The organism is Azospirillum sp. (assembly GCF_035628975.1).
Lineage (GTDB): Bacteria > Pseudomonadota > Alphaproteobacteria > Azospirillales > Azospirillaceae > Azospirillum.
The window spans coordinates 1-115,343 of record NZ_DASPIS010000087.1; the positions used below are offsets into that span (position 1 = coordinate 1).

The window sequence follows — 115,343 nt, forward strand, 5'->3', positions numbered from 1 at the left end:
CGACAGGTCGCAGCGCAGGCCGAGCGAGAACTGCTTCACGAAGGCCTTGGTGCCGCCATAGACGTTGCCGCCGGGATAGGGCCAGCTGGAGGCGACGGAGGCGAGATTGACGATCAGCCCGCGCTGCGCGATCAGCCGGTCCAGCAGCAGCCGGGTGATCGTCACCAGCCCGGTCACGTTGGTGTCGATCATCGTGCGCCACTGTTCCAGGTCGCAGTCCTGCGCGGCCCCGGTGCCCAGCGCCAGCCCGGCATTGTTGACCAGGACGGAGATGTCGGCGAACTCCGCGGGCAGGGATTCCAGGGCGGTGCGCGTCGCCGCCTCGTCCCGGATATCGAAGCACAGCGGATGGACCACCGCCGGTCCGCCCAGCGCCTCGACCAGGGCGTCCAGCCGGTCCTGCCGCCGGCCGGTGGCCACGATCCGCCAGCCTTCCGCCACCAGCCGCCGGGCGATGGCATCGCCGAATCCCGACGTGGCGCCGGTGACCATCGCCGTCTTCGGGTTGGTGGCGGTGTTCGGGGCGATGTTCGACATTGTGCGATCTTTCCTCATGACGTTGGAGGCTTCTGGCCGAAGCGCCACAGTATCATAGCTCGGGGAAGATCTCCCTCTCCCCCCGGGGAAAGGGAACTGTCCGCAACTCCGCGACCGTCCGGCAGCCCAGCAGGGCCATGGTGCGGTCGAGTTCGTCCTGCAGGATCGCCAGTGCGTGTTGCGCCCCCGCCTGTCCGCCGGCCGCGAGCCCGAACAGCGGCGCCCGGCCGAGCAGCACTGCCGCGGCGCCGGCCGCCAGCAGTTTCGCGGCGTCGCTGCCGCGCCGAACGCCGCTGTCGGCCAGCACCGTCATCCGGTCGCCGACCGCGTCCATGATCCGTGGAAGAACCGCAAGCGGCGAAGGCGCGCAGTCGAGGTTGCGCCCGCCATGGTTCGACACCACGACGGCCTCGACCCCGGACTCGGCCGCGCGCAGCGCATCCCCCGGCGCCAGCAGGCCCTTGAGGATGATCCGCCCCGGCCAGCGGCGGCGCAGCTCCGCCACATCGTCCCAGCTGACCCGGTCGCACAGCCGGATCGGATCGTGTGCCGTGGCGTCGGTGATGCGGGTGCGGAACTGCGGCGGGTAATGGGCGTATCCCGGCCAGCCGCCGTCGGCCAGCAGGCGCAGCAGCACGCCGCCCGCCCAGGCCGGGTGGCGCGCCACGTCCATGGCGCCGCGCAGCGACGGCGTGACCGGCACGTTGAAGCCGTTGTGTCGGTTATACTCGCGTTTCGGCGAAACGGCGGTGTCCACCGTCAGGATCAGCGTGTCCACGCCGCAGGCGGCGACCCGGTCCAGCAGGGCATGGGTCAGGCTGCGGTCGCGCCAGACATAAAGCTGGAACCACAGCTCGGCCCCGGCTTCCGTGATCGCCTCGATGCTGGTGATCGACTGGGTGGAAACGCAGAAGGGAATGCCGGCGGCGCGGGCGGCGCGCGCCAGCAGCACCTCCCCGTCATAGCGGACCAGACCGGCGGCGGCGGTAGGCGCGATGACGAAGGGCATCGGGCGCTCGCGGCCGAACAGCGTCACGCCGCTGTGGCGCTCGCCGCAATCGACCAGCACGCGCGGCGTCAGTTCGGCCTGCTCGAAGCTTTCGCGCAGCCGGCGCAGGGCCGCTTCATCCTCGGTGCCGCGGTCGATGTATTCGAACAGGCCGCGCGGCAGGAAGCGGCGGGCGCGCTGGCGCAACTCGTCGATGTTCAGGCATGCCTTATGGGCCGCCATGGGATCACCGCCTCCCGCGGGGTGGCGCGCTATCGGGAATAGCTGCCGAATGGGTGGACGGAGATGGAGGCCGCGGCCACCTGCACATGCCGGGCGAGTTCCTGTTCGACCTGCTCCGGCGTCCAGCGCGTGGCGGGGACGGAGATGCTGAGGCCGGCCACCGCGCGGCCATGCTCGTCGGTGATGGCGGCGCCGACGGAGATGTCGCCCATCACCGTCTCGTTGACCAGCAGCGCATAGCCCTTCTCCCCCGCCTCGCGCACGCGGGCGCGAAGCCGGTCGGGATCGCAGACGGTGAAGGGGGTCAGCGGGCGCAGGTCGGTGCGGGCCAGGATCTCCTCCTGCTCTTCCTCCGAAAGGCGCGACAGGATGGCGGTGCCGGACGCCGTGTAGTAGGCGGGCAGACGGCTGCCGACCATGAACTCGATGTTGACCAGATGCTTGCCGGGGAAGCGGGCGACGAAGACGATCTCGGCGCCGTCCAGCTCCTGCAGGTTGGTGGTCTCACCGACGCTGCGGCTGATGTCGAGAAGATAGGGAAAGGCCTTCTCGATCAGTTCGTTGGCGCGCAGGTAGTTGTAGGAGAACTGCAGCAGCTTCGGCGTCAGCGCATAGTTGCGCGTGCCGTGGACGCGGCGCAGATAGCCCAGAACCTCCAGCGTGTAGACCAGCCGCTGGGCGGCGCTGCGGTCCAGGTTGGCAGCCTTGGCGATCTCCGACAGCGGCATCTGCCGGTGCGGCCCGTCGAAGGCGTGCAGGATCTGGAAGGTCTTCTCGGTCGAGCCGACGAACAGCGAGGACTCGCGCGGGTCGGCCTTCCTGCCCTCCGGCGTTCCGTCCGGTTCCGCAGCCGCCGCAGCCGGGCCCGTTTCCGTCACGGCTCCTTCCGCCTTCGGTGTCCGTCCTGCTGTCCGCGTCATCGGCAATCCCCCAAGGCAGTCTTCATCCGGCCGGGTTGTCGCCCGGCGCCTCCGCGCCAACGCATAGCATCCGGCGAACCGAATGCCACGCGTCGTGCGATGCAACCCATCATACCGGCTGGGCGGCCGGCATTCCCTCGTAAGTGACGAGCAGGCGCGACAGCTCGCGCCGCAGCGACCGCTTCAGCGGCTCGGCCGGTTCACGCAGCGGCGCCAGCATCGCCGGGGCGTCCACGCCGATCAGGTCCATCACCGACTTCATCGGGCCGGGATTGGTCTCGGCGAAGGCCATGTTCATCATCGGGATCAGCGTGCGGTGGATCTCCAGCGCCTTGTCCAGCTTGCCGGTGGAGGCGAGGTCGTGGATCAGCCGCCACGCCCGCGGCAGCAGGTTGGCCGTCACCACGATGCCGCCCTTGGCTCCCGCCGCGACCTGCAGCGGGAACAGCGTGTCCTCGCCGCTCAGCACCGCGAAGGACGGATCGACCCCCGCCACCGTGCGCAGGAAATGGTACATGTCGGTGTTGCAGGCCTTCATGCCGACGATCCGCTCGTGCCGCGACAGCTCGTGCAGGATCTCCGGATCGATGGCGATGCGGGTGCGGTAGGGGATCTCGTAGATCAGGATCGGCACCGGCGATTCGTCGGCGTAGCGCAGGAAATAGTCGCGGATGCCGGCCTGCGTCGGGTTGGTGTAGTAGGGCGTCAGCACCAGCAGCCCGTCCACGCCCGCCGCCGCGAAATCGCGGCCGGCGGACAGTGCGTCGTAATAGCCGGTGTCGAGCACGCCGGCGATCACCGGGCCGCGCTTCTCGCCGCCCCCGGCCCCAGTCTCGGCCATCGCCTCCACCGACAGCTCGGCGAAGCGGATGCGCTGGTCCTTCGCCAGCGCGCCGTATTCGCCGGTGCCGCCGAGCGGGACCAGCCCGTCGATTCCCTGGCGGAACAGCCAGGAGAACAGCGCCTTGGAGGCCGCCACGTCGATGGTGCCGTCGGCTGTCACCGGCGTCGGGGTGGCGGGCAGAATGCCGCGAAGCTTCGTGGCGTCAAGCATGTCTTGTCCTTGGAAGAAGCGGGTGGTGAAAGGCGGTTCGGGAGCCGGTCTCAGCTGGCGAGGCTGCGCCGGCGCAGCCGGTCGGCGACGTAGATCAGGGTGGCGACGAACAGCAGAAGCCCGGTCGACACCGCCGCGATGACGGGGGAGACCTGCAGCGTCACCTCGTCCCAGAACTGCTTGGGCAGCGTGGCGCTCAGCCCGCCCGAGGAGAACAGCGAGATGGTCAGCTCGTCGAAGGAGGTGGCGAAGGCGAACAGGAAGGAGGACAGCATGCCGGCCCCCAGGATCGGGAAGGTGACGTGCCGCAGCGCCGCCAGCGGCCGGGCGCCCAGGCTCTGCGCCGCAAGGTCGAGCCGGGTGTCGTAGTTGCGCAGCACCGCCATCATGGTCATGACCACATAAGGCACGGCGACCACCGTGTGGCCGATAACCAGCCCCAGCACGGTGCCGACCAGACCCATCTGCGCGAAGACATAGAACATGCCGACGGCGATGATCATGCGCGGCACGACGATGGGCGACAGGATGAAGGCCAGCATGGCGCCCTTGCCACGCATCTGGCCGCGCACCATCAGGAAGGCGGCGGGAACGCCGATCGCCATCGACAGCAGGCCGGTGCCGAAGGCCACCACGATGGAGCGCCACAGCGCCTGCATCCAGATCGGCGAGTCCAGAAGCTGCTGATACCATTGCAGCGTGAAGCCCGACGGCGGCCAGGCGAGACCGCCCTTGCCGAAGGACAGCGGGATCATCAGGAAGGCGGGCAGGCTGATCAGCGCCAGCAGCAGCCAGACGAAAACGGTCAGCGCCAGCGGACGCTCGGCGCGGCCGCGGATGGGGTGGCGGCGCGGCAGCAGGCCGATCAGCGCATCGCTGGCCGAGCCGAGAGCGGCCAGCACGCGCCCGCCAAGCCGCCGCATGGCGGTGTCGCGGTTGCGCACCACGGCGCTCTCACCGGTCAGCGACGCGAAGCCGAAGACGCGGTCGTACAGCACGAAGACCACCAGCACGACGGTCAGAAGCAGGACCGAAATGGCGCCGGCCAGCCCCCAGTTCAGCGTCTGCTGCACCTGATCGATGATCAGCTGGGTGATCATCGTCTCCTTCCGGCCGCCCAGCAGGGCGGGCACGATGAAGAAGCCGATGGCCGACACGAAGACCATGATCGCCGACGCGGCCACGCCCGGCAGCGACAGCGGGAAATAGACGGTCCAGAAGGCGGTGCCGGGGCGGGCGCCCAGCGTGCCGGCGGCGCGCGGCAGGGTGCGGTCGATGTTCTCCATCACCGCCAGCATGGTCATCACCGCCAGTGGCAGCATGGCGTGCACCATGCCGACCAGCACGGCGCCGAAGCCGTAGAGCAGGTCGGCCGGGGTGTCGATGATGCCCAGCGACATCAGCGTGCTGTTGATCACGCCGTTGCGGCCGAGGATGACGACCCAGGCGAAGGCGCGCACCAGGAAGCTGGTCCAGAAGGACAGCAGTACCCAGAAGATCAGCCGGCTCTTCGCCGGTCCCTTGGCGATGGAGATCAGGTAGGCGATGGGATAGGCGGCGACCACGGAGACCAGCGTCGTCGCCAGCGAGATCTTCAGCGTGATCCACAGGACGGTGACGTAGAGGCTGGAGGCGAACAGCTGCGCATAGGGCGCCAGCGTGAAGCCCTGCCCGTTGTAGACGCTGAGCGCCAGCAGCTGCCCGACCGGGAAGACCAGGAAGGCGACGAGCAGCAGGACGAGCGGGGCGCCCATCAGCACCGGCTTGCGCCAGACGGGAGGGGGCGAATGGCGTTTGGCGCCTGCGGCGTGGGTCATGGTCATGGACTGTCCGCTCATCTCACGCCGTCCCGGCCGCACGAGCGGCATCGGCGATCACGTCGGCGATCACCACGGCGTCGCGCCCGCTCCAGGACAGCGTCAGCACGTCGTCGATGCGCACCGCGTCGGCCTCGTTGCGGGTGGGGAAGGCGGCGACCAGGGGCGGCAGGTCGCGGTCGAGCGGCTCCATATAGACCTTGGTCAGGCTGCCGGTGACCATCACCTCCGACACCCGGCCCTGCAGGCTGTCGGGAGCGTTTCCGGCGTTGCGGGCGACCGTCAGGTTCTGCGGCCGCACCATCACCCGCACCTCGGCACCCGGCGGCAGGTCGTTGCCGTTGGCCAGCGCCCGGCCGGAAACGCCCATCCCGCCCAGCCTGACTTCCACCTCGTCGCCGCTGCGGTTGCGCAGGGCGGCGGGCAGGATGTTGGATTCGCCCAGGAAATCGGCGACGAACAGCGAGCGGGGACGGAAATACAGATCGGCCGGCGTGCCCAGCTGTTCGATCCGCCCGGCATTCATCAGGCAGATGCGGTCGGACATCGTCATCGCCTCTTCCTGGTCGTGGGTGACGTAGACGACCGTCGTTCCCAACTCGCGGTGCAGGCGCTTGATCTCCAGCTGCATATGCTCGCGCAGCTTCTTGTCGAGCGCGCCCAGCGGCTCGTCCATCAGGATGATCGAGGGCTTGTAGACCATGCAGCGGGCGAGCGCGACGCGCTGCTGCTGGCCGCCCGACAGCTCGCGCGGGTAGCGGCCGGCGATGTGCGGCAGATGCACCATCTCCAGCGCCTCTCGCGCGCGCCGCTTGGCCTCGGCCGCCGCCACCTTCCGCATCTTCAGCGGGAAGGCGATGTTCTCCTCGACCGTCATGTGGGGGAACAGCGCGTAGTTCTGGAACACCACGCCGATGTCGCGCTCATAGGGCGGGGCGTAGGTGACGTCCTGCGAGCCGATGCGCACGCTTCCCTCGTCGGGCGGCACCAGCCCGGCCAGCAGGCTGAGCAGCGTCGTCTTGCCGGAGCCCGACGGGCCGAGCAGCGTCAGGAATTCGCCGTCGGCGACGACGAGATCCGTCGGGGCGAGCGCCACGAAGTCGCCGTAGCGCTTGGCAAGGCCCTGGACGGAAAGGCTGGAAGAAGACATGCGCGCCTCCTCGCGAAGGGGGTGGGGCCGAAGGGGGAAATTGGCAGGTGGAGAAAGCGCAGGCGTGCCTTTGCCCCCTCCCTAGCCCTCCCCCACCTTCGGTGGGAGAGGGAACTCCGCCGCGCTGCGACTAACTCCCTCTCCCACCGAAGGTGGGGGAGGGTTGGGGAGGGGGCAAAAGCGAGGCTTAGCCTCAGCTCAGCAGCCAGGCGTTGTAGCGCTCCAGCCCCTTCTGCTGGTTCTTCAGCCAGTAGTCGGCGTTGATCTGCACGCCGCGCTCGATGTTGGCCGGGAAGGTCGGGCAGTCGGGGGCGACCTTGGCGTCGATGTGCTTGAAGGCATCCGGCTGGGTCACGCCGGCCGGGAAATACTTCACCAGCTCGGCCTGCCGCTTGGGGTCGGAGGCGAATTTGATGAACTGGCGGCAGGCGTCGGCATTGGGGGTGCCGGCCAGGATCGCCCAGCTGTCGAGGCCCCAGATGTTCTGGTCCCAGACGATGCCGACCGGCGCGCCGGCGGCGATGGCCGCCTGCGGACGCGACACCCAGGTCGGGACCATGTCGACTTCACCGGACAGCAGCATCTGCTCGACCTGCGCGCCGCTGGTCCAGAAGACCGAGACGTCCTTCTTGATGCGGTCCAGCGCCTTGAAGGCGCGGTCGAGGTCGCAGGGATAGACCTGCCCCGCCGGCACGCCATCGGCCATCAGCGCCTGTTCGATTGTGTCGAACGGGTGCTTGCGCAGGGCGCGGCGGCCGGGGAAGTTGGCGACGTCGTAGAAGTCCTTCCACGAGGCCGGCGCCTTGCGGTCCTTGAAGGCGTCGGTGCGGTAGGCCAGCACCGTGGTGTAGACGTTGGTGCCGACGCCGTATTCCGACATGTACTGCTTGGGGATCGAGGCAACGGCCGGGTCGGCCTCCAGCCCGTGCTTCTCCAGCAGCGGCTTGTTGCCGCCGGTCAGCATCAGGATGGCCGGCTGGCTGATCTTGGCCATGTCCCAGGTGTAGGACTTGGCTTCCACCATCGAGCGGATCTGCGCCGTCGGCTCCGCATTCGCCTGGACGCCGATCACCTCGATGCCGGTCGCCGCGGTGAAGGGCTTGTAGAACACCTCGCCATAGGCCTTGGTGTAGATGCCGCCGTCGTCGCGCACGACGATCCGCTTGTTCTGCGCGCGCGCCGGGCTCCAGATCGCCGGCATGGCAAGGGCGCAAGCGCCGACGGCGCCGGCTTTCAGCAGGGTGCGGCGGGACCAGCCTGATTGGCGGATGCTCATGTCGGAACTCCTCTTGGTGGGCCGGAACGGCGGAAGAATGGAAGGCAGGAGGGCTCAGCCCGGCGGCAGCAGGCGGCCGGGGTTGAAGAGGTTCTGCGGGTCCAGCGCCTGCTTCACCGTGCGCATCAGCGCCAGTTCGACGGTGGGCTTGTAGCGCGCCATCTCGCCCAGCTGGACGCGGCCGACGCCGTGTTCGGCGCTGAAGGTGCCGTTCAGCCGGGCGGCCTCGTCGTTCACCGCGTGGCGGATGGCGGCGGCCAGAGCTTCGCGGTCGGGGATGGCGTTCCAGGCGTCGAAGGTGAAGAAGGGGATGAAGTGGACGTTGCCGTCGCCGAGATGGGCGACGACGATCGCCGGCAGGTCGGGCACCAGCGCCTGCACCGCGGCGGTGGCGCCGTCGATGAAGGCCGGCACCGCCGACAGCGGCACGGCGCAATCGGTGGTCAGCCCGACGCCGGCCTTCTTGTTCGCCTCCGAAACGCTGTGACGCACCTCCCACAGGGCGTGGCGCTGGGCATCGCTGGCGGCGAGCGCCGCGTCGGTCAGCAGCCCGTCGGCGAAGGCGTCCTCCAGGATCGCCTGAAGTTCGGCGTCCAGCGCGTCGCCGTCGCTGTTGTCGGACAGCTCGATCAGCACATGCCAGTCGGCCGGCGTATCGATCGGGCTTCGGCGGCCCGGAACCTGCTCCACCACCAGATCGAGCTGGAGGCGGTTGATCATCTCGAAGGCCGACAGCCGGGCGCCGCAGCGCTGCTGCACACGGGTCAGCAGGGTCAGCGCGTCGGCAGGATCGGCCATCCCGACCCAGGCGACCGCATGGCGCGTCGGCAGCGGGTGCAGCTTCAGCGTCGCCGCGGTGATGATGCCGAGCGTGCCTTCCGACCCGATGAACAGGTGCTTCAGGTCGTAACCGGTGTTGTTCTTGCGCAGGCCGTACAGCCCGGACCAGATCGTGCCGTCGGCCAGCACCACCTCCAGCCCCAGCACATTGTCGCGCGTGTTGCCGTAGCGCAGGACCGAGGTGCCGCCGGCATTGGTCGCGATGGTTCCGCCGATCTGGCAGGAGCCTTCCGCGCCCAGGCTGACCGGATAGAGCCGTCCCGCCGCCGCCGCCGCTTCCTGCACGGTGGCGAGCACGCAGCCGGCCTCGACCTCCATCGTGCTGTTGACCGGGTCGATGCCGCGGATCGCACGCATGCGCGCCAGATTGAGGATGACCGGGGCCGGGCCCGTCTCCGATGGGGTGGCGCCGCCGCACAGGCTGGTGTTGCCGCCCTGCGGCAGCAGCGGAATCCCGTGCCGGGCGCAGCAGCGAACCACCGCGGCGACCTGCCCGGCATTCGCCGGCCGGACGAGGCAGAGTGCCGGCCCGCGGTAACGCCCGCGCCAATCTTCCGTCGCGCCGTCAAGGTCGATTTTGGATGTCAGAACGGCGTCGGCGCCGATGAGGCCCGACAGCTCAGCGATCACGTCCACACGCGATCTCCTTGATCTGCATGGTGTCTGTCTTTGTAATCGCTATTCGATTACTTCAACTGAAATATGATACCTCGTGATTGGTGCGCCAACAATCCACTTTTTGCATAGAGACCGAATTTTTGGTTAGGCACCGAAATATCAGGGGCGGGAGTGATGGATGGCCGGATCGGACGAGCCGTCGGCACTGCGACGGCAGGGACTCTCGACCTGCGGTGGCGGACCTGCCTATAGTCCGGGATTGTGAGACGTGGCAGGGCCATCCTGCCCCCGGGGCGAGAGTTCATGAGCCGTTTGATCGATGCAGTGCTTGGCCGTTCGTCGGCGGTGGCGAAACCCGTCCGGACGCAATCATCCGCCCGCCGCTTCGTCGTCATCGATTGCGAGACCACCGGGCTGTCGCCGGCCGGCGGCGACCGCATGGTCAGCTTCGCCGCGATCGAACTGGCGGAGGCGGCGCCGACCGGCCGCTGTCTCAGCCTCATCTTCAATCCGGGACGCAAATCGAACCCGCATGCGCTGAAGGTGCATGGGCTGCCGGATCACCTCCTGCGCCACCAGGACCCGTTCCACAGCGTCGCCCAGGACATCCGCGGCTTCCTGGAGGGAGCGGTGCTGGTCGGTCACAATGTCGGCTTCGACATCGAGTTCCTGCGGCACGAGTTCCAACTCTGCGGCCTTCCCTGGGCGCCGCCCCAATCGGTTTGCACGATGCACCACGCCCGGGGGCAGGTGGCGGGGCGCGCGTCGCTCGACGCGGTGGCGACGCTGTTCGGCATCGATGTCGGCATCCGGGCGCGCTTCCACGGTGCCTTCGTCGATGCCGAGATCACCAGCCGCCTGTTCCAGAAGATGATCCTCGGCAGCGCCGAGATGCTGGCGGTTCCCCATCTGGCGCCGACCAACCAGATCGACCCGCCGCCGGTGGTCCGGCCGCCGGCCGCGCCGATCACGCACGGCATCAATGGTTATGCCTTCGCCGTCACCGGCGAACTGACCGGCCTGCCGCGCGAAGCCGTCATGGCCCGCATCCTGGCGCTGGGCGGAAGCTGGCATCACAGCGTCCGCAAGGACACCGACTATCTCGTCGTCGGCCATGCTCCCGGCGCCACCAAGCTGGACACCGCCGCCGCCCGGCGCGCCAAATACGGCAAGCCCGACACCATTGACGAGGCGCAGTTCTTCGCCATGGTCGCAGCCTCCGGCGGCGGAAGGCGCAGGTGAGGGCGGAGGGTGCTTGACATGAGAATGAGAATCGTTATCATTCAGACATTCGAACGCACCTACAGCGGAAGCCAGCCGTCAGCCTCCCAAGCCTGAACGTCAGCCACCGTCTTTTTTCCGCTCCGGCAGCGTGTCGAAACCCCATCAGACAGACGGCGCCACGGATGCCCGTGACGCCAGCCTGACCGTCAAACTTTCAACACCATCGCCGGGCGGCGATCACCCCGTGGTGGATGCGCCGGAAGCCTGCCCCAGGCGGGCGGCCACGGCCTCCCAATCGACGAGCTGTTCCAGGAACGCCGCGAGATAGTCGGGACGGCGGTTACGGTAATCGACGTAATAGGCGTGCTCCCAGACATCGCAGCCCAGCAGCGCGTGCCGGCCGTGCGCCAGCGGGTTCTCGCCGTTCGGAGTGCGCATCAGGGCCAGACGCCCGTCGGCTTCCTCGGTCAGCCAGACCCAGCCGGACCCGAACTGCGCGACACCCTCCTTGACGAAACCGTCCCGGAACGCATCGACGGACCCGAAGCTGTCGACGAGGCGGCGCTCCAGCGCACCGGGAACGGCCCCGCCGCCGCCGGGCTTCATCCAGGTCCAGAAATGGATGTGATTCCAATGCTGGCCGGCGTTGTTGAAGATGGCCTGGGCCTTCGGATCGGCAAACGACTGCCGCACCACCTCTTCAAGCGGCAGGCCGGCGAAGGCCGATCCTGGAACCAGCTCGTTCAGCTTGGCGACATAGGCGGCGTGGTGCTTGCCGTGGTGAAGCGTCATGGTTTCCAGCGACATCGCCGGCCCAAGCGCATCGGGAGCATAAGGCAGATCGGGCAGAACGAACGCAGCGGTCATCGGTTCCTCCTTCGCCAAGGCCGCCCGGCCGTTGCGTTGGCAGTGCCGAGCGGCTAAATTCAAAGTGCAAACTTGGTTTATTGGGTGGCAGGGAATATGTCAAGCCGCGGCTTGGAAAATCATGCGTGGTCGCCGAGGACCGTGACCGACAAGCTGTTGGCGTTCTTGAAGACGCACGGCCCTCAAACCACGGCGGAGCTGGGGCAGGCGCTCGGCACGACGGCGGAGAACATTCGCCAGCAGCTGAGCCGGCTGGGGGCGGAAGGGCTGGTCGAGGCCCGGTCCCGTCCACGCGGGGTGGGCCGGCCGGCCCAGGTCTGGCAGCTGACAGCGGCCGGTCATGCCCGTTTTCCCGATGCCCACGCGGATTTGGCCGTGCAACTGATCCGGAGCATCGGCGAAAATCTGGGGCCGGGCGCTTTCGATACGCTGATCGCGGCGCGCCGTGCCGACACCGAGGCCAACTACATGGCCGAGCTGAGGGATGTGGTCGGTGTGAAGGACCGTGTGGCGCGCGTGGCGGCGATCCGCAACCGGGAAGGCTACATGGCCGATTGGTGGGAGGAAGCGGACGGCTCGCTCCTCCTCGTCGAGAATCACTGCCCGATCTGTGCCGCCGCCGCGGCCCATGACGGCTTTTGCCGCGCAGAACTGGCCGTCTTCCAGCAGGTGATCGGGCCAGATGCTCCGGTCCGACGTGTCGAGCATATTCTGGCTGACGCCCGCCGTTGCGCCTACCGGATCGAGCCGGCGCCGGCTCAAGGCGATGCCATGCCTTCCGGTCTGCACGGCCGGGGCGATGAAGACGGCCGCTAAGCCTTGGCGATCTAGAAGATCGGATCGTGGACCGTGAAGCGCAGGTCCTGCACCATCGTGTCGAGAACGAGGAGACTGTCTCCGCCGCCGAAATCGATCCGCACACCGTCTCCCAGCGCGACGACATGCTCCGCCCGCCATGCCGCCGTGCCGATGGCCGCCTCGAACCCTTTCAGGATGATGACGTCCAGGGACGGGTCGACGGTGGTCAGCACGTCGGCGCCGCTGCCCGGGGCGAAGAAGAACTGGTCGCTTTCGCCATCCCGTTCGGCCAGCAGCACGTCATCTCCCGCACCGCCATCGACGATGTCGCGTCCCGCCCCCGGAACAAGGACGTCCCGGCCGAACATGCCGTACAGACGGTCGGCGCCCTCCGCCCCGTCGATGTGGTCCGCGCCGGCGCCGCCGTTCAGCCGGTCGTCTCCGGCGCCGGCCAGGATCCGGTCGTTGCCGCCCAGGCCGTGAATTCTGTCCGCGCCATCCTGCCCCAACAGCGTGTCGCCGCCTTCGGTCCCCTTGCGGATGTCGTCCGGTTCCGCGCCACCCGGCGCCGCGATGACGCCCATCAGCTTCGCCGTGTGGTCCCAGTAATCGGCCCCGCTTCCGGCGGGAAGCTCCGCCAGCACGATGGTGCCGTCCGTCGTGCCGTCGGACAGGAAGAAGCGGTCGATCCTGGCTGAATAGTCGCGGTCGAACCCCAGCACGCCGTCAGCGAACTCCCCGAGCAGCGTGTCGCCGTAGGCTCCCCCGGCCGTCTGCCACAGCTGGCGGGTGCCTTCGGATGTTCCGTCGGTCACCCACAGGCCGGCGGGGCTGGTTCCGCCGTGATCCGTCAGGAAGAAGGCGCGGTTGCCGGCGAGTTCGATGTCCCCATACATCCAATCGTTCTGATGGAGCTGGGAGGTCCCCTGGGGCGTGCCGTCGGTCACCAGCAGGCGTTGGGCCCCCGACCAATAATTCTCGTCCAGGAAAAGCAGCCGGTCGCCGTCTTCACCGGCACTCCCCTGATCGAGCCAGCCGAGCGGCCGGGCGAGGTCCTGTCCCGCCAGGTAACTCGCCGTTCCCGTGGCGGCGTCCAGCACGCCGATCCTCGATGCGGCACCCTGTTCGACGCGGTAGGTGTCCATGTCGCTCGTAAACATCACTTGGCCGTTGCGCAGTCCGGCGACGCTGTCGAGGTCCCAGCCCTGCATCGTCAGGTCGCCAAGATACCGGGTGCCTTGCTGCGTGCCGTCGGTGGCCCAGAAGGTCGAATGACGGAAGGCGATCGGCCACTCCATGCTGCCGGTCCACTCGGTCACGGTCGTGACCGAGGCGACGAGCCCGTCGGGCGTGGCGGCATAGCGGACGGCCCCGCCGCCGTCGGGAACGAGTTCCGTGAAGGCCGTCGCGGTGCCGCCTGCATCGACGAAGGTGAGCTTGGACGGCCAGGATGCCGATCCCTCGTGGAAGGCCAGCCCTCCGTCGGGCATGCCGACCAGCGTGATGCCCTGGGACCATGGGGGGCGCGGCGCCATCTCATGGAAGAGGCGGGTTCCCGCGGCGGTGCCGTCGGAGCTCCAGATGCCATCCTGTGCCCCGCCGTCCGCATGCAGGTAGAGCCGGCCATGGGCGCCCGTCAGCGCCGACGGAGAGGCCCCCTGGGTTCCCGGCATGAGGTCCGCCACCATCCGCGTGCCGGCCGTGGTCCCATCGCTCACCCAAAGCTCGCGGCCATGAATGCCGTCGTCGGCGGTGAAGAACAGCCGATCGCCGACCACCGTCAGGTCGTCCGGGGTGCTGGATGCGGCGCCGGCCGCGGCATCGAACAGCCGGGTTCCGCCGCCTGTGCCGTCGGTGACCCAGAGCTCGCGGCCATGCACGCCGTCATCCGCGGTGAAGAACAGCTTGCCGCCGGCGACGACGGAATCGCTGGGGGCGCTTCCCTGCTCGCCCGCCCTGATGTCGGCGAGCAGGCGGGTCCCCGATGGCGTGCCGTCGGTGATCCAGGGCTCGGTTCCCGTGTTTTGCAATGTGGCCGTGAAAACAGCGATCTTTGCCTGTGCCATGCCCCCTCCAATCGGATGAAGCATTGCTTGAGGAGGAACAAGTCATGCTGTGACAATTTTTAGACTAGGCAACACAGAGCATGTAAAAAACGAAAAGAGACTTTGTCTTTTTGATTTCTTGCCATTTTCAAATTGAAATTGCTGTGGCATCGGTGCGTCTTGTCAAGAACAATGCTTCGACAGGCTCCGGTTCTGCAAATGGAATTGGAGCGGATAGCAGCCGACCCGACTCCTTCCGGATGGCTCAGGACGTCCGGACAAGAAAAAGGCCGCTGCCAGGAAGGCGCGGCCTTTAGTTCAGGTTCGGGAGGAAACGATGAACCTGGAGAGACCATAAGGCCCTACAGATTAACGCACTGTGAATGGCCTCACAGGTCTGTGCCTATACTACTTTATTGCAATGGCTTCGAATCGGCTGGTGGTTCTCATCGGCAGGTGCGGAAAGCTGCGGTCAGACAAGCGCCATCTGCCGGAGAACCTCGTTGCTGCCGCGCCAGATCATGTCGAGGGCGACATAGGTGATGATGAGCAGGCCGACCCAGCCGATCCAGCGGTGCTTGTGCAGCGCATGGGCGATCATGTTGGCGGCCGCACCCATCAGCACGACCGACAGCACCAGCCCGATCACCAGGATGGTCGGATGCTCCTTGGCGGCACCGGCCACCGCCAGCACATTGTCCAGCGACATCGACACGTCGGCGACGACGATCTGCCAGATGGCCGCCCCGACCGTGGTGGCGCCGGCCGCCGCGACGGCGGCATTGCCGGCAGAACCGGCGGTCGCGACACCGCCGGCATCGGGCATGCTCATGGCCTCGTCGGGAGCGACCTCGTCCTCGCCATGGCTGCGCAGTTCGCGGAACATCTTCCAGCAGACCCACAGCAGCAGCACGCCGCCGGCCAGCGTCAGGCCGATGATCGCCAGCAGCTGCGTGGTGATGAGGGCGAAGAAGATGCGCAGCACGATGGCCGCGGCGATTCCCCAGAAGATGACTTTGCGGCGCTGGGCCAACGGCACCGCGGCGGCGGCCATGCCGACGACGATGGCGTTGTCGCCGGCAAGCACGAGGTCGATGGCGATCACCTGAAGCAACGCGGCGAGGGCGTCGGCCGTGAACAGATCGGTCATATGGTGCTTTCCTCTTACATCGGGCAAGAGAGTGGCACCCAAGGGAGCCGATCCGGACATACGGAATGAACGCTGCCGGCAGGCACGGGTCGGGGCCACTCTGAACGTCTTTCCAGTCCGACATCACAGTTCGACGAACTGTCAGAGGGGCCCGGCCTGGCAGGGCCGACCTTTAGACGAACGGTTCGCACATGACAATTGCGGTTTGGCCGCAACGGCCATGCAGCGGACGGCATTCGGCGCGGAAAAGCTCCCGGCCGCAAAACGGCGATTTTCATCCCGTGCTTAGCGGCGGCCGCCGGCGGTGGTAGAACCGGGTGAACCCCCTGTGTTTCACCCGCCGGAGGGAAGGCATGGCCCGGTGGCCGCGGTCCACTCGTCCTTCATCCGAAACAATTGAGCGAAACCGCCGTTTCCGCGGCCTGAACCCGGCGTTGCGCATCCACGCGGCGGGCGGATGGAACAATGAAACAGGCCCGGAAAACCGTTCCACAGCGTTTCAAACGTTCCATCCGGGGCCAGTCCTGATCCCCGCGTCAGGCCGCGCGGACCTCGCCGATGAAGGCCTGGATCCGCTCGCGCAGGCGGTCGGAGTCGCGGGACAGGCTGTCGGCGGCGCCCAGCACTTCCCCCGCCGCCTGACCGACCTGCCCGGCGGAGCTGCTGACCGCGGCGATGTTGCCGGTCACCAACTGGGTTCCCTGTGCGGCCTGCTGGATGTTGCGGCCGATCTCCTGGGTGGCGGCGGTCTGCTGTTCCACCGCCGCGGCAATGGCGCCTGCGATGGAATCGACGTCGTTGATGGTGCGGCCGATGGTCTGGATCGCCGTTACCGTGCCGTCGGTCACCGTCTGGATTTCGGCGATCTGGCTGCCGATCTCCTCGGTAGCCTGGGCGGTCTGGGTGGCGAGCGCCTTCACCTCCTGCGCCACGACGGCGAAGCCCTTGCCGGCCTCTCCGGCGCGCGCCGCCTCGATGGTGGCGTTCAGCGCCAGAAGGTTGGTCTGGCTGGCGATGTTCTGGATCAGGCTGACCACGTCGCCGATCTTCTGGGCCGCATGCACCAGCCGGGCGACCAGCGCGTTGGTCCGCCCGCCTTCCTCGACTGCGTTGCGGGCGATGGCGGCGGCGGCGTTGACCTGCCGGCCGATCTCGCCGATGGAACTGCCCAGCTGTTCCGACGCCGCGGCGACGGTGGCGACGTTGGCGGAGGATTGCGCCGTGGTGGCGGCGACGGTCGAGGCCTGCTCCGTCGTGTGGGAGGCGATGGCGGTCATGGTCTCGGCATTGCCGCGCAGGTGGCGGGCGGCCGACGCCACCGCCTGCACCACGTCCTGCACGTCGGCGTCGAAGCGGTCGGCCAGCGCCCGCATGGCGGCCTGCCGGTCACGCTCGGCCTGCAGCTTCTGCGCCTCGCGCTCCTCCTGCAGGCTGCGCATGGCAAGGCCGTTGCTCTTGAACACCTGCAGCGCGCGGGCGAGCAGCCCGACCTCGTCCCGGCGCGCCGCGCCCTGGATTTCGACCGCGAGGTTGCCGTCGGCGATGGCCGTCATGTCGGCGACCAGCCGGTGCAGCGGCCGGACGACGAAGGCCACGATGATGGAGCCGAACAGGCCGAAGGCGACCAGAAGACCGACGCCGGCGACCGCATACAGGCGGGTCATGACGCTGGAGGACAGGGCCAATGCCCGCTCCTCGGCGCGCTTGGTCTCTTCCAGGCTGTGGTCCACCCGCTCCGACAAGGCCATGGTCAGCTTCTGCCGGACCGGGCGGCCGACGTCGATCGACACGCGGATCGCGCTGTCGGTGTCGTAGGCCCGCGCCAGATCGACCGCCTTCTGCGACACCCGCTCATACTCGCCGACGATGGACTTGATCCCGGCAATCGCCTCGCGGTCGGCCGGGGCGTCATAGGCGGCGGCGAGGCGGTCGATGGCGGCGGTCGCTTTGCCGATGTTGTCCTTGTAGGTCGCGAAGGCGGCGTCGATGCGCTCGCGCGTGCCGGCGACCAGCGCGTTGGATTCCGCGTCCATCGCGTCGCTCATGGCCGACTGAATCGCCAGCGCCGCCGACAGCCGTCCGGCCACCACATCGGTCACACGGCTGGTGGAAGCGGTCAGGTCGATCAGCGCCGACCGGGCGGTCCAGACCACGCTTCCCATGACGGCAAGCAGCAGGACCGCCGGGATCAGCAGCTTATGGACCAGTTTCCGGTCGGAAAACCAGCGGTGCAGGGCCATGGCGTATCTCTTTCCGAAGATATGAAGTGGGCCGAGTGGGGGCTTTCTGCCCAAGGCAACCGGCGGCAGCGGGAGCAGGAAATCCCCGGCCCGAATAATTGCTATGCGATTGCTTCGACTGGAATATGATAGACAATAGTTTGTATCCGAACAAACAGTTTTTCTTGCCGACCGTGTGGCCCGCACCGGCGAATTGTGTCCGGGGACTACTCCAGCGACGCCATGGTGATTGTGTTCGGGCAGATGCGGCCATGGTCCTCGCGGGCGGCCCCGGCCAGCAGCCGGCTGCAAGCGCGGGCCTTGCGGCAATGCATGCACACCCGCGCGAGGTCGTTCATGACGTCACCTTGCTCGGCCTCCAGCGTGGCGCCGTCCAGGCCATGCAGGGCGAGCGCGGCCGGCAGCAGGCTTTGCACATGGCCGCCGCGGGCAAGGGCCGGCAGGTCACCCTCGGTCAGCCCGGCGTCCTGCAGCACCGCCTTGCGGTCGAGCGGCTCCAGCGCCGCCAGCGCCTGCATCTGGCGCCCGCCGCGCCAGCGCGCCAGCAGCGACGCGCACCAGCCGCCGCGGGCGATGGTGCGGGCGGGAGCGGCGGCGGATGTGTGAAAGGAGATCGGCATGATCGGCACCCTCTAATTGATCGACCGATTAATAAAGTCGCAACAGGGGTGGAGATGCCTTGATGCAGATCAGTTTTGCGCGTGACGGGGCGGGCGAGGGGGCCGGCGCCCCCTCAGGGTGCCGGTGCCAGCATGCCGGCGGTGACGAAGCTGGTGATCGCCTTCAGGATCTCCTCCGGATCGTCCAGGTTGACGATGCCGGGCGCCATCTCCTCCAGCCGGTGGGTGTCGGAGAAGGCGTAGAGATAGGCGCCGATCATCAGCGTCATCCGCCAGTAGACGTCCTTTTCCGACAGATGCGGCAGGGCGTCGCGCAGCGTCTCGGTGAACAGGCGGGTCGAGGTTTCGTAAGCCTCGTTGCGCAGCTTGTAGGAGATTTCCGGCGGTTCGGTGTGCAGCCGGGCCTGCAGCCGCATGAAGGTGCGGCCGGCCGCGGTGGAGCGCATCGACAGGGCCGGCATCAGGAAAGCGCGGACGATGTCCGCCACCGCCGGGGGCTTGCCGCTGCGGCGCAACTCCTCCAGCCGCTGCATGCGGTCGTCGGCGATCTGCCGGCCGCGGCGCAGGAAGACCTCTTCGAACAGGCCGTATTTGGAGCCGAAGTAATAGTTGATCAGCGCCTGCGTCACCTGGGCGGCCTCGGCGACGTTGCGCAGGCTAGTGCCAGCATAGCCGAGGTTGGCGAACTCGATCTCCGCCGCGTCGAGGATCTCGTCGCGCACGTTGCTGACGCCTTCCGGACGGCCGGGGCCGGCCCGGCGGCGTTGCGCCGGGCGTCCCCTTTTGCCTGCCGATTCCGTCGGCGCCGCCTCCGGTTCCGGGGCCGCCTTGGACTGTGAACTCGCTGATTTCATGGCTTCCGCGGAGGAATCGTCCCTGTCGCGGACACGTATATCATCCTTGGGCAAGGGCGCATCCACTCCTTTCACCCCGTCACAGCGACAGCACACGCTCTGCGGGTACGACGTCGCCGTATTTCTGGGCGATGTCGAACAGGTTGGCCTCGTGCGGGGCAATGGCCCGGTCGCCGACGCAGTCGGACAGCACCACCGGCCGGAAGCCGTGGCACATGGCGTCCACCACGCTGGCCCGCACGCATCCCGACGTGGTGCAGCCGGCGACCAGCAGCGTCTCCACCCCCATCCGCGTCAGCCAGGGGGCGAGGCCGGTGCCGAAGAAGGCGGACGGGTTGGTCTTGCGCACCACCAGCTCGCCCGCGGCCGGCGTCAGCTCCGGGACGATGGCGCTGGCCGGGGCGTCCTCCGTCAGCGTCAGCATGCCCGGCACCTTGATCGAGAAGACCGTGGCGTCCGATCCGTCGTCGGCATAGACGATCCGGCTGTGGGCAACCGGCCAGCCGCGTTTGCGCGCCTCCTCCAGCACCGTCACCGTGCGGGCGATGGCGGCGGGGATGTTGCCGCCGCCGAACACCGCCGGGTCGGCGAAGCCGTTGACGAAATCCACGATCAGCAGGCCGATCCGCCCCTGGATGCCCAGCGATTGGCCGAAGCCCTGGCGCTCGTAGACCGCTTGGGTCGGCTCGCTCATGCCACGGACTCCCGTTCCAGAAGACGGCCCTCACGGACCACCTCGCGGCCGTCGAGCCGGACGGTGCAGTTCCGCATGGGAATGTCGATGTGGCAGGCGGTGGTGCGCGACCCGCCGCCCTCGTTGTTCGGCCCCATGGAGAACAGGAAGTTGCCGGCGAAGGCGCGGGCGTCCATGCCGATGGTGCCCTCGCGGTCGTACAGGCCCAGCGTCGACCAGCGCGCCCGCTTCTGCAGGCCCCAACCGATATGGGAGACGGCGTAGGCCTCCGGATCGTCGAAGACCTCCATGTAGTCGTTCAGCAGATCGGCATCCATCCCGCCGGTGATCGAAGTGACATAGCCCTTCTCCACCGCCATCTCGATGCGTTCGGTGACGTAGGACTTCATCGGCAGCAGGATGTCGCCGCGCTCCAGCACGACGCGGCCCTCCGCCTTGCCCTCGTTGGGGAAGGTCAGGCCGAAGCCGCTCGGCCAATGGTCCCAGCGGCCGGGCTCGTCGACGAAGCCGTATTCCTGGATCGCCGGGAACTCGCCCAGCGGCAGCCGCAGCTCGGTGCCGGCGGCCGAGGTGACGGTCATCTCCTTCGTCCCCGACAGCAGGGCGGCGGCCTTGGCCACGCGGGCCTTGTCCTCCAGGCTGGGCAGCAGGCGGACCAGCACCTCCGGCGGTTCGACGGCCAGCAGGATGCGGGTGCCGCTCTCCAGGATTTCCGCCTGTTCGGGCGAGAACAGCAGCGTCATCAGGTCGAGAACGATGTCGCTTTCCTTCAGCGCCGCGATGGCGGCGCGGTTCCCGGTCAGCGGCGTGGTGCCGAGATAGGCCAGGCTGTCGCGGCTGTGCGCGAACTCGGCATTCATCGGCGGCAGGTCGAGCCGGTTCACCACCGCCCCCATCATCCCGGCGGCGATCCGCGCGGTCTGCAGGGTCTGCGGGTGGGTGTTGGCGCTGGTCAGCAGGGTGACCGTGTTCCCGGGCTTCAGGTTGGACAGGGTGAGGACATGGGTCCAGGCGCGGACCATGTCGGCATCGCTGACGGACATCGCGGGGGTCCTTTCTGTTGGGGGTCAGACCGGCTTGCCTAGGAAATTGCCGAACGCGCGGTAGAAGCCGTCCTCGTTGTCCCAGGGGATCATGTGCCCGGAGTTCTCCACCCGGACGACGCCGATGGCGGGGTTGAGGTCGCGGATCTCCGCCTCCTCGTCCGGCAGGATCACGTCCCCGCGGCCGGCGGCGATCAGCAGAGCCGGGCAGCGCACGCGCGGCAGATCGGCGTGGATGTCGTCGGTCCGGAAGCCTTCATAGGCGGTGACGATGGCCCGCTCGTCGCAGGTGTGCAGCCATTCCGCGCGCAGGCGCAGCTGTTCGTCGGTCCAGGTCGGACAGAAGGGGCGCATCGCCTCCAGATCGGCGCCCTGCGCCATCAGGCGGATGGAATCGACATACCAGGGAAGCTGCGCCGGGTAGGGGCGGCGGCCCGGTCCCGACACCGGCGGATCGACCATGACGAGGCAGCCGGGCTCGGCTCCATGACGGCTGACCGCGCGCAGCCCGATGCGCGCACCCATGGAGTGCCCGACCAGCGCATAGTCCGCCAGCCCCAACTCCGCCGCGAAGGCGACCACGTCGGTGGCCATGGCGTCCAACCCGTAATCGAGCGTGTCCGAGGCTTCCGACAGGCCGCGTCCCCGCACGTCCAGCACATAGGTGTCGAAGTTGCGGCCGAAGCGTTCTGCGACGAAGCCCCAGGTCGGCGCCGGGCTGGTGATGCCCGGAACGATCACCACCGGGCGCCCGGCGCCGCCATAACGCAGGTAATGCTGGCGGATGCCGTTGGCGCGGATGTTGGCGCCGTATTGGAAGGTGCTGTCCATGCCGTTCTCCCTCAATAGGCGCCGGACAGCAGCGCACCGGCGCCGGGCACCGCCGTCTTAAGGTCCAGCGCCTTCAGCATGGCGTAGGTGGTGGCGACGGCGGCGGTGATCACCGGCTTGCCGGTCATCGCCTCCACCTTCGCGATCACCGGCAGCGACGGCATCTGTACGCAGGCCGACAGCACGATGGCGTCGACGTTGCGGGTGTCCATGCCGGCGACGATCTCCGGCAGGCGTTCCGGGTCATGGCGGCCGACTGCGATGTTGTCGGGGATCTCCAGTGCCCGCCAGTCGGCGACCTCCACCCCCTCATGCTCGATGTAGTCGATGACCAGCTTGGTCAGCGGCTTCATGTAGGGGGCGACCAGCGCTATGCGCTTGGCACCGATGACGGGGAGCGCGTCGACCAGGGCGCCGGCGCTGGTGATGACCGGAGCCGGCGCGCCGTTCTCCGCCGTGCGGCCCTGGAGCCGTTCCTGCGAGACGCGGTGATAGCCGCGGCCCATGCTCATGATCGCGACGAGGCAGGCATAGCCCAGCACATCGACGCGGGCGTCGGTGAGTTCCAGCGCGCATCGGTCGGACTCGGCGTCCATCGCCGCCAATTCCTCCTTCGCGACCGTCTTCATGCGCATGCGGCTGGAATGGAAGGTGAAGCGGGTGCCGTGCGCCAGCGCGTGGGCGGTCAGCATCGCCGGGATCTCCGTCTCCATCGTGGTGTTGGAGCTGGGGACGATCTGGCCGATGCGGTAAGTGCGGGTGGTCATTGCGGGCGTCCCTCAGGCGGCGAGTTCGGAAGCGGCGGCGACGCCGGGGCGGAATTTGCGGGCGTCGTACTCGTAGACCCAGTTGGCCTGGATGCCGGTGGCCTGCGGGTTGATCAGGCCGCGCAGCCAGTAGACGAAGTCGCGCTTGGCCTGGGCGAGCGGCGAGGGCAGGTGGTAGGTCCGCCCACGCTCCCGCGCCTCCAACTGGACCCGGCTGGTGCGGGGCAGCCGCTCGCGCTCATAGTCGCGCAGGGCGGCGGGCACGTCGCGGCCGTGGCCCTCCAGCGAGGCGGCCAGCACATAGGCGTCCTCGATCGCCATGGCGGCACCCTGCGACAGGAAGGGCAGCATCGGGTGGGCGGCATCGCCCATCAGCGTCACCCGGCCCTTCGACCAGCCCGTCATCGGATCGCGGTCGAACAGGCCCCATTTGTAGACCGTGTCCACCCGCTGGAAGAGCGTCTCCACATTGCGGTGCCAGCCCTGGAAGGCGCTCAGCAATTCGCTGCGGCTGCTGGGGGCGTTCCAGCTTTCCTCGACCCATTCGCTGGTCTCGGCGACCGCGACGATGTTCACCGCCTTGCCGCCGCGGACATAGTAGGTGACGACGTGGCTTTTCGGGCCGAACCAGAAGGACGCCTCCGGCGCCACGAAATCCACCGGGCCGCCGACCGGTACGACGGCGCGGTAGCACATGTGTCCGGTGAAGCGCGGCGCCTCCGGCCCGAACAGGGCGGTGCGCACGGCGGAGCGCACGCCGTCGGCGCCGACGATCAGGTCGGCCTCGAACTCGCTGCCGTCGTCGAAGGTGGCGACGGCGCCGTTCGGCTCCTGCCGGACGCCGGTGCAGCCGACGCCGAAGGTCGCGATCGACTCCGGCACCACCGAGGCGAGGATGGCATGCAGGTCGGCGCGGTGGATGTGGATGAAGGGCGCATCGTACAGCGTCGGGCAGTCGGTCAGCGGCGTGCGGAAATTCTCCCGCGCCGTGCGCCAGTTGCGCCCGACCAGCGCTTGCGGCAGGAAGCCCGCCTCCAGCATCTTGTCCAGCAGGCCCAGGGTCTTGATGACCTTGACGGCATTCGGCGTCATCTGGATGCCGGCGCCGATCTCGCCGAAGCCGGCGGCGCGCTCGAACAGGCGCACCTCGAAGCCCCGTTGCAGCAGGCACCCGGCCAGCGCCACGCCGCCGATTCCGCCGCCGACGATTCCAATCCGCAGTTTGCTTCTCACTCTATCCCTCCTTCAGGGAGACGCCGATAATTAATCGGCCGGCTGTTTAATTAATATTGGCCTGGGCCGCTAGCGATTTGGTGGGGTGCTGCCCCCTCCCCGACCCTCCCCCGCTTTGCGGGAGAGGGAGCACGCGCAGAGCGGCGGCAGTCCCCTCTCCTGCGAAGCGGGGGAGGGTTAGGGAGGGGGTCTAACGCCGCACAGCTTCACCCGCCGAGATAGGCCTTCAGCAACTCCGGGTCGCCGCGCAGTTCCGCAGCCGGGCGGGCGGCGGCGATGCGGCCGGTCTTCACCACATAGGCGCGGCTGGCGACGGCCAGCGCGTTATGGATGTTCTGTTCGACCAGTAGCACCGTGACGCCATGGGCGTTGATGGCGCGCACCACCTCGAACACCTCTTCGGCCATGCGTGGGCTGAGGCCCAGGCTGGGCTCGTCCAGCATCAGCAGGCGCGGTTCCGACATCAGCGCGCGGGCGATGGCCAGCATCTGTTGTTCGCCGCCGCTGAGCGTGCCCGCCATCTGCCGGGCCCGTTCGCGCAGGCGCGGGAAGCGGTGGAAGGCCATGCCCATGCGGGTGCGCACCTCGTCCTTAGACCGGCAGAGATAGGCGCCGAGCGCGATGTTCTCTTCCACCGTCATGCCGGGCCAGACGTGGCGTTCCTCCGGGCAATGGGCGATGCCGGCGGCGACGATCTCCTCCGGCGGGCGGTTGGCGATCGATTTGCCGTTCCAGGCGATGCTTCCCGACCGCGCCTTCAGCAGGCCGGAGATGGCGCGCAGCGTCGTGCTCTTGCCGGCGCCGTTGGCACCGATCAGCGCCACCGTCTCCCCGGCATGGACGTCGAGCGAGATGCCGTGCAACGCCGCGGTGCTGCCGTAGGAGACATGCAGGTCCCGCACCCGCAGCACCGGTTCGGCCGTGCCCGCGGTTGCGTCCGGGGCGTCCATCGTGATCGCGCTCATGCCGCCGCCTTGCCGAGATAGGCCTCGGCGACCATCGGGTTGTCCAGGATCGCGCGCGGTTCGCCTTCCGCCAGCATCTGGCCGAAGTTCAGCACGACGATGCGCTCGCACACCCCCATGACCAGCTCCATGTTGTGTTCGACGATCAGCAGCGACTGCACCGCCTTGCCGACCAGCGTCTTCAGCGTTTCGCCGAACTGCATGGCCTCGTGGCTGTTCAGGCCGGCGGCGGGTTCGTCCAGCATCAGCAGGGTCGGCTTGGCGGCCAGCGCCACGGCGACCTCCAGCAGGCGAAGCTCGCCGCAGGACAGCAGATGCGCCGGGGCGTTCATGCGGCGGGACAGGCCCATGGTCTCGACGATGGCGGCGGCGCTCTCCCGCGCCTCCCGTTCGGCGCGGCGGACCGTCTCGCCGGGGAAGAAGGTGGCGAGCAGCGACTGGCGGCCTTCCATGTAATGGCCGGTCAGCACATTCTCGAACACCGTCAGCCGCTTCATCACGTTGGTCTTCTGGAAGCTGCGGATCAGGCCGAGCCGCGCGATGGCGTGCGGCTTGTGGCTGGTGATGTCGGTGCCCCTGAAGAAGACCCGGCCCTCGGTCGGCGTGTAGAAGCCGGTCAGCATGTTGAAGCAGGTGGTCTTGCCGGCGCCGTTGGGGCCGATCAGCCCGACGATCTCGCCGGGACCGACCGCGAACCCCACCTGCTTCACCGCGGTGATGCCGCCGAAGCGCATCGTCAGGTTCTCGGCCCGCAGAAGCGGCTCGCTGTTGCGGAGGGCGGTCATACGGTGCGCTCCTCGATGGCGGGGGAGAGGGACGGGGTGTCGCCGCGCTGTTCGCGACGCCGGGCGATGAAGCCCATCAGGCCGTTGGGCAGGAACAACACGATCGCCATCACGATCAGCCCGAACAGCGACAGGCGCAGCTCCTGCAACTCGCGCAGATATTCCTCCAGCAGGGTGACGATGACCGCGCCCACCACCGGGCCCAGCAGCGTGCCCTTGCCGCCCATCAGCACCATGATGATGATCGTCGCCATGAAGGCGAAGCGGAACACCTCCGGGCCGACGAAGGAGATGTAGAAGGCATAGAAACCGCCGGCCAATCCCGCCAGGAAGGCGCCCAGAACGAAGGCCTGCATGGCGGTGCCGAAGGGGTTCACGCCGATCGACTGCGCGACGTAGCGGTTCTCGCGCACCGCCACCGCAGCCCGGCCGGCGTTGGAATAGACGAAGCGGTAGGACAGGTAGAAGGTCAGCGCCGCCAGCCCCAGCACGATGGCGAGGAAGGCGCTTTTGTCGGCGATGCCGCCCTGGCCGACGCCGGCCAGCCCCATCGGGCCGTTGGTCACCGCGATCCAGTTGTTGGCGACGATGCGCAGCACCTCGGCGAAGGACAGGGTGACGATGACGAAGTAGGGCCCCTGCAGGCGCAGCGTGATGGCGCCGATGGCAAGCCCGAACAGCGCGGCCACCACGCCCGCCGCCGGTATCGCCGCCCACATCGGCCAGCCGGCATTCACCGACAGCAGCGCCGCGGTGTAGGCGCCGGTGCCGAGGAAGGCGGTGTGGCCCAGCGAGAATTCGCCGACATAGCCCACCACCAGGTTAAGGCTGTTGGCGAGGATGGCGTAGAAGATCGCCATGATGGCGAGGTGCAGGATGTACTGGTCGGTGATCGCGAAGGGCAGCAGCGCCGCCAGGACCCCGAGGCCGAGCAGGATGTTGCGTTCGAGCGTCATGTCAGGCCCTCTCCGCCCGGATCGAGAACAGACCCTGCGGCCGCAGCACCAGGATCAGGATGACCAGCAGGAAGCCGATGATGTCGACCATGCCGGTGGCGACATAGCCGCCCCACAGCGCCTCGGCGACGCCCAGCAGCAGGCCGCCGGCGATGGCGCCGGGGAAGCTGCCCATGCCGCCCAGGATCACCACGACGAAGCTCTTCAGGCTGACCAGCCCGCCGACCGACGCCTGCGCCGAATAGATGCTGGCCAGCAGCATGCCCGACAGCGCCGACAGGGTGCAGCCCAGCGCGAAGGTCGCGGCATAGACCTGCTTGGTGCGGATGCCGGCGAGGCTGGCGGCCATCGGGTCCTGGAAGGTGGCCCGCATGGCGCTGCCCAGCCGGGTGCGGTGGATGATGGCATGCGCGCCGACGATCAGCGCGATGCCGATGACCATCGCGAGCAGCCGCATCTTGGTGATGGTGACGGGGCCGAGGAAGATCGGCCCTTCGGTGATGGCGCGGGCGACCTTCAGCGGCGCCGGGCCGATGGCGAGCAGGGTGATGTTGACCAGGAAGATCGACAGCCCGATGGTCAGCAGGATGCCCGGCTCCTCGCCCTGGCCGCGGACGCGCTCGATCAGGAAGCGGTCCACCAGCCAGCCGAAGCTGCCGATCGCCAGCGCCACCAGCACCAGGCCCGAGAAGAAATCGAGCCCGAGGTAGGTGGTGACGAACCACCCCACCACGCCGCCCAGCATGTAGAATTCGCCATGGGCGAAGTTGACCACCCGCATCAGACCGAAGATCAGCGTCAGCCCCAGCGCCGACAGCGCATAGAAGACGCCGACCACCAGCCCGTTGGTCAGGAATTGCAGGAACAGATCCATTGCAGTCTCAGCCTCGCTCGTCGCGTGGGGCATGGGGTGTGGGGCCGTGCCGCCTCACTGCGGCGCTTCGACCGGAGAGGAGGCGACGACCTTGGGCGTCCCGCCTTCGATACGCACCAGCACGGCGTCGAAGCCATAGGCCTGGCCCTTGGCGGTGAAGCGGTATTCGCCGTTCGGCGCCTTGTAGTCGGTCTTGCCCAGCGCGGTGCGAATGGCCTCGGCGTCGGTGCTGCCGGCCTGCGCGATGGCCTGCGCGGTGATGTTCAGCGCGTTGTAGCCGGCCGCGCCATACTTGCCGGGCTTCACCTTGTACTTGGCCTCATAGGCCTTCACGAAGTCCTGGTTGCGCGGGGTGTCGACGCTGGAGACGTAGGGAACGGCGGCATAGATGCCTTCGGCCGCGTCGCCGGTCAGGTTGATGAAGTCGGCGGTCGCCCAGGAGCCGACGCCGAACACCTTGCTCTGCACGCCCATTTCCTGGAGTTGCTTGACCAGGATCGAGCCGTCCTGCGTTTCCGCCGCGACGAAGATGCCGTCGGGCTTGGCGGCGCGCAGCTTGGTCAGCAGGGTGAAGAAATCGGTGGAGCCGTGGTCGAAATACTCGGTCAGCGCCGTCTTCACGCCCAACGCCGACAGGTCGCGGGAGAATTCCTCCACCCCGCCGCGGCCCCAGTCGTCGTTGACGCCGACATAGGCGACGGATTTCAGCTTCAGGTCGTTGGCGAGGATCTTGGCGAAGGCCTTGGCCATCAGCGCATCGGTTTCGGCGGCGCGGAAGAACCAGGGATTGTTCTGTTCGGTCAGGGCGGCGCTGGACGACACGCCGGTCACCAGCGGAATCTTGTATTTCGCCGCCACCGGCATGATTGCCGCGGTGGCGGAACTGCAGAAGGCGCCGACCAGGACGGCCACCTTGTCCTTCTGCACCAGCTTCTCGACCGCGTTGACCGAGTTGGCGGGGGCGCATTGCCCATCCTCGATCACCAGCTCGACCGGCTTGCCGAGCACGCCGCCCTTGGCGTTGATCTGCTCGACCGCCAGCTTGGCGCCCTCGACCACCGATTTCCCGTTATAGGCGACGGAGCCCGTCAGCGGCTCGACGAGGCCGATCTTCACGCTGTCCTGCGCGTTGGCCGGACCCGATGCGGCGATACCGGACGCGGCGACACCGGCCGCAAGCGCGCATCCCAGAACATAGCGGTACATCTCTAACCCTCCTGTCCCTTGGGGAATGTGTGGAATTGGTCGTGATCCCACGCCCGAGCGGGTGCCGGACCTGCCGGAGACGCGCGCAGGGATTGCCCCCATTCGGGGTGCTTATGCACCGTATTCCATACGGTTAGGCGATTTTATTATTCGCCCAATTAATTCTTGTTCCAACGTTAACGAGGGCCGGCGCCCCCTGTCAATCCTGATTCTTGGCCCTCTTGCCGGCCGGATGGGAGGATTTCACGCTGCGACGCAAAATACGGGCCAGATCGGGCAACTGGCGGAACGTGGCGGTTCCCGCGGTCCATGGCCGTGGGCAGATGGAAGATCAGGGGGATGGGAGTGCCCAAAATCCGCGCATGCACATGCATTCCAGGCAGGCCGCCCAAATCCTGGGCAGCTGCCGGAGTGAAAGGACGGTGGCGTGGCGGAGGGGTCAGCCCGCTGCGGCCATCAGGGCGCGGTAGGCCATCTGGTCTTCGTGAAGCCGCAGAAAGACGCTGTATTTGGCGTCGTGGTAGGCGCGCAAACGCCCTTCGGCCGGCGCGATGCTGCGGCCGGCGCGGGTCATGCCGGCCATCCCGGCGGCGATGTCGGGGAAGGCGCCCGCCGCGACCGCACCCAGCACGGCGGACCCCAGCAGCACCGCCTCCGGTTCCTCCGGCAGGACCAGGGTGCAGCCGGTGGCGTCGGCATGCGCCTCCAGGAACACCGGATTCTTGGTGCCGCCGCCGCAGGCGAGGATGGTGTCGATGGCATAGCCGGTGTCGTTCATCGCCGCGACGATGTGACGGGTGCCGTAGGCGACGGCCTGTACCGTCGCCAGATAGAGCAGGGCCAAATCCTCCAGCCCATCCGACAGGCGGAGCCCGCTGACGGCGCCGCGCAGGCTTGCATCCGCGCGAGGCGAGCGGTTGCCATGGAAATCGGGCAGCACATGCAGGTCGCGGGTCAGCATCGCCATCGGCCCGCCGCTGCGCCCGGCCAGCGCGGCCAGTTCGTCGTTCAGCAGTTGGTAAACGGTAGTGCCGCGCCGGGCGGCCTCGGCGGCGAGATCGGCATGGCGGGGATGGCCCTGCACCACATGGTCGATCAGCGCGCCGGTCGCCGACTGCCCGCCCTCGTTCAGCCACAGCCCCGGCAGCATGGCGGAGTGGTAGGGACCCCAGACGCCGGAAATGAAGCGCGGGGCGGCCGGGCTCATCACCATGTGGCAGCTCGACGTGCCGCCGATCAGCGCCAGCCGCCGATCATAATCGATGGCGTCACCGGCGGATACAGGGGCGCCGATGACGCCGATCCCGCCGGCATGGGCATCGATCATGGAGGTGCCGACGGCGAGGCCCGGCGTCAGGCCAAGTTCGCGCGCCGCCTCCACGGTCAGCCCGCCGCCGATGGCGCTGCCGACCGCGCCGACATCGGTGCCGATGCGGGCATGCCCCTCGTCGACCAGATCGCCGAGCCCGATGGCGCGAAGATAGGCATCGTCCCACCGGCCCTCATGACCCAGATAGGTCCATTTGCACACCAGCGAGCACAGCGACCGCCGCGTTGCCCCGGTCGCCCGCCAGGTCAGGAAATCCGGCAGGTCGAAGAAATGGGCGGCGCGGCTCCAGCTTTGCGGAAGATTCTTCTTCAGCCACAGCAGCTTGGGCGTCTGCATCTCCGGCGACAGCCTACCGCCGACATAGCGCAGAACCTCATGACCGCCGGCATTGATGCGGTCGGTCTGGTCGATGGCGCGGTGGTCCATCCAGACGATGACGTTGCGGGCGTCGTCGCCCTCCGGATCGACCGTCACCGGCCGCCCGGCGGCGTCCAGCACCACCAGCGAACAGGTGGCGTCGAAGCCGATGCCGACCACCTCCGGCCGTTCGCCGCAACCCTCCATCGCCTCGCGCACGGCAGCGCAGACCGCGCTCCAGATGTCGTCGGAGGACTGCTCCGCCCAGTCCGCTTCCGGCTTCCACATCCGGATCGGGCGCGATGCGGCGGCCAGCCGGTGGCCGGCAAGGTCGAAGATGCCGGCGCGGGCGCTGCCGGTCCCCACATCCACCCCGATCACGGCGCGCGTCATGGCATGTCCTCCGTCCGACGCTTGGAGTGCGATCGCTTCAGACGGAATCGTCTGAAGCGTGAATCGCACGGAAAATCAAAAAGCTACAGGCTGGCGCAGAACGCCTCGAAAGCCTCGCGGCTGGCGTAGGATTTCTGGGTGCCCGGCCGGGTGATGCTGTCGGCGGCATAGCGCACCGCCATGTGCAGCGCCGCGTCAAGGTCGCGGTTCTCCACATAATAGCGCGCGAAGCTGCCGATGAAGGCGTCGCCGGCCCCGGTGGTGTCCACCGGCGTGACCCGCACCGGTTCGATCCGCCGCGTCTCCTCGCCCTTCGTCACCAGCAGGGCACCGCGCGCTCCCAGCGTGACGATGACGGTGCGGATGCCGCGGTCGATCAGGGAGCGCGCCGCCGTCTCGGCCTCCGTCTCAGAATTCACGGCCAAGCCGGAGATGGTCGCCAGTTCCGTCTGGTTCGGCACCAGGAAGGTGACCTGTTCGATCCGTTTGGGGTCGAGATCGGCGGGTGCCGGGGCCGGATTCAGCAGGGTTTCGATGCCGTGTCGCGCGCCGAACTCGATGGTGTGGTAGATCGTCTCCAGCGGGACTTCCAACTGCATGACGATCAGGTCGCAGCCCTTCAGATCGTCGCCCGCGCGGTCGACGTCGGCCGGCGACAGCAGGGCGTTGGCGCCCTTGATGATCAGGATGCTGTTCTCGCCCGACGGCTCGACGAAGATCGGGGCGACGCCGCTGGAGGTGCCGGGAACCCGCTCGACATAGCGCGTGTCGATGCCCGACGCCTCGAAGTTGCGGATGGTATTGTCGGCGAAGATGTCGTCGCCGACCTTGGTGACCATCATCACCTCGGCCCCCAGCCGGGCGGCGGCGATGGCTTGGTTGGCACCCTTGCCGCCACAGCCCATCTCGAAGCGCGGCGCCTCGATGGTCTCGCCGGGGCCGGGCATGCGGGCGGTGTAGGTGATCAGGTCGACCATGTTGCTGCCGACCACGGCGATCTTGCCCATCTTTGTGTCTCCTCTCACAGCGCCCTAAAATCACAACGCCCGGATGGCGCATTCCTCGGCTTCGGCCTCGTCGGCGGTCAGGTAGCCCAGGCGGACGGCGAAGCGTCGCGTCTCGCCGCCCGCCAGTTTCTGGACATTGCCCTTCATCGCCTCCGCATTGTAGCCCTCCGGTTCGCAGGTGGAGGGCAGGGCGAAGGCGCAGACCTTCTGGTCGCTGTTGACCAGCACCCAGCGCACCGTCTTGGGGAACTCCCGCGTGCTGTAGGCGATGTGGAAGGCGTCGCCCTCGCGCCGCCGCATCATCACGGCGGTGCCGCCCTCCTCGTCGGTGCGCAGGCCGCGGATGTAGAAGACCTGCTCCGGGTCGTAGCGCTCGGGCTCGTCCAGCACCTCCATCACCGCGGGATCGCGGGCGAGGTCGGACAGCAGCGCGTCATAGGCCGGACTGCGCGGCACATGGGCCGGCACCACCGTGCGCACCGCCGTCGCCTCCGGCGTGAAGGGGGCCGGCTGGATGATGCGCGCACCCTCGGCGAAGGCGAAGTTGACGTGGCACATGTACATGAGATCCATGGCCGCACCCGACAGGTTCTCCACCTCCATCCGGATGTCGAACAGGGCGGAGCCGGGGCGCAGGACCACGCGCGGGCGGGCGGCGTAATGGGCGCCGAAGCCCATCACATATTCGCGCCGGCCTGTCACCGCCATGTAGGGGCCTTCGTCGTCCTCCCCCACCTCCAGCCCGGCGGCATCCATCGGCGCGCAGGGCATCTCGCCATGCAGAAGGTGGCTGTCCTGCGGACCGGGGCAGCCGTTGCGCAACAGCCCGGAATGGAAGGCGAAGCAGCCATAGGTGCCGACGATCTCGGTGGCCGGACGCGGCATGTCGAACATGTTCGCCATGGTCAAATCGACGCCGTCGAACACGGCGTCCCACACCATCTGCCCGTAATAGGGCAGCACCACCAGATGGCCGCGCCGGTTGGACAGCCGCACCGCCTCGATCCCGCTGTCGTAGCGGAACAGGCTGGCGGTCATGCCGTACGCCTCGGCGACCGGGCGCTCCGCCTCGCCGAAGAAGCTCTTGCGGAAATGGATTGCGGTCCGGACGTTCATGGGTGGTCCCCCCGTAGAAGCATGCTAGCGGGTGCGGTTCTTGTAGGCGTTGATCACGATGACCAGCAGCAGGAACGCGCCCCAGATGAAGTCGATCAGGTGGTTGGAAAAGCGCAGGATCTGGAAGCCGCTCGACAGCAGCATCAGCGCCACCACGGCGATGGTGATGCCTAGAACCGTGCCGCGCCCGCCGGCCGGGTTGGTGCCGCCCAGCACGGCGATCAGCACCGCCTGCAGCAGGTAGGAGTTGCCGTAGTCCGACTTCGCCGCATTCGTTCGCCCCGACAGGATGATCCCGGCGACCGACGCCAGCACGCCGGTCAGCATGTAGCTGTACAGCACCATGCGCTCCCGCTTCAGCCCGGCGAACAGCGCCGCCTTCGGATTGGTGCCGATCAGCATCAGGTTGATGCCCAGCGCGGTGCGGGTCAGCATGAAGGCGATCAGGGCGGCGATGGCGGCGAACAGCACGAAGGGCGTCGCCAGCCCCAGGATCTTGCCGTTGCCGAGGAAGGCCCAGGCGGTGGGGAAGCCGACGATGGCCGGCCCGCCGGTCAGCACGATGGCGAGCCCGGTGAAGACCTGTCCCGTTCCCAGTGTCGCCAGGATCGGCGTGATGCCCATCCGGGTGATCAGCAGCCCGTTCACCGTCCCCGCCACCAGCCCGGTGCCGAGCGCGATGACGCCGCCGAGCAGGACGGTCAGGATGCCGGTGTCGGCGATGCCGGCCGCCCCCGCCATCTTGTGGAACAGCACGCCGGCCAGGATGCCCGACAGGTTGGCGACGCCGACCACCGACAGGTCGATGCCGCCGGTCAGCATGGCGATCATCATGGCGATGGAGAGCAGTCCCAGTTCGGGGAAGATGTAGGTGATGGACTCGAAATTGTAGTAGCGCAGGAACTTGTCGGGGCTGAGCGCCGTCATCACGGCGAAGATCAGCACCGTCATCACCAGAAGCTGGACGATGTTGTTGTCGCGGTTGACCAGACTGCGGATGTTCATCTGTGCCTTCATGGTCCGCCTCCTCACGCCATCCGGCGACGGTCGCGCCAGGCCGACAGGGCGGTCGCGACGATGACGATCAGACCCACGGCGACGAGCTGCCAGGTGGTGTCCACTTTCATGATGATCAGGCTGTTCTTGACCATCACCAGCATGAAGACGCCGAGCATGGTGCCGAGGACGCTCCCCCGCCCGCCGAAGATCGACGCCCCGCCCAGCACCACCGCGGCGATGACGTCCAGCTCCAGCCCGACGAAGTCGCGCGGGTTGGCCAGCCAGATCATGCCGCTGTGCAGAAGCCCGGCGAAGCCGGCCAGCGCGCCGGCGACGCAGTAGATGAAGAAGATGGTCTTGCGCAGGTCGAAGCCGGCGCGCCGCGCCGCCTCCGGATCGCCGCCCAGCGCATAGGCGCTGCGGCCGATCATGGTGTAGCGCAGCACCAGATGCATGGCGACGGCCAGCCCCAGATAGATCAGCACCATCGCCGTCAGGCCGTAGGTGGTGCCGTCGGCCTTGGTCACGCTGATCACGTCGGTGCGGGCGAAGTCGATCAGCGCGGTCGGCATCTTGTTGATGTTGATCATGCTGGTGCCGACGACGCCGAGCAGGAAGCCGCGCACCATGGCGCTGGTGCCCAGCGTCACGATCAGCGGGATCATGCGGAACTTGTAGACGAAGAATCCGTTCACCGCGCCAAGCAGCAGACCCATGAGCGTGGCCGCCAGCAATGGCAGCACGACGCCGTTGTATCCCAGCGCCAGCATGCCCTTGATCGTCAGATACATGGCGGCGACGGCGAAGGCCGGGAAGGACACGTCGATGCCGCCGGAGATCAGCACCAGCAGCACGCCCAAGGCCATGATGCCGATGATGACGTTGCTGCGCATCAGGCTGAACAGGTTGTCGAGCTGCCAGAAGGCAGGGTTGATCGTGCCGATGAGGACCATGGCGAGCAGCAGGATGCCCGCGATGACCGTTTCCGACCGGCGGAGCAGGGCCATCGGTTCCTCCCCTAGGTAAAGGTCTTGAGCCGGTCGCTGACCGTCTCTTCGGTGACGTCGGCGGCGGGCAGATCCTCGATGAAGCGCCCGCGATGCATCAGCACGATGCGGTTGCAGTTCTGCACCAGCTCCGGCACGTCGTCGGAGATCATCAGGACGGCGAGGCCGTGATGCTGCGCCAGCTCCCGGATCTTGGCGTGGATTTCGGCCTTCGATCCGACATCGACGCCGACGGTCGGGCCGTTCAGGATCAGCACGCGGGCGTCGGTCAGCAGCCAGCGGGCCAGAACCACGCGCTGCTGGTTGCCGCCCGACAGCTGCATCACCGGCTTCTCGGCGGTGGGGGTGGCGATCTGCATGGCGCGGACCATGCCCTGCGTCATCTCCTCCGCGCGGTCGCGGTCGATCACCAGCTTGCGCGCCAGCCGTTCGTAGGAGGTGGCGAGCATGTTGCGCTTGATGCTCTGCGGCAGGAACAGCCCTTCGGTCAGCCGGTCCTCCGGCACATAGGCAATGCCGGCGTCGATGGCCTCCTGGGTCGAGCGCATCCGCACCGGCGCGCCGTCGATCAGGATTTCGCCTTCATAGCGCGGGACCATGCCGAACAGGGCAAGCGCCAGATCGGTGCGACCGGAGCCCAGCAGGCCCGACAGCCCGACGATCTCGCCCGGCCGGATGGCGAGGCTCAGCCTCTCGCATTTGCCGGGGACGGTCAGGCCGCGGATCTCCAGCCGCGGCACCGGCGGCGGACCGGGGGGCGGGGTCCAGACATAGGGTTCGCTCAGGATGTCGCTGCCGGTCATGTGGCGGGTGATCGACGCCTCGTCGAAGTCGCCGGTCGGCCCCTCCGCCACCTTGCGGCCGTTGCGGATCACGGTGATGCGCTCGCTGATCTCCAGCATCTCGCGCATCTTGTGGCTGACGAACAGGATGGCGATGCCGCGCGCCTGGATGTCACGGACGATGCGGAACAGCGTCTCGACCTCCTTGCGGGTCAGGGCCGTCGTCGGTTCGTCCATGATGATCAGGCGGGCGTCGGACATCAGCGCGCGGGCAATGGCGACCAGCTGCTTGCCGGCGGTCGGCAGCGACGCGACTTCCGCATCCAAATCCAGTTCCACGCCCAGCCGGTCGACCGCCTCGCGGGCGATGGCGCGGGTGCGCCGCCAGTTCATCAGGCGCCGCTTCTCGCCCAGATGGACGTTCATCGCCAGATTCTCGGCGACCGTCAGATTCCCGAACAGGGAGAAGTCCTGGTAGATGACCTGGACGCCGTGGGCGATGGCGCCGATCGGCGTCATGCCCGGAACCGGCTTGCCGTCGATCAGCATCTCGCCGCCGTCCGGCTGGTAGACGCCGGACATGATCTTGATGACGGTGGATTTGCCCGACCCGTTCTCTCCGGCCAGGCAATGGATCTCGCCGGGCTTGATGACCAGGGACATGGCGTCCAGCGCGACGACGCCGGAAAACACCTTCCGGATGTTCCGGAGTTCGATGAAACCGTCTGACATGTCTTCCGCCCGGCGGTTCGAGGAAAGGATGAAGACGGGGGCGCCGGCAGCCGTCCTCCGGCCATCGGCGCCCGCCTTCAGGTCATCAGAAGTCGTAGGCGTCCATATTTTCCTTGGTCACGCCGACCCAGCCCTGGCCGTACAGCAGGTTGGCCTTGGCGCCCTGCGGCGTGGTCAGATTGGTGTAGCCGGGCAGGCCCAGGTTCAGGCCGGCCTTGATCTGGTCCTTCTTCCCGTCCAGGGCCATCACCGCCATCATGTTCATGGCATAGCCGGCGACCGCGGGATCCCAGAACTGGATGTACTGGATGTCGCCCTGGGCCAGATACTGGCCGGCGACCGAAACCAGACCGGTGCCGGAGAAGAACAGCTTGTTCTTCAGGCCGCGCTCGGCCACCAGACGCCCGGCGCCGGCCGAGGTCGGCATCGGGCCGCCGATGATGCCCTTCAGGTCCGGATAGGTGGTCAGGACTTCCTTCAGCTTGTTGTAGTCGGTGTTGGCGTCGTCATAGGTCTCCAGACGGTTGGTCACCATCTGCATCTTGGGGAAGTTCTGCTTCTGGTAGGCGATGGCGCCGTCGATCCACTCGTTCTGCGACTTCGAGGTCAGGCTGCCGACGGTGCAGACATACTTGCCTTCGCCGCCCATCGCCTTGCCCAGCACTTCCATCAGCTTGGCGCCATAGGCGAAGTTGTCGAAGGCCTCCAGCACATAGTCGGCGTTCTGGATGTTCGACGCCTCATGCGCGATCACCACGATGCCGCGGTCGCGCGCCTTCTTCAGCACCGGCTCCACCGCCTCGACCGAGAAAGGGACGATGGCGATGGCGTCCACGCCCTGGGCGATCAGGTTTTCGACCAGCTGGACCTGCGCCGCCGCGTCGGCCTGGCTCGGTCCGACCATCCAGGTGTCGTGGCCGGTGTCGCCGGCGAACTGCTTCACGCCGTCGCGCATGCGGTCGAACCAGGCGATGCCGTCGACCTTCACCACGGTGGCGATGGAGTATTTCTTCTTGGTGGCGTCGGACTTCAGCGTCTTGACGGCATCCGGGGTCGGAACCGGATCGGCGGCCATCGCCGGCCCGGAGACCAGCGACGCGGCGACGATGAGCGAAGACAGCAACTTCTTCATGTTGGCGTGACTCCCATGGCAGGCGATGTGCGCCGCCCGGTGGGGGAGGGGAAACCTCGATCCACCGGCGGTGCCGGGGTGTTTGCCACCCCCTTCCGCGTTCCGTTTTTGATGATGCCGTGCCGGCTGGAACGGACGGAACACCCGCCCCACCGGCACGCTGTGCGGCGAGGGCCCGCGGCGTCAGCCGCCGACGATCGCCACGCTGGCGCTGGCGCCGATGCGCGAGGCACCGGCCGCGATCATGCGGCGGGCATCCTCGGTCGTCCGCACGCCGCCCGACGCCTTGACGCCCATCTCGTCGCCGACGGTGCGGCGCATCAGCGCCACATCCTCGACGGTGGCGCCGCCCCCGGCGAAGCCGGTGGAGGTCTTGACGAAATCGGCCCCGGCCTCCTGCGACAGGCGGCAAGCCAGAACCTTCTCGTCGTCGGTGAGCAGGCAGGTCTCGATGATGACCTTCAGCAGGGCGTCGCCGCAGGCTTGGCGGACCGCGGCGATGTCGTCGCGGACCTCCGCGGTCCGGCCGGCTTTCAGCAGGCCGATGGGGATCACCATGTCGACCTCGCGGGCGCCGTGGCGGACCACCCATTCGGCCTCGTCGGCCTTGATGGCCGTGGGGTCGGCGCCGAAGGGGAAGCAGATCACGGCGCAGGGCGCCACCGGCGATCCGGCCAGCCGCTCCGTCACCAGCGGGATGAAGACCGGGTTGACGCAGACCGCCTTGAAGGCATGCGCGCGCGCCTCGTCGCACAGCCGCTCGACATTGGCGGGCTGGGCGTCCGGGCGCAGGATGGTGTGGTCGATGAACGGAGCCAGACCGGCCGACTCCGTCGGGACGCTGGGAACGGGCATCTTGGTCCTCCCGGGGAGGCCCTTTTCGCCGGGCCTCTCCTCGATTGTCGCCGGAATGCCAACATCTCGCGTATTGATGTTAACATCATAACATTTTCTGAAAGGATAGTTTCACGCTGCCGCGCAGTGTGTCAAGATCAATGCATGCGATTGTGAGTTTGGCTACGGCCATGCCGTTCCAGGCATCGCGCCATTGGGATTAACCCGTTTGGATTGTAGGGTGCGGCCGAGTCTTGGCCGGGTGGAAGCGCTACGGGATGCGGATATGTCGATGAGAAGGGCCGATCGCCTTGACCGGTTACAGACCGCGCTGGATGCCGGCGGCTATCTTCGGCTGAAGGATGCGGCCCGGCTGCTGGGCGTTTCCGAGATGACGGTGCGCCGCGACATCGCGTCCTGCGGCGGACGCTTCGCCTATCTCGGCGGCTACATCGCCGGCGGGCTGGAGAGCAGCGGCGGCATGGGCTACATGCTGGACCGGGAGCGCGACGCCCATATCGACATGAAACGGGCGGCCTGCGAGGCGGCGGCGACCCTGCTGAAGCCTGGGGAGACGGTCTTCATCGACTGCGGCACCACCACCACCCACCTCGCCAGCCGCATCCCGGCCGACAGCCAGATCACGGTGGTCTGCTACGCCATGAACATCGCGGAGATCGTCTGCCGCAAGCCGGGCGTGCGCGTGGTCATGCTGGGCGGCCTCTACCACGCCTCGTCGGCGTCCTTCTCCAGTCCTGAGTCGCTGGAGATGCTGCGCGGCATCGGCATCAACACCGCCTTCATCTCGGCCGGCGGCGTGCACGAGTCGCTGGGGATCAGCTGCTCCAACTTCCACGAGGTGGAGATCAAGCAGACCGCCATCGCCAATGCCGTCACCAAGGCGCTGGTGATCGACACCAGCAAGTTCGATCAGGTGAAGCCGGCCTTCTTCGCCAAGCTCGACAGCTTCGACCTCCTGTGCTGCGACCGCGGCCTTGATGACGAGCGGGCAGGGCGGCTCGCCACGGCGGGTGTCCGGATCGTACCGGCCTGAGCCGCCGGACGACTCTGATCAGCCCGATTTGGCGTCGCCCGCCGCCTTGCCCAGCGCGCTGCCGGCCGACGCGCACATGATGCAGGCGATGGCCGCCCACTGCACCCAGCTCAGCCGCTCGCCCAGCATCAGGAAGCCGATCAGCGCCGCCACGGCCGGCGACGCGCTGACGGCGAGGCCGAACACGGGGCCGGGCAGGCGGCGGAGCGCCATCATCTCCAGCGTGTAGGGCAGCATGCTGGACAGCGCCGCCACCGCGAAGCCGACCGCCAGCACGGACGGGACCAGCAATCCGCCGCCGGCATGGGCGACCCCCAGCGGAACCGTGAAGCTGGCGGCGACCAGCATGCCCCAGGCCACCGCCTGTCCCCCCGGCAGGGAAGACGCACGCTTGCCGAACACGATGTAAAGCGCCCAGCACAGCGCCGCCGCCGCCGCATAGGCGACGCCGACCGGATCGAGCGCGGCTGACGCCTGCCGCAGCGGCAACAGCAGGACGAGCCCGGCCGCGGCGCAGGCGATCCACAGGAAGTCCTTCAGCCGGCGGGAACCGAACAGCGCCACCGCCAGCGGCCCGGTCACCTCGATGGCGATGGCGATGCCGATGGGGATCAGCTCCATCGCCCGGTAGATCGACAAATTCATCGCCCCAAGCGTGGTGCCGTAGACCAGCAGGTTGCGCAAATCCCCGCGGCCGGGACGGCTGCGCCAGGGCCGCAGGATCGCCGCCAGCATCAGCGCCGACAGCCCGACCCGCAGTGCCGTGACGCCCTCCGCCCCCACCAGCGGGAACAGCGACTTGGCCGATGCGGCGCCGACATATTGCGACAGCAGCGAGGCCAGCAGGAGAAGCAGGGGAAGCGCCGCGTGCTCCGTCCTGCCGGCGGTCGTCGGGTCGGTGGAGGCGTTCGCCACGCTCGGGGGCTCCGGATTGGGGAGTGGGACCGGACGAAAAGATACTGTGACGTCGCGGCGCTGAGCGCTTAAGTTTCGCCCCATCGACGCATCGTTATTTCGCAAGAGCCCCCATGCGCTCAACAACCGCTCGGCCGCCGGACCAGCTCGACGACCAGGACCGCGCGATCCTGCGCATCCTCCAGCGCGACAACAAGACCTCGCAGCGGGCCATCGGGGAGGCGGTCAATCTCTCCGCCCCGGCGGTGCAGCGCCGCATCGCCCGGATGGAGGCGGCCGGCATCATCCGCCGCAACATCGCGGTGGTCGATCCGGCCAGCGTCGGCCAGGGCGTGACCGTGGTGGTGGAGGTCCAGACGGTCAACGACCGCTCCCCGGTGATCGCCGCCGCCAAGCGCCTGTTCCGCGAGGCGCCGGAGGTGCAGCAGTGCTATCTGGTCACCGGCAAGGCCAGCTTCATCCTGATCCTGCTGGTCCCGGACATGGCAAGCTACGAGGTGCTGTCGCGCCGCCTGTTCGCCGACAATGAACTGGTGCAGGCCTTCCAGACCCTGGTGGTGCTCGACCCGGTGAAGGTCACGCTGGAGGTGGACGTTTAGAGCGTTTCCGCCGTTTGGCCGCTCAGTCGTCCCAGTCCTCATAACCCCAATCCTCGGCATCCGGGTCGGCGGTGCCGAGCGGGGCCACGGTCGCGCCGGCGTCCAGCGCCGCGGCAAGCCAGGGCTCCACGCTGGTGACGGGGGACAGCCGGCACCAGCGCCGGCGGCGGCCGTCCCACCGGCACTGACCCTGCCGCTTCATCTCCTCCCGCAACTCCCAGGACGGAATGGAGGGGAAGCGCAGTTCCAGGCCGCGGTCGTTCTGGGCGATCTCCACCAGTTCCCCGGACAGGGTCGTGTGGGTCAGCCCATTTTCCAGCACCCGGCGCAGCAAGCTGGCGCGCTCGTCGCGGAGGCGGGCCTCGGCCTCGCGCTGGCGGCGGCGTTCCGCCATGGCGTCGGCGATCCAGTCGGGCGGCTCCTCCAGCACGCGATAGCCGGCACCGCCGCGGGGCCCCGGCGCCTCTTCGATCAGCCCTTCCTGCACGAGATCGGCAAGCATGGCCTTCAGCCGGTCGCGATCGGTCCGGTTGCCGAGCGGCCGCTGTGCCGCGGCATCCGCGGCGGTGAAGCGCTCGGCGGCACCCCAGCCCTCGTAGAGTCCGGCGGTCAGCGCGTGGAGGTCGGCGATGCGGCTGCGCTGGTCGGCCAACCGCTGGGCGACGATGGCGTTGGGGGCCAAGTCGGTGCGCCCGCTCAGCCCGCAGGTGCTGCATTGCCAGCCGCCGGGATCCGACAGGAGGATGCGCGGCGCGCAACGGCGGTTGCGGCAATGCTCTTCGCTGCCCGGCTCCGGCAGGCCGCGTCCGCTGTCCAACAGGGTGCGGATCGCGTCCAACGGGCTGTCGGCGACGCCCCGCAGCCTGTCCAGCACATCCGCTGGCAGCCACACCTCCGCGCCGCCGGATTCATCGGGTTCGGCGAAGCGGCTGGTCAAACGTCTGCGGTGGGCGGGGGCAAGCAGGGAGAGCACCCGCTCCGCCGTATAGCTCTCGTCGAAGGTATCGGCGAGGGCTTCCGCCAGTTCGGCCAGCGATGCGGTCGGCGCCAGGGCGCTCCGGTCATCGGCGGCGACGATGCGGCGGGCCTCGGCAAGGATTGCCGCGCTTGCCTCCGGTTTGCCCGCCCTGTGTCCGCTCTGGCCTTTCGCTGCCATGTCCGCTCTGGTCCGATGCCGCATCACCCCAACCAAGCTGGTCGTCGGCAAAACGGTGTTCAAGCGCTGGCGGAACGGCCTTGCGAACGACGGTGTTGACGGTAGGCAACCAAAGGCATCGGCGCCCCGCCCAGCGGCAAGGGCGCCGGATATGATGAGGGTTCCCATGCCAGACAGCGCGCATTTCGCTCCGCCCGGGCCGCTCGGCTTCGGCGGCGCTCCCCTGGGCAACATGTTCGAGGAGGTGGCGGACGACATCGCCGAAGCCACGCTCGACGCCGCCTGGGACGCCGGCATCCGCTATTTCGACACCGCTCCCGAATATGGTCCCGGCATTTCGGAACACCGGTTCGGCCATGTCCTGCGCAACCGCCCGCGCGACCGGTTCGTGCTGTCCACCAAGGTCGGGCGGCTGCTCCGCGCGGACCAGAGCAAGGGCGGGCGGCACGGTCCCTTCGTGAAGGGCCTGCCCTTCCGCGTCGATTACGACTACACCGCCGACGGCGTCCGCCGGTCGATCGAGGACAGCCTGCAGCGGCTGGGCATGGCGCGGATCGACATCGCCTATATCCACGACTGCGCCGAGGACGCGCATGGCGACCGCTGGCTGGAGGTCTTCGACACCGCCATGAAGGGGGCCGCCGTGGCGCTCACCCGACTGCGCGAGGAAGGGGTGATCCGCGCCTGGGGCCTGGGCGTCAACCGGGTGGAGCCCTGCGTCATGGCGCTGGAGCGCGCCGATCCGGACGTCTTCCTGCTGGCCGGCCGCTACAGCCTGCTGAACCAGCCGGCGCTCGACGAATTGTTCCCGCGCTGCGGGGAGCGCGGCGTGCATGTGGTGGTCGGCGGCCCCTACAACTCCGGCATCATCGCCGGGGGAAAGACCTTCGAGTACCAGGAGGCCCCAGCCGACAAGGTCGCCGCCCGCGACCGTCTGGCGGAGATCGCCGGCCGCCATGGCGTCGATCTTCGCGCGGCAGCCCTGCAGTTCTGCGCCGCCCATCCTGTCGTCGCCTCGGTCATTCCCGGCACCAAGAACCCGGCGCGGGTGCACGAGAACGTCCAACTGATGGCGCAGCCGATCCCCGCCGATTTCTGGCGGGAGCTGAAGGCGTCGGGCGTCCTGCCGGAACAGGCGCCGACACCGGCTTGATGGTGTCCGGCTTGATGGGGGCGGGTGGGCGCCGCCCCGTCAGGCGCTCACCACCATTCCGGGGAAGGCCGCCTCGAACCGGCCGGGCTCGATGCCGTGGCCGGCCAGCGTGGCGCGCAGCCGTTCGGGCGGCTCCTCGCGCGCCTCGTCGGTCAGGGCGAAGGTGCCCCAATGGATACCGACGGCCTTCCGCGCCCCGACATCCAGCATGATCCGCACCGCTTCCTCCGGGTCGCAATGCTGGGCGGACATGAACCAACGCGGATCGTAGGCGCCGATGGGGATCAGCGCGAGGTCGCAGCCGCCCAGCCGCCGGTGGATCGCCTTGAAGGCCGCCCCGGTGCCATAGCCGGTGTCGCCTGCGAAATAGAGCGTGCCGGCCGGCATGCGCAGGAAGAAGCCTCCCCACAGCGCCATCCGCCGGTCGCGCACCGTCCGCGACGACCAGTGGTTGGCCGGAACGATGTGGACCTCCGCACCTGCGGCAAGCTCGAACCGGCTCCACCAGTCGCCGACCGCAGTCCTTATTCCGGGAATATGCCTGTGCAGGATGGTGTCGTTGCCGAGCGGCGTGACGACCAGCGGCCGGTCGCGCTCATGCAGCCGCCGCAGGGTGTCGATGTCCATATGGTCGTAATGGTTGTGCGACAGCAGGACGGCGTCGATCCTCGGCAGGTCGTCGAACCGGATGCCCGGCGCCGTCGCCCGCTTCGGTCCGGCGAACCGCACCGGGCTCGCGCGCTCCGACCAGACCGGATCGGTCAGGATGTTCAGCCCCGGCGCTTGGATCAGCGTGGTCGCATGCCCCACCACCGTCACGCGCAACGCGTCGGCCTCCGGTTCCGGCACCGCCGGGGTGACCGGCACCTCGCCCGGCCATTTGACCTTTTGACGGCCGAACTGCCAGCGCAGCAGCTGGCGCAGCGAGCGGTCGGTGTCCGGCTCTCCCGGGTTGAAGAAGCGCACCCCATCGAAGTTCGAGGAGACGGGTCCTTGCCAGTAGGGATTGCGCATGCGGGACGGATCCTCCGTGTCGTGGCGGTGACGGCCTGGGACATCAACATTTGCGCAGCCTGGGCCATGCTTGAAAGGGGGAGTGCCGCAAATCGCTCCGAAGGCGGATCGCCACTGGACCGCTGGCGGGTGGGCAGGCTACTGTGCCGCCTTGATTCATGGTTTGATCCCGGTTTGGACCCAATGCAATCCGATACGCCGACCGACGAGCAGCACCGCGCGATCCAGGCGATCGATGCATGGTACATGGACGACCAGGCGCCGCAGGTCTTCTGGCTTGCCGGAGAGGCGGGAACGGGGAAGAGCAAGACCACCGCCTTCGTGCTGGAGCATCTGCAGGACCGCCGTCGGCTGAGGGATTATGTGGTCGGCGCGCCGACCGGCAAGGCCGCGCAGGTCCTGCGCCAGAAGGGGATCGAGGGGGCGGCGACCCTGCACTCGCTGCTCTACGCCCCGCGCAAGGACGGCGACACCGGAGAGCTGTTCTTCGCCCGCCGCAGCGACGGGCCGATGGCCGATGCCGACCTGATCGTTTGCGACGAAGGGTCGATGATCGGCGACGACGTGGCCCGCGACCTTCTGCGGACGGAAAAGAAGATCCTGGTGATCGCCGACGACTATCAGCTGCCGCCGGTCTCAGGCCAGGGGCTGTTCACCAGCGGCGAGCCGGATTTCCGCCTGACCGAGCCGCACCGCACCGCGCGGGAAAGTCCCGTGATCCGGCTCGCCCACCTGCTGCGCCGGCAGGAGATGCCCCGCCGCTTCGGCGCCGTCGGCAAGGTCCACGTCCTGCCGCTGGAACGCAGCACCCAGTCCCTGGTGATGCGTCCCTCGTCGCAGGCGATCTGCGGCACTCACCGTGTCCGCACCACCTACACCAAGCGGATGCGCTCGCTGCTCGGCCATGACTCGGTGATGCCGCAGACGGGGGAGCGCGTCATCTGCCGGCGCAACCAGAAGGACGAGGGGCTCTACAACGGGATGATCGGCTCGCTGACCCGTCCCGCGGCCGAGGCCCAGGGGCGCGACGCCGGCCTGTGGTCGCTGGGCGTGCAGATGGAGGACGAGGTGCGGTCCCGCGGCAAGCTGATGGTCCATCCCTGGATGTTCCAGGCCCACTATACCGAAGGCATGGTCCAGCCGCGGGTGGGCAAGGACATCCAGGTCTATGATTGGGCTTGGCTGATCACCTGCCATGCTGCCCAGGGGTCGGAATTCCCGTCGGTCACGGTGGTGGACGACTCGGCCGCCTTCCGGGAGCACCGCTGGCGCTGGCTCTACACCGCCGTCACGCGGTCGCGCGACGAACTGGTGCTTCTGCTGCGCAATGCCGCGCTTGGCGGACCGTGGCAAGTGCCGGATTTCGACGACTGCCTGCCGGACCGAGCGAGCGCTCGATAAATTGAAGTGATCGAACGCATCAGGTCTTTGCGTTGGATGTGATCGATCACGGTCTCCATACTCCCTGGATCGGAGCGGCACCGCCTCCCGCCGCACCGCCTTTGGAGACCCGTCCCATGCCCCCTGACGCCGTGGCACCCGCAAGGCCGGTGCCGGGATACCCCGTCCTCGGCCATATCCGCACCGTCACACCCGGCGTCGCCCTGTGCGCCACGGTCACGGCGCTGGCCTTCGTTGCCGTCTGGGGGGAGGCGCGGCTGTTCGGCGAAGCGTGGATCGAAGCGCTGGTCCTGGCGATCCTGATCGGAACCGCGCTGCGCACGATGTGGACGCCGCCCGCGCTGTGGCGGCCGGGTATCGCCTTCTCGGCCAAGATCCTGCTGGAGGTGGCGGTCGTGCTGCTCGGCGCCACGGTCAGCGCCGCCACCATCCTGGCGGCGGGACCGGCGCTTCTGCTGGGCATCGCCGCCGTGGTGGCGGTGGCGGTTGCGGCGGGGTTCGGGATCGGGCGGCTGCTCGGCCTGCCGCCGCGGATGGCGCTGCTGGTCGCCTGCGGCAACGCCATCTGCGGCAATTCGGCCATCGCCGCGGTGGCGCCGGTGATCGATGCGGACAGCGAGGACGTCGCCGCCTCCATCGCCTTCACCGCAGTGCTGGGGGTGGCCGTGGTGCTTGGCCTGCCCTTGATCGGCCTGGGCCTGCAGCTGAGCGGGGTGCAGTATGGCGCGCTGGCGGGGCTGACCGTCTATGCCGTGCCGCAGGTGATCGCCGCCGCCGCCCCGCTGGGCACAACGGCGGTGCAGGTCGGCACGCTGGTGAAGCTGGTGCGCGTGCTGATGCTGGGGCCGGTCTGCCTGCTGCTGTCGCTGCTGGCGCCGAGGCTGAACGGGGATGCGCCCGGCGCTTCGCGTCCGGCCGCACCGCCGGTCCATCATCTGGTGCCGTGGTTCATCCAGGGCTTCCTGGCGATGATCGCCCTGCGCTCCCTCGACCTCATTCCGCAGGCCGCCCTGGTGCCGATGGGGCATGCGGCGACCCTGCTGACCGTGGTGTCGATGGCGGCGCTCGGGCTGGGGGTCGATGTGCGGACGGTGGCGCGGGCGGGCGGGCGGGTGACCGCGGCGGTCGTCCTGTCCCTTCTGATGCTGGGCGCGGTCAGCCTTGGCCTGATCCATGTGATCGGCCTGGCCTGAAAACGGGCGGGATTCTACATCCGGCAATCGAAGGACGCATTGACCCAGATTAATGCGTGAATTTGCCGGTGTGCGATCCTGACCTCATCAAGTCCCCGCCACCCCCGAGCCCCTTATGCGGCACCGGAGGTCGCGCCGGGCCCCGCGGGAGAGCGGCCGTTCAGGTCCATTCCGCGCGCCGAACAAGGAGTTTGGTCATGCGTCAACCGTTGCAGATCGCCTTCCGCAACATCGACCCGTCTCCCGCCCTGGAGCATCTGATCCGCGAGCATGCCGAAAAGCTCGACCGTTTCTTCGGTCGCATCCTGGCCAAGCGCGTGGTCTTCGAGGTTCCCCACCGCCACCAGCATCAGGGCAAGCAGTTCACCGTCCAGATTGCCCTGACCGTCCCCGGAGAGGAACTGGTCGTCCACAGCGACAAATCCGGCGGCCATGGTCACGAAACCGCCGATGCGGCCATCCGCGATGCCTTCGACGCCGCCCGCCGTGTCCTGGAACGCTTCGCCGAGCGGCACCGGCACGAGGTGAAGTCCCATACTCCGGCGCCCGACGCCGCCTTGTCGTAAGCGCACCGTCCGGCATTTCCGCGTCTATCCGTCCAGCGCCACGCCCGTCCGACCATCCCGGACGGGCGTGGCGTTTTTGCTGTTTCGGCAATTTTGACAAGATTATAGTGTATAATATTTGGAAAAGGCGATCAAACAACACAGCAAAAATCAAAATCCTACTTGATGAGTAGCCATTCCTGGTGTTCAATCCTCCAGACCCCCGTCGGGCGCGGTCCGCATCGCCCCGGTCATCCTGTTGCAGGAGCATGGATCCATGACGATCGGCACCACCTCCGCCCCTGCCCCCGCTTCCCCCCAGGCCTCGGTCGATCAATTGGTCGGCGTGATCGGCGAGAATCTGCGCGGCTTCCGCCGACGCCAGGGCCTGTCGGTGGATGGGCTGGCGCAATTGTCCGGAACGGATCCGGCGCTGCTGACGGCCATCGAGGAAGGACGCCAGCGCCCGGACATCGGCACTTTGTGGACGGTCGCCAAGGCGCTGGACCTGTCCTTTTCCAGCCTGCTCAGCACCGGCGGCGATGCCGGGACCACGGTGATACGGCGGGCCGAGCAGCGCAGCCTGACCTCCCGCGACGGCCGCTTCACCTCGCGCGCGCTGTTCCCGCTCAAGGGAGAGCGGCAGGTGGAATTCTATGAGCTTCGCCTGTCGCCGGGTGCCGACGAGTCCTCCGACGGTCATTCCCCGGGCACGGTCGAGAACATCCTGGTCGGCCGCGGCCGGGTCGAGGTCACCACCGCCGACGGCGAGCATCGGCTTGAAGACGGCGACTCGATCCTGTTCGAGGCCGACGTTCCCCACCGCTACCGCAATGCCGGCGACGGCGAGGCGGTGCTGTATCTCGTGATGTCCTACATCCTCTGAGCATGGGGAGATCTCGGATGCCGGATACCCTCCTGCCGCTTCACCGCGATCTGCTCGACCCCCAGGTTGCCGCACTGGGCGAACTGGCCGCCCGCGCCGGGCTGGTGCCGGCCGATCCGCTGCGCCTGCCGCTGGCCGAGGTGCGCGACGCGGCGGAGCGCTACCACCTCTTCCTCAACGGCCCGGCACTGCCTGCCGATGTGCGGGAGGTCGAGGCGGCCGGCCCCGCCGGTCCGCTGCGCCTGCGTCTGATCCGGCCGCCGGCCGACGACGATCATACGGGCGGCCATCCCCTGCCGGTGCTGATCTACTTCCATGGCGGGGGCTTCGTCCTGAACTCCGTCGACACCCATGACCGGCTGCTGCGGCTTCTGGCCCGGCACAGCGGTGCGGCAGTCTGCGCCGTCGCCTACAGCCTTGCCCCGGAGCGGCGCTTCCCCCATCAGCGGGATGAGGCGCTGGCTGCCCTGCGCTGGGTGGTGAGGCATGGCGCCGGCCATGGGCTGGACCCGGAGCGGATCGCCGTCGGCGGCGACTCGGCGGGGGCCAACCTGGCGCTCGGTCTGGCGCTCGATGCACGGAACGAGCCTGGACCGCCGCTGTCCTTCGGCATGCTGCTCTACGGCATGTTCGCCCACGATTTCGATACGGAGTCGCACCGGCTGTTCGGCGGCGGGCGCTATGGCCTGACGACGGAGCGGATGCGCTGGTACTGGCGGCAATATCTCGGTCAAGGCGGGATCACCCGCGATCCGGCCGCCGCCCCGCTGCTTGCCGACCTGCAGGGGCTGCCGCCGCTGCATGTGGCGGCGGCCGGGCTGGACTGTCTGCGCGACGACAGCCTGCGCCTTGCCCAGCGGCTGGAGACGGCGCGGATTCCGCACCGTCTGGTGCTGCACGACACGCTTCCCCATTCCTTTGCCAGCATGACCCGCCATGTCCGGACGGCGGAAGCGGCGGTGGTCCTGGCCGCCGGGGAGGTTCGCCGCCACCTGTTGCGGTGAACCACCGATCCGGTGGGCTGTTGTCTGCTCCAGGCGCCCGCAATTAGGGGGCGTCGATGCCAAGGGAGAGCAGACCATGACGACCACCCGATGCCGCCGCATCCTCGCGCCTTGCGTTGCGGCGCTGGCCCTGATCGCCGGCACCGCCCTGGCCCAGCCCGCCAATCCGTCCGCCAATCAGCCGGGCTCCGCCGCGATGCCGGGGCATGACCGGATGCAGGGGCACGCCCAGGACCACGCCAAGGGTGATGCCATGCCCTCCGATCACCTGCCGCAGGACCAGTTGACCCGGGATCCGGCCTCGCAAGCCTACATGGACGGCATGCGCAAGATGAACCGCGACATGCGCAAGCCGATGACCGGCGATGCCGACCAGGATTTCGCGCGCATGATGCTGTCCCACCACCGGGGAGCCATCGACATGGCGAAGGTCCAGCTGCAATACGGCAAGGATCCGGAACTCCGGGCCTTGGCCCAGAAGATCGTCGACGACCAGACCAGGGAGATCGCGCAACTGCAGGATTGGCTGAAGCGGCGTCCGGCCAAGCCGGCACAGAATGAAGGGGCTGCCGCGAAGGCGCCGAAATGATGTGAATCCCGCCTGACCGGATGTTCCTGCTTGCGCGTGCGATGCACATCATGGTTGCATCTGCCATTGTTTTGAGCAGGCCCCCGGAAGATGATCGAAAGCGCCAGCGTCATTCTGGAGCGGCATAACGCCACCCTCGTCGGGTCGGGGGATGAGACGCTCGTCCTCATTCCCGGCTTCGGCACCGAACAGTCGGCTTGGCGCCATGTCGTAGATGCCTTCAAGGACCGCTACCGCATCCTGTCCTTCGATCTGGCAGGGGTCGGGCCGGCCAACCAGATCCACTACGACCATGCCCGCTACGGGACGCTGGACGCCTATGCCCGCGATGTCGTCGCGGTTCTCGGCGCCCTCAAGGTGGAGCGCTGCGTCTGCGTCGGCCATTCGGTCGCGGGCATTGTGGTGGCGCTCGCCTCGGTCAAGGCCCCCCATCTGTTCCGCAAGCTGGTGCTGCTGGGGGCGTCGGCCTGCTACCGCAACATCGGCAGCTATCGCGGCGGGTTCGAGAGTGCGGAGATCGACAACCAGATCGAAAGGGCCACCCGCGATTACCTGCGCTGGACCGCGCAGTTCGGACAGATGGTCGTGTCCGCCCCGGCGGAGGATCCGACCGTGCGCGAATTCGTCGCCACTTTGCGGGCGATGCGTCCGGACATGGCCCTGTCGCTGCTGCTGACCATTCTGCAGAGCGACCTCCGCAGCCGCCTGCCCGAGGTGACGGTGCCGGCGGTCGTCCTCCAGACCCGCGAGGACTCCGCGGTCCCTCGGGAAGCAGCGGAGTATCTGCACGACCATCTGGCCGGCAGTGTCCTCGAGGTGCTCGACGCGTCGGGGCATCTGCCCCACATGTCGGCCCCCGGGACGGTGATCGACGCGCTGAACCGCCACCTGCCGTAAGGTCCGCCGGCCGGGGCCGTCACTCCATTCCAATGGGCAGGGTGAAGGTGAACCGGCTGCCGTTGCCGTCACTGTCCGCCGACAGCGTCCCGCCATGGGCGGACATGACCGAACGGCAGATGGACAGCCCCATTCCCATGCCGCTGTCCTTGGTGGTGAAGAAGGGATCGAAGATTCGCGCCAGTATGTCGGGGGAAATGCCGCTGCCGGTGTCGCCGACGCTGACCGCGAGCAGGCCGTCCGCCACCCGGCTTTGCACCAGAAGCTCGCGCTGTCCGCCATGGCCGGCCATCGAATCCAGCGCGTTGGTGACGAGGTTCAGCACCACCTGCTGCAGCTGGGTGCGGTCGCCCCGGACCTGGACGCCGCCGCTGCGGAGATCGGCGGTCAGGCGGACGCCGCGCTTGCCGATCTCGTCGGCGGTCAGGGTCAGCACCTCCTCCACCAGGGGATCGACGGACAGCGGTTCCAGCACCAGGGGGGCCTGCTTCGCGAGCGACCGCAGCGCGCGCAGGATGTCGGCGACGCGTAGGCCTGCGGTGCGGATGTCCTCCAGGTTCGACAGGGCCTCCGCCACGTCGGGGGTGGGGGCTTTCAGCCAGCGCAAGCTGGCCCCGGCGCTGGCGACGATCCCGGCGAGCGGCTGGCTGATCTCGTGCGTGATGGAAGCCGCCAGTTCCCCCATGACCGTCAGATGGCTTGCCCGCGCCAGATCGGCGCGCGCGACGCGATGGGCCGCCTCCGTCTCCTGGCGGCGGCGGTTCTCCAGCATCAGGTCGGTGTAGAGCCGGGCCGCCTCCAGCGCGTTGGCCGCCTGCGGGGCCAGCACCTCCAGCATCGCCGCCTTGCGCGGGGTGAAGACGTCGAGCGCGAGGTCGTTTTCCAGATAAAGGACGCCGACCAGCCGCCCCTGCTTGATCAGCGGCTGGCAGAGGAAGGAACCCGCCTTCCCGCCCGCCGTCGCCGCATCGCCGGAGGAGAGCGTCCGCCGGGTGCGAAGCACGGTGTGCAGGACGGCGGCCGGCACCTGATCCTCCGCCGGGACGTCGTCGGCCAGCCGGACCACGATGTCGCTGTCGACCACGGTCGCGGTCGCCTCCACCCATGGCTCGTCCCCGCGCATCAGCAGCAGGGCGCCGCACCGGGCGCCGGCATGGACGATCATGGCGACCATCAGCCGTTCAACCAGCCGGTCCAGCAGGATCTCCTCCGACAGGGCATGGGCCGTCTTCAGCACCAGCTCCATGTCCAGATCCTCGGCGCCCTGACGGGCATCGGCGGGGCCGTCGACGGCCAGGAAGGGGAACTCCGCCTCCAGCCCCTTCACCTTGGCCAGCGCTCCCCAGCGACGGTAGGCCGCCGCCGCCAGCCTCAACTGGTCGCGGGCGGCATAACCAAGCTGCAGTGACCGGGCGTGACGGCCGGCCAGTTCGTGGGCCAGTGCCTGTTCGTGGGAAAAGCCGGCGGCCGCCGCCGCCGCCGCGGAGTCGTCGTAGAGCCGCATCGCCTCGACGTCGCGGCCGTCCAGCCGCGCCATCTCCGCATCGACCAGGGCCAGCTTGTTCCGGAAGGTCAGCGGGTTGATGCCTGCCCACAGGGCCAGCCGCCGGCGGCAGTGCGCCACCTCGTCCCGTGCCGCCGCGGGATCCGTCCCGGAATTCTGGGTGTGCAGCACGGCGTTGTAGAAGGTCAGCTCGCCGACCGAGATATGGTGATGCACCGCCCAGGTCATGCCGAAAGCCGGCGTCAGGTTGGCCCGCGCCAGGACGAAGTCGCGGTGGTACAGGGCAGTCTGTCCGCGCAGCTGCCAAGTCCAGAAATACAGCGCCGACATCGGCGTGCGGCCCGGTGCCGTCACGGGGTCGAGGAAGGCCGCCTCCCAGGCACCCACCGTCTGGCCGGCGTCCTCCTGGAGCGACAGCACGTATTCCCGCTGGGTCGACATCAGATCGACGATGTCGTCGAACCCCGCGTCCCGCGCGATGGCGATCAGCGGGTCGGTCTCCTCCCGCACCGCGGACAGCCGCTCCCCCATCGCCAGCAGGTCGGAGACGATGTGGTTGCAGCTGTAGCAGAGCATGCGCAGCTCGGCGCTCCGGTGTCCGACCCTCTTCGCCTCGCGCACATGGGCAAGGCCGTAGGACAGCGGCTGCGTCCAGGGGCTGACCTGATCCAGCGCCACCAGCACCGGGGTGCGGTAGCGTTCGAAGCCGTGGCGATCAACCAGCGCCAGGGCCGCCGAGGCGAAGGCGAACCCTTCCTCATACTCGTCGAAGACGGTCGCGAGGGAGACGCCGAACCACGCGATTCCCTGGGCCGAGGCGGCGGTCACGCCATGCTTCAGCGTCAGCTCCACCATCCTGGCGAAATGAAGATGCAGCAGGTCCCCGGACTTGTAGAAGAAGGCCGCCTCCAGCGCCGTCAGCAGCGCCATGGCCGCTTCCATCCGCGGATCGTCCATCGCCGGCAGGTCGGCCAGGGCCGAGACCGGCCGGCCGTCCAGCAGGCGCCTGATCTCGTCGTAGGCGGCGGCGACCGCCCCCGGCGGCGGTTGGGCGGGCAGCTCGATCCCCAGCAGCGCCAATCCCTCCAGCGCCACCCGCACCGCGCCGCGGAAATCCGACGCCACGGTCAGGCGCGCGGCTTTCAGCCGATACGCCTCCGCGCCATCGATGGCGCCGTCGGCATGGCGGAACAGCGTTTCGATGGCGCGGTCCGCCCCGACCGCATCGCCGCTCGCCAGCAGGCATTCGGCGGTCAGCACCGCCGTCCGCCAGGCCAGCGGGTAGGAGCGGGTCCAGCGCTCCTCCCCCAGGATGCGGTCGGATCCTGCCAGATAGGTCAGCGCCCGGCCGCGCGCTGCCGCGGCCACCGCCTGACCCGCCGCGTCGATCAGCGTGCCGGCGAAATCATCGGCCCGCCCGGCACACAGCGGGGCACCGAACGACAGCTCGATCTGCGCGGCGATCCTGAACAGCTCCTCCGGACCGCGGTCGGGCCACAGATCCAGCATGGCCGAGGCGATCGCCGCGTGCTGTGCCGGGCGGTCCGCTTCCGGCGTCAGCCCATAGGCAGCCTCCTGCACGCGGTCGTGCACCAGCACCCATCCGCAGGATTCCCCGTGCAGCACCAGCCCGGCCGCTGCCGCGGGCGCGAGTGCTGCCTGCACCGCGGCGGGCGGCAGGCCGGCGACCGATGCGAGCAGCCGGTCGTCGGCGCCGTTTCCGACACAGGCCAGCAGCCGCACTGCGTTCCGGCTGGCAGCCGGCAACCGGCGCAGGCGGACGACCAGCAGGTCGGTGACCGTATCGCCGCCCGGCAGCAGGGCCGTCGTGCCCTCCGTCCATGTCCAGGCCGAGCGGCCGGCGTCGTGGCGCAGCGTCCCGTCATCCGCCAGCGTACGGAGAAGCTGCAGGATGTGCAGCGGGTTGCCGCCGGTCTTCTCGCCGATCAGCCGCAGCAGGTCCTCCGCCCGGTCGACCGGTTCGTCCAGCACCGCGGCGACCAGGGCGGCGGTGGCCTGCGGGCCGATCGGCGGCAGGGCGATCCATGCAGGGGCCGTGGCGCCATCCCGCAAGGTCGACAGGAAGCCGCGGAAACCCGGCCGGATGTCGGCGCTGGTGTCCCGGTAGGCGGCGATCACCACCAGCCCCGGAGGCGGACTGTCGGCGATGGCGCGGATGAAGGCCAGCGTGGCCTCGTCGGCCCATTGCAGGTCGTCCAGGAACAGCAGGACCGGCGCGCCGGGACGGGCGAAGGCCTGCAGGACGCCGGTCAGTATACGGCGGATGCGCAGCGGCTGCCGGCTGGACGGATCGTCCAGCGTATGGCCGGCCGGGCCGGTCACCGGCTCGAATTCCGGCAGCAGGTGGAGGAACAGGGCCATCTGCCCGTCCAGCCGTTCGGCCAGACCGGCGCGCAGCCCCTCCAGTTCCTCCAGCGGACCGGCGACCACCCCGGCCGCCAGCCGGCGCAACGCCTGGAGCACCGGGGCGTAGGGAACGGCCGGCTGATACTGGTCGGTCTTGCCGGCGGCGATGCGGGCATCCACCGGCAGCCGGTGCCGCATGAAGTCGGCGACCAGCGCGGACTTGCCCGATCCGGGGGCGCCGCCGATGAACACCAGCTGCCCCCGTCCGCCCGCCGCGGCACGGCCATAGGCGTCGCCCAGCCGGCCGAGCTCCTCCTCCCGTCCCAGCAGGGCATCGGGCGGGGTCAGCCGGCGGACGCGGTCGGCCCGCGCCAGCTCGAAGGAAGGGATGTGCCGATGGGCGGACCAGTCCCGCAGGCCGCGCGTCAGGTCGTCGGCCAGCGAAGCGGCGCTCCGGTAACGGTCGTCGGGCGACTTGGCGATCAGCTTCAGGATCAGGGCGTCCACCATCGGCGGAACGTCCGGGCGCAGGCTGCTGGGGGCGGGGGGACGAACCGCCATGTGGGCGTGCAGCCATTGCGCGGCGGACTCGCCGGTCAGCGGCAGGCGGCCGGTCAGCAGGCCGAACAGCACGATGCCCAGCGCATAGAGGTCGCTGCGCTCGTCGCCCGGCTGTCCCTCCGGTCCGGCGGTTTCCGGTGCGGTGTAGGCAGTGGGCCGCCGTCCGGTCTCGCCGTATGCCTGTCCCGCCTGGAATCCGGTCAGGCGGACCCTTCTACCCGGGGCGAGGATCAGGGCCTGCGGATGCAGGGCGCCATGCAGCAGATGGCGTCTGTGGGCCTTGGCCAGTGCCGCGGCGGCCTGGGCGGCGACCTCCAGGAACTGGATGAGGGGCGGCCTGTGCAGGGTGGACAAGGGCAGCCCGCCATCGTCCGGGTAGAGCAGAGCCGGTCCGTCGCGGGTCAGCCGCAAATCCACCGGGACCAGCGCCCAATCCTCGTCCAGCAGGGGTTTCAGGCTCAGCTCGTGGTCCATCTGCCGGCCGGCGGCCTCGTTGGCCCAGCCGGCCCGTGCGGCCAGCCAACTGACCCCGTCGGCCCCGGTCAGCCGCAGCAGGCTGCGGTTCCCGTCGGTGGACAGCAGTTCGGGGCGGGCGTCGTCCAGCCACTCCGCAGACGGTGCCGCGGGCCGGGTGGGAGCAGGTGTTTCCCTGTCCCGGAGAGGATCGATTCCGGACGCCATCGGACCTTGCTGGCTGCGTGAAAGGGGCCCGACCCGGTGATACATCAGTCATCGGCGGTCGCATAACCGCCAAACGGCTTACGGCTTCCTCCGAAAGGGATAGGGGCTGTGCGTCAGGTTTTGTCGGAGTCCTCCAGGATCCGGTGCAGGATGGCATGGAGGTCGTCGGGGTCGACGGGCTTCTCCAGGAACATGCGGGCACCCGACGCCATCGCCCGGTCGCGGATCCTTGGGTCGGGGAACGCCGTCAGCAGAAGGACCGGCATCTTCGGCATCCGGACCTTCACGGCAACCTGCAGCTCCAATCCGCTCATCCCCGGCATGGTGATGTCCGAGATCAGGCAGCCGACGCCGTCGGGCGGGGAGGCCAGAAAGTCCTCGGCGCAGGCGAACAGCGAGATGCGGTAGCCGAAGGAGCGGATCAGGCTGCCCAGGCTGTTGCGGACAATGGGGTCGTCCTCGACGATCGCGATGGTCGCGCTGGCGGGAGCCGGAACCATGGCGGCTAGCGGCCGGTGTCCCCAGCCGGAGAGGCTGCGGCCGGTGCGGAAGGGAATGGGCAGCCCGATGGGCTCATGGCGGCGGCCTTGCTGACGAAGGGAGATGCTGCCCTTCAATATGGGCGACCTTGCCGGCCGGCAGAACCATACGTCCACGAGGCGGCTGCGAACCTTGGGTGGGGGCACCCCATACCAAAGGTTAGGTGCCGGGCGCGGGGGCGCGGTTCATCATGGGGCCGACCCGTCGCACGCCATTCGGATCGCCGGTTGCCCGTGCGTCGGAACCCAGCCGCCGCAACAGCGAGTGACCGAAGACCATGCACCCCGCCACGGCCGGCCGCCCGGCCGAGCAGAGCCCGTCGGACCGCAGGATCGTGCTGATCGTCGACGACGATCCGCTGCTGCGCTCGTCGCTGGACAGCCTGTTCCGCTCGGTCGGGCTGGAAACCCGCCTGTTCGCCTCGGCCCAGGACGTGATGGACGCCCAGTTCTCCGATGCGACCTGCTGCATCGTGATGGACATCCGCATGCCGCGGATGAGCGGGCTGGAATTCCAGGCCCAGTTGAACGCGCGCGGCATCCGCGTGCCGATCATCTTCATCACCGGCCATGGCGACATCCCGATGTCGGTCAAGGCGATGAAGGCGGGAGCGTTCGATTTCATGACCAAGCCCTTCCGCGACCAGGAAATGCTGGACGCGGTGGAGGCGGCGCTGACGCGGGACGGCGAACGGCGCAGCCAGGACCGGGTCCTGGCCGATGGCCGAGCCCGCTACGACAGCCTGACCCCGCGGGAGAGGGAGGTGATGGCCGGGGTGACCCGCGGCCTTCTGAACAAGCAGGTGGCGGCCGAGCTGGGCATCAGCGAGATCACCGTGAAGCTCCACCGCTCCAGCCTCATGAAGAAGCTGGGGGTGCGGGCGGTCGCCGACCTCGTGCGGCTGGCCGAGGCGCTCGGCATAAACCGCGGCTGAGTTGGTTGCCGGCCGGCACGCGCGGGGGCTTGACGACGCTTGCACGTTCTTTGCTAATTTAGTGTCGTACCAGTAAATGGTTTATGCCGACAGGTGAGAACCTAAACCAAAGTCTAGGGGCGTTCTACCTAAACACTGCCGCGGTTTATCTGTGTCTAGTGGTGTGCGGCATGTGGCCGCGCCTACCCTGTGTGCAGGCAAGTCGGGGGCCAAGCCGGCCGTTCCGACATGGCTCGCCCGCCGGTCTTCCGGATGACGGAAGCGGCAGCCTGCACGCAAGCCCACGGAGACACCCATGGCCACGGCCTTTCAGAGCAATCTCCACCTGCGCTACGTCCCGATCCCGGAAAAGCCCGACGTGCTGGTCCTTCGGTCGCCCCGCGGAACGGTGGGGGTCGCACGGGTCCGTTGCCAGAACGGCGGCATCGGCCGCTTCAGCAGTCCCGAGCCCGAGGATGCGTTCCTGGTGAGCCATCACCTGTCGAACTTCCAGTCCGACGTCTGGGTCGACGGCGTGCTGGTGGAAAAGCCCGCCAACATCGCGGGGCTGACCACCATCCACGATTACCGCCGCACCATCGACTGCCATATGCATTCGGCCTTCGACACGCTGACCTTCCATCTTCCCCGTTCGCTGCTGGAAAGCGTCTGTCCGGATGTGCGCGGCAGCCGGCTGGAGGATCTGGCGATCGAGCCCAGCCGGCCGGTGAAGGATCCGACGGTCACGGCGCTGGCATCCGCCATGCTGCCGGCGCTGGCCTTCCCGGAGCGGATCAGCCTGCTGTTCCACGACCATCTCTGCTCGGCGCTGGCGACCCATCTGGTCACCGCCTATGGCCGGACGAACGAGGTCAGGAGCGGCGGCACGCTGGCGCCCTGGCAAGAAAAGCGGGTGAAGGAGATGATCGCCGCCAATCTGGACGGGGAAATCCGCCTGGCCGATCTCGCCGCCGAATGCCGGCTGTCGGTCGGCCATTTCGTCCGCGCCTTCCGGCGCACTGCCAACACCACCCCCTACCAGTGGCTGTTGCAGCGGCGGATCGACCATGCCAAGACGCTGATGCGCGACGGGTCCCAGACGCTGGCCGACGTGGCGCTGGCCTGCGGCTTCGCCGACCAGAGCCATTTCACCCGCACCTTCAGCCGCTTGGTCGGCGTTTCCCCCCGTGCCTGGCGGCAGCGCAATACGGCAGTCGACGCGATGCCGAAAGCCCCCGCACTCTGCCTGATGGCGGGGGCGTCGAATGCTTGAGGGAGAACGCGGCCAGGGCAGTTCGTTGAGGTGCGAACGCCGCGCGCTTCTGCGCGGTCAGTCCAGCGGTTTCAGTTCGCCCAGCAGGGTCGGCAGCAGTTCGGCGACGGTTGGGTGGATGTGGACGGCGCGCTGCAGGGTCGGGTAGGGCGCCTTGGCGTACATCAGTCCAGCACGCCGTGGATCGCCTCGTCGCCGCCGGGGCCGAGGATGGCGGCGCCCAGGATCTCCTTGCTGTCGGCATCGACGGTGATCCGCATGAAGCCCTGCGCTTCGCCCTTTTCGACCGCACGACCGACGCGGGTCATCGGCCGCTGGCCGACCAGCGCGCGCCGGCCGGAACGGCGGACCGCCTCGTCGGTCATGCCGACGCGGGCGAGCGGCGGGTCGGTATAGAGCGCGTAGGCCTGGATGCGGTCGTCGACGCTGCGCGGATCGTCATCCAGCAAATTGGCCGCGACGATCTCGAAGTCGTTGTAGGCGGTGTGGGTGAAGGCGCCGCGCCCGTTGCAGTCGCCCATCGCCCAGATGCCCGGCACATTGGTGCGCAGCCTGTCGTCCACCGTGACGTAGCCGCGCGAATCCGTCGCCACGCCGGCGCGGCCGAGGCCGAGATCGTCGGTGTTGGGCGTGCGCCCGACCGCCAGCAGCACATGGCTTCCCACCACCGACGGATTGCCGGACGCACAGTTCACCCCGACCTCCACGCCGTCCGCATGGGGGGCGAAGCGGATGCAGTCGGCCGACAGGCGGACCGTCACGCCTTCCTTCTCCAGCAGGTCCCGGACCGCGTCGGATACGTCGGGATCCTCGCGCGAAATCAGCCGCTCCCCCTTCTCCACCACGGTCACCTCGGCGCCGAAGCGGCGGTACATCTGCGCGAATTCCAGGCCGATGTAGCTGCCGCCGACCACCACCAGATGCCGCGGCACATGGTCGAGGTCGAGGATCGTGCCGCTGGTGAGGATTTCCACGTCGCGCACGCCCGGCATGTCCGGCACCGCGGCGCGGGCGCCGACATTGAGGAAGATGCGCTCCGCCGTCAGCAGCTCGTCGCCGACGCGCACGCTGTTGGCGGACTCGAAACGGGCATGGCCCTGCAGAACCCGGCAGCCGGGCATGCCGCGCAGCCAGCGTTCGACATTCTGGCGCGACCGGCCGGAGACGGCGTCCTTGCGCGTCTTCACCTTTGCCATGTCGATGCGCACCGGGCCGTCCAGCATCACGCCGTATTCGGCGGCGCGCCGGGCCATCTGCGCCACGCGGGCACTGGCGATCAGCGTCTTCGTCGGGGTGCAGCCGGTGTTGACGCAGGTGCCGCCGAACAGCTTGCGCTCCACCACCACCACGGTCATGCCGGCGGCGGTGAGGCGCTGGGCAAGCGGCGGTCCGGCCTGGCCGGCTCCGATGATGATGGCGTCGACCATGGCGGGCTCCTGCGGCCGGATGTGTTCGTCGGGGGATCGTGGCGTGGGGGAGGATGGTAGCGCCGGTGCCGGGCGTCCTCCAAGCAAACCAAGGTATGAGTGGCGGCGGCCCGTTCAGATCCGTCAACTCATCGTCAGATCCTTCAAGAAGCGGGCGCCGCCCGTCTCTAGGCTGACAGAAACGGAACGGCACGGCGCGGGGGCTGGAGGCGGACGCATGGGAGCGAGCGGAGGGGCAGTGCCGGGCGGTTCGTACATGGCCGGGCGGCCGACCGAGCGCCGGCTCGACATCCTGGCGATTCCGCTGGCGCTCGCGGTGTTCGTCATCGACACCTTCACCGATATCGAGAGCGCCATCGCCGTCCTCTATGTCCTGGTCCTCCTCCTGGCGGCAACCACGCTGTCCCGGCGGGGAATCCTGCGGGTGGCGGCCGGCTGCGGGCTGCTGGCGGTGCTGTCCTTCCTGCTTTCGCACTGGCACGACATGGACCTGTCGGCGGTGCTGCGCTGCGGCGTGTCGCTGGCGGCGATCCTGATCACCGGGGCGCTGCTGGTGCGCGACCATGAGTCCCGGGCGCTGCTGGTGCGGGCCAACGGGGCGCTGGCGCGCAGCGAGAAGCGTTACCGCAGCATGTTCGAGCAGGCGCGCGTTTCCCTGTGGGAGCAGGACTTCACCGCCGTCACGGCAGCGCTCGACGCCCTGCGGGCCGATGGCGTGACGGACCTTGCCGCCCACGCGCAGGCCAATCCCGGCTGGGCGCGGGAGATGGGCGCGCTGGTCGTCACCACCAACGTCAACGACGCCACCCTCGAACTGCTGGGTGCGGCCGACCGGGCGGACGTGCTGGGGCCGCTGGAGCGTTTCCTTCCCGAAGACGACCCGGCGATGCCGCAGGTGCTTCTGGCGCTTTGGGACGGGTGCGACCGGTTCGAAGGGCGGGCGCAGCTGATCGCCGCCGACGGGCGCGTTCTGACCGTGCTGCTCGGCATCAGCTTCCCGGACGACGGGATCGGCTTCGATCAGGTCGTGGTCGGCATCGTCGACATCACCCAGCGCGAACGCACGCAGGAGGCGCTGCTGGCCGCCCAGGCCGAACTCGCCCGCGCCGCGCGCGCCGCCACGCTGGGCGCCCTGTCCGCCTCCATCGCCCACGAGCTGAACCAGCCGCTGGGCGCCATCGTGCTGAACGCACAGGCCTGCCTGCGCTGGCTGCGCCGCGACCCGCCCGACATCGAGACCGCCGCCAAGGCGGTGGACCGCATGATCCGCGATGGCAAGCGAGCCGCCGAGATCGTGCAGCGGACCCGCGGCATGCTGGTCAAGGATGCCCGCTGCGACGAGACCATCGACCTGCGCCGGCTGGTGGAGGAGGTGGCGCTGCTGCTGGAGCGCGAGTTGTCGGCCGCCGCCGCGGTGCTGTCCACCGACTTCGCCGCCGACGTTCCGCCGGTGCGGGGGAGCCGCGTGGGGCTGCAGCAGGTGCTGATCAACCTCGTCACCAACGGCCTGCACGCCATGGCGGAAGCCGGCAGCCCCCGGCGCGACCTGACCGTAACTGTCGACAGTCCGGAGGAAATCCAGGGCATGGCGCAGGTCAGGGTCTCCGTGCGCGACCACGGTCCGGGCATCGACGAGGGCAGCCGCGCCCGCCTGTTCGATCCCTTCTTCACCACCCGGCCGGACGGCATGGGCATGGGGCTGTCGATCTGCCGCTCCACGGTCGAATCCTGTGGCGGCACGCTGAGCGTCCACAACCATGCGGAGGGCGGCGCTGTGTTCGAATTCACCATTCCCGCGGCGTCGCCCGAGCCATCCACCCATTTGCCGGCCACCCCATCGCCGGCCACCCTATCGCCGGGCGCGCCGCTGGCCCCGGCACGAGAGGACTGACCGCCATGCCGCCGACCCCCGCCGTGCAACAGGCCCCGTCATCGGCCAAGGACGATCCGCTGGTTCTCGTCGTGGACGACGACGGCGGCATGCGGGAGGCGGTGGTCGATCTTCTGCGGTCCGTCGGCATCGAAAGCCGAGCCTTCGGCAGCACGGCCGAATTGCTGGCGGCGGCGGTTCCCGACCGGCCGGGTTGCCTGATCCTCGACGTACGGCTTCCCGGCCTGGGCGGGCTGGAGTTCCAGACGAAGCTGGAAAGCCTGGGCATCGCGCTGCCCATCGTCTTCATGACCGGCTTCGCCGACGTGCCGATGTCGGTGCGGGCGATGAAGGCCGGGGCGATGGATTTCCTGATCAAGCCCTTCCGCGACCAGGACATGCTGGACGCGGTGGAGGCCGCCATCGCCCGCGACCGGTCCCGGCGGCGCGAGCGGACCGCCGCCATGACGGTCGAGGCGCAGGCCGCGACCCTGACCCCGCGGGAGCGCGAGGTGATGGCCGCGGTGGTCCAGGGCCGGCTGAACAAGCAGATCGCCGGCGATCTCGGCATCAGCGAGGTGACGGTGAAGCTCCACCGCGGCAAGGTGATGCGGAAGATGCAGGTCCGCTCTGTCGCCGACCTCGTCCGCAAGGCGGAAATGCTGATCCCGGAGGAGTGACGGCCGGCACCGGTTGGCGTTCCGCCCACTCCGGCCGTCGGCGGGACCGGGCGGCGCGCCGGAGGTCAGAAGGTCATCGAAAAGGCCAGTTCGGCCGAGCGCGGGCGGCCGAGCACCCAACTGTTCGTGCCGCCGGCCACGGCATAGACCTCGTCGAACAGGTTGAAGGCGCGCAGGCTCAGCTTGGTGTTGCCGGTCGGCCGATAGTCCAGTCCGGCATTGACGACGGTGTAGGCCGGCCGCACGCTGGTGTTGGCGGCGTCGGCATAGGTCTTGCCGACATGTTGCAGGCCGGCCCGCGCCTCCCAGCCCGGCAGGAAGGTCCAGCTGGCCCAGACATTGGCGGTGCGTTCCGGCACGCCGGTCGGCACGTTGCCGGCATAGGACACCGCGCGGCCCGAGACGGACTGGGTGAAGTCATCATATTTGGCCCGCAGCAGCGCACCGTTGACGTCCACCCGCACGCCCTCCCACAGGCCGAGCGACAGGGATGCCTCCAGCCCCCGCGACGATTGCCGGCCGACCTGCATCGTCACGCCGGGCCGGTTGGGATCGGTGGTGAGCAGCTTGTCCTTGACGATGCGATAGGCGGCCAGCGTCCATTCGCCGCGCCCCTCCAGGAAGGACTGCTTGACGCCGATCTCGACCTGCCGGCCGGTGGACAGGTCGAAGTCCTTCTGCGTCGGCGACAGCGAAATCAGATTCCCGACTGGATCGACCGCGGTGGCGTACTGGCCATAGACGGCCAGACCGGGCATCACCTCGTACACCGCGCCGGTCCGCCAACTGGTGGCGCGGAAGTCCTTGGTGTAGCTGCTTCCCGTCACCAAATCCCAGCGCTCCACCGTCGGCGCGTCATGGCGGATGCCGCCGACCAGCGACAGCCGCGGCGTCACCGACAGCCGGTCCTCGGCGAACAGGGAGTATTGGCGGGTGCGCGACCGGTTGCGCGGAGTGGTGCCGGCGCTGTTGAGGAACAGGCCGGGCGCCGGGTCGAACGGATCGACCGTGCTGGAGCCGCCATAGGGCGAGTTGTTGGCGTGCTTGAACTCGATCCGGTTCAGGTCGAAGCCGCCGACCAACTCGTTCCTCATGCCGAAGAAGCTGCTGCGCCACGTCGCGTCGAAGCGGTTACCGACCTGCCGCTGGTCGTGGTAAATCTCGATGTAGCTGTTGCGCACCACCTGCCCGTTGGCGGCGTTCCAGGCATAGCTTTCCACATCCTTCCAATGGCGGTGGCTGGTCAGGTGATAGGCTGTGTTGCGCAGGGTCAGCGCGTCGGACACCGCCCACTCGGCCTTCAGCTGAGTCCAGTTGTCGCGATAGCGGATCTCGCTGTCGGCGACGTTGAAGTTGCGGTGCCGCAGCGCGCGGTCGAGCCGGCCGGCGATCAGCGGCGTCCCGAAATACTCCTGCGGCTGCTGGTCGCCGTAATCGTTGGACAGGGTGACGGCGAGGTCCGGCGTCGCCTGCAGCTTCACCGCGCCGGAGACGGCGAGGGACTTGTTGTCGCCGCGGTCGACCCAGCCGTCGGACCGGCTGCCGCCGACGTCCAGCCGGTAGGACAGCTTTTCGCCGAGCGGACCGCCGCTGCCGGCGGCGGCGCGCCGGGTGCCGTCGGTGCCGATGGCGACCATCGCCTCGTTGCGGAACTCCGTCGTCGGCCGCTTGGGCACCACATTGACGACGCCGCCGATGGCGCCCTCGCCATAGAGGACGGAGGCGGGGCCGCGCAGCACCTCGATCCGCTCCGTCGACCATGTGTCGAAGGGGAAGGTGACGGTTCCCGACCCGACATAGAGTCGCGTCCCGTCATAAAGCTGCATCACCGAGCCATGTCCGGCGAAGCCGCGCGTCGCCAGCGCGGAGCCGCCATTGCCGGGTGCCGCCAGAGTGGTGAAGCCGGTGGCGTTCTGGGTGATGGCCTCCGTCACGCTGGTCTGGCCGCGCTCGCGGATGGTCCGGCCGGAGATCACCTCGATGCTGGCCGGGGTTTCCAGCGGGGTGAGGTCGAGCCGGCTGCCGCCGCTGTTCGGCCGGTCGAGCATCAAACCGGCGGGGGCCGCGTCCGTCGAACGGCCGGTGACCGTGACAGGGGACAGCGTGAGCGGCGCGTCGCTCTCCTCGGCACTCGTGGCCGTTGGCGTGACGGTGGCCGCGACCAGGAACAGCGTCGCCAGGGGAGCGGGGCGGCGGCGGGAACGGGCAGGCGGCATCGATGGTCCTCCGGAATGGCTTTGAAGAGGGCGAGAAAAGGCGTTCCGCGAAGAGGGATTTCGCGGCAGAAGGTTCGGGACTTGCTGAAAGGTCGCTCCGGACGTTACGGGTCTGGGCGGCGGCGCATCAGCCACAGGAAGAAGGCGCCACCGACCAGGGCCGTGGCCACGCCGACGGGGATCTCGCGCGGGGCGAACAGCGTCCGTGCGGCGACATCCACCCACAGCAGGAGCAGGGCTCCGCCGAGCGCCGCCACCGGCAGCAGCGTCCGCAGATGGCCGCCCACCAGCAGGCGCGCGATGTGGGGCAGCACCAGCCCGACGAAGCCGATGCCGCCGCAGGCCGACACCAGCGCGCCGGTCATCAGCGCGGTGACGACGAACAGTTCCAGCCGCAGCCGCTGCGGATCGGTGCCGAGCGAGCGGGCCGCATCGTCGCCGAGCGCCAGCGTGTTGACCGTCTCGGCCCGCAGCCACAGCCAGCCGAGCCCGCACAGCGTCAGCAGGGCAGGAGCGGGCAGGACGCTCCAGCGCGCGGTGCCGAAGCCGCCCATCATCCAGAACAGCGCGGCATCGGCGCTGCGGTCCGCCGCCGCGACGATCAGCGTGTTGGTGACGGCGTGCAGGACGAAGGCAACCGCGACGCCGGTCAGCACCAGCCGCTCGCCGGTCACGCTGCCGTCGCGTCCGCGCGCGGCGGCGAAGACCGCCAGCATGGCGGCGAGCGCGCCGAGGAAGGCGGCGGCCGGCAGGCTCAGCGCGCCGGCGACCACGCCGGCGAACAGGATGACGCTCACCGCCCCGACGGACGCGCCGGCCGACACGCCGAACAGGTAGGGGTCGGCCAGCGGGTTGCGCGTCACCACCTGCAGCACCGCACCCACCGCCGCCAGCCCGGCGCCGGCCAGCGCGCCCAGCAGAACGCGCGGCAGCCGCAATTCCCAGACGATGTTGCGCTCCGCCCGGCCGAAGCCTTGCGCCGGGAAGGCCGCCGGCCAAAGCTCGTGCGAGACGACCGACCAGACCGTGCCGACGGGGATGCGGGCGGCGCCGAAGCCGACCGCGGCGACCAGTGACAGGATCAGGGCGGCGGACAGCACGAGGCACAGGCGCAGCGTGCGGGGGCGGTTCATGGCGTGAACAGCTCCGGGTGCAGCGTCCGCGCCATCCGCTCCAAAGCATCGACATTGCGGGTCGACGGGGTCTGTTCGGCATAGGTCAGGACGATGAACTGCCGTTTGCGCACAGCCTCCACATCGGCCAGCTGCGGGGCGGACAGCAGGTAGCGGATGGCAGCCTCGGCCGGGATGCGGTGGTCGCTGACGATGATCCATTGCGGGTCGCGCCGCACCATCTCCTCCCAGCTGACCCGGACATAGCTGTCGGCGATGTCGTCGAAGATGTTGCGGCCGCCGGCCAGATCCATCAGCAGGCTGGTCATGCCTTCGCGGCCGACCGACAGCGGGGCGGCGTCGGTGTGGCAATCGTCGCAATACATCACCCGCGGCCGCTGTGCGGTGGTGCCGGTCAGCCGGGTGACCGCGGCGACGCGGCGGCGGAAGTCGGCGACCATGGCCTCCGCCTGGTCGGCGATGCCGAAGATCCGGCCCAGCGCCAGCAGGTCGGCGTAGAGCGTCTCCATGCCGATCGGCTCGCGCGGGCCGATGCGGATGCAGCTTTCCCGCAGCGTGTAGGTGGCGACGCCCATCTCCGCGAGGCGGGCCGGGGTGAGGCCGCGAGCCTCGTTGAAGCCATAGCTCCAGCCGGCGAACAGGAAATCGGGGTCGGCGGCCAGCACCGCTTCCAACGTCGGGGCGCGGTCGGGCAGCTGGGGCAGGGCGGCGACCGCGCCGGGCGGTGCAATCAGGTGGCGTTCGGCCCCGGCGATGCCGGACACCGCGACCAGCCGGTCGGCCAGCCCGAGATCCAGCATGGTCTGCGTCATGTTGACGTCATGGACCATCGGCCGCTTGGGAGGTGCGTCGAACCGGGCGGTTTCGAAGCAATTGGCGACCTCGACCGGATGGCTCTGCGCCTGGGTGGGAGCGAAAGGCAGTGCAAGCCCGGCGGCGAGCAGGGCGCTGCGGACAATGGGGCGGAACGGGGCCGGGATCATGCGAGGTCCAGTCGGTTCGGCGCCAGCGGTGACAGGTCGATGCGCAGCCGGCCGTCGCATGGGCGGCGGTCCACCGCGGCGGCGACCCGGTAGACGGCGGTGAGCCGCTCCGCCGTCAGCGCCTCTTCCGGCGCAGCGTCTGCCTGCAGGCGGCCGTCCTTCAGCAACAGCAGGCGGTCGCACCAGCGCGCCGCCAGTTCGATGTCGTGCAGCGTCATCACGACGGTGATGCCCAGCGAACGCACCAGATCGAGGACGGCGAAGCGGTGCTGGATGTCCAGATGGTTGGTCGGCTCGTCCAGCAGCAGGATGCGCGGGCGTTGCGCCAGGGCGCGGGCGATCATCACCCGCTGCCGCTCGCCGCCCGAAAGCTGTTCGACCGGCCGCTCGGCCAACGCCTCCAACTCCAGCCGGGCCAGCGCATCCTCGACGATGGCGCGATCCTCCACCCCGCTTGCCGAGAAGACCGAGCGGCGGTGGACCAGCCGGCCCATGCCGACCACGTCGCGCACGGTAAAGCCGAGTGCGGCGGCGGAGTCCTGTGCCTGGAGCGCCAGCCGGCGGGCAAGCTCTGCCGGGCGCAGGGCGCGCGGATCGGCGCCGTCGATGCGTACCTGCCCGGCGGAGGGCGCCTGCAGGCCGGCAAGGCAGCGCAGCAGCGTGGTCTTGCCGGAGCCGTTCGGTCCGAGAATGCCGAGGATAGCCCCGTGCGGAACGGAAAATCCGATGTCCGACAGGACCTTGCGGCCGGCCAGTTCGCAGCTCAGCCCGTCCACCGAGACGGCGTGGATCCGGCGGGGGTGCGGTGCCCGTGTGGGGGAAAGCGCTGGCGTCATCCGTGCATCCTGCCGTTGCGGGCGGGAGGGTCGAGGCGGACGCATTGCGGAACACGCGGGCAATCCGGCGCGGAGTCCGGACGTGCGGTGGCAAGCGTTCCACCGGGACACCCCGCCCGAGGACGTTTCGTTTTGGCGCTGGCAGGTCTCCTGGCTTGCGGGTCATCACCGGTCCGTCCGGCCTTCCCAGCGCCGACGGGCGCCAGTGGCAGGAAATGACGGAACGGCTCACCGCTCACAGTTGCGGGGACAGCTCCGGTCTTGCCGCACGATGCGGCTCACCGGATTCCCTCTTAGCTTCCGGCGGCGGCCGCCGGAAGAACCAGTACCAGGGCCATTCATGAGCGACCCTGCTGCAGAGGTCAAGGTTCGAAACGAAATGGTCGCGGGAAATTTCTTTGCGACATGACCCTGACTTGGGCGCCGATGTCGGCCCTGTTTACGTCGGGCCGGTCATGGGGCGTCGTCTCGCGCGTCGGAAGCGACGGGGGGCGGGGAGGGCGTCCGCAAATCGATCCGCAAATGGGTCATCGTCATACAGGTCCGGTCGTTGCTCGATCACGTTACATGCTAAAATGTAACGTTATAACATAACATATCCGGTCGGCGCGCATCCCGCAAGGAGAAGATCGGCAGGGGCGGGACCCTGCCGTGGTAAGCAAAAACTCTGTTTGCCTCCGCCGTCACGCCAGATTGACGAGCAGGGCCTCCAGCATGCGGTCGCAGGCGGCCAGTTGTTCCTCGGTGATGAACTCGTCGGGCTTGTGGGCTTCGCCGATGCTGCCGGGGCCGCACACCACGGTGGGCATGGACAGGCGGCGCTGGAACAATCCGCCTTCCGTTCCGAAGGAAATCTTGCCGGTGCTGTTGCCGCCGGTCAGCGTCTTGACGAACGCCACAACCTCCGCGTTGCCGTCGGTGTCGAGCGCCGGATAGCTGGACAACTCGCCAATCGACAGTCCGGCGGTGGGGAAGTCGGCACGTAGGCGCCGGACGATGCCGTCGGCCTCCTCCCGGATGGCGTCCAGGAGCGGTTCCACCGGATCCTGCGGCAGATGGCGGATTTCGAAGTCGAGACGGCAGCGGTTCGGCACGATGTTCAGCGCTTCGCCGCCCTGGATGACCCCGGCATGGATCGTGGTCCAGGGCACGTCGTAGGCGTCGTCATGCGTGCCTTCGACGCGCAGCCGGTCCTGGATGCGGCGCAATCCCGTCAGCAGGTCGCTCGCCATGTGGATCGCGTTCAAACCCTGCGGCGCAAGGCTCGAATGGCATTCGACGCCGTGGCAGTCGGCGCTGAGAGCCGTCTTGCCCTTGTGGGCGGTGACCACCTGCATGCCGGTCGGTTCGCCGACGATGCAGAAGCGCGGACGGACAGGCAGGGCCGCCATCATCTCGATCAGGCGGCGGACGCCGAGACAGCCGACCTCCTCGTCATAGGACAGGGCCAGATGCAGGGGCTGGGACAGGGTCCGTCCGGCGGCGCGGTCGAACAGGGCGAGGCTTGCGGCGATGAAGCCCTTCATGTCGGCGGTGCCCCGGCCGAACAGCTTGCCGTCCCGGCGGATCAGCCGGAAGGGATCGCCGGTCCAGGCTTGCCCTTCGACCGGCACCACGTCGCTGTGCCCAGACAGCATGACGCCGGGGCGATCGGCGGGACCGAGCGTCGCGAACAGGTTGGCCTTGCGCCCATCCTCGCTCGGCACCAGCCATGTGGTTGCGCCGGCGGCCTCCAGCCGCTCCTGCACCCAACGGATCAGGTCCAGGTTGCTGTCGCGGCTGACGGTGCGGAAGGCAACCAGCCGTTCCAGAATGTCGATGGTCGCCGTCATGGATCACCTCCGCTTCTTCGATGCGCTTTTCAGGCGGCGTTCAACCGGTCGACGGCGCGACGCCAGCCGTCGCGGATCGCGTCGGCATCGACATGCCGGCCGTCCCGCACCACCAGCCGTCCGCCCGCCACCACGTCGCGCACCGCGTCGCGGGCGCCGGCGAAGACGTAGGAGTCCAGCAGCATGTCGTCGGTTCGGCCGTACAGCCGCGGATCGTCGGGGTTCAGCACGATAAGATCGGCGCGCTGGCCCGTGTCGAGACCGCCGGCCGGCCCCGGCAGGCCGAGCGCCTGCGCGCCCCCGGCGACGGCCGCCCGGTAAAGTGCCGCTCCGGTCGAGGCGCCGGCCGCCGGTGCCAGCAGGTTGCGCCGCCTCGCGGCCAGCCGTTGCCCGAACTCCAGCAGCCGCAATTCCTCCGCGGCGTCGATGATGACCTGACTGTCGGATCCGATGCCGAACCGTCCACCTTGGGTCAGGAAATCACGGGCCGGGAACAGCCCGTCGCCCAGATCGGCCTCCGTCGTCGGGCAGAGGCCGGCGACGGCGCCCGACGCGGCGATCCCCGCAACCTCGTCCGGCGTGACGTGGGTCGCATGGACGAGGCACCAGGAGGGCCCCAGCCAGCCGCGGTCGAGCAGCCATTGCACCGGCCGCCGGCCTGACCAGGCAAGGCAGGCATCCACCTCCGCCGTCTGTTCGGCGACATGGATGTGGACCGGCGCCGTCGGGTCGAGCGCCGACAGGCCGTCCAGCGCCGCCGCCATGGCGTCGGGCGACACCGCGCGCAGGGAATGCAGGGCGAGGCCGGTGCGGTGGCCGCCAGGTGCGGCGCGGCAGGCCTCGACGATGGCCAGCAGCCTGTCGGAATCGTTCAGGAAGCGGCGCTGCCCCTCGCCCGCCGGCTGTCCGCCGAAGCCGCCCTGGGCGTAGAGCACCGGCAGGTGGGTCAGACCGATCCCGGTGGCGTCCGCCGCGGCAAGGATGCGTTTCGAGGTCTCGGCCAAATCGGCATAGGGCCGGCCATCGGCATCGTGGTGGAGGTAATGGAACTCCGCCACCGAGGTATAGCCCCGCTCCAGCATCTCGGCATAGGCCATCGCCGCCACCGCCTGGAGGCTGTCGGGATCGATGCGGCCGACGAAGCCGTACATCACCTCCCGCCAGGTCCAGAAGCTGTCCTCCGCCGGCCCGGCCCGCTCGGTCAGCCCGGCCATCGCCCGCTGGAAGGCATGGCTGTGCAGGTTGGGCATGCCGGGGATGACGGGGCCGGCGGCCCGCTCGACCCCGACCGGCGGGGCGTCGAGCCCCGCCTCCAGCCCTGTGATCAGCCCTTGGGCGTCGAAACCCAGCAGCACCCCCGATGCCCAACCGTCGGCCAGCAGCGCCCGGTCGCAGTACAGCCGGTCGAGCCGGCGCGCGGCAGTCATCGTCCGATCCTCCTCATCGCAATCACCTTGTCGCCATCACTTGGCGTCGAAATAGCCGGCCTGGATGGTCTTTCCGATCAGGTTGCAGATGATGCGCCCTGCGGTGATGGCGGTGATGCCGTTCAGGTCCTTCTTCGGCGTGATCTCCACGATGTCCATGCCGACGACGCGGCCCTTGGCCACCAGCCCGTGGATGAGCGTGCGGATCTGCGGATAGGTGACGCCGCCGGGAGCGGGGCCGTTGACCGCCGGCATGATGGTCGGGTCCATGCCGTCGGCGTCGATGGTCAGGTAATAGCGGCCGCCGTCGGGGATGCGGTCGAGAACGGCCTTCATCCCGACATCCTGCAATTCCACGTCGGGGACCAGCACCGCGCCATAGGACAGCGCGGCCTCGACCTCTTCCGGCCGGGCGCTGCCGGCCGAACGCAGGCCGATCTGGAAGATCTGGCCGATGTGGTCCATTTCCGCGGCGCGTCGGATCGGGCTGGAATAACCGTTGCGGGCGCCATTCACGTCGTCGCGCCAGTCCAGATGGGCGTCGATGTGGACCAGCGTGATCGGCCCCTGGTCGTCATAGGCGCGCAGGACCGGGATCGGGATGCCGTGGTCGCCGCCGATGACGATGGGCAGCATGCCCTTGGCCAGCATCCGGCGCACCACCGCCTCGGCGTTGCGGTAATGCAGGTCGAGGTTGCGGGGATCGGCCTTCACGTCGCCGCAATCCACCACCTTGATGTCCTTGCCGCCCAGCAGCGGACCGCCGATGTCGAAATCCCAGCGCTCCAGCTTGCGCAGCGCGCGCTCGGTGTAGCGGCGCACCCAGGTCGGAGCGTTGGTCTGGTCGTTGGTCACCTCGTCGATCGAATAGGGATCGCCGTAGGGAATGCCGAGGATGCCGATATGGCCGTCGAGCTGGTCGATGTCGGTGCAGATCGGGAAATCGAGGAAGCTCTGCAGCTCGCGGCGCGGCGGGTTGGTCAGGCTGGTGCTCATGGTGGCGGTTCTTCTTGTCGGTTCATGACGGATGGGCGAAGGGCGCGCCGCGCCTCAGGCGGCGTCGGGGATCACGGCGGTTGCGTCGACCTCCACCACCCATTCCGGGCGGGCGAGCGCGCTGACCACGATGCCGGTCGACACCGGATAGACCCCCTTCAGCCATTTGCCGATGGTGCGGTAGACCGGCTCGCGATAACGCGGGTCGGTGATGTAGACGGTGATCTTGCAGATGTGCTCCAGCGACGAGCCGGCCTCTTCCAGCAGCATCTTGATGTTGGCCATCGCCTGCTCGGTCTGGCCAGCGGCATCGCCGACGGCGACACTTTCGCTGGTGTCGAGGTTCTGGCCGATCTGGCCGCGGACGAAGACCATGGTGCCGCGCGCGACGACGGTCTGGCACAGGTCGTTGTCCAGCGCCTGTTCGGGATAGGTCTTCTTGGTGTTGAACTGACGGATGCGGGTGTGGACGGTCATGGCGGGTTCCCTGGTTCCGGTATGCGGGATCGGTTCTAAAGGGCAAGAAGAAGGCGTCCGGCGCCCCCCGCGGGAGCGTCGCTGACGGATATGGCTGGGCGGCAGGGCGTCAGGTCAGTGCCGGGCGTCGCCCCCGATGAGTTCCGGAAAGACCGACGCCCGTTCGGCCAGCGTCGCCAGCGGGATGTGGCAGGCGATGCGGTGGCCGTCGGCCGTCTCATGGACGGGCGGGGCCCGTTCGTCGCAGATCGCCCCCAGCTTGCGCGGGCAGCGGGCGGCGAAGGCGCAGCCCCGGCCGCCGGGTGCGGCGGCGGCATCCTCCAGAAGGATCCGCGGCGTCTCCTGCCCGTCCTCCGCCAGCCGCGGCACGGCGGACAGCAGCGCCTCGGTATAGGGATGGTAGGGCGGGCGGAGCACGCTGGCGATCGGGCCCTCCTCGCAGATGGTGCCGCCATAGACGACCAGGACACGGTCGGCGATGTGCGACACCACGGCGATGTCGTGGCTGATGAAGAGATAGGACAGCCCCATCTCGTCACGCAGCTCGGCCAGCAGGTTCAGGATGTTGGCCTGCACCGAGACGTCGAGCGCCGACACCGCCTCGTCGCAGACCACGAAGTCCGGGCTGGTGGCGAGCGCGCGGGCGATGTTCACGCGCTGGCGCTCGCCGCCGCTCAGCTCATGCGGATAGCGGTCGGCATAGGCGGCCGGCAGCCCGACGCGGGTCAGCAGGCCGGCGATGGTCCGGCCCCGCTCCTCCGCGTCGCCTTTGCCGGCCAGCACCAGCGGCCGGTCCATCGCCGCCCCCACGGTCTTGCGCGGGTTCAGCGAGGCGGCGGAGTTCTGGAAGACCAACTGGGCACGGCGGCGCAGCTCCTGGTCGCCGCGCCTGACCCGCTCCGTCAGGTCGGCGCCGTCGAACAGCACGGTGCCGGCGCTGGGTTCGGTCAGCGCCAGCAGGGCACGGCCGATGGTGCTCTTGCCGCTGCCGCTTTCGCCGACCACACCCACGACCTCGCCGCGGCCGATGGTGAAGGACACATCCTCCACCGCCACGGTGCCGGCGCGGCGCAGCCAGGGCAGGATGGAGCGGTTCGCGCCGTAGACCTTGCGCAGATGGTCCACCTCGACCAGCGGGCCGGACTGCTGCGGCAGCGCCCTGGGCGGGCGGGCGGCGCCGGCATCCTCGTCCGGCCAGGGCGTGCCGGCCAGCGCATCGGCCTTCCAGCAGCGCACGCCGTCCCCGGCCTCGTCCATCCGCATCGTCTGCGGCAGGCTGCGGCAGGTCTCCTCGGCGAAGGGGCAGCGGGGGGCGAAGACGCAGGCGGTGACGGCGCCGCTCAGCTTGGCGACCGTTCCGGGGATGGAGGGCAGGCGGTGGCGCCGGTCCGCGGTGATGCGCGGTAGGGCGGCGACCAGTCCCTTCGCATAGGGGTGGGCCGGACGGGACAGCACGCGGCCGGTCCGCCCCGTTTCCACCACCACCCCGCCATAGAGCACGGTGACGGTTTCGCAGATCCGGTTGACGATGCCCAGATTGTGGGAAACGAACAGCGCGCTCAGCCGGTGGCTGTCGCACAGCTTCGCCAGCAGGTCGATGATGCGGGCCTCCACCGTCACGTCCAGCGCGGTGGTCGGCTCGTCGAGGATCAGCAGCTTCGGTTCGCAGCCGAGCGCGGTGGCGATCAGCGCCCGCTGCTGCATGCCGCCCGACAGCTCGTGCGGATAGGAGGCGGCGACCCGGCGGGGATCGCGGATGCCGACCTCGGCCAGAAGCTCCTCCACCCGGACCGCGGCCTGCCGGGATGAGAAGCCCTTGTGCTGGATCAGCGGCTCGGCGATCTGGCGGCCGACGGTCAGCGCCGGGTTCAGGGAGGTGAAGGGATCCTGGAAGACGGCGGCAATCCTGTCCCCGCGCAGCGCCCGGCGCTCGGCGGCCGGCAGCCGGCGGAGATCGACGCCATCGAACAGGATCTCGCCGGAGTCCACCCGTCCCCCGCCGCCCAGCAGATCGAGGATCGCCATGGCGATCGTGCTCTTTCCCGATCCGGATTCGCCGACCAGCCCCATCACCTCGCCGGGGCGGATGGCGAAGCTGACGTCGCTGGCCGCGCGCAGCGTGCCGCGGGCATTGCCGTAGCTGATGGTCAGGCCGCGGATGTCCAGCAACGGCGCCGCTTCGGGCGTCATCGCCGGGGCGATCACCGGCGGCACGGCCGGTCGCGCTTGCGGAGCGGTCATCATCTCAGTGCGCTCCCGTGTTGCGGGGGTCGAGCAGGGCACGCAGCCCGTCGCCCAGCAGGTTGATGCCGATCACCGCGATGGCCAGGGCGAAACCGGGGCACAGCGCGATCCACGGCGCCTGTTCCACGAAGGGCCGCGCCTCGCTGATCATCAGGCCCCAGTCGGAGGAGGGCGGCTGCGCCCCCATGCCGATGAAGCTGAGCGAGGCGCCGAGCAGGATGGCGAAGACCACGCGCAGGCTGGCTTCCACCGCCAGCGGCGGCCAGATGTTCGGCAGGATTTCCTTGAACAGGATGTAGGTGGCGCTCTCTCCGCGCAGGTGGGCGGCGGTGATGAACTCCTCCTGCATCAGTTCCAGCGTGATGGCGCGGGTCAGGCGCACCACCTGCGGCACATAGACGATGCCGATGGCGGCGATGGCCTTCCATTGAGCCGGCGGGGTGACGGCCAGCACCAGAATGCCCAGCAGGATCGGCGGGAAGGACATCAGCACGTCCATGGCGCGCATGATCGCCTCGCCGACGCGCCCGCCCTTGTAGCCGGCAACCAGCCCCAGCGGCACGCCGGCCAGCAGGCTCAGCGCCGTGGCGGCGACGCCCATCACCAGCGAGCTGCCGGTGCCGACCAGAGTGCGGCTGAACACGTCGCGGCCGAACTCGTCGGTGCCGAACCAGAAATCGGACCCCGGCGGCTGCAGCCGGCTCATGATGTTCATTTCGTCGTAGGGGTAGGGCGCGAGCCAGGAACCGGCGACGGCCGCCACCACCAGCGGGGCCAGCAGGACGATGCCGACGATCAGCGAGCCGGGCAGCGCGGACATGCGCAGGCGCCGCGGGGCCGGTCGGATGGAAGTCGCGTCGGTCATGTCAGGAGGCCCTCATGCCGTGGCGGATCTTCGGGTTCACGAAGGCGTAGAGCAGGTCGGCGGTCAGGTTGGCGAGACAGTAGGCGGCGGACACGATCAGGATGGTCGCCTGGATCAGCGGCAGGTCGTGGCGCTGGATCGCGAACAGCAGCAGCCGTCCCATGCCTGGATAGGAGAAGATCGTCTCGATCACCACCACACCGCCCAGGATCAGGCCGAAATCGATGGCCAGCACCGTGATCGTCGGCAAAAGCGCGTTCTTCAGCGCGTGGCGCAGGATCACCACCGATTCCGGCATGCCCTTGGCGCGGGCGAACTTCACGTAGTTGGTCTGGAGAACGTCGATCATGCTGGAGCGGGTCAACCGGGCGATGCGGGCGAGCAGCATCAGCACCAGCGTGACGACCGGCAGCACCAGATGGGCGGCCCAGGGCAGGAAACCCTCGGAGATCGGGGTATAGCCGCCGGTGGGCAGCAGCTTCAGGTAGCTGCCGAAGATCAGGACCAGCACGATGGCCCAGAAGAAGTCGGGAACCGCGATGCCGAGATAGGAGATTCCGGAGACCATCTGGTCGGTCAGCTTGCCGCGCCGCACCGCCGCCAGCACGCCGAGCGCGATGCCGACCACCGCCACCACCACCAGCGCCACGACGGCCAGCACCAGCGACCGGGCCAGCGCCTCCATCAGGATGGGACCGATCGGCTGTTCCAGCACCAGCGAGCGGCCGAGGTCGCCCTGCAGGATGCCGGCGGCCCAGCGGCCATACTGGACGATCAGCGGCTGGTCGAGGCCCAGCTTGACCGCGATGGCGTCCACGACCTCCTTGGAGGCGAACTGGCCGGCGATCATCGAAGCGACGTCGCCCGGCATCGCCTGGGTCACCAGGAAGATCAGGACCGACATGACCACCAGGATCAGCGCCAGGGAGGCGAGCCGGGTCAGGATGTAGGCGAACATGGCGGCATCCCCGTCGGAAGGAGGAGGGGACCGGCGGCGGGCGCGGCCGGTCCCCGGTTCGGCCTCAATCGACCGACACGTTGCGCAGGTCGAGGAACATCATCGGATGCGACTGGAACCCCTTGACCTTGGCGTTCAAACCGTTGATGTGGTTGATGACGTAGGGAATGACGCCCGGCGAATCCTCCACCGCCAGCGCCTGGACCTGGGTGTAGAGCGACTTGGCCTCATCCTCGCTCTTGGCCTGGCGGGCGCCGTCCAGCAGCGTGTCCATCTTCGGGTTGGAATAGCTCCACAGCGCGGTGTTCCACGACCCGCGCGAATGGTACCAGGGGTAGACGGACGTATCGACGGTCGGGCGGCTGAAGAAGCCGTCGATGTAGAAGCCGGCCTTGCCCTCGATGTCCTTCAGGAAGACGTCGAAGGGCACGCGCTGCACATTGACGGTGATGCCGGCCGGCTTCAGCAGCTCGCGCACGGCGAGGCCGAGCCGTTCGCGGGTGGCGCGGCCGGCGGGCGTGTGCAACGTGACCTCGAACCCGTTGGGATATCCCGCTTCCGCCAGCAGCTTCTTCGCGCCCGCCGGATCGCCCTTGGCGATCTTCAGGTCCTTGTTGAAGAAGGGATGGCTGGGCGGGATCGGCGAATGGGTCGGCGTGCCGTTGCCGAACAGCGCGATCTGGGTGATGGCCTGCTTGTCCATCGCCATCGCCACCGCCTTGCGCACGCGCGGATCGTCGAAGGGCTTCACCGTGTTGTTCATGATGACGCCGTCCCAGGTGGATGTCGGGACGGAATCGACCTTCAGCTTCGTGTCGGCCTTGACCTTCTCGATGGCCTCCAGCGGCAGGTTCCACACCAGATCCAGTTCGCCGGTGGTCAGCGCCGCCACCTGGGCCGCCGATTCCGGCAGGATTCGCACCACCACCTCGTCCAACTTCGGCAGCCCCGGTTCGAAGTAGTTGGCGTTGCGCTTCAGGACGACGCGGTCGCCGGGGGCGAAGGACACGAACTCGAACGGGCCGGTGCCGACCGGCTTGGTGGCCAGCGTGTCGACGGCGTCGCGCGGAACGATGCGCGCCTGCCGCTCGCCGAACAGTTCGGCGAAGCCTGCATAGGGGCTCTTCAGCTGGAACTGGACGGTCGCCGGGTCCAGCGCCTTCATCGCCTCCACGATCTCGAAATTGACGCGGGCGGTGGAACCGGTCGCCTTGTCCTGGATGCGGGCGATGGTGGCGACGACGTCCTCGGCCTCCAGGTCGCGGCCGTTGTGGAACTTCACGCCCTTGCGGAGATGGAAGGTCCAGGTCTTCAGATCGTCGCTGTGTTCCCAGCGTTCGGCCAGATCGGGTTTCACCGTCATGTCATGGCCGATGATGGTCAGGCCGTTGAAGATCAGGTAGGCGGCGACATACTCCTGCCCGCCCTTCATCTTGGCAGGATCGAGCGTGTTCAGGTTGGAGTCCACCGAGACCTTGAGCGTGCCCGCGGCCTGGACCGACATCGCCGTTCCGGACAGGAGGATCGCCGAGAGCACGGCCCGTGCCACCAAACGTCGCATCATCATGAAAGCCCCTCTGTTTTCCGGTCCTTGCGGTGGACCTTGGTTTCCGCTCGATCCAAACGGTGTCACAAGGCTGCGGCAGGAGGAAAGGGCGGCGGAAGGACGGCCGATCAGGCAAAATTCTGCCCAAATGTTGCGCAGGCGAAGCATGCGCATGGTTTTTGTGCAGCGCACGCGCCGGAAAGTTGCTGAAAATCCTAAGTTTTTTGGCGATTGTTCGACATCGCAGCTTGATCGGAAAACAGGCGGTCACCGACGCGCCCGCAGCGGATCATGATCGTTTTTCATCGGGATCATGAATCCCCGGCATGGTGCAGAGTTGAAGCAGGCTCGAGAGGTCCGCTTCCAACTCCAGGCTTTGCAATTTCAAATGGAGGAGCTCCGCTCCCTCCGCCCCGATCGCATGGGCAGCGCAGCTATTGAACTTGGCGGCATGCTCCGCTGCCGACAGGGGGCGGGCCACCGTGCCGCGCGCCGACGGGCAGAAGCGGGTGATCCGCTCCCCCGCCACCGTTTCGACGATCACCTCCGCGCCTTCCGGCGCAAGCCGCGCACGGTCGGCGTCGGCGTTCCAGTCCGGATCGGCCGCCATGGAGACACGCCCCATCGCCGCACCCAGCGCCGGATCCGTCAGCATGGTCCGGCTCAGATGCTCCAGTGTCAGGGTGCCGTGCCGCATCACGCAGGCAACGGCGAAATGCAGGCTGAAGCGAGCCTCTCCCGCCGTCGCCGGGCGGTCATAGGTCAGGTTGGCGGCCACCACCGGCGGAACGCGGCAGTGGACGGACGCGATGTCGGCGGCGCTCAGCTGTCGCTCCGCCATCAGGTCGCGCAGCGCATCCATGGCGGCATGGGAGGACAGGCAGACCGGGTAGAGCTTGGTGTCGATGCCGGGATCGAGAAGACGCCAGCGCCTTCCGAGCGACTCCAGTGCGGTCGGATCGAACCGGTCCTCCGCCACCAGCCGGGCGAAGCCGCGCGGATCCTCCACGACGCCATGCGGGACGGTGAGGCCGCGCGCGGCAAGGCGGGCGGCACGCACCCCGTTCGCCGCCGCCTGTGCGGCCAGCAGCGGCTTGGCCCCGGTGCCGAAACAGGCGCGCAGGCCACCGGTGCCGCAGAGCGCGAAAGCGACGGCATCTGCGGCCGAAATTCCGTCCAGTCCCAGCGCCTTGGCTGTCGCCGCCGCAGCGCCGACCGTGCCGAACAGGGCGGTGGTCCACCAGCCGGCATGGTAGACGCCATTGCCGACCGCCTCCGCCAGGGCATATTGCGCCTCGGCCCCGGCCACCACGGCGGTGAGCAGGTCGCTCCCCGTGCCGCCGGCCATCCCGGTTGCCGCCAGCGCCGTCGGCACCAGGATGGCGGAACCATGGACGAAGCCGGCGTAGCTGTTGTCGTCGAAATCCAGGGCATGGGCGGCAGCGGCATTGGCGAACGCTGCCCCTTCCATGCACAGGCGTCCGCCCGCCAGAAGCGGTGCCGGACCAGGAGCGTAGGTGTCGCGCGCAACATCGGCGGCCAGCATCGCAGCCTCCGTACCCGCGCCGGCCAGCGCCACGCCCAGCGTATCGACGATGCAGCACAGCGCGACGGCGGCTGCCGGCGCCGGGATGTCGGCCCGCCGCAGGCCCGCCACCCAATCGCCGATGCGACGGGCCGCCGGGATGGGACGGGCAGGCGCGTCAGGGGACGTCGTCATGGATGGAACTCCGGCAGGGGATCGATATCCCTGCGAGGCTGCCGCGGAAGCCCGCACACCGGTCAGCTGAAGAAATTTATTTCATGATCGGCATGAATGCCGTTCATGGCGGCTCTGTTCACGAGCCCTATACATAAGATAGTATGCAGATCGCTGTCCGAACCCGCCGGCCACCGGGAGCCTGATCGAAGCCCCATGCATCACCGAGACTTCGACCTTGGATCCCTCGAGGTATTCGTCGCCGTGGCCGAATTGGGAAGCATGACGGGCGCCGCCCGCAGGCTTGGGCTGACCCAGTCGGCCGTTTCGCATGTCGTGCGTCAACTGGAAACCGCCTTCGCCAGCCAACTGCTCGACCGCAGCATCCGGCCGATGGCCCTGACCGCCGCCGGCCAGCGGCTTTGGCATTGGAGCAACCGCATCCTGACCGATGCGCGGCAGTTGCCGGCAGCCATCGGCGGGGCCGACGCGTCCTTCATGCCGGAGCTGCGCATCGGCTGCATCGATACGCTGGCGGCCCCCTTCATCCCGCGGCTGCTGCAACGGCTGCGTGACAGCGTGCCGTCCTTCAGCATCGCATCCGGCCTTTGCGGGCAATTGCGCGAACAGTTTCTCGCCCGCCGGCTGGACGTGCTGTTCACCATCGACAGTTTCGACGACATGGACCAGGTCGACAGCCTGCGCCTGCTGGTCGAACCCTTCGTGCTGCTGCTGCCGCGCAATTGGCCCGACGTCGCCGACGAGGCCGCACTGCGGACATTGTCGCGGGCTCTGCCGCTGATCCGCAGCACGACGGACAGCGCGCTGGGCCGGCTGGTGGACCAGCATCTGCGGCGGCTGGGCATGGAGGTGCCGCGCAGCTTCGCCTTCGACGCCACGGATACGGTGATGGCCATGGTGGCGGAGGAGATGGGGTGGAGCCTGCTTCCGCCCACCGCGCTGGTGAAGAGCCGCCAGCACCTCGGCCATATCCGCGTGCTGCCGCTGCCCACCTCGGGATTCCGCCGGTCCATCCATCTGGTGACCCGGAAGGGCGAGTTGGGCGGGTTGCCCGAAGGCATCCACAAGGCCGGGCGGGCGGTGATCCGGCAGGGCTATTTCACCGAGGTCTTCGCCAATTCGCCCTGGCTCAAACCGATGATCGGCCGGTAGCGGTCCCGATTCCGGCTGCCGCTCCCGACGCGCAAGACTTTCGGCGGCTTCGGCGGATTATTCCGGGCGCCCGCGCGTAATCAAGGAAACGAACGATCGAAACGGGCGCCGCTCTTCGGTGGCGCGAGGTGACCGGATCGAGCCATCCGAACCGCGGAGGCCACCATGACCTATCCCCGCTGGGCCACCGGCCTTGCCATCTCCGTGATCGCCGCCATCGGCGTCCTGCTGGCGCTGGACTGGATCACCGACGAGCGGCTCGGGGCCTGGGCGCCCTATTCCATCGGAGTCGCGCTGATCCTGCTGATGCTTCTGTCGTTCGGCGCCATGCCGCGAGCGGCTGCGACCCGTGCATCACGGCGCCGCAACGGCGGGGATCTTTGAAAGCGGAGGGACATCATGAGCCTGCACACCGATCCCGACGAGCGCACCGGCCTCTTCGCCGAGGGTTTCGAAACCTATGTCGCGCGCGAACACTGGGCGCCGATCCTCACCCAGGCGCTTCTCTATGGAACCACCCTGGTGGTCGTCGCGCTCCTGCTGGGTCTGCCGGTCCTGAACGCGCTGGCGCTGGTGCATGTGGTGGCCTCCGTATCCGGCTTCTTCGGCGGCCTGCTGGCGATGCGGCTGGACGAGATGGAGCCTGGATCGGCCGCGGTCGCCATCGCGCGGCGGAGCCTTGCGGCGCTGCTGGTGTCGGGCACCGCGCTGCTCCTCGTGCCCTTCGCGCAGTGAGGCCGTTTCCGCATCCGCCGGGGGATCAAAAGGCCGGGGGATTAAAATGGCTTGCCGCGCGAACACATGGAAGCAGCCCCATCCATGGAGCGACGATGTGACGTTCAGCCTGCGAAGCCAGTTGTCGGATCACGTCCGCACGTTGCGCCGCTATGCGATGACCCTGGTGCGCAACCGGGACGACGCGGAGGATCTCGTGCAGGAGACACTGGTGCGGGCCATCGCCGGTGCCAGGACCTATCGGCCGGAGGCCAACCTGCGCTCCTGGCTGTTCGGTATCCTGCACAACGTCCATGTCAGCGACCTGCGCCGCGATCAGGTGCGGACCCGCGCGGCGGCGTCCATCGAACCGCTCGTCCGCAGCGACGTCGCCCCCAATCAACCCGATCAGGTCGAGCTTGCCCGCACCATGGAGGCCTTCGCCCGGCTTCCCGAGGATCAGCGGCGGGCGCTGATGCTGGTCGCGGTCGACGGGTTGAGCTACCAGGAGGCCGCCGGGATTCTCGGCATTCCGCTTGGAACGCTGATGTCGCGCCTTGCGCGCGGGCGGGAGGCCCTGCGCGCCGATGTACGCGGTGACTTGCGCGGGGATGAAGGCCGCGGGGATGACGGCCGACCGGCCCCTTTGCGGGTGGTGAAGTAAGCCATGATGGGGAACGGGATGAACGGTGAGCGGCAAGCCGACCTGCACGCCTACATCGATGGCGAACTCGATGCCGAGCGCCGGATGGCGTTCGAAGCGTTCCTCGCCTCCAACCCGGCGGTCGCCGCCCGGCTGCACGACTATCTCCATCAAAGGGAGATCCTGCGGCATGGCTTTGCGCGGACGGCCGGCGATCCTCCCCAACACACGGAAAGCCTGACCGGGCGCCTGTATGGCCGCTTGCGCATGGAGCGCGTCGTCCGGCGCTTCGGCCCGCTGGTGGCGGCGGTCCTGCTGCTGGTGGGCGGCGCCAACATCGCGGCCCTGGTTCATCACCAGCAGAAGACTGCCTCCTATGCCGTACCCGAATTTGCGGAGGAAGCCGCCGAGATGCACGCGACGGCCGTCAGCCAAAGCCTGGCATTCTCGGACCTGTCCCCGGCGGACCTGAAGGCGATGGCCGAGGGGCTTCCCCACCGCCTCGGTGCGATCACCGTCAACCTGCCGGCCTTGGACCCGAACCTCCTCACGCTGGTGCGGGCGACCTTGGTGCCGTTGAGCAGCGGCGTCGGTCTGCAGTTCGTCTACCGCGAGAGGGATGGCGAGATGCTGACGCTTCTGGTCGTCGCCGAGGATCCGATTGACGACAGGGGCCTGTACGCCGTCGAACAGCGCGGGCTTCAGCTGGTCTATTGGCGCAACGGTGCCACCGCCTACACCCTCGCGGGCAGCCGGTCGGACGGCGACCTTCTCGTGGTTGCCAAGAAAATGGCAGACAGCGTGCGGCGGTCCTGATCGACATCGGGCGAGGCGAAGCTTTTCACGCCGACAGTGTGGCCCGGACCACAGCGGGCGCCAGGCCGGTCACGGCAGGATGTGGGTCTTCCCCGGCCCTGGTCCTTGCGTGAAGGAAATGCCCGATGTGCAGACTTGCCGCCATCCCCCTGTTCCTGACCCCCCTGTTCCTGGCCCCCCTGTTCCTGACCCTCGTCGCTGCATTCCCGGCCGCCGTCCGGCCGGCCTCCGCGTTCGAGGTGCAGTCCGGCGGCATCCCGCTGCCGGCCGCAGCGACCTTGATGCCGGCGCACCGCGCCGGCACCGCATCGCCGGCCGCCGGCGTTGCCTTTCCACCCTGGATGGGCGGCGGCCGGACGGGGGCTGAAGCCATGGCCGCCGGGCTGCCGGGGATGAGGAGCGCAGGAGCGCCGCCGCAGGGCAGGGCAACGGGGGCGGGTGCCCCTGACCGCGCGGCGATGAACGAACAGCTGTTCGGGATCAGGCGCTGACCGGTGCCGACCGCGCGCATTGCGCGCCTCGCATCCCCGTAATCCCGGACTGCTGCAAGTATGGGGAAGCCGGCCGCGATTCTCGGCCAATTCGGAAGCAGGCGGCGCTGAACCGGTGCGGTTTCAACGGGATGGGGTTACCCAAGAATTCGGGGGGACCCTGCTTCCCGGACGAAGACTAAGATGCAGGTCATCAGACAAAGGGCAATGAAGAAAACAGGGGGAAATCATGCTGCGGACTGCCGTCATCGCAGTCGGCGCCCTGCTGCTTCTGCCGCTGTTTCTGGCTGGGCAGGGAATGGCCGACCGGGCGAAAGCGCCCGACGACGCGCGTGCCTACATCCTGTGGCCGTCCAACGGGACGGTCATCAATGGCGGGAAGTTCTGGGTGCGCATGGGGCTCCAGAACATGGGGGTGGCGCCGGCCGGCATCAGCCATGCCGATACCGGGCACCATCACCTGCTGATCGACACCGACCTGTCGAACCCGGACGAACCGATCCCCAATGACAAGCAGCACCTGCATTTCGGCGCCGGCCAGACCGAAGCGCGGCTGGAGTTGCCGCCAGGAACCCACACGCTGCAGATGGTGCTGGGCGATGCCGACCATATTCCGCACAACCCGCCGGTGATGTCGGAGAAGGTGACAATCACCGTCCGCTGACCGGTCCCGGCCGGCTGATGTCCGCCGGTTCATGTTCGTCAGGGAGGGCACCATGAAGACTGGATCGTCCGTGCTTGCCGCCGGCCCCGGTCCGCGCGCCGCTTTGAAACTGCTGCTGTGGGGCGTGCTGTCGGTTGCGCCACTGATCGTGACGGCGAGTCCCGCGGCTGCGGCCGAGGCGTCTCCCGACCGGACGGCCGAGCCGAAGCCCGCGACCGCGGAGCAGGCACCGCCCGCCGCACAGCGGACGCCCGGCCGCAAGGAGGCATGGCTCTACATCGGCTGGCCCAACAACGGCCAGGTGGTGGGAACGCGCTTCAAGGTGTGGTTCGGGCTGCGGAATTTCGGCGTCGCGCCGGCCGGCGTGCGCAAGGACGGCACCGGGCACCACCATCTGCTGATCGATACCGACCTGAAGAACCCTGGCGAGCCGATCCCCAGCGACAAGCAGCACCTGCATTTCGGCAAGGGCCAGACCGAAACCATCCTGGAACTGCCGCCGGGGCGGCACACGCTGCAGCTGGTCCTGGCCGACGCAGACCATGTGCCGCACGACCCGCCGATCATGTCGAAGAAGATCACCATCACCGTCCGTGCCGACCGCGGCCAGCAAATGTCGGCGCGGTGACGGCCCAAAGCCCGAGACCCGGCCCCGGACGCACCAACCCACAGGAGACAGCGCCCATGAGCATGGTCCGGTTCCTTGGTTCGCTCGGGGTTTCCGCCGGCCTGACGCTGGCGCTGGGCGGCTGCTTCACGTCGGGCGAGATGGCCCGCGTGGTGCAGCAGCCGAAGACGCCCGCCGTCCGCACCATCAGCAGCTTCAGCGAGGCGTTGCGCTGCATGGACACGCTGCTGTGGACCCACGGCAAGCGCGACATCTACATCACCGCCAACGGCCTGCCCGACGCCACCGGCCGGGTGGCCGGCGGCACGAAGGAGATGCTGATCACCGCCGTCTCCCGCATGTCGGAGACGTCCAACGCCTTCCGCTTCGTGGATTTCGAACCGGCGCTGGACGACGTCAACGCGCTGTACTGGATGATCGGGGTGCAGCCGAACTTCCGCGCGCCGTCCTACTACATCCGCGGCGCCATCACCCAGCTGGACGACAATGTGGTCAGCGAGGCGGCGGGGGCGGGGCTGTCGCTGCCGAAGCTGGACCTCGGCGTATCGGCCGACCAGGTGATGTCGATGGTCTCCGTCGACCTCAATGTCGGGGAGCTGGTGACGCGCCAGATCATTCCCGGCATGTCGGCGTCCAACACGCTGGCGGTGGTGTCGTCGGGGCGCGGGGCGGATGCCGGCGGGGTGATCGGCAAGGCCGGACTGTCCTTCAACATCTCGCTGAACCGGTCGGAGGGGCTGCACCAGGGCGTGCGCACGCTGGTCGAACTCAGCACGATAGAGGTGCTGGGCAAGCTGACCCGCGTGCCCTACTGGCAATGCCTGGGCATCGACCAGACCAACCCCGCCTTCATGGCGGAGGCGCGCGGATGGTTCGACGGCATGGCGCCGGCGGAGCGCGTCACCTTCACCCAGCGCGCGCTGTCGGCGCAGGGCTATTACGACGGGCCGGTCAACGGGCAGCTCGACCAGCGGACCGCCGAGGCCGTCGGCCGCTTCCAGGCGGACAGCGACCTGATCGCCACCGGGCGCATCGATTTCGACCTCTACCAGCGCCTGCTTGCCAAGCCGCCCGGCCAGGGCGGGGCGCCGCCGGCCCGGCTGCAGAGCGTCAGCAATGCCGGCGGCGAGGGGCTGCCGCGTCCCCAGCCGTCGCCGGCCAAACTCGACCTGCTGCTGTCGTCGGACCGCGGCCCGGCACCGCGCTACCGCGCCGGGGAGGCGCTGGTGGTGCGGATGCAGCCGACGGCGGACGGCTTCGTCTACTGCTATTACCGCGACGCCGCCGGCACGGTTTCCCGCATCTTCCCCAACCGTTTCCAGCCCGACGCCTTCGTCGAAGCGGGCCGGCAGGTGGAAATCCCGCCCGGCGTGCAGAAGCCCTTCAATCTGCGGATGGACCGTGCGGGCGCGGAAGAGACGGTGGCCTGCATCCTGTCGCATGACGAGATCGGCGTGCGGATCCCGGAAGCGCTGAAGAGCGAGGATCTGCAGCCCATCCCCGGCACCGCGCTGGATGACGTGATCAACGCCTTCGCGACGGCCAAGGGGAGCGACGCCCGCGCCAAGCGGCTGTCGGTGAAGGTGCTGCCGGGCACGCTGGCGCAGGACGGGTAGGCCCGTCCTCTCCGGAAAACCGCCGCCGACTGTTGGCCGGCTCACAGCGCGGGGGAGGGGGGAGCGATAGAACCAGGGGCAACGCCGTTCCTTCTCCTGTCCATGGAGCCTCAGATGACGAAGTCCATCCTGTCCCCCATCCTGGCCCAGGCCCTGGCCGCCACCCTGCCGATGCTGGCCGCAGTTTGCGCCGGACCGGCATCCGCCCAGACCGTGGAAGGGTCCGGCCCGTCGAAGGTGATGATGTTCGACCGGCCGCCCAGCGTGGAGGAACTGCGCGAGGTGGTGGCCCCGGAACCGAAAATCCGCACCCGCAGCATCGAGATCATCGGCGGAGCGGCCGGCGCCGCCGCCAAGCGCCCGCGCCCCATCGACGAGATCAACTACGGGACGGCACCCGTCCCGCCCGCGGCGCAGCCGGTTCCTCAGTACGATGCCCAGCCTGCCGCCCAACCCGCCCCGACCCGCCCCGCCCCCAAGCAGCGCCGGCAGGAGGCGCGGATGGAGGCCCCGGCAGTCGAGCCGCCCGCCACCCCCGCCGAGCAGGCGGGTGAGGCGCCGCAAGCCTTCGGGTTCCGCATCAACTTCGCCCTCAATTCCGCTGAGATCCCGGCGGACTCCGCCTCCTACATCGACGCCGTCGGCGCGCTGATGAAGGAGGATCCGAACCTGGGACTGACGGTTGAGGGGCACACGGACGCCAGCGGCAGCCTTCCCTACAACCTGCTGCTGTCGCAGCGGCGCGCGGTGTCGGTCGGCGAGTATCTCGTCCGCGTCCACCAGATCGATCCCAAGCGCATCACCGTGGACGGCAAGGGGCCGTCCGCGCCGCTCGCCGCCAATCCCTATGACGGCCGCAACCGGCGCGTCGAATTCAAGCCGACCCATTGAGCGGCGGCCGGAACGGAGGGGATGTCATGAAGCACGCCTTGCTCCTCGCCGCCTGCCTCGGCTTGGCCGTCACCGGTGCCGCCGACGCCACGCTGGTCCGCAAGAAGAGCCCGGAGAATTCCGGCGCCGCCAGCGGCGGGGCCCAGAGTGGTGGTGTTCAAGGTGGCGTGGACGTCGCCCCGGCCGGCACGCGGGTCCGCGTTCAGTGCTGGCAGGACGGCCACAAGATCATCGACGAGGCGGACCTCGCCGTCGTCTCGCTCAGCATCGCCAGCCAGATCAACGGGCTGCGCTTCCGCCGCAACGGCGGGACGGATGGGACGGTGTCGGTGATGACGCAGTCCCGCACCGCCTGCCTGCTCGCCCCCGATGACGGAAAAGGCCGCAGCCGCGACTGACGAGCCCCAACCAATAAGGTGACCATCATGTCCAAGAGAACTCTCTCCCATCTGCTGGGTGCCGCCGCCGTCGCGGCCCTGGGCTGCGGGCTCGCCCCCGGGGTGCGGGCGGAGGCCGTGGTGGTGGCGTCCAGCGCGCCCGGCTACGTCCAGGGCCAACTCGTCGCCGACGGTCAGGCCGTCCGGCTTCCCGACGGGGCCAACGCGACTCTGCTATTCGCCAACGGCCGCCTGCTGCGGCTGCGCGGCCCCTATGACGGTGTTCCCGGCGAGATGGCCGACAGCGCCGTTTCGGCCCGTGCCGGTCCCGTCGACGACCGCTTCATGCAGAGCGACCTGGGTGCGGCCCGCGCCCTGGGAAACCCGCTGGAGGCGGCGCTGGAGCGGGCGCTGACGATCGACCCGTCCGTTCCCGGCATCCGCTGCGTCAGGGCCGGAAGCCCGCCCATGCTGCGCCGCCCGGTGGAGCCCGGACTGGACGGCATGCTGCTGCAGGAGATGGGCGGCGGAAGGCGCGCGGCGGTCGGTTGGACCGGTACCGGCTTGGCACCTTGGCCGCCGGGCCTTCCATTGACCGACGGTGCGGACATCGCGGCCCTGCGGCCGGATGGAACGCCGATCGGCACCTTGCATGTCCGCTTGGTCGATGCGACGGCCGGGGCGGCGCTGGCGGTGGGCATGGCCTCGGCCGGCTGCACCGGGCAGATCGGCGCGGCAATGGCGGCCTTGCGCGACGCGACGGTGCCGCTTGCCCTCTTTCTCACCGCGGATCCGGCTTCCGCAGCTGGTGCCGGGGCCACCTACCGGCCGGGCGAGGATATCCGGCTGCTGGTCCAGACCGATCGCGACGCACACCTTTACTGCTATCTGCGCAATGCGCGCGCCCAGCTGATCCCAATCTTCCCGGCCGGCGGCGCCATGAGCGCCCAAGTGGCCGGCAATGCGCCGGTCAGCCTGTCCGGCGACCGCATGCCCCTGCGGGCCGGCGACGGTCCCGCCGATCTCGAGGTGCGCTGCATCGCCGCCAGCCGCAATCTGGACGGCGAGATGCCCGGCCGCACCGCCGCCTTCCGCCCGCTTGGCGAGGAGGCCGCCGTCCAGCTCGATCGCGCGGTCTCCCGCCTGCGCGAGACCGAGGTGGCATCCGCACAGCTTGTCCTGAAGGTTCGCTGAGGAGCCGCATGGACGGTGCACCCGCGACCTCCAGGGAGAGACCGCCGGCCTCTCCCGCCGTAAAGCCGGAGCCGCCGGAGCCGCCGGAGCCCGGCCGGCGCCGTTGGCCGGGGATGCGGCTGGCCGTGGCCGCCGTGCTGGGCAGCATGCTGATGGCGCTTGCCGCCGCAAGGCTGGTGCCGCCGCTGCGCACCGCCGACGAAAGCCTGGGCGACCGGCTGATCGCCGCGTCGGCACCGGCCCGGCCGCAGCATCCGGCCATCGCGCTGGTGCTGTTCGGAGAGGACAGTTTCGCCGGGCTCGCCTGCCGGTCGCCGGTGGATCGCGGCATGCTGGCCGACATGATCGGCGTGCTGGAAGCGGCGCGGGTCCGCGCCATCGGCATCGACGTGCTGTTCGACCAGCCGACCCTGCCGGCGCTGGACGAGCGGCTGCGCCGCGCCATGCTCGGCGCGTCGGTTCCGGTGGTCGCGATCACCGCGCTGGAACAGACTCCGCTGACCGAACGGCAGCGGCGCTTTCTGAACGACTTCACCGAAGGTCTGCCGCGCGGACACGCCAATCTGGCGAAGGACCGGCTGGATGCCGCGGTGCGCTGGCATGTCCCTTTCGGCGGCGACGGCACGCCCAGCCTGCCGGTGCAGCTCGCCCGTGTCGGCGGCGTGTCCGGCGTGCCGGCGGAGCCCTTCCGCATCGACTGGCATGGCCGGCCGGACGGCGCCACCGCCCCCTTTCCCATCTATCCCGCGGAGGCGGTCGCCCTGCTGCCCAAGGACTGGCTGGCCGGGCGGATGGTGCTGGTGGGGACGGCGCTGGCGGGCATCGACCAGCACCGCACGCCGCTGTCGCCCGCCGGCTCCTCGACGGCGGGCGTGGAGATCGAGGCGCATGTGCTGGCCCAGCTGCTCGACGGGCGAAGCAGCCCGCGCCTTCCCGTCGCGGGGGAGGCGGCGCTGGCGCTGCTGATGGCGGCGGCCGGGGTGGCGGTGGCGCTGGCCGGGCTGCCGTTGTGGTTGCTGGCGTCGGTAGGCCTGCTTGTGCCGGCGGCAGGCTGGACCGGCGCGGCGGCGCTGTTCACGGCGGGCGGACCACTGGTGCCGCTGGTGGCACCGTCGCTGGCCTGGGTGGCCGGCATCGCCGCCATGACCGTGCAGCTGTCCTTGCGGGAGCGAGCCGACCGGCGTGTCATGATGCAGCTGTTCGCCAACCACGTCTCGCAGCCGGTGGCGGAGGAGATCTGGCGCGAGCGCGCGACCTTCATGGCCGGCAACCGCCCGCGCCCGCAGCAGCTGACCGCGACCGTGCTGTTTTCCGACATAGAAGGCTTCACCACCATCTGCGAAGCGCTGGAGCCGGAGCCGCTCATTCGCTGGCTGGAGGGCTATCTCGACGCCATGGTGCGCATCGTCACCGCCCATGACGGGGTGGTGCTGCGCTTCGTCGGCGATGCGATCCTTGCGGTCTTCGGCGCGCCGGTCGCCCGCACCACACAGGCGCAGATCGACGCCGACGCCCTCCGTGCCGTCCGCTGTGCCCTGCAGATGGGGCGGGAGCTGGTGGCGCTGAACCGGCAATGGCAGGCGGAGGGGCTGCCGCCGGTCGGCATCCGCGTCGGCCTGCACACCGGTCCCCTGGTGGCCGGCAGCCTGGGCGGGCTGCGCCACAGCGAATATTCGCTGCTGGGGGACACCGCCAACACCGCCGCCCGGCTGGAGGCCTACGGCAAGCTGGTCGACGCCCGGACGTCCCGCCACTGCCGCATCATCGTCGGCGACCCGACCTGGCAGGCGGTGCGGCAGGATGTCCAGGGCCGCTGCACCGCGCTTCCGGTGGGAGAGGTGGCGCTGAAGGGCAAGACCAGGACGGTGCGCATCTGGCTGCTGGTCGACGACGGCGATGCCGACGGTTGCGTGTGAGGACAATCAAAAAAATCATGCGCGATGCGCGCAGTAATCCCTTCGGTCTGCCACCTCCTCTTTTGCCGGAGTTAGGCAGAAGGGGCGTCTTGGCATTGTTTGTTGCCGCGGGTATGCTTCTTCCATCCATGGCGGGTTGCCGGAAATATCCGGAAATATTTTGAACAGCCCATCGCTATGCGCCGTAAGCTTCGCCGGCTGACCCGTAGATGGATGTGACAGTCGGACGTGATCGATGGAGTGCGGCGCCTCTTTGCCCAGGTACGGAGGCGGGGATGGTGGAACCGGTCGGACCCTGCCGGAAGGTTTTCGCGGTGCTTGTGCTCCTGCTGGTGATCGCGGGACCGGCGGGGTTTGCGCGCGCGGCCGGACCTGCTGCTTCCGGGGCAACCTCCGGCGGTGCGGCGGCGGAAAGCCGTCTGGCGCTGGTCATCGGGGTCAGCAACTACCGCAACGCGCCCGAACTGCTGAACCCGCGCAACGACGCGCGTGCCATCGGCGAGGCACTGCGGGCCCTGAATTTCACGGTGGACGAGCAGTACGACCTGGACGCCCGCGGCTTCGCCACCGCCCTGCGCCAATTCGGCCTGAAGGCCTCGCAGGCCGACGTGGCGGTGATCTTCTACGCCGGGCACGGCATCCAGGTGAACGGCGTCAACTATCTGCTGCCCGCCGACGCCCAGTTGGAGCGGGAACGCGATCTGGTCTATGAGGCGATCCCGCTCAACCTGCCGATGGGGGAGCTGGCCGGCGCGCGCAAGCTCGGCATCCTCATCCTCGACGCCTGCCGCAACAATCCCTTCGTCGACCGCCTGACCCGCAGCGGGTCGAACCGCAACCAGGCGCATCCCGGCCTCGGCAGCGTGGACGACACGCCCAGCGACACGCTGGTGGCGATGGCGACCCGCGCCGACCAGCTGGCGGAGGACGGCACCGGCGACCACAGCCCCTTCAGCGCGGCGCTGCTGCAGCATCTCCAGACACCCGGCCTGGAACTGAGCCTGTTCTTCCGCAACGTGCGCGATACGGTGAAGCAGGCGACCAACGGCCGGCAGGAGCCGTTCGTCTATGGCTCGCTCGGCGCCACGCCCTTCTATTTCAACCCCCGCCCGCCCAACCGGCCGCCGGTGGTGGGAGAGTTGCGGGCGCTGACCCTGCTCGACCGCGCCAGCCCGGAACCGCTGGCGCCCGGCAAGCCGACCGACCCCGACGACGACCAGATGTACGCCCGCGTCACCGGCCTGCCGCGCGGCGGCACCGTCCGCGTCGGGGAGCGCAGCGTCCTGATCGGCGATTACCTGACGGTGGAGCAACTGGCGGCCACCAGCTTCAAGCCCGACGGCAGTTTCCGCGGGGAGGCCGGCGCCTTCGAATTCCTGGTGGCCGACGGCCGCGGCGGCACGGTGACCGGCACCATCCCCGTCACCATCCGGCCGAGCAACCAGCCGCCGGCCGTGGTGGCGGAACGCAAGCTGCGGGCCGTCGGCAACCCAATGGGAATCGACGCCCCGGCCGATCCGGACGGCGACGCGCTGGCCGTCACCGTTACCGCCGTTCCCGACCGCGGCAGCGTCCGCAACGGCGGCGCCGTGGTGAAGCCGGGCGACCGGCTGACCGTCCAGGCACTGACCGCCCTGACCTTCGACCCGGAAGCCGCGGCGCCGGGGCCAGCCGGATCCTTGCGCTACAGCGTCGATGACGGGCGCGGCGGCATCGCCACGGCAAGCGTCGGGGTGGAGATCGCGCCGCCGGGAACCACGCCGGTGGCGGAACTGGAGGACAGCGTCTGGAAACGCATCCAGTCCAGCAGGGAGCCCGGCGACTATCAGGCCTTCCTGCAGCTGTTCGGCGGCAGCGGCTACGCCCCGATCGCCCGCCGCCAGATGGAGACGCTGAAGCTGGCCGGCAGGCCGGCGGAGACGGCGCCCCAACCGAAGGCGGAGCAGCCGAAGACGGAACAACCTAAAACAGAGCCTAGGGCCGAGGTCGCGCTGGGTCCCGGATTGGAGCCGGCCGATCCCGGGCGCTACACCGTCACCGCCGACGGCGTCCTGCGGGCGACGCCGGCCAATGGCGGCGCGCGGGTCGGCCGGGTGGCGCGCGGGGCGACGGTCCAGGTACTGGGCCGCGTGCCGGAGGGCGGGTGGTACCGCATCGCGCTGGAGGACGGCACGCAGGGTTTCGTCGCCGCCGCCCTGCTGAAGCACGAGCCGCCGCCCGCTCCGCAGCCTGCCGCTGCACCACAGCCCGCGTCCCAGCCGGCCGAACCCCAGGTGGCGGCTGCGGCTCCGCCGGGGCCGGCCAACGGGGCGGCGCGCAATCATGGTGCCGGCAACAGCTTCCAGGACTGCCCGACCTGTCCGGTGCTGGTGCGGGTGCCGGCCGGCAGCTTCATGATGGGGAACGACAAGGGCGACCCGTCTGAGCGGCCGGTGCACCGCGTCACCATCGCCAAGCCCTTCGCGCTCGGCATGTATGAGGTGACCGTCGGCGAATGGCGCGCCTGCATGCAGGAGGGGGGCTGCACCGACCTGCCGCGCATGGTCAAGGTCACCGACACCTCACCCGTCCACAATTTGCATTGGCAGGATGCCCAGGCCTATGTGGCGTGGCTCAGCCGCAAGACGGGACAGCGTTACCGCCTGCCGAGCGAGGCGGAATGGGAGTTCGCCGCGCGGGCCGGCACCGCCACACCCTATTGGTGGGGGGCGGGCGCGGAAGTCCAGGCCGACTGCGACGATTGCGGCGGCCCGCACGAACACCTGACGCCCGCTGCGGTCGGCAGCTACAAGCCGAACCCCTTCGGCTTGCACGACATGAACGGCGGGGTGGCGGAATGGGTGGCCGATTGCTGGAACCGCAACTACCAGGGCGCGCCCGCCGACGGCGGCGCCTGGACCCAGGGCAACTGCCGCAAGCGGGTGCTGCGCGGCGGATCCTGGCGCGACCGGCTTGAGGTGATCAACGGCACCGTGCGCAACAGCTACGATGTCGACGTGCGCTATCTCACCAACGGCTTCCGCGTCGCCCGGGACGTGAACTGAGCACCTTCAACGCTGCACGGTGACGGTCGTCTGGGTCGCCCGGTTGCTCCTGCCGACTGCGGTGTTGGTCGTGGTGTTCACATTGTTGACCTGCACCCCGCCCTGGGCCAGCGCCGAGGGCAGATGCGGCAGCGGCCCGGCGGTGTTCATCAGCAGGTCCAGCGTCGACGGGCCTTGCGGCTTGGCGGGCGGCGCGGGCGCCGGTTCCGGTTCGGGAGCCGGCGCGGGAGCGGCGGTTTCCACCGGTCCGGCGCTGTCGTCGCCAAGCTGCTGCTGGCTGATGTTGCCGTCGCCGAAGGCGAAGTTCAGCGCGCTGTTGAAGTTGTTCACGATGAAGGGCGCGTCGATGAAGGTGAAGCTCGGGTCGACCGGCTGCACCGGCGGCTGGCGGCTGGCGGCCAGCGGCTGCCCCTTGCTGAAGCCGGCGAGATAGCCGGCATCGCCGCGGATGCGGGTGATCGACTGCTGGTGCATGGAGGACCGGCTGACCGACGGGTTGGTCACCATCGCGCCGGGAGGAGCGCCACGGCGGTTCAGGTCCACCGACACCGGCAGGCGCGGCACCTGGGCGAAGGCCTGCGCCATCGCCGCGCCGGGGATCGGGCCGGACGGGAAGGCGATGCCGCCGGTCACCTGTGCGGAGGCCGTCCCGGCGGTCAGCAGCAGGGCGGTGGACAGAAGGATCATGCGGGGCGACGGCATGGCGGGCTCCCTTGAAACTGTTGGCCGGGACTGGCGGCCGGGCATGGGGAGCAGGGTAGGGCCGTCCGCGGGCAGGCGCTGTGGCGCGGCTCACAGTCTGTCGGAGGATTGGCGGCTCAGTCGCAGGATTCGGCGATCTCGTCCAGCGCCTGGGCATCGCGGATGACGATGCAGCCGGCATCCATCCCGATCACGCCGGCGCGCTGCCATTCGTTCAGCAGCTTGTTGACGCTTTCCCGCGACACGCCGACGAGACAGCCCAACTGCTGCTGCGACAGCTTGATGTCCAGCCGCAGCCCCTCCGGCCCCGGCCGCCCGAAGGCCTCGCCCAGCCGTTTCAGCGCGCGGGCGAAGCGGGAGGGCGCTTCCAGGAACAGCGTGTCCTCCAGATGCTCGCTGGTCTGGCGCAGCCGCTTGCACAGCACGCTGATGATGCGGAATGCCAGATCGGGCCTTGCCGTCAGCACCGGCATCAGTTGCGACCGGTCGAGGACCAGCAGGTCGGTTTCCTCCAGCGCCACTGCGTCGGCGGTGCGCGGCTCGCCGTCCAGCAGGGCGATCTCGCCGAACAGGCCGCCCTTGTTGATGATGCTCAGCACCAGTTCCTTGCCGTCCATGGAATGGCAGCAGATCTTCACCCGGCCGCGGATGACCGCCATCATGCTGTCGCCGGGGTCGCCCTTCTGGAAGATCATGGCGCCGCGCGGGTGGTGCGACAGCCGGGCGGCGGTCGCCAGCCTGTGCCGTTCCTCGCGCTCCAGATGCTTGAGCAGGAAATGCCCGGCGAGGACGAGATCCTTGTCGAAATTGATCCGTATCGCGGTCATGGCTGCCCCCTGGCTGACGTCGCGGGCCGGTCCTCTAACCAGGGCATGGTACGCCGGCAACCGGCCCGTCCCGCCCCGTCAGGGGCGGTACGCCGTCGTTGGCGCTTCTGCTCCGTTCGTGTGCGGACCGGACACGAAAAGGGCGGCCGGTGCCCGCCGGTCGCCCTTCGATCGCGATGACGGAATGAGGAGCCCCACCGTCAGCGGAAGATCGCCTTGGGCGGCAGCGGCTGCGGGTTCAGGGCGCGCTCGCCGCCAAAGGTGGGGCCCGGCGTCAGCCCCGGCAGGGTCGGCGTGCCGCAGGTCAGGCAGGGCGGCGGCTTCGGAATGCCGGGCGCCGGCCGGAGGATCAGCGGGCCGAGGGTGGTTGCCCGCGTGTAGGACATGGTCGGCGTCGCGGCGAAGGCCGGCGCCGCGGCAAGCGTGGCGAGCGTCAGCGACAGGGTCAGAAGGCGGGACATGGCGGTGTCTCCGGTTCGGTTGGGATCAGAGGTCGGGGTCTTCGTCGTCGTCGAAATCCAAGGAGCGGGCCTGGGGGCCGAAGGGGAAGTCGCGGCGATCAAGCAGGCCACGCAGGTCGGGAGCGACGGCGCGGGGGAGCAGTCGGATGTCCGCATTGGGAATGATTTCCGACTGCGGGTCGGACGGCGTGGCGGAACAGCGGGTCCGGCCGTCGAGCGTCACGCAGCTCAGCGTGCCTGAGCCCCGCATGCAGACGGTCTTGCCGTTGACCGTCTGGCAGGCGAGGGAGACGGCCTGCGCCGGGGCCGTCGAGGCCCCGAACAGCAGGACGGGCGCGACGAAGGCCAGGATCATCGGGAACTTCGCCATCGGTGGTCTCCCGGACGAAAGAGGTAGGCAAAAGGCTGCAGGGCGGGCTGCAGGGTCTGGAAAGGCTTTGCTCAGCGGCGAAGGCCGGTCAGCGACTGGGCGGCGCTGTTGCCGAGGCCGGCGGTGACGTTTGTGCCGATCCCGACATTGGTGCTGACCAACGGGCCGCGCCCGCTGAAGTTCAGCCCGACCTGGACGCCGTTGCCCTGGAAGCCGAGCAGCTTCTGTCCGGCCGTGTTGCCGATCCCGGCGGCGACGTTGGTGGCGGTGCCGACATTGGTGCTGACCAGCGGGCCGACGCCGCGGATGGGAGCGCCACTGCCCTGCAGGACGGTGCCCTGCTGCTGCGCCGAATTGCCGATGCCGGCGCCGACATTGTTGGCGTTGGCGACGTTGGTGCTGACCAGTCCTGGCACCGACATCAGCGACGGCATGCCGGTGCCGGCACCGGTCTTGGGCTGCGCCAGCGCGGGTGTCGCGAGCAGGGCGGCGGCGAGGGTGGCGAAAGCGATCTTGCGGATCATGGCGGGAGTTCCTTCGGTGGGGGTGAGGCTTCGGGCTTCCGTGCTCCGGCGTTCTTGCGCGGCGTTCTTGAAGAGAGCTTAGCCAAGCGCCTGAAATTGCTCTGTGAGTTGGCCCACAGATGCGGGTGCTTTTCCCGAAGGAACCCGGCGGAGGAAACCGTACAAAAGAAAGCTCCGGCCGGAAACCGGCCGGAGCGAGGTCAGGGGAGGAAGCCGGGAGAGGGAGGGCGGTCAGCGCTGCTTGACGAGGGCGCTCTGTCCCGCCCAGTTGCCGGTTCCGGCGGACAGGTTCTGCATGGAGCTGTGGTTGAAGGGGCCGACCAGCCCGCCCGAACGCTGGAGAACGGTGCCGTGCTGCAGGGCGGTGTTGCCGATGCCGGCCGCCGTGTTGCCGACATTGGCGACCGAGCCGCCGCTCAGCAGGCCGCCGCTCTTCTGCATCACCGTCGCCCTCTGGCCGGCGAGGTTGCCGATGCCCGCGGCGGTATTGCCGACCGTCGCCATCGACCCGCCGCTGAACACGCCGCCGCTCCGCTGCTTGACGAAGGCGTCCTGGTTGGCGGTGTTGCCGATGCCGGCGGCGAGGTTGGAGACGGTGGCGACGTTCGGACCGGCGAAGGGACCCTTGGACTTCTGCATGACCAGCGCGCTCTGGTTGGCGGTGTTGCCGATCCCGGCCGCGGTGTTGGAGATGTCGGAGATGTTCTGGGCCATCGCCGGGGCGGCGAACAGGGCGAGCGAAGCGAAGCCGGTCAGCAGGGAGGTGCGGATCATGATCTGGTCTCCTGTCTCGGGGCCGCGGGATGCGGCGTGTTGCCGATGGACAGACCCTACCCAAGCCCCGGATTCCGGGATGTGAGCCGCTCCACACTCTTCCTGCTTTTGTCGATCAGCGGCGATCGGGGTCCGCTCAAGCCTCCTGCCAGTGCGGATAGGTGACGTAGGCGGTGAGGGCGCCCTCTTCGTGCGAGCGGATGGTGACCTTTGAACCCTTGGGCATGTAGACGATCTCGCCCGGCCCGGCGGTGACCGTGCCGGCATCGGAGGCGACCGAGACCCGCCCTTCCAGCACCACCATCACGTCGTCGACGGCAATCGCCTCGTCGATGCTCTGGTTCGGTTCGTAGCGGCCGTAGCCGATGGTGACAGGTCCGCCATGGCGCTGGTCGACCACGTTGCCGACGAACACGTCGGCGTCCTGTCCGGGGGTGCGCTCCAGCGATACGTCCGTCACGGCGAATTTGCGAACGGTCATCTGCGTCTCCTTGAAGAGAGGGGCCGATCCACCCCAGCCGATATCGGGGTTGCTGCGGCATGGGGCGGCAGCGGTACAACAGGGCAGAAAGCGGAAATCATCAATGCGGCGCCGTTTCCGCCGTCCGCAAAGCCGGCATCCCCGTCGTTGACAGACGGCGCGATGGTCTTCTAGGCTCCGTCCCGTTCCCAGGGGAGCCTCGTTCAGGAGGCTGAGACACCCGCCGGCCCGGTCCTTCGCGTCCGGGCGATGCGGCAACCCTTCGAACCTGATCCGGGTCATGCCGGCGTAGGGATGCGGGACGAGAAGGCCTTTACGGCCGACGCGCAGAGCCATACCCCACAGGCTTGTCCCGGATTCGTTTGTTGCTCCATCGGTCGGTGCCGCTTGGAGAAGAACGGGGCGGGGAGGGTGCGGTGAGCGCGATCTACGACAGCGTGATCTACGACAGGGTCCTGGCCTTCATGGAGGCCGATATCGGAACCGGGGCGGCGGCCGACGAGGCCTTCAACGCCCTGGCGCTGGCGGTCTTCGCCCACCAGTTCGAGCACAACCAGCCCTATCGCCGCTTCGCCATGCAGCGCGGCCGGACGCCGCGCGGGGTCAAGAACTGGCGCGACATCCCGGCGGTGCCGATCAATGCCTTCAAGGATCTGACGCTCAGCTGCCGACCGGCGGAGGAATCCGCCCGCATCTTCATGACCAGCGGTACGACCAAGGGCGGCATCCGCGGCCAGATCCACCACACGACCCTGTCGGTCTACGACCGCTCCATGCTGCTCAACTTCCGCCGCCGCTTCATGCAAGGCTCAGAGGCTGGGGTGGAGCGGATGGCGATGGGCATCCTGTTCCCGACCGAGACGGCGATGCCGAACTCCTCCCTCGCCCATTACCTGGAGCTGGCGCGGGCGGAATGCGGCACGCCGGACAGCCGCCACTGGATCGGCGAAGCCGGCATCGACATCGCCGGACTCTATGACCGGCTGGACGCCGCCGAACGGTCGGGGGAGCCCTTCGCCCTGCTGGGCGCCAGCTATGGCTTCGTACATCTGATGGACGCCATGGCGCGCGACGGCCGCCGCTTCGCCCTGCCGGAGGGGAGCCGCATCCTCGACACCGGCGGCTTCAAGGGCCAGTCGCGGGAACTGGAACCGGACGAGTTCTATGGCCAGCTGGCCGGCTTCTTCGGCGTCCCGCGCCGATGCTGCATCAACATGTACGGCATGACGGAGCTGAGCACCCAGTTCTACGACGACGGCAACGCGGTCTGCCCGTCGCTGAAGTCCGGCCCGCATTGGATCCGCAGCCGCGTCGTCGATCCACTGTCCGGCCGGGACGTGCCGGCCGGCAGCATGGGCGTGCTGGTTCACCACGATCTCGCCCACGTCAATTCCGTCGCCGCCATCCTGACGGAGGACGCCGGCATCCTGGAGGAGGGCGGCTTCCGCCTGCTGGGCCGCGTAGCCGGGGCGCAGGCCAAGGGCTGCTCTCTGGCGGTGGAGGATTTCCTCGCCGCCGCGCGCGGTTGAGCGGGAGCGCGGCCTTGGCCTTCGGCGACGATCCGTCCGTCATTGAACTGGCCGGCCATCTGCCCGGCCTGCCGCCGGATGCGGTGGAGCGGCGCGTGCTGACCTTCGGGGCGGGCGCTGCGGCGCTGCGCGTGGCGGTGCCGGTGCTGGACGCCGGGCAGGTGGAGCAGGTCGCCGCGACGGTGCGGGCGGCGGCGCGCGGCTATCTGAAGACGCTGCCGACGGCGCATATCGTGGCGGTGATCGACGCCGCGATCCAACGGCTGCTCGACCGCGAGGACCCATGGCGCCGCATGGCGGAGCGGCTGCTGCCCGTCGTCACCGGCTATGATTCCGAGATGGTCAGGCTGGGGCTGACCGGCTATCTGAAGACCTTCCGCGCCCACGAGCTACGCCGCTTCCTGGCGGAGGATTTCGCCAATCCGCTTGTGCTGGACGAGTTCCAGCCGGCGCCCAAGGGCGGCTTCACCCGTGCCTTCGGTCCCGACCTGCTGCTGCATGTCTGGGCGGGCAACGTGCCGGGACTGCCCCTGTGGAGCCTGATCTCGGGCCTGCTGGTCAAGTCCGGCACGGTCGGCAAGCTGCCCAGCGCCGAGCCGCTGTTCGCGGGCTGGTTCGCGCAATTGCTGGCGGAGATCGACCCCAGGCTGGGCGAGTGTCTGGCCGTGGTGTGGTGGAAGGGCGGCGATGCGGCGGCGGAGCGGGCATGGCTGGCCCAGGCCGACACGGTGGTCGCCTATGGCGGCAACGCGGCGCTGGCGGCGATCCGCGACCGGGTGCCGGTGACCACCCGCTTCCTGCCCTACGGCCACAAGATCAGCTTTGCGCTGGTGTCGCGCGCCGCGCTGGACCCGCGTCGGTCGGGGGAGACGGCGCGGCTGGCCGCCCACGACATCGCCCGCTACGACCAGCAGGGCTGCTATTCGCCGCAGACCCTGTTCGTCGAGCGCGGCGGCCGGCTGTCGCCACAGGACTTCGCCGCCATGCTCGCCCATGAACTGGCGGTGCAGGCCCGCAAGCACCCGCGCCGTGTCCTGTCGATGGCGGAGGCCGGGGAGGTTGCCGGCTGGCGCGACGGGCAGGCGATGCGCGGCCTGGACGGGTCCGGCCATCTGCTGCTGTCGGACCCGGCGGGCGGCTGGTGCGTGTCCTGCATCGACGCGCCGGACGGGTTGGCGCCGACCGCGCTGAACCGGACGATTTCCGTGGTCGCGGTGGACGATCTGGCGGAGGTGGCGGGCCGCGTCGCCCCGCACCGTGCCGTGCTGCAGACCGCCGGCATCGCCGCGCCGCCGGAGGAGTTGTTCAGGCTGGCCGGGCCGCTTGGGGCGGCTGGGGTGACGCGGCTCTGCGCGCTCGGCAGCATGACCGCGCCGGAGGCGGGCTGGCACCATGACGGCCGGTTCAACCTGCTGGATCTGGTGACGGTGACGGAGATCGAACGGTCGGCGGAAGCGCTGGCGGAGGGGCTGGCCCGCTATGCCGACTGACCCGCCGGCCTTCCTGTCTTTCGAGAACGTGCGCTTCGATTACAGCGGTGCCGCCATCGTCGACGGTGTCGACTGGGCGGTCGGCCGCGGCGCCATCCACTGCCTGCTGGGGCGCAGCGGCTGCGGCAAGACCACGCTGCTGAAGCTGGCCGCCGGGCTGTTCACCCCCGCCACCGGGCGGGTGCGGCTGGACGGCGCGGCGGTGTGCGGGCCGGGCGATGCGGTGGGTTTCGTCTTCCAGGCGCCGACGCTGCTGGAATGGCTGACGGTGCTCGATAATGTGCTGCTGCCGGTGACGCTGCACCGCCGCGCCACCGCCGACGACCGCGCCCGCGCGCTCGACCTGCTGGAACTGGTCGGGCTGGCGGGGTTGGCGGACCGCGGACCGAGGGCGCTGTCGGGCGGCCAGCAGAGCCGGGTGGCGCTGGCCCGCGCGCTGATCGCCGATCCGGCGCTGCTCCTGCTCGACGAGCCCTTCGCCGCGCTGGACGCCCTGACGCGCGAGGAGTTGCAGGAGGATCTGCTGCGGCTGTGTGCGCAGCGTGGCACCACCGCGCTGTTCGTCACCCACGACATCGCCGAGGCGGTCTATCTGGGCGACCGCGTGGCGGTGATGGCGGATGGGCAGCTTCGCCACAGCCTTTCCATCGACCTGCCGCGCCCGCGCCCGCGCGATTTGCGCTACGACCCGCGATTCAACGCGCTGTGCCGTGAGCTTCGCCATGCCATGGACGGCGCGACCGGGTTGCGGCGGGCGGAGGCGGCGGAATGACGACCCGCATCGCCGCGATCCTGCTGCCGCTGCTGCTCCTGGCGGGGTGGGAGGGCTATTGCCGCTGGTCGGGGATTCCGGCGCTGGTTCTGCCGCCGCCCTCGGCGGTGGGAGCGGCGCTGTGGAGCGGTCTGGCGAGCGGACGGCTGCTGCCGCATCTGGCGGTGACGGCGGCGGAAATGGCGCTCGGGCTCGGCATCGGCTGTCTCGTCGGCTTCGTCGCCGGGGTGGCGCTGGCGGAGGTCGCGGGCTTGCGCCGTCTGCTCTACCCCTACGTCATCGCCAGTCAGGTGGTGCCGAAGCTGGCGCTGGCGCCGCTGTTCATCCTGTGGTTCGGCTTCGGCATGACCTCCACCGTCGCCATCACGGCGCTGATCTGCTTCTTCCCGCTGCTGGAGAACACGCTGACCGGGCTGGACCGCGTCGATCCGGCCAAGCAGGAGCTGTTCCGCATGCTGCGCGCCGGACGGTGGCGCACCCTGACGCGACTGAAGATTCCCGCGGGCTTGCCGGTGATCCTCGCCGGGCTGCGGGTGGCGGTGGTGCTGGCGCTGGTCGGCGCCGTGGTGGGGGAGTTCATCGGCGGGCGCCAGGGGCTGGGCGCCTCGATCATCGCCGCGCAGGGGATGATGGACACCCCGCTGATGTTCGCCCTGTTCGCGGTCATCACCGCGCTGGGCATGCTGGTGTATCAGGCCACTCTGCTGATCGAGCGGTGGCTGTTGTCTCGACAGGCGAAAGGATAGCAGCGAATGGGGCGGGGAATGGGTCTGTTTTCTCGTGCGGCGGGGGCAACCGCCCTCGTCGGGGCGCTGCTGCTGGGCGGCATGTCAGGCGCGCTTGCCCAAGCACTGGACAAGGTGACGGTGGCGGGCTGGAGCCAGCCGATCAGCGAGATCACCAACCTGCTGGCCGAGCCCGACAAAGGTTTCTTCAAGGCCAAGGGCATCGCGCTCGACTATGTGCCCGGCACCGGCGGCGGGTCGGCGATCCAAACCATGCTGACGGGCAAGGCTGACATCGCCTTCACCGATCCTGCTGCCCTCTATCTGGCGCTGGACAAGGGCGAGAAGCTGGTCGCCATCTACAACATCTACCCGCAGAACGTCTTCAACGTGGTGTCGCCCAAGGCCAACGGTATCGTCAAGCCCGCCGACCTGAAGGGCAAGCGCGTCGGCGTTTACAGCCTGTCGAGCGGCACCCGCCAGAATCTGGCCGTCCTGCTGCATCAGGTGGGCCTGAGCGAGAAGGACGTGACCATCGAGGTCACCGGGCTCTTGAACTTCGCCCCGGTGATCCAAGGGCAGGTGGACGCCACGGCGGCGACCGACACCGGCCTCTACGTCGCGCGGCTGAAGGGGCTGCCCGAGGTGAACGTGATCGAGGTGCGCGACAGCCTGAACCTGCCGAGCGACATCTTCGTGGTGACGGAGGAGACCTACCGCAGCAAAAAGCCGCTGCTCGCCCGCTTCCTTGCCGCCTATCGCGACAGCGCCGCCTGGATGATCGCCAACCCGGAGGAGGCGGCCCGCCTCGCCGTTACCCGCGCCATCAACGGGTCGGACGAGGCGGTCAATCTGGGCATCATCAAGCTGCGCAACGCCTCCACCGTGTCGGAGACGACGGAGCGCGAGGGGCTGGGAGCCTTCGATCCCGGCGTGATGCAGAAGGGCGCCGACACCTTCCACCAGCTGGGGCTGATCGCCCGCCCGCTCGACATGGGTGCGGTGGTGCGCACAGACCTGATCCCACCCAAGCAGTAACGGGACCGTCATGGATTTCCAGGGCAAGGCCATCCTCGTCACCGGCGCCGGGCGCGGCATCGGCGCCGCCATCGCCCGCGCCTTTGCCGCGGAAGGGGCCATGGTGGTGGTCAACTACCTGCGCAACCAGTCGGCGGCGGAAGCGGTGGCGGCGGAGTGCCGGGCGCTGGGCGGCGACGGGCTGCCGCTGCGCGCCGACGTGACCGACGCCGCGGCGGTCGCCGGTATGGTGGAGACGGCGGTTGCGGAGTTCGGCGGGCTGGACGTGGTCGTCAACAACGCCTTCGCGCCTTATGTCTTCGATCCCGACCGGCGGCGGATGTTCTGGGAAACCGAATGGGGCGACTACCAGACCCAGATCGACGGGGCGCTGAAAAGCACCCACGCCGTCTGCCGGGCGGTGCTGCCGGCGCTGCGGCGCCGGGGCGGGGGCAGCATCGTCAACATGGCGACCGACCTCGTGGCGCGGCCGACCGTGCCATACCACGACTACACCACCGCCAAGGCGGCTCTGATCGGCTTCAGCCGCACCCTGGCGGCCGAACTCGGGCCGTTCGGCATCCGCGTCAACTGCGTGGCGCCGGGGCTGGTCTATCCCACCGACGCCAGCCGGTCGACCCCGGAACCGGTCAAGGACCGCATCGCCGCCCTGACGCCGCTGGGCCGCATCGCGACGCCGGAGGATGTCGCCGGGCCGGTCCTGTTCCTCGCCTCCGACTGGAGCCGCTTCATGACCGGCCAGACGCTGACGGTGGATGGCGGGCTGGTGATGGGCGGTCTCTGAGCCCCCGCACCCGCCCGCCGTCACCGGAACCGGCGCCGGTCCAGCCTCAGAACGGCTGCTGGAGCAGGCCGATCAGCCCCTTCACGCCCGACACGAAATTGCCGATGCGCAGGTTTTCGTCGAAGCTGTGCTGGTTGTTGTCGGCATTCACCAGGGGCACGATGACGAAGGGCACCTTCAGCGCCTCGACCGCCGAGCCGGTCGGCACCGTGCCGCCCATCATGCGGATACGCACCGGCTCCTCGCCGTAGGTCGCCTTGTAGGAGCGGTACAGCCACTCGCCGACCGGGGATTGCATGTCGGTCCGCGCCGCCGAGCTGGAGGCGGAGACCTTCTCCGAATCCAGGGAGGCCAGCTTGTCGTGCTTCGCCCGATCCTCGTCCGTCGGGGTGCCCTGGACCAGATGATAGCCCTGCGCCTCGATGTGCTTCCTCAGCATGCTGATCAGCTGCTCCGGCGGCGTTTCCGGAACCGTGCGCAGGTCGAGTTCGGCGACGGCGGTTTCCGGGATGATCGTGCGCGCCTTGGCGCCCACGTCGCCGGCCGCCATGCCGCGGATGTTGAGCGACGGGTACTGCAGCGCCTCCTGGTAGTTCTTGCCGACCTTCTCGGCCTCGGCGATGCCCAGGCGCTTGCGCAGCGCGGCCTCGTCGTCGGGGACGGCGGCCATGATCTTTTCCGCGGCGGCGTCGATCTTCACGGTGTCATAGTAGCCGGGAATGGTCACCCGACCGGTCTCGTCCTTCATGGACGCCAGCAGCTGCGCCAGCCGCATCGCCGGGTTGGCGGCGTAGTTGCCGAAGTGGCCGCTGTGCAGGCCCTGCTTGGCCCCGAAGACGGTCAGGGTCGCCTGGGCGATGCCGCGGTTGCCGAAGACCAGCGTCGGCCTGTTGGTCTGGTGCATGGGGCCGTCCAGCACCAGCAGCGCGTCGCTCTTCAGCAGGTCGGCATTCTGCCGGATGACCTCGCCCAGGGTCGGCGATCCCTTCTCCTCTTCGGAATCCAGGATGACCTTGACGTTGACGCTGGGCGTCTTGCCCGTCCCCTTCAGGGCGTCGATGGCCGTCAGCAGCATCATGATCGGCCCCTTGTCGTCCGACGACGACCGTGCGAACAGCCGCCATTCCGGATCGACCTGCTCGCCGTAGAGCTTCTCCAGCGGGATCGTTTCCCACTCGCCCTTGTCGGTCTTCTGCTTCAGCGCCGCGTCCCAGGGGCTTTTCTGCTTCCACTGCTGCGGAGTGACCGACTGGCCGTCCAGATGCGCGTAGAACAGGATGGTCTTCTTGGCGGGGTCGGCGCCGGGCAGTTCCGCATACAGCATCGGCTTGCCGTCGTTCGGCAGCTGCCGCGTCTGGAAGCCCCGCTTCTGGAACGCCTGTTCCAGCCACGCGACGTTCTTTTGAATGTCAGCGGCAACAACAGCGTCGTTGGGAAGCGCCAGAAGCTCGACGAATTCCTTGTAATTCGCAGAAGAGTGCTTCGCCGCGAGCGTATCGGCGGACGGGGAGGCCGCGCCGGCCTGCATCGGCAAGATCATGCAGGCGCCGAGGATCAGCGCATGCTTGAGCGAAATTTTCGCTTTACCCGACATTTCTTCCCTCTCACAGTCTTGTTATGTGACGTGTACGAAGGATTTGCGGACAACGTCAAGTTTGATTGCCGCTTTCACAGGGCTGGGCTGTGCGTGGCGCGCAGCAGCTCGCGGCCGGGACGATCAATGCAGTGGCGACTATCAAAAGGGTCCGGTCCCGTGCAAGCTGTCCGCCGGGTCGGCAGAGCGGGGGATCGGGCGGCGTGAAAGCGGCCGATGATGGGAGCGGCATGGAACGGATTTGGCGCAGCCGTGGACGGTGGCTGCCGGCGCTGTTGGCCGTCCGGCTGCTGCTGCCGGGCTCGGCGGCGGCGGGGGCGGCGGCGGAAACGGTCACCGTCATGACGTCCTTTCCCGCCGGCTTGTACGAGCCGGTGCGGGAGGCGTTCGAACAGGCCCATCCCGACCGGCGCCTCCGGGTGATCAACGCCAAGACGACGGCGGCCATCACCCAGCTGCAGGACCGTGTCGAGGACGTCGACCTCTTCTGGGCGTCCGCCCCCGATGCCTTCGAGGTGCTGAAGGCGGCCGGGCTGCTGGCGCCGGTCGCCGCACGCCCGACCGGCGCCCCGGCGACCGTCGGCAACCAGCCGATCGACGATCCGGACGGCACCTATCTCGGTTTCGCGCTGTCGGGCTATGGGCTGGTCTGGGATCAGTCCTATCTCGACCGGCACGGGATCGCCGCCCCGCGAAGCTGGGAGGATCTGCGCAAGCCCGCCTATGTCCGCCATCTCGGCATCACTGCGCCGTCGCGCTCCGGCACCATGCATCTGATGGTGGAGACCGTCCTGCAACTCCATGGTTGGGAGCGCGGCTGGGCCATGTGGCTGGAAATCGCCGGCAACATCGCGACGGTGACGGCGCGCAGCTATGGCGTGGTGGAGGGGGTGGGCAAGGGGCGTTTCGGCATCGGGCTGGCGATTGACTTCCTGGGCCAGGGGGCGGGCCAGGGAGCCGGCCAGGAGGCGCAGGACGGAGAGGCCTTGCGCTTCGCCTATCCCGCCGACAGCGTGTTTCTGCCGGCCAGCGTGGCGGTGCTGCGCAGCGCGCCCAATCCGGCGGGAGCGGGCGTCTTCATCGATTTCCTGCTGTCGCCCGCAGGGCAGGCGCTGATGCTGCGTCCGGACATCGGGCGGCTGCCGGTCCGTCCCGACACCTACGCCGCCGCGCCCGCCGGCTATCCCAACCCCTATGCCCGGGAGACCGGCGACGACCTGTTCCTCTTCGACCGTGCCTTGTCCAGCCGCCGCTATGAACTGGTCAACCTCCTGTTCGACGAGCTGATCACCTTCCGGGTCAAGACGCTCAACCGCGTCTGGCAGCTGATCCACGAGGGCGAGAGCCGCCTTGCCGCCACTCCCGACCCGGTGGCCCGCGACCTGTTGCGCACGGCCCGCGCGGCGGCCATCGCGGTTCCGGTCGACGCCGCCGAGGCCGTCGACCCCGCCTTCTCCGCGGCGTTGCGGCGGCCGGCCCGCGGCATGCGGGTCTCGGCACGGCAGGAGGAACTGGCGGCGGAATGGCGGAACTTCTCCCAGACCCGGCTCGACGCCGCGCTGTCGGCGGCCGAACGGGCGCTGGTGATCCTGCGGGTGACGGCCGGCGAAGGGGGCTGGCCGTGAGCGCACTGGCGCAACCATCCGTATCCGGCAGCGGGCCGGGGAGCAGTCCGAAGAGCAGTCCGGGGAGCAGGGCTGGACCGCTACGCTTCGGCATCCGCGCCCGGCTGTTCCTGGCCTTCGTCGCGGTGGCCGTACTGTCGGTGGCGGCCTGCGCGCTCGGTTGGCTGTCCTACGACCGGCTGGGCGGGACGCTGGACGAATTCGCCGAAAGCCACCTGCCGGCCTTGGGGCTCGCCGCCAAGCTGGCGGAGGAGGGCGGCGCCATCATCGCCACCGCCCCCATCCTGGCCGGCAGCCGGACCGAGGCCGAGATGGACGCGATCCGCGACACGCTGGGCCGCCGCCTGACCACCTTGCGGGCGCTGACCGGCGCCATCGAAGGCGGCGTTCCCGGCCTGCGCCCGGTGGTGGATGCGCTCGGCCGCAATCTGGCGGAGCTGGACGGCACGGTGCGCCAGCGGTTGGCGCTGGCCCGCCGCAACCAGGAGGCCATCGAGCGGCTGCGCTGGCTGCACGCCGACTTCCTCGACGAGATCGACCCGCTTGTCGCCGACGCCCGCTTCAACATCCAAAGCGCGCTGTCCTCCGTCGAAAGTGGAAAGGCATCGGCCGATGCGGTCCGCATCCTGAGGGAGGAAAACCGGCGAAGCGAAGCGGTGCTGCAGATCGGTGCCAACGGCAACCTTGCGGTCGGGCTGATCGCGCGGGCGGCGACGCTCGCCACGCCCGAGATGCTCGACGACAACGCCGGCTTCCTCGACGAGACCGCCGACCGTCTGCAGCGCGACCTCGCGGCGCTGGCCGATTGGCCGGACGGCGTGTCGCTTGGGCAGGTGGTGGCCCAGCTTCTCGATCTCGCGCGCGGGGCGGACGGCAGCGTGCCGGCGCTGCGCCGGGAGGAGCTGGAAACCGCCGCGCGCGGGCAGGTCCTGCTGGCCGAGAACCGCGACATCGTCGCCCGGCTGAACGGGCTGATCGCCCGGCAGGTCCAGGCGGTGGAGCGCGATTCCCGCGCCGCCGCCGCGCGCTCGGCCCAGGCGGTCGCGTTCGGCCGCTCCGCCCTGCTGGCGAGCGCGGTGGTCAGCCTGCTGGTGGCGGTGCTGGTGGCATGGCTCTACGTCAACCGCAACCTGATCTCCCGCCTGACCCGGCTGGGCGACGCGGCCCGTGCCATCGCCGCTGGGGACCTGAAGGCCGACATCCCGCTGGGCGGCCGTGACGAGCTGTCGGACATGGCGGCGGCACTGCTGGTCTTCCGCGACACCGCCATCGCGGTGGAGGAGGCGAACGCCCAGGCGATCATCGACAACGCCCAGGCCGGGCTGGCGATCACCGACGCGCGGGGCGTGATCGAGTTCGTCAACCCGCTGGCCGCCGCGCTGATCGCACCGCCTGACGGGAGCGGTGATGGGGCGGCCGCCGCCGCGCGCCTCGCCGACCGCCTGGATGCCGAGGGTGCCGGCCGCGTCGCGGCGTTCTTCGCCCAGGTATCCGCCGGGGCCGAGGGCGTCGCGCCAACCTTGTCCATCCTGGCGACCGGGCGGCGCCCCGATGGCGGTGCGGTGCCGGTGCAGGTCGGCGTCCGCCCGTTCTGGCGGCGCCAGCAGCAGCGCTTCATCGTCACCCTGACCGACATGACCGAACGATTGGAGGCCCAGCACCTTCTGGAGCGCACGGTGCGGGAGCGCACCACCGATCTGCAGGCCACCAACAACCGGCTGGAGCGCGCCATCGCCGAGCACCAGCGCACCGAGCGGGAGCTGCGCGAGGCCCAGGCGGAGCTGGTGCAGGCCGGCAAGCTGGCGGCGCTCGGCCAGCTGGCGGCCGGCGTTGGGCACGAGCTGAACCAGCCGCTCGCCGCCATCCGCTCCTATGCCCACAACGGCCGCAAGCTGATCGGGCTGGGCCGGGTGGAGGAGGCGGGCGCCAACCTGGGCAAGATCGCCGACCTGACGGCCCGCATGGCGAACATCACCAACCACCTGAAGCGCTTCGCCCGGCGCCCCGATGCCCGTCTGGGCGCAGTGGAACTGGAACCGGTGATCCAGGGCGCCCTGTCACTGTTCGGCAACCGCCTGCGCGAGGAGGTGGTCGCGGTGGAGCTGCAGTTGCCCGACACCGCTGCGCCGCTGCGGGTTCGCGCCGAGGAGGTGCGGCTGGAACAGGTGCTGGTCAACCTGTTGAGCAACGCGCTGGATGCCGTGGCCGGTGCGCCGGTCCGCCGCATCCTGATCCGTGCCGAGGCCGTGGAGAAAGGCGAGGGGGAGGAGGGCGATGCCGTCCGCATCGAGGTGCGCGACAGCGGTCCCGGCATCGCCGCCGATCCGGTCGAGCAGATCTTCGATCCCTTCTTCACCACCAAGCCGGTGGGGACGGGGTTGGGGCTCGGCCTGTCGATCTCGTACAACATCGTCCGCGACTTCGGCGGCGTGCTGTCGGTGGCCGAGAGCGGCCCCGGCGGAACCGCCTTCGTCCTCACACTTTCCCGCCTCCCCTGAGCGGCGAACAAAGGCCTGCCCATGACCGTCCTGCTGATCGACGACGATCCCGAAGTGCTCGACTCCAGCCGCCAGACGCTGGAACTGGAGGGCTTCGCGGTCCAGGCCGTGACGGATCCGGCGGCGGCACTGGCCCGGCTCGGAACCTCCTGGCCCGGCGTGGTGGTGACCGACGTGCGCATGCCGGGCATGGATGGGTTCGCCCTGCTGGAGCTGGTGCGCGCCGCCGACGCGGAGGTGCCGGTGGTGCTGGTCACCGGGCATGGCGACATCGCCATGGCGATGCGGGCGGTCCGCGAAGGCGCCTACGACTTCATCGAGAAGCCGGCCGAACCCGACCATCTGGTCGAGGTGGTGCGGCGCGCCCTGGACCATCGCGGGCTGGTCCTGGAGAACCGGCGCCTGCGGGCGCAGCTGGCCGAAGGCGGGGCGGAGGGGCGGATCATCGGCCGTTCCCCGGCCGTCGAGCGCCTCCGTGCCACCGTCATGAACCTTGCCGATGCCGAGGTGGACGTGCTGCTGTTCGGCGAGACCGGCACCGGGAAGGAGCTGGTCGCCCGCAGCCTGCACGAGGGCGGCCGGCGGCGCGCCGGCAACTTCGTGGCGCTGAACTGCGGGGCCATGCCCGACAGTATCATCGAAAGCGAGCTGTTCGGCCACGAGCCGGGCGCCTTCACCGGGGCGCAGGCAAGGCGCATCGGCAAGCTGGAACACGCGGCCGGCGGCACCCTGTTCCTCGACGAGATCGAAAGCATGCCGATGCATCTGCAGGTCAAGCTGCTGCGCGTGCTGCAGGAACGGGTGATCGAGCGCATCGGCGCCAACCGGACGATCCCGCTCGACCTGCGGGTGGTGGCGGCGACCAAGGTGGACCTGCTGCGGCTGGCGGCGGAGGGAAAATTCCGCGAGGATCTCTATTACCGCCTCAACGTCGTCACCGTCCCGTTGCCCCCCTTGCGGGAACGGCGCGAGGACGTGGCGCTGCTGTTCCGCCATTTCCTGGACGCCGCCGCGGTCCGATCACGCCGGACCGTGCCGCCGCTCGACCCCGCCATGCTGGCCCGGCTTGCCGCCCATGGCTGGCCCGGCAATGTCCGCGAACTGCGCAACGTCGCCGAACGGGTGGCGCTGGGTCTGGGCGACGGCCTTGCTCCCGTCGGCGGCATGGTCGCGGCAACGGCGGAGATCGAGCCGCTGGCCGACCAGCTCGACCGCGTCGAGAAGCAGCTGATAGAGGACGCGCTGGCCCGTTGCGGCGGCCGGGTCGGCGAGACGGCGGAGCGGCTGGGGATCACCCGCAAGACCCTGTACCTGAAGATGCGCCACCACGGCCTGAACCGGGACGATTTCGTCGAGGAGTGAGTGGAGGAGTGAGGCCGCCGGTCAGGGGAATGTTCCCCGCATTACCCCGATATGGCGGGCGATGTTCCCGTCCTGACCCATCGATGGCGTGCGAAGCAAGGCGGTGCAAGGGCTGACCGTCTGGCATGCCGATTGCTGATTGTCCCAGCATAAAACATCGAGGGAGGGACAACATCCATGCTTCGCACCACGCGCACCGCCACGTGCACCCTGCGCAACGCCGCCGCCGCCCTGGCCGTCCTGCTTCTGTCCGGCACCGCCGCCTTCGCGCAGGATGCCAGCGGCAAGCTGGTCATCGTCACCTCCTTTCCCAAGGACATGACGACCGCCTTCCAGCAGGCCTACCAGAAGGCCAACCCCAAGGTCACGGTCGAGATCCTGAACCGCAACACCAATGCGGGCGTGAAGTATCTCCAGGAAACCGCGTCCAACAACGGCGTCGACCTGTTCTGGGCCTCGGCCCCCGACGCCTTCGAGGTGCTGAAGGGCGCCGGGCTGCTGCAGCCCTACAAGCCCAAGGTGGAGGGCATCCCGGCCAAGGTCGGCGCCTATCCGGTCAACGATCCCGAGGGGATGTACGCCGGCTTCGCCGCGTCCGGCTACGGCATCATGTGGAACAGCCGCTACATGAAGGCCAACGATCTGCCGGTTCCCAAGGAATGGGCCGACCTGACCAAGCCGGTCTATTTCGATCACGTCGCGATCTCCGCCCCGTCGCGCTCCGGCACGACGCACCTGACCATCGAGACGATCCTCCAGGGTGAAGGCTGGGAGAAGGGCTGGCGCACCAACAAGGAGATGGCCGGCAACTACCGCACCATCACCGAGCGCAGCTTCGGCGTGCCGGACGGGGTGAATTCGGGCGCCTTCGGCGTCGGCATCGTCATCGATTTCTTCGCGCTGTCGTCGCAGGCTTCGGGCTTCCCGGTGGAGTTCGCCTATCCCACCATCACCACCATTGTCCCGGCCAATGTCGGCGTCGTGAAGAACGCGCCCAACAAGGCCGCCGCCGAGGGCTTCGTCGATTTCCTGCTGTCGCCGAAGGGCCAGGAGGTCCTGCTTGAGCCGGCGATCCGCCGCCTGCCGGTCAACCCGGTTACCTACGAGAAGGCGCCCGCTGGCTATCCCAACCCGTTCAAGGACAGCTCGCTGGGCGCCCAGGTCAACTTCGACGTCAACGTCTCGCAGGCCCGCTACAACGTGGTGGACGCGCTGTTCGACCAGTTGATCACCTTCCAGCTCGACGATCTGAAGGCGGCGACCCAGGCCATTTACAAGGCCGAGGCGGCCGTCGCCAAGAAGCCCAACGACAAGGCCAAGGCCCTGCTGGCCGAGGCGCGCGACCTCGTCGCCGCCATGCCGGTGACGGCGGAGCAGGCCGCCGACCCGCAGCTGGCCGGCGCCTTCACGGTGGAGCGCAAGTCGGCCAAGGACGCGGTGCCGGAACGCCAGGCGCAGGTCGAACAGAAGTGGTCCGCCTTCGCCAAGGAGAACTACGCCGCCGCCCGCAAGAAGGCCGACGAGGCGCTGGCCCTGGCCCGCTGACGCGCCGGCGCGTCGTGCAGGGGGGACGCGTCGAGGCGTCCCCCTCCCTTTTCCCCAGTTCACGGGCCTTTCCATGACGTCACTTGCGCTCACGCGCGACCGCATCGCGCGCGTGCGGCCGGGGCCGGCGCTGGCCGCGCTGCTGATCGCCGCCTTCCTGCTGCTGTTCCTGGTCGTCCCGGTGGTCCAGGTCATCTTCGTCGCCTTCCAGGACAAGACGACGGGGGCCTTCACCCTGGTGAATTTCGCCGATTTCTTCGGCAACGACCTGTTCATGCGGTCCTTCGCCAATTCCTTCTACGTCTCGGCGATGTCCGTGGTGGTGGCGAGCCTGCTGGCGCTGCCGCTCGCCTATCTGACGACGCGGTTCGAGTTCCGCGGCTCCGTGCTGATCCAGAGCCTTGGCATCATCCCGCTGATCATGCCGCCCTTCATCGGCGCGGTGGCGATGCAGCTGCTGTTCGGGCGCAACGGGTCCGTGAACCTGCTTCTGCGCGACCATTTCGGCTTCTCGATCCCCTTCATGGAGGGGCTGAACGGCGTCATCTTCGTCCAAAGCATCCATTATTTTCCCTTCATCCTCATCAACCTGTCGGCCAGCCTGAAGAACATCGACCGGGCGATGGAGGAGTCGGCGCAGAACCTTGGGTGCCACGGCTTCCGCCTGTTCCGCCGCATCGTCTTCCCGCTGGCGATGCCGGGCTACGTCGCCGGCGCCTCGCTGGTCTTCATCAAGGTGTTCGACGATCTCGGCACGCCGCTGCTGTTGAACGTCAACGACATGCTTGCGCCGCAAGCCTATCTGCGCATCTCCTCGATCGGCATCGCCGATCCGATGGGCTACGTCATCTCCGTCGTGCTGATCGCCTGTTCGCTGCTGGCGCTCTGGGTGTCGGCGCTGGCGATGCGCGGCAAGGATTACGCAACGGTGCAGCGCGGCGGCGGCGGTCTGGCGAAGCGGCGCCTGAAGCCGCTGGAGATGGTGGCGGCCTATGGCATCGTGCTGCTGATCCTGGTGCTGGTGCTGGCGCCGCATGTCGGGCTGGGCCTCTTGTCCTTCGCCACCATCTGGTCCTTCAGCCCGGTCCCTGACGCCTTCACGCTGAAGCATTACCAGACCGTCTTCACCGAGAGCGGGCAGTACATCACCAACACGCTGCTCTACGCCTCGCTGGCGGCGCTGCTGGACGTGGTGATCGGCACCGCCATCGCCTATCTGGTCCTGCGCACCAAGCTGCCGGGCCGGCAATGGCTGGACTACATCGCGATGGCGGCGCTGGCGGTGCCGGGCGTCGTGCTGGGCATCGGCTACCTGCGCAGCTTCTACGGTGTGCCGATGCCGTTCACCGGCCAGCCGCTGTCGAACTTCTGGCTGATCCTGGTCTTCGCGCTGGCGATCCGCCGGCTGCCCTACGCCCTGCGCGCCTGCACCGCGGCTCTGCAGCAGGTCAGCTCCTCGCTGGAGGAGGCGGCCGAGAATCTCGGCGCCACCAAGCTGCGCACGGTCGGCCGCATCGTCGTGCCGCTGATGTCGGGCGGCATCCTGGCCGGCTTCGTCACCAGCTTCGCCACCGCGGCGGTCGAGCTGTCGGCGACCATCATGCTGGTTCATTCGCAGAGCGACGCGCCGCTGGCCTACGGCCTCTACGTCTACATGCAGTCGGCGGCCGGACGCGGTCCGGGGGCGGCGCTGGGCATCTTCGCCGTCATCATCGTCGGCCTGGGCACCTACCTGTCGCACGTCGTCATCGAGCGCGGCCGCCGAGACCGCGGCCAGGACCACTAAGAGAGTCCTTGAGGGGATCCCCATCATGAACCACCAGTTTTCCCCGGCCGCGCTCGCCGCCCAGATCGAGAGCGTCGGCGTCGACATCGAAGGCGTCAACCTGTCCTACGGCAGCAACCATGTGCTGAAGGACGTGAACCTCGCCATCAAGCCGGGCGAGTTCTTCGCCTTCCTTGGGCCGTCGGGCTGCGGCAAGACCACGCTGCTGCGGCTGATCGCCGGCTTCAACACCGCCCAGCGCGGCGCGGTGCGCATCGGCGGGCGCGACATCTCCACCCTGCCGCCGCACCGCCGCGATGTCGGCATGGTGTTCCAGAGCTACGCCCTGTGGCCGCACATGACCGTGCGCCGCAACGTCGCCTTCGGGCTGGAGGAGCGGCGCGTGCCCCGCGCCGAGATTGAACGGCGGGTGGACGCCGCCCTCGATCTGGTCGGGCTGAAACATCTAGCCGACCGCCGGCCGTCGCAGCTGTCGGGCGGGCAGCAGCAGCGCGTGGCGCTGGCCCGCACCATCGTGATCGAGCCGAAGGTCCTGCTGCTCGACGAGCCGTTGTCGAACCTCGACGCCAAG

Annotated in this window: 101 protein-coding genes and 2 riboswitches (1 of these 103 running past the window's edge); of the genes, 42 read left to right on the plus strand and 59 right to left on the minus strand. The window is 68.9% G+C overall.

Annotated features, from left to right (window positions below):
* The 8 genes from VD964_RS18830 to VD964_RS18865 form a co-directional block, all read right to left on the minus strand.
* Window positions 1-537, minus strand: a 537-nt coding sequence (locus VD964_RS18830; RefSeq protein ID WP_324870050.1) for an SDR family NAD(P)-dependent oxidoreductase, incomplete at its 3' end; no start/stop codon positions are given.
* A 52-nt stretch (window positions 538-589) separates the two neighbouring features.
* Complete coding sequence (locus VD964_RS18835; RefSeq protein ID WP_324870051.1) at window positions 590-1,768, minus strand: alpha-hydroxy acid oxidase; 1,179 nt, start codon at window positions 1,766-1,768, stop codon at window positions 590-592.
* A gap of 29 nt (window positions 1,769-1,797) precedes the next feature.
* Window positions 1,798-2,646 carry an IclR family transcriptional regulator gene (locus VD964_RS18840; protein WP_324870052.1) on the minus strand — a complete coding sequence of 283 codons (849 nt, stop codon included), beginning with the start codon at window positions 2,644-2,646 and terminating at the stop codon, window positions 1,798-1,800.
* Between the two features lie 151 nt (window positions 2,647-2,797).
* Window positions 2,798-3,742, minus strand: a complete 945-nt coding sequence (locus VD964_RS18845; protein WP_324870053.1) for a dihydrodipicolinate synthase family protein — start codon at window positions 3,740-3,742, stop codon at window positions 2,798-2,800.
* Window positions 3,743-3,792: 50 nt separating this feature from the next.
* Window positions 3,793-5,580, minus strand: coding sequence for an ABC transporter permease subunit (locus tag VD964_RS18850; protein ID WP_324870054.1), 1,788 nt, complete (start codon window positions 5,578-5,580; stop codon window positions 3,793-3,795).
* Between the two features lies 1 nt (window position 5,581).
* Entirely contained in the window at window positions 5,582-6,709 is a 1,128-nt protein-coding gene (locus VD964_RS18855; protein WP_324870055.1) for an ABC transporter ATP-binding protein, read from the minus strand.
* Between the two features lie 193 nt (window positions 6,710-6,902).
* Entirely contained in the window at window positions 6,903-7,985 is a 1,083-nt protein-coding gene (locus VD964_RS18860; RefSeq protein ID WP_324870056.1) for an ABC transporter substrate-binding protein, read from the minus strand.
* Window positions 7,986-8,039: 54 nt separating this feature from the next.
* The gene (locus tag VD964_RS18865) at window positions 8,040-9,461 is read right to left on the minus strand and encodes an FAD-binding oxidoreductase (RefSeq protein WP_324870057.1); all 1,422 of its coding nucleotides are present in this window, start codon (window positions 9,459-9,461) and stop codon (window positions 8,040-8,042) included.
* A 285-nt stretch (window positions 9,462-9,746) separates the two neighbouring features.
* On the opposite strand from VD964_RS18865, the gene VD964_RS18870 reads away from it, so the two are divergent.
* Window positions 9,747-10,685, plus strand: a complete 939-nt coding sequence (locus VD964_RS18870) for an exonuclease domain-containing protein (RefSeq protein WP_324870058.1) — start codon at window positions 9,747-9,749, stop codon at window positions 10,683-10,685.
* Between the two features lie 219 nt (window positions 10,686-10,904).
* Here VD964_RS18870 and VD964_RS18875 read toward each other — a convergent pair whose 3' ends face one another.
* Window positions 10,905-11,534, minus strand: coding sequence for a superoxide dismutase (locus VD964_RS18875; RefSeq protein WP_324870059.1), 630 nt, complete (start codon window positions 11,532-11,534; stop codon window positions 10,905-10,907).
* A gap of 141 nt (window positions 11,535-11,675) precedes the next feature.
* On the opposite strand from VD964_RS18875, the gene VD964_RS18880 reads away from it, so the two are divergent.
* The gene (locus VD964_RS18880; protein WP_324870060.1) at window positions 11,676-12,350 is read left to right on the plus strand and encodes a metalloregulator ArsR/SmtB family transcription factor; all 675 of its coding nucleotides are present in this window, start codon (window positions 11,676-11,678) and stop codon (window positions 12,348-12,350) included.
* An 11-nt stretch (window positions 12,351-12,361) separates the two neighbouring features.
* On the opposite strand, the gene VD964_RS18885 is transcribed toward VD964_RS18880, so the two are convergent.
* From VD964_RS18885 to deoC, 23 genes are all read right to left on the minus strand, one after another.
* Window positions 12,362-14,398: an ELWxxDGT repeat protein gene (locus tag VD964_RS18885; RefSeq protein ID WP_324870061.1), complete on the minus strand. Its 2,037-nt coding sequence runs from the start codon at window positions 14,396-14,398 to the stop codon at window positions 12,362-12,364.
* A 451-nt stretch (window positions 14,399-14,849) separates the two neighbouring features.
* On the minus strand, window positions 14,850-15,527 hold the full coding sequence (locus VD964_RS18890) for a TerC family protein (RefSeq protein WP_324870062.1): 678 nt from the start codon (window positions 15,525-15,527) through the stop codon (window positions 14,850-14,852).
* Between the two features lie 536 nt (window positions 15,528-16,063).
* Entirely contained in the window at window positions 16,064-17,767 is a 1,704-nt protein-coding gene (locus VD964_RS18895; RefSeq protein ID WP_324870063.1) for a methyl-accepting chemotaxis protein, read from the minus strand.
* A gap of 206 nt (window positions 17,768-17,973) precedes the next feature.
* Window positions 17,974-18,387 (minus strand): hypothetical protein, encoded by a 414-nt coding sequence (locus VD964_RS18900; RefSeq protein ID WP_324870064.1) that lies wholly within the window; start codon window positions 18,385-18,387, stop codon window positions 17,974-17,976.
* Between the two features lie 113 nt (window positions 18,388-18,500).
* Window positions 18,501-19,241 (minus strand): TetR/AcrR family transcriptional regulator, encoded by a 741-nt coding sequence (locus tag VD964_RS18905; RefSeq protein ID WP_324870065.1) that lies wholly within the window; start codon window positions 19,239-19,241, stop codon window positions 18,501-18,503.
* 79 nt (window positions 19,242-19,320) lie between these two features.
* Window positions 19,321-19,935, minus strand: coding sequence for an isochorismatase family protein (locus VD964_RS18910; RefSeq protein ID WP_324870066.1), 615 nt, complete (start codon window positions 19,933-19,935; stop codon window positions 19,321-19,323).
* The gene (locus VD964_RS18915) at window positions 19,932-20,978 is read right to left on the minus strand and encodes a 2,5-dihydroxypyridine 5,6-dioxygenase (RefSeq protein ID WP_324870067.1); all 1,047 of its coding nucleotides are present in this window, start codon (window positions 20,976-20,978) and stop codon (window positions 19,932-19,934) included. The genes VD964_RS18910 and VD964_RS18915 overlap by 4 nt, the downstream gene beginning before the upstream one ends.
* 24 nt (window positions 20,979-21,002) lie before the next feature.
* Window positions 21,003-21,809 (minus strand): alpha/beta hydrolase, encoded by an 807-nt coding sequence (locus VD964_RS18920; RefSeq protein WP_324870068.1) that lies wholly within the window; start codon window positions 21,807-21,809, stop codon window positions 21,003-21,005.
* Window positions 21,810-21,820: 11 nt separating this feature from the next.
* Window positions 21,821-22,576, minus strand: coding sequence for an Asp/Glu racemase (locus VD964_RS18925; protein WP_324870069.1), 756 nt, complete (start codon window positions 22,574-22,576; stop codon window positions 21,821-21,823).
* Window positions 22,577-22,588: 12 nt separating this feature from the next.
* Window positions 22,589-23,809, minus strand: coding sequence for an FAD-dependent monooxygenase (locus VD964_RS18930; protein WP_324870070.1), 1,221 nt, complete (start codon window positions 23,807-23,809; stop codon window positions 22,589-22,591).
* Window positions 23,810-24,015: 206 nt separating this feature from the next.
* Window positions 24,016-24,774: an ABC transporter ATP-binding protein gene (locus VD964_RS18935; RefSeq protein ID WP_414637207.1), complete on the minus strand. Its 759-nt coding sequence runs from the start codon at window positions 24,772-24,774 to the stop codon at window positions 24,016-24,018.
* On the minus strand, window positions 24,771-25,559 hold the full coding sequence (locus tag VD964_RS18940) for an ABC transporter ATP-binding protein (RefSeq protein WP_324870071.1): 789 nt from the start codon (window positions 25,557-25,559) through the stop codon (window positions 24,771-24,773). Before VD964_RS18940 ends, VD964_RS18935 begins: the two co-directional genes overlap by 4 nt.
* The gene (locus tag VD964_RS18945; protein WP_324870072.1) at window positions 25,556-26,515 is read right to left on the minus strand and encodes a branched-chain amino acid ABC transporter permease; all 960 of its coding nucleotides are present in this window, start codon (window positions 26,513-26,515) and stop codon (window positions 25,556-25,558) included. Before VD964_RS18945 ends, VD964_RS18940 begins: the two co-directional genes overlap by 4 nt.
* Before the next feature lies 1 nt (window position 26,516).
* On the minus strand, window positions 26,517-27,389 hold the full coding sequence (locus tag VD964_RS18950; RefSeq protein WP_149225037.1) for a branched-chain amino acid ABC transporter permease: 873 nt from the start codon (window positions 27,387-27,389) through the stop codon (window positions 26,517-26,519).
* 54 nt (window positions 27,390-27,443) lie between these two features.
* Window positions 27,444-28,595, minus strand: a complete 1,152-nt coding sequence (locus VD964_RS18955) for an ABC transporter substrate-binding protein (RefSeq protein ID WP_324870073.1) — start codon at window positions 28,593-28,595, stop codon at window positions 27,444-27,446.
* A 439-nt stretch (window positions 28,596-29,034) separates the two neighbouring features.
* Complete coding sequence (locus VD964_RS18960) at window positions 29,035-30,675, minus strand: FGGY-family carbohydrate kinase (RefSeq protein WP_324870074.1); 1,641 nt, start codon at window positions 30,673-30,675, stop codon at window positions 29,035-29,037.
* 83 nt (window positions 30,676-30,758) lie between these two features.
* On the minus strand, window positions 30,759-31,682 hold the full coding sequence (gene rbsK / locus VD964_RS18965) for a ribokinase (protein ID WP_324870075.1): 924 nt from the start codon (window positions 31,680-31,682) through the stop codon (window positions 30,759-30,761).
* Window positions 31,683-31,712: 30 nt separating this feature from the next.
* Window positions 31,713-32,798, minus strand: a complete 1,086-nt coding sequence (locus VD964_RS18970; RefSeq protein WP_324870076.1) for an aldose 1-epimerase family protein — start codon at window positions 32,796-32,798, stop codon at window positions 31,713-31,715.
* A gap of 24 nt (window positions 32,799-32,822) precedes the next feature.
* The gene (locus VD964_RS18975) at window positions 32,823-33,815 is read right to left on the minus strand and encodes an ABC transporter permease (RefSeq protein WP_324870077.1); all 993 of its coding nucleotides are present in this window, start codon (window positions 33,813-33,815) and stop codon (window positions 32,823-32,825) included.
* Window positions 33,816-33,826: 11 nt separating this feature from the next.
* The gene (locus tag VD964_RS18980; protein WP_324870078.1) at window positions 33,827-34,804 is read right to left on the minus strand and encodes an ABC transporter permease; all 978 of its coding nucleotides are present in this window, start codon (window positions 34,802-34,804) and stop codon (window positions 33,827-33,829) included.
* An 11-nt stretch (window positions 34,805-34,815) separates the two neighbouring features.
* A complete protein-coding gene (locus tag VD964_RS18985) occupies window positions 34,816-36,318 on the minus strand; it encodes a sugar ABC transporter ATP-binding protein (protein WP_324870079.1) in 1,503 nt (500 codons plus the stop codon).
* Between the two features lie 85 nt (window positions 36,319-36,403).
* The gene (locus VD964_RS18990) at window positions 36,404-37,450 is read right to left on the minus strand and encodes an autoinducer 2 ABC transporter substrate-binding protein (protein ID WP_324870080.1); all 1,047 of its coding nucleotides are present in this window, start codon (window positions 37,448-37,450) and stop codon (window positions 36,404-36,406) included.
* Between the two features lie 183 nt (window positions 37,451-37,633).
* The gene (gene deoC / locus VD964_RS18995) at window positions 37,634-38,305 is read right to left on the minus strand and encodes a deoxyribose-phosphate aldolase (RefSeq protein ID WP_324870081.1); all 672 of its coding nucleotides are present in this window, start codon (window positions 38,303-38,305) and stop codon (window positions 37,634-37,636) included.
* A gap of 271 nt (window positions 38,306-38,576) precedes the next feature.
* On the opposite strand from deoC, the gene VD964_RS19000 reads away from it, so the two are divergent.
* Window positions 38,577-39,338: a DeoR/GlpR family DNA-binding transcription regulator gene (locus tag VD964_RS19000; protein WP_324870082.1), complete on the plus strand. Its 762-nt coding sequence runs from the start codon at window positions 38,577-38,579 to the stop codon at window positions 39,336-39,338.
* 18 nt (window positions 39,339-39,356) lie between these two features.
* On the opposite strand, the gene VD964_RS19005 is transcribed toward VD964_RS19000, so the two are convergent.
* The gene (locus tag VD964_RS19005) at window positions 39,357-40,253 is read right to left on the minus strand and encodes an EamA family transporter (RefSeq protein WP_324870083.1); all 897 of its coding nucleotides are present in this window, start codon (window positions 40,251-40,253) and stop codon (window positions 39,357-39,359) included.
* Window positions 40,254-40,366: 113 nt separating this feature from the next.
* On the opposite strand from VD964_RS19005, the gene VD964_RS19010 reads away from it, so the two are divergent.
* Complete coding sequence (locus VD964_RS19010) at window positions 40,367-40,852, plus strand: Lrp/AsnC family transcriptional regulator (protein WP_324870084.1); 486 nt, start codon at window positions 40,367-40,369, stop codon at window positions 40,850-40,852.
* Window positions 40,853-40,874: 22 nt separating this feature from the next.
* Here VD964_RS19010 and VD964_RS19015 read toward each other — a convergent pair whose 3' ends face one another.
* Entirely contained in the window at window positions 40,875-42,008 is a 1,134-nt protein-coding gene (locus VD964_RS19015; protein WP_324870085.1) for a hypothetical protein, read from the minus strand.
* A gap of 166 nt (window positions 42,009-42,174) precedes the next feature.
* On the opposite strand from VD964_RS19015, the gene VD964_RS19020 reads away from it, so the two are divergent.
* Complete coding sequence (locus VD964_RS19020) at window positions 42,175-43,161, plus strand: aldo/keto reductase (protein ID WP_324870086.1); 987 nt, start codon at window positions 42,175-42,177, stop codon at window positions 43,159-43,161.
* A 39-nt stretch (window positions 43,162-43,200) separates the two neighbouring features.
* Here the strand turns inward: VD964_RS19020 and VD964_RS19025 are convergent, their stop codons facing one another.
* Window positions 43,201-44,175 carry an MBL fold metallo-hydrolase gene (locus tag VD964_RS19025; RefSeq protein ID WP_324870087.1) on the minus strand — a complete coding sequence of 325 codons (975 nt, stop codon included), beginning with the start codon at window positions 44,173-44,175 and terminating at the stop codon, window positions 43,201-43,203.
* A gap of 183 nt (window positions 44,176-44,358) precedes the next feature.
* Here VD964_RS19025 and VD964_RS19030 point away from each other — a divergent pair, with 183 nt between their 5' ends.
* From VD964_RS19030 to VD964_RS19060, 7 genes are all read left to right on the plus strand, one after another.
* Window positions 44,359-45,576 (plus strand): ATP-dependent DNA helicase, encoded by a 1,218-nt coding sequence (locus tag VD964_RS19030; protein WP_324870088.1) that lies wholly within the window; start codon window positions 44,359-44,361, stop codon window positions 45,574-45,576.
* Between the two features lie 116 nt (window positions 45,577-45,692).
* Window positions 45,693-46,769, plus strand: coding sequence for a YeiH family protein (locus VD964_RS19035; protein ID WP_324870089.1), 1,077 nt, complete (start codon window positions 45,693-45,695; stop codon window positions 46,767-46,769).
* A 197-nt stretch (window positions 46,770-46,966) separates the two neighbouring features.
* Window positions 46,967-47,335 (plus strand): HPF/RaiA family ribosome-associated protein, encoded by a 369-nt coding sequence (locus VD964_RS19040; RefSeq protein ID WP_310115673.1) that lies wholly within the window; start codon window positions 46,967-46,969, stop codon window positions 47,333-47,335.
* Window positions 47,336-47,591: 256 nt separating this feature from the next.
* Window positions 47,592-48,200, plus strand: coding sequence for an XRE family transcriptional regulator (locus VD964_RS19045; protein ID WP_324870090.1), 609 nt, complete (start codon window positions 47,592-47,594; stop codon window positions 48,198-48,200).
* Window positions 48,201-48,217: 17 nt separating this feature from the next.
* Entirely contained in the window at window positions 48,218-49,204 is a 987-nt protein-coding gene (locus tag VD964_RS19050; protein ID WP_324870091.1) for an alpha/beta hydrolase, read from the plus strand.
* A 76-nt stretch (window positions 49,205-49,280) separates the two neighbouring features.
* Window positions 49,281-49,793 carry a CopM family metallochaperone gene (copM, locus tag VD964_RS19055; RefSeq protein ID WP_324870092.1) on the plus strand — a complete coding sequence of 171 codons (513 nt, stop codon included), beginning with the start codon at window positions 49,281-49,283 and terminating at the stop codon, window positions 49,791-49,793.
* A gap of 90 nt (window positions 49,794-49,883) precedes the next feature.
* Window positions 49,884-50,690, plus strand: coding sequence for an alpha/beta hydrolase (locus VD964_RS19060; RefSeq protein WP_324870093.1), 807 nt, complete (start codon window positions 49,884-49,886; stop codon window positions 50,688-50,690).
* A gap of 19 nt (window positions 50,691-50,709) precedes the next feature.
* Here VD964_RS19060 and VD964_RS19065 read toward each other — a convergent pair whose 3' ends face one another.
* Entirely contained in the window at window positions 50,710-55,803 is a 5,094-nt protein-coding gene (locus VD964_RS19065) for a trifunctional serine/threonine-protein kinase/ATP-binding protein/sensor histidine kinase (RefSeq protein WP_324870094.1), read from the minus strand.
* 113 nt (window positions 55,804-55,916) lie between these two features.
* Window positions 55,917-56,420, minus strand: coding sequence for a response regulator transcription factor (locus VD964_RS19070; RefSeq protein WP_324870095.1), 504 nt, complete (start codon window positions 56,418-56,420; stop codon window positions 55,917-55,919).
* 200 nt (window positions 56,421-56,620) lie between these two features.
* Between VD964_RS19070 and VD964_RS19075 the strand changes: the two genes are divergently transcribed.
* Complete coding sequence (locus VD964_RS19075; protein ID WP_324870096.1) at window positions 56,621-57,277, plus strand: response regulator transcription factor; 657 nt, start codon at window positions 56,621-56,623, stop codon at window positions 57,275-57,277.
* 295 nt (window positions 57,278-57,572) lie between these two features.
* Window positions 57,573-58,529 carry an AraC family transcriptional regulator gene (locus VD964_RS19080; protein ID WP_324870097.1) on the plus strand — a complete coding sequence of 319 codons (957 nt, stop codon included), beginning with the start codon at window positions 57,573-57,575 and terminating at the stop codon, window positions 58,527-58,529.
* A gap of 164 nt (window positions 58,530-58,693) precedes the next feature.
* On the opposite strand, the gene VD964_RS19085 is transcribed toward VD964_RS19080, so the two are convergent.
* On the minus strand, window positions 58,694-59,956 hold the full coding sequence (locus VD964_RS19085) for an FAD-containing oxidoreductase (protein WP_324870098.1): 1,263 nt from the start codon (window positions 59,954-59,956) through the stop codon (window positions 58,694-58,696).
* A 217-nt stretch (window positions 59,957-60,173) separates the two neighbouring features.
* Between VD964_RS19085 and VD964_RS19090 the strand changes: the two genes are divergently transcribed.
* Together VD964_RS19090 and VD964_RS19095 are read left to right on the plus strand one after the other, a co-directional pair.
* Window positions 60,174-61,847 (plus strand): sensor histidine kinase, encoded by a 1,674-nt coding sequence (locus VD964_RS19090; RefSeq protein ID WP_324870099.1) that lies wholly within the window; start codon window positions 60,174-60,176, stop codon window positions 61,845-61,847.
* A 5-nt stretch (window positions 61,848-61,852) separates the two neighbouring features.
* Complete coding sequence (locus VD964_RS19095) at window positions 61,853-62,506, plus strand: response regulator transcription factor (protein WP_324870100.1); 654 nt, start codon at window positions 61,853-61,855, stop codon at window positions 62,504-62,506.
* A 65-nt stretch (window positions 62,507-62,571) separates the two neighbouring features.
* On the opposite strand, the gene VD964_RS19100 is transcribed toward VD964_RS19095, so the two are convergent.
* From VD964_RS19100 to VD964_RS19160, 13 genes are all read right to left on the minus strand, one after another.
* On the minus strand, window positions 62,572-64,722 hold the full coding sequence (locus VD964_RS19100; RefSeq protein ID WP_324870101.1) for a TonB-dependent siderophore receptor: 2,151 nt from the start codon (window positions 64,720-64,722) through the stop codon (window positions 62,572-62,574).
* A 104-nt stretch (window positions 64,723-64,826) separates the two neighbouring features.
* Complete coding sequence (locus VD964_RS19105) at window positions 64,827-65,855, minus strand: iron ABC transporter permease (protein ID WP_324870102.1); 1,029 nt, start codon at window positions 65,853-65,855, stop codon at window positions 64,827-64,829.
* On the minus strand, window positions 65,852-66,838 hold the full coding sequence (locus VD964_RS19110; RefSeq protein WP_324870103.1) for an ABC transporter substrate-binding protein: 987 nt from the start codon (window positions 66,836-66,838) through the stop codon (window positions 65,852-65,854). The genes VD964_RS19105 and VD964_RS19110 overlap by 4 nt, the downstream gene beginning before the upstream one ends.
* The gene (locus tag VD964_RS19115) at window positions 66,835-67,674 is read right to left on the minus strand and encodes an ABC transporter ATP-binding protein (protein WP_324870104.1); all 840 of its coding nucleotides are present in this window, start codon (window positions 67,672-67,674) and stop codon (window positions 66,835-66,837) included. Before VD964_RS19115 ends, VD964_RS19110 begins: the two co-directional genes overlap by 4 nt.
* Before the next feature lie 123 nt (window positions 67,675-67,797).
* Window positions 67,798-68,016: riboswitch (cobalamin riboswitch) on the minus strand.
* Window positions 68,017-68,357: 341 nt separating this feature from the next.
* Window positions 68,358-69,506, minus strand: a complete 1,149-nt coding sequence (gene argE, locus VD964_RS19120; protein WP_324870105.1) for an acetylornithine deacetylase — start codon at window positions 69,504-69,506, stop codon at window positions 68,358-68,360.
* A 29-nt stretch (window positions 69,507-69,535) separates the two neighbouring features.
* A complete protein-coding gene (locus VD964_RS19125; RefSeq protein WP_324870106.1) occupies window positions 69,536-70,933 on the minus strand; it encodes a formimidoylglutamate deiminase in 1,398 nt (465 codons plus the stop codon).
* A 36-nt stretch (window positions 70,934-70,969) separates the two neighbouring features.
* Window positions 70,970-71,929, minus strand: a complete 960-nt coding sequence (locus tag VD964_RS19130; protein ID WP_324870107.1) for an agmatinase — start codon at window positions 71,927-71,929, stop codon at window positions 70,970-70,972.
* Between the two features lie 54 nt (window positions 71,930-71,983).
* The gene (locus VD964_RS19135; protein ID WP_111069517.1) at window positions 71,984-72,406 is read right to left on the minus strand and encodes a RidA family protein; all 423 of its coding nucleotides are present in this window, start codon (window positions 72,404-72,406) and stop codon (window positions 71,984-71,986) included.
* Between the two features lie 114 nt (window positions 72,407-72,520).
* Complete coding sequence (locus VD964_RS19140; RefSeq protein ID WP_324870108.1) at window positions 72,521-74,650, minus strand: ABC transporter ATP-binding protein; 2,130 nt, start codon at window positions 74,648-74,650, stop codon at window positions 72,521-72,523.
* A 1-nt stretch (window position 74,651) separates the two neighbouring features.
* Window positions 74,652-75,515 (minus strand): ABC transporter permease, encoded by an 864-nt coding sequence (locus tag VD964_RS19145; protein WP_324870109.1) that lies wholly within the window; start codon window positions 75,513-75,515, stop codon window positions 74,652-74,654.
* Between the two features lies 1 nt (window position 75,516).
* On the minus strand, window positions 75,517-76,473 hold the full coding sequence (locus VD964_RS19150) for an ABC transporter permease (RefSeq protein WP_324870110.1): 957 nt from the start codon (window positions 76,471-76,473) through the stop codon (window positions 75,517-75,519).
* A 64-nt stretch (window positions 76,474-76,537) separates the two neighbouring features.
* Complete coding sequence (locus tag VD964_RS19155) at window positions 76,538-78,040, minus strand: ABC transporter substrate-binding protein (RefSeq protein WP_324870111.1); 1,503 nt, start codon at window positions 78,038-78,040, stop codon at window positions 76,538-76,540.
* A 268-nt stretch (window positions 78,041-78,308) separates the two neighbouring features.
* The gene (locus VD964_RS19160) at window positions 78,309-79,739 is read right to left on the minus strand and encodes an MmgE/PrpD family protein (RefSeq protein ID WP_324870112.1); all 1,431 of its coding nucleotides are present in this window, start codon (window positions 79,737-79,739) and stop codon (window positions 78,309-78,311) included.
* A 153-nt stretch (window positions 79,740-79,892) separates the two neighbouring features.
* Between VD964_RS19160 and VD964_RS19165 the strand changes: the two genes are divergently transcribed.
* From VD964_RS19165 to VD964_RS19230, 14 genes are all read left to right on the plus strand, one after another.
* Window positions 79,893-80,891 carry a LysR family transcriptional regulator gene (locus VD964_RS19165; protein ID WP_414637211.1) on the plus strand — a complete coding sequence of 333 codons (999 nt, stop codon included), beginning with the start codon at window positions 79,893-79,895 and terminating at the stop codon, window positions 80,889-80,891.
* 165 nt (window positions 80,892-81,056) lie between these two features.
* Entirely contained in the window at window positions 81,057-81,275 is a 219-nt protein-coding gene (locus tag VD964_RS19170) for a hypothetical protein (protein WP_324870114.1), read from the plus strand.
* A gap of 15 nt (window positions 81,276-81,290) precedes the next feature.
* Window positions 81,291-81,626: a hypothetical protein gene (locus VD964_RS19175; RefSeq protein WP_324870115.1), complete on the plus strand. Its 336-nt coding sequence runs from the start codon at window positions 81,291-81,293 to the stop codon at window positions 81,624-81,626.
* Between the two features lie 97 nt (window positions 81,627-81,723).
* Window positions 81,724-82,269, plus strand: coding sequence for a sigma-70 family RNA polymerase sigma factor (locus VD964_RS19180; RefSeq protein WP_324870116.1), 546 nt, complete (start codon window positions 81,724-81,726; stop codon window positions 82,267-82,269).
* Window positions 82,270-82,272: 3 nt separating this feature from the next.
* Window positions 82,273-83,064 (plus strand): anti-sigma factor, encoded by a 792-nt coding sequence (locus VD964_RS19185; protein WP_324870117.1) that lies wholly within the window; start codon window positions 82,273-82,275, stop codon window positions 83,062-83,064.
* A 125-nt stretch (window positions 83,065-83,189) separates the two neighbouring features.
* Window positions 83,190-83,555: a hypothetical protein gene (locus VD964_RS19190; RefSeq protein WP_324870118.1), complete on the plus strand. Its 366-nt coding sequence runs from the start codon at window positions 83,190-83,192 to the stop codon at window positions 83,553-83,555.
* Between the two features lie 229 nt (window positions 83,556-83,784).
* The gene (locus VD964_RS19195; RefSeq protein ID WP_324870119.1) at window positions 83,785-84,219 is read left to right on the plus strand and encodes a DUF4399 domain-containing protein; all 435 of its coding nucleotides are present in this window, start codon (window positions 83,785-83,787) and stop codon (window positions 84,217-84,219) included.
* Between the two features lie 52 nt (window positions 84,220-84,271).
* Window positions 84,272-84,847 carry a DUF4399 domain-containing protein gene (locus VD964_RS19200; protein WP_324870120.1) on the plus strand — a complete coding sequence of 192 codons (576 nt, stop codon included), beginning with the start codon at window positions 84,272-84,274 and terminating at the stop codon, window positions 84,845-84,847.
* Window positions 84,848-84,903: 56 nt separating this feature from the next.
* Window positions 84,904-86,463 (plus strand): DUF4384 domain-containing protein, encoded by a 1,560-nt coding sequence (locus VD964_RS19205; RefSeq protein ID WP_324870121.1) that lies wholly within the window; start codon window positions 84,904-84,906, stop codon window positions 86,461-86,463.
* Window positions 86,464-86,577: 114 nt separating this feature from the next.
* A complete protein-coding gene (locus VD964_RS19210; protein WP_324870122.1) occupies window positions 86,578-87,354 on the plus strand; it encodes an OmpA family protein in 777 nt (258 codons plus the stop codon).
* A gap of 26 nt (window positions 87,355-87,380) precedes the next feature.
* On the plus strand, window positions 87,381-87,752 hold the full coding sequence (locus VD964_RS19215) for a hypothetical protein (protein WP_324870123.1): 372 nt from the start codon (window positions 87,381-87,383) through the stop codon (window positions 87,750-87,752).
* Window positions 87,753-87,779: 27 nt separating this feature from the next.
* Window positions 87,780-88,925, plus strand: a complete 1,146-nt coding sequence (locus tag VD964_RS19220; RefSeq protein WP_324870124.1) for a DUF4384 domain-containing protein — start codon at window positions 87,780-87,782, stop codon at window positions 88,923-88,925.
* An 8-nt stretch (window positions 88,926-88,933) separates the two neighbouring features.
* A complete protein-coding gene (locus VD964_RS19225) occupies window positions 88,934-90,841 on the plus strand; it encodes an adenylate/guanylate cyclase domain-containing protein (protein ID WP_324870125.1) in 1,908 nt (635 codons plus the stop codon).
* A 314-nt stretch (window positions 90,842-91,155) separates the two neighbouring features.
* On the plus strand, window positions 91,156-93,885 hold the full coding sequence (locus VD964_RS19230; RefSeq protein ID WP_324870126.1) for an SUMF1/EgtB/PvdO family nonheme iron enzyme: 2,730 nt from the start codon (window positions 91,156-91,158) through the stop codon (window positions 93,883-93,885).
* 6 nt (window positions 93,886-93,891) lie between these two features.
* Here the strand turns inward: VD964_RS19230 and VD964_RS19235 are convergent, their stop codons facing one another.
* The 7 genes from VD964_RS19235 to VD964_RS19265 form a co-directional block, all read right to left on the minus strand.
* Window positions 93,892-94,587, minus strand: coding sequence for a hypothetical protein (locus VD964_RS19235; RefSeq protein ID WP_324870127.1), 696 nt, complete (start codon window positions 94,585-94,587; stop codon window positions 93,892-93,894).
* A 116-nt stretch (window positions 94,588-94,703) separates the two neighbouring features.
* On the minus strand, window positions 94,704-95,414 hold the full coding sequence (locus VD964_RS19240) for a Crp/Fnr family transcriptional regulator (RefSeq protein WP_324870128.1): 711 nt from the start codon (window positions 95,412-95,414) through the stop codon (window positions 94,704-94,706).
* Between the two features lie 200 nt (window positions 95,415-95,614).
* The gene (locus tag VD964_RS19245; RefSeq protein WP_324870129.1) at window positions 95,615-95,875 is read right to left on the minus strand and encodes a hypothetical protein; all 261 of its coding nucleotides are present in this window, start codon (window positions 95,873-95,875) and stop codon (window positions 95,615-95,617) included.
* Window positions 95,876-95,900: 25 nt separating this feature from the next.
* Window positions 95,901-96,245: a hypothetical protein gene (locus tag VD964_RS19250; protein ID WP_324870130.1), complete on the minus strand. Its 345-nt coding sequence runs from the start codon at window positions 96,243-96,245 to the stop codon at window positions 95,901-95,903.
* Window positions 96,246-96,316: 71 nt separating this feature from the next.
* On the minus strand, window positions 96,317-96,769 hold the full coding sequence (locus VD964_RS19255; protein ID WP_324870131.1) for a hypothetical protein: 453 nt from the start codon (window positions 96,767-96,769) through the stop codon (window positions 96,317-96,319).
* Window positions 96,770-97,000: 231 nt separating this feature from the next.
* Window positions 97,001-97,543: a hypothetical protein gene (locus VD964_RS19260; RefSeq protein WP_149224984.1), complete on the minus strand. Its 543-nt coding sequence runs from the start codon at window positions 97,541-97,543 to the stop codon at window positions 97,001-97,003.
* A 136-nt stretch (window positions 97,544-97,679) separates the two neighbouring features.
* Window positions 97,680-98,024, minus strand: a complete 345-nt coding sequence (locus tag VD964_RS19265) for a cupin domain-containing protein (RefSeq protein ID WP_324870132.1) — start codon at window positions 98,022-98,024, stop codon at window positions 97,680-97,682.
* Window positions 98,025-98,204: 180 nt separating this feature from the next.
* Window positions 98,205-98,337, plus strand: a riboswitch (TPP riboswitch).
* A 103-nt stretch (window positions 98,338-98,440) separates the two neighbouring features.
* Here VD964_RS19265 and VD964_RS19270 point away from each other — a divergent pair.
* From VD964_RS19270 to VD964_RS19295, 6 genes are read left to right on the plus strand one after another with little or no spacing between them, the layout of a single operon-like run.
* Window positions 98,441-99,553, plus strand: coding sequence for a long-chain fatty acid--CoA ligase (locus VD964_RS19270; RefSeq protein WP_324870133.1), 1,113 nt, complete (start codon window positions 98,441-98,443; stop codon window positions 99,551-99,553).
* Window positions 99,554-99,567: 14 nt separating this feature from the next.
* Window positions 99,568-101,043: an acyl-CoA reductase gene (locus VD964_RS19275; protein WP_324870134.1), complete on the plus strand. Its 1,476-nt coding sequence runs from the start codon at window positions 99,568-99,570 to the stop codon at window positions 101,041-101,043.
* Window positions 101,033-101,815 carry an ABC transporter ATP-binding protein gene (locus VD964_RS19280; protein ID WP_149224981.1) on the plus strand — a complete coding sequence of 261 codons (783 nt, stop codon included), beginning with the start codon at window positions 101,033-101,035 and terminating at the stop codon, window positions 101,813-101,815. Before VD964_RS19275 ends, VD964_RS19280 begins: the two co-directional genes overlap by 11 nt.
* Entirely contained in the window at window positions 101,812-102,561 is a 750-nt protein-coding gene (locus VD964_RS19285; RefSeq protein ID WP_324870135.1) for an ABC transporter permease, read from the plus strand. The genes VD964_RS19280 and VD964_RS19285 overlap by 4 nt, the downstream gene beginning before the upstream one ends.
* A gap of 18 nt (window positions 102,562-102,579) precedes the next feature.
* Window positions 102,580-103,578, plus strand: coding sequence for an ABC transporter substrate-binding protein (locus VD964_RS19290; protein WP_324870136.1), 999 nt, complete (start codon window positions 102,580-102,582; stop codon window positions 103,576-103,578).
* A gap of 10 nt (window positions 103,579-103,588) precedes the next feature.
* A complete protein-coding gene (locus VD964_RS19295) occupies window positions 103,589-104,362 on the plus strand; it encodes a 3-oxoacyl-ACP reductase (protein WP_324870137.1) in 774 nt (257 codons plus the stop codon).
* A gap of 46 nt (window positions 104,363-104,408) precedes the next feature.
* On the opposite strand, the gene VD964_RS19300 is transcribed toward VD964_RS19295, so the two are convergent.
* Window positions 104,409-105,956 carry a M20/M25/M40 family metallo-hydrolase gene (locus VD964_RS19300; RefSeq protein ID WP_324870138.1) on the minus strand — a complete coding sequence of 516 codons (1,548 nt, stop codon included), beginning with the start codon at window positions 105,954-105,956 and terminating at the stop codon, window positions 104,409-104,411.
* A gap of 230 nt (window positions 105,957-106,186) precedes the next feature.
* Between VD964_RS19300 and VD964_RS19305 the strand changes: the two genes are divergently transcribed.
* From VD964_RS19305 to VD964_RS19330, 6 genes are all read left to right on the plus strand, one after another.
* Entirely contained in the window at window positions 106,187-107,581 is a 1,395-nt protein-coding gene (locus VD964_RS19305; protein ID WP_324870139.1) for an ABC transporter substrate-binding protein, read from the plus strand.
* Window positions 107,578-110,079, plus strand: a complete 2,502-nt coding sequence (locus VD964_RS19310; RefSeq protein ID WP_324870140.1) for an ATP-binding protein — start codon at window positions 107,578-107,580, stop codon at window positions 110,077-110,079. The genes VD964_RS19305 and VD964_RS19310 overlap by 4 nt, the downstream gene beginning before the upstream one ends.
* 21 nt (window positions 110,080-110,100) lie before the next feature.
* Window positions 110,101-111,441 (plus strand): sigma-54 dependent transcriptional regulator, encoded by a 1,341-nt coding sequence (locus VD964_RS19315; RefSeq protein ID WP_324870141.1) that lies wholly within the window; start codon window positions 110,101-110,103, stop codon window positions 111,439-111,441.
* A gap of 177 nt (window positions 111,442-111,618) precedes the next feature.
* Window positions 111,619-112,986: an extracellular solute-binding protein gene (locus VD964_RS19320; RefSeq protein WP_324870142.1), complete on the plus strand. Its 1,368-nt coding sequence runs from the start codon at window positions 111,619-111,621 to the stop codon at window positions 112,984-112,986.
* A gap of 73 nt (window positions 112,987-113,059) precedes the next feature.
* Window positions 113,060-114,772, plus strand: coding sequence for an iron ABC transporter permease (locus VD964_RS19325; RefSeq protein ID WP_324870143.1), 1,713 nt, complete (start codon window positions 113,060-113,062; stop codon window positions 114,770-114,772).
* 25 nt (window positions 114,773-114,797) lie between these two features.
* A protein-coding gene (locus VD964_RS19330; RefSeq protein WP_324870144.1) for an ABC transporter ATP-binding protein crosses the window boundary here: on the plus strand, window positions 114,798-115,343 show its start. It continues 588 nt past the right edge of the window; the window shows 546 of its 1,134 coding nt (coding positions 1-546); it begins with the start codon at window positions 114,798-114,800; its stop codon lies beyond the right edge, outside the window.

Coding starts and splice junctions, on each gene's coding strand:
- VD964_RS18835 (WP_324870051.1), bottom strand. CDS start 1,768: ATGGCGGCCCATAAGGCATGCCTGAACATCGACGAGTTGCGCCAGCGC.
- VD964_RS18845 (WP_324870053.1), bottom strand. CDS start 3,742: ATGCTTGACGCCACGAAGCTTCGCGGCATTCTGCCCGCCACCCCGACG.
- VD964_RS18850 (WP_324870054.1), bottom strand. CDS start 5,580: ATGAGCGGACAGTCCATGACCATGACCCACGCCGCAGGCGCCAAACGC.
- VD964_RS18855 (WP_324870055.1), bottom strand. CDS start 6,709: ATGTCTTCTTCCAGCCTTTCCGTCCAGGGCCTTGCCAAGCGCTACGGC.
- VD964_RS18860 (WP_324870056.1), bottom strand. CDS start 7,985: ATGAGCATCCGCCAATCAGGCTGGTCCCGCCGCACCCTGCTGAAAGCC.
- VD964_RS18870 (WP_324870058.1), top strand. CDS start 9,747: ATGAGCCGTTTGATCGATGCAGTGCTTGGCCGTTCGTCGGCGGTGGCG.
- VD964_RS18875 (WP_324870059.1), bottom strand. CDS start 11,534: ATGACCGCTGCGTTCGTTCTGCCCGATCTGCCTTATGCTCCCGATGCG.
- VD964_RS18885 (WP_324870061.1), bottom strand. CDS start 14,398: ATGGCACAGGCAAAGATCGCTGTTTTCACGGCCACATTGCAAAACACG.
- VD964_RS18890 (WP_324870062.1), bottom strand. CDS start 15,527: ATGACCGATCTGTTCACGGCCGACGCCCTCGCCGCGTTGCTTCAGGTG.
- VD964_RS18895 (WP_324870063.1), bottom strand. CDS start 17,767: ATGGCCCTGCACCGCTGGTTTTCCGACCGGAAACTGGTCCATAAGCTG.
- VD964_RS18900 (WP_324870064.1), bottom strand. CDS start 18,387: ATGCCGATCTCCTTTCACACATCCGCCGCCGCTCCCGCCCGCACCATC.
- VD964_RS18905 (WP_324870065.1), bottom strand. CDS start 19,241: ATGAAATCAGCGAGTTCACAGTCCAAGGCGGCCCCGGAACCGGAGGCG.
- VD964_RS18910 (WP_324870066.1), bottom strand. CDS start 19,935: ATGAGCGAGCCGACCCAAGCGGTCTACGAGCGCCAGGGCTTCGGCCAA.
- VD964_RS18915 (WP_324870067.1), bottom strand. CDS start 20,978: ATGTCCGTCAGCGATGCCGACATGGTCCGCGCCTGGACCCATGTCCTC.
- VD964_RS18920 (WP_324870068.1), bottom strand. CDS start 21,809: ATGGACAGCACCTTCCAATACGGCGCCAACATCCGCGCCAACGGCATC.
- VD964_RS18925 (WP_324870069.1), bottom strand. CDS start 22,576: ATGACCACCCGCACTTACCGCATCGGCCAGATCGTCCCCAGCTCCAAC.
- VD964_RS18935 (WP_414637207.1), bottom strand. CDS start 24,774: ATGAGCGCGATCACGATGGACGCCCCGGACGCAACCGCGGGCACGGCC.
- VD964_RS18940 (WP_324870071.1), bottom strand. CDS start 25,559: ATGACCGCCCTCCGCAACAGCGAGCCGCTTCTGCGGGCCGAGAACCTG.
- VD964_RS18945 (WP_324870072.1), bottom strand. CDS start 26,515: ATGACGCTCGAACGCAACATCCTGCTCGGCCTCGGGGTCCTGGCGGCG.
- VD964_RS18950 (WP_149225037.1), bottom strand. CDS start 27,389: ATGGATCTGTTCCTGCAATTCCTGACCAACGGGCTGGTGGTCGGCGTC.
- VD964_RS18955 (WP_324870073.1), bottom strand. CDS start 28,595: ATGTACCGCTATGTTCTGGGATGCGCGCTTGCGGCCGGTGTCGCCGCG.
- VD964_RS18960 (WP_324870074.1), bottom strand. CDS start 30,675: ATGACGCGCGCCGTGATCGGGGTGGATGTGGGGACCGGCAGCGCCCGC.
- rbsK (WP_324870075.1), bottom strand. CDS start 31,682: ATGGGCAAGATCGCCGTGGTCGGCAGCAACATGGTCGACCTGATCACC.
- VD964_RS18970 (WP_324870076.1), bottom strand. CDS start 32,798: ATGAACGTCCGGACCGCAATCCATTTCCGCAAGAGCTTCTTCGGCGAG.
- VD964_RS18975 (WP_324870077.1), bottom strand. CDS start 33,815: ATGAAGGCACAGATGAACATCCGCAGTCTGGTCAACCGCGACAACAAC.
- VD964_RS18980 (WP_324870078.1), bottom strand. CDS start 34,804: ATGGCCCTGCTCCGCCGGTCGGAAACGGTCATCGCGGGCATCCTGCTG.
- VD964_RS18985 (WP_324870079.1), bottom strand. CDS start 36,318: ATGTCAGACGGTTTCATCGAACTCCGGAACATCCGGAAGGTGTTTTCC.
- VD964_RS18990 (WP_324870080.1), bottom strand. CDS start 37,450: ATGAAGAAGTTGCTGTCTTCGCTCATCGTCGCCGCGTCGCTGGTCTCC.
- deoC (WP_324870081.1), bottom strand. CDS start 38,305: ATGCCCGTTCCCAGCGTCCCGACGGAGTCGGCCGGTCTGGCTCCGTTC.
- VD964_RS19000 (WP_324870082.1), top strand. CDS start 38,577: ATGAGAAGGGCCGATCGCCTTGACCGGTTACAGACCGCGCTGGATGCC.
- VD964_RS19010 (WP_324870084.1), top strand. CDS start 40,367: ATGCGCTCAACAACCGCTCGGCCGCCGGACCAGCTCGACGACCAGGAC.
- VD964_RS19015 (WP_324870085.1), bottom strand. CDS start 42,008: ATGGCAGCGAAAGGCCAGAGCGGACACAGGGCGGGCAAACCGGAGGCA.
- VD964_RS19020 (WP_324870086.1), top strand. CDS start 42,175: ATGCCAGACAGCGCGCATTTCGCTCCGCCCGGGCCGCTCGGCTTCGGC.
- VD964_RS19025 (WP_324870087.1), bottom strand. CDS start 44,175: ATGCGCAATCCCTACTGGCAAGGACCCGTCTCCTCGAACTTCGATGGG.
- VD964_RS19030 (WP_324870088.1), top strand. CDS start 44,359: ATGCAATCCGATACGCCGACCGACGAGCAGCACCGCGCGATCCAGGCG.
- VD964_RS19035 (WP_324870089.1), top strand. CDS start 45,693: ATGCCCCCTGACGCCGTGGCACCCGCAAGGCCGGTGCCGGGATACCCC.
- VD964_RS19040 (WP_310115673.1), top strand. CDS start 46,967: ATGCGTCAACCGTTGCAGATCGCCTTCCGCAACATCGACCCGTCTCCC.
- VD964_RS19045 (WP_324870090.1), top strand. CDS start 47,592: ATGACGATCGGCACCACCTCCGCCCCTGCCCCCGCTTCCCCCCAGGCC.
- VD964_RS19050 (WP_324870091.1), top strand. CDS start 48,218: ATGCCGGATACCCTCCTGCCGCTTCACCGCGATCTGCTCGACCCCCAG.
- copM (WP_324870092.1), top strand. CDS start 49,281: ATGACGACCACCCGATGCCGCCGCATCCTCGCGCCTTGCGTTGCGGCG.
- VD964_RS19060 (WP_324870093.1), top strand. CDS start 49,884: ATGATCGAAAGCGCCAGCGTCATTCTGGAGCGGCATAACGCCACCCTC.
- VD964_RS19065 (WP_324870094.1), bottom strand. CDS start 55,803: ATGGCGTCCGGAATCGATCCTCTCCGGGACAGGGAAACACCTGCTCCC.
- VD964_RS19075 (WP_324870096.1), top strand. CDS start 56,621: ATGCACCCCGCCACGGCCGGCCGCCCGGCCGAGCAGAGCCCGTCGGAC.
- VD964_RS19080 (WP_324870097.1), top strand. CDS start 57,573: ATGGCCACGGCCTTTCAGAGCAATCTCCACCTGCGCTACGTCCCGATC.
- VD964_RS19085 (WP_324870098.1), bottom strand. CDS start 59,956: ATGGTCGACGCCATCATCATCGGAGCCGGCCAGGCCGGACCGCCGCTT.
- VD964_RS19090 (WP_324870099.1), top strand. CDS start 60,174: ATGGGAGCGAGCGGAGGGGCAGTGCCGGGCGGTTCGTACATGGCCGGG.
- VD964_RS19095 (WP_324870100.1), top strand. CDS start 61,853: ATGCCGCCGACCCCCGCCGTGCAACAGGCCCCGTCATCGGCCAAGGAC.
- VD964_RS19100 (WP_324870101.1), bottom strand. CDS start 64,722: ATGCCGCCTGCCCGTTCCCGCCGCCGCCCCGCTCCCCTGGCGACGCTG.
- VD964_RS19105 (WP_324870102.1), bottom strand. CDS start 65,855: ATGAACCGCCCCCGCACGCTGCGCCTGTGCCTCGTGCTGTCCGCCGCC.
- VD964_RS19110 (WP_324870103.1), bottom strand. CDS start 66,838: ATGATCCCGGCCCCGTTCCGCCCCATTGTCCGCAGCGCCCTGCTCGCC.
- VD964_RS19115 (WP_324870104.1), bottom strand. CDS start 67,674: ATGACGCCAGCGCTTTCCCCCACACGGGCACCGCACCCCCGCCGGATC.
- argE (WP_324870105.1), bottom strand. CDS start 69,506: ATGACGGCGACCATCGACATTCTGGAACGGCTGGTTGCCTTCCGCACC.
- VD964_RS19125 (WP_324870106.1), bottom strand. CDS start 70,933: ATGACTGCCGCGCGCCGGCTCGACCGGCTGTACTGCGACCGGGCGCTG.
- VD964_RS19130 (WP_324870107.1), bottom strand. CDS start 71,929: ATGAGCACCAGCCTGACCAACCCGCCGCGCCGCGAGCTGCAGAGCTTC.
- VD964_RS19135 (WP_111069517.1), bottom strand. CDS start 72,406: ATGACCGTCCACACCCGCATCCGTCAGTTCAACACCAAGAAGACCTAT.
- VD964_RS19140 (WP_324870108.1), bottom strand. CDS start 74,650: ATGATGACCGCTCCGCAAGCGCGACCGGCCGTGCCGCCGGTGATCGCC.
- VD964_RS19145 (WP_324870109.1), bottom strand. CDS start 75,515: ATGACCGACGCGACTTCCATCCGACCGGCCCCGCGGCGCCTGCGCATG.
- VD964_RS19150 (WP_324870110.1), bottom strand. CDS start 76,473: ATGTTCGCCTACATCCTGACCCGGCTCGCCTCCCTGGCGCTGATCCTG.
- VD964_RS19155 (WP_324870111.1), bottom strand. CDS start 78,040: ATGATGATGCGACGTTTGGTGGCACGGGCCGTGCTCTCGGCGATCCTC.
- VD964_RS19160 (WP_324870112.1), bottom strand. CDS start 79,739: ATGACGACGTCCCCTGACGCGCCTGCCCGTCCCATCCCGGCGGCCCGT.
- VD964_RS19170 (WP_324870114.1), top strand. CDS start 81,057: ATGACCTATCCCCGCTGGGCCACCGGCCTTGCCATCTCCGTGATCGCC.
- VD964_RS19175 (WP_324870115.1), top strand. CDS start 81,291: ATGAGCCTGCACACCGATCCCGACGAGCGCACCGGCCTCTTCGCCGAG.
- VD964_RS19185 (WP_324870117.1), top strand. CDS start 82,273: ATGATGGGGAACGGGATGAACGGTGAGCGGCAAGCCGACCTGCACGCC.
- VD964_RS19190 (WP_324870118.1), top strand. CDS start 83,190: ATGTGCAGACTTGCCGCCATCCCCCTGTTCCTGACCCCCCTGTTCCTG.
- VD964_RS19195 (WP_324870119.1), top strand. CDS start 83,785: ATGCTGCGGACTGCCGTCATCGCAGTCGGCGCCCTGCTGCTTCTGCCG.
- VD964_RS19200 (WP_324870120.1), top strand. CDS start 84,272: ATGAAGACTGGATCGTCCGTGCTTGCCGCCGGCCCCGGTCCGCGCGCC.
- VD964_RS19205 (WP_324870121.1), top strand. CDS start 84,904: ATGAGCATGGTCCGGTTCCTTGGTTCGCTCGGGGTTTCCGCCGGCCTG.
- VD964_RS19210 (WP_324870122.1), top strand. CDS start 86,578: ATGACGAAGTCCATCCTGTCCCCCATCCTGGCCCAGGCCCTGGCCGCC.
- VD964_RS19215 (WP_324870123.1), top strand. CDS start 87,381: ATGAAGCACGCCTTGCTCCTCGCCGCCTGCCTCGGCTTGGCCGTCACC.
- VD964_RS19220 (WP_324870124.1), top strand. CDS start 87,780: ATGTCCAAGAGAACTCTCTCCCATCTGCTGGGTGCCGCCGCCGTCGCG.
- VD964_RS19225 (WP_324870125.1), top strand. CDS start 88,934: ATGGACGGTGCACCCGCGACCTCCAGGGAGAGACCGCCGGCCTCTCCC.
- VD964_RS19235 (WP_324870127.1), bottom strand. CDS start 94,587: ATGCCGTCGCCCCGCATGATCCTTCTGTCCACCGCCCTGCTGCTGACC.
- VD964_RS19240 (WP_324870128.1), bottom strand. CDS start 95,414: ATGACCGCGATACGGATCAATTTCGACAAGGATCTCGTCCTCGCCGGG.
- VD964_RS19245 (WP_324870129.1), bottom strand. CDS start 95,875: ATGTCCCGCCTTCTGACCCTGTCGCTGACGCTCGCCACGCTTGCCGCG.
- VD964_RS19250 (WP_324870130.1), bottom strand. CDS start 96,245: ATGGCGAAGTTCCCGATGATCCTGGCCTTCGTCGCGCCCGTCCTGCTG.
- VD964_RS19255 (WP_324870131.1), bottom strand. CDS start 96,769: ATGATCCGCAAGATCGCTTTCGCCACCCTCGCCGCCGCCCTGCTCGCG.
- VD964_RS19260 (WP_149224984.1), bottom strand. CDS start 97,543: ATGATCCGCACCTCCCTGCTGACCGGCTTCGCTTCGCTCGCCCTGTTC.
- VD964_RS19265 (WP_324870132.1), bottom strand. CDS start 98,024: ATGACCGTTCGCAAATTCGCCGTGACGGACGTATCGCTGGAGCGCACC.
- VD964_RS19280 (WP_149224981.1), top strand. CDS start 101,033: ATGCCGACTGACCCGCCGGCCTTCCTGTCTTTCGAGAACGTGCGCTTC.
- VD964_RS19285 (WP_324870135.1), top strand. CDS start 101,812: ATGACGACCCGCATCGCCGCGATCCTGCTGCCGCTGCTGCTCCTGGCG.
- VD964_RS19290 (WP_324870136.1), top strand. CDS start 102,580: ATGGGTCTGTTTTCTCGTGCGGCGGGGGCAACCGCCCTCGTCGGGGCG.
- VD964_RS19295 (WP_324870137.1), top strand. CDS start 103,589: ATGGATTTCCAGGGCAAGGCCATCCTCGTCACCGGCGCCGGGCGCGGC.
- VD964_RS19300 (WP_324870138.1), bottom strand. CDS start 105,956: ATGTCGGGTAAAGCGAAAATTTCGCTCAAGCATGCGCTGATCCTCGGC.
- VD964_RS19305 (WP_324870139.1), top strand. CDS start 106,187: ATGGAACGGATTTGGCGCAGCCGTGGACGGTGGCTGCCGGCGCTGTTG.
- VD964_RS19315 (WP_324870141.1), top strand. CDS start 110,101: ATGACCGTCCTGCTGATCGACGACGATCCCGAAGTGCTCGACTCCAGC.
- VD964_RS19320 (WP_324870142.1), top strand. CDS start 111,619: ATGCTTCGCACCACGCGCACCGCCACGTGCACCCTGCGCAACGCCGCC.
- VD964_RS19325 (WP_324870143.1), top strand. CDS start 113,060: ATGACGTCACTTGCGCTCACGCGCGACCGCATCGCGCGCGTGCGGCCG.